Below are 104,495 nucleotides of genomic sequence, written 5' to 3' on the forward strand. Positions count from 1 at the left end.
CGGGTGCTCCGGGGCGAGCCGGTAGTCCACGGCGACGACCACGGCGTCGCAGATGGTGGCGACGAAACGACAGTTTCGTCCGCCACTTCTGCGATCTCGGCGAGCCAGAACTACGGTTTCTTCGGCGGAGCTGTGCTGCTGCGCTCGACCAGCTCGGCGGGCAGCCGCAGGTGGCGCTCGGTCTGCTTGCCTTCGAGCAGCTCGAGCAGGAGCCCGAGGGCGGCCCGGCCCATCTCGTGGAGCGGCTGGGCGACCGTGGTGAGCGGGGGAGTGGCGTCGCGGGCCTCGGGTACGTTGTCGAAGCCGATCACCGAGAGGTCCTCGGGCACGCGCAGGCCCAGCGAGCCGGCGACCTCGATGACCTTGATCGCGGAGATGTCGTTGGCGGCGAAGATGGCGGTCGGACGCTCACCGGCCGGGAGCGAGAGCAGCTCGCGAGCCGGCGCCTCGGCGAGCTCGGGGTGGTAGCCGCCCACCCGGATGAGGTCGGGCGAGACGCTGAGACCGGCGTCGTGGAGAGCCTCGCGGTAGCCCTGCTCGCGCAGGCCGGCGGAGCGGAGGTCGGGGCGCCCACCGAGGAACCCGATGCGCCGGTGGCCGAGCCCGACCAGGTGGTCGACGGCGAGCCGGGCGCCGGTGATGTTGTCGGCGTCGACGGTCATCGGGCCGTCCGGCCCGGTGTGGGGGTCGATCGCGACGACCGGGATGGTGGTCTCGTCGGTGATGATCATCGACGGCGTGACCACGATCGCGCCGTCGATCAGGGTGTGGCCGAGGCGGGAGAGCGAGCGGCGCTCCCAGCCGGTGTGGTTGTGGGCGCCGGTGCGTCCGGCGTGGGCCAGCAGCTCGTAGCCGGTGCCGTCCAGGGCCGCCGAGATGCCCTTGAGGAGCTCGGCGGAGTAGGGCTCGAACTCGGCCACGAGCACGCCGATCACGCCGGTGGACTTGCGGCGCAGGCTCGAGGCGATCAGTGAGGACTGGTAGCCGAGCTCGTCGATGACCGCGAGCACCTTCTCGGCCGTCGCCTCGCTGACGCCGTAGCGCTCGTTGATCACTTTGGAGACGGTGGCCACCGAGACGCCGGCCTCGCGGGCCACGTCGGTGATGGTGACCCGGCGCGGGCGTGGCTGATCGAGCGTGCTCATGGCCCGACAGTAGCCCACTCGGGCCAAGTTCGATAACCATCTACGAAAACGTTATCGACAACGATTGACAGAGGCCCATCGCAAGCGCCATGCTCAACCCCGACGATGTGGCGGCAGTCACATACCCATACATCCAGAGCTGTGACGAAGAGGTCCCAAGATGTCGAGGAAGACACAAGCGCTCGCCGCGCTGTGCGCCGGATTGATGATTGCCGCCACCGGTTGTGGCGGCTCGGGCGACTCCGGTGGCGACGACAAGACCATCACCTGGTGGCATAACTCCAACAACGACCCCGGCAAGGGGTACTACGAGCAGGTTGCAAAGGACTTCGAGAAGGCCAACCCCGGCATCGACGTCAAGGTCCAGGCCTTCGCCCACGAGGACATGCTGACCAAGCTCGACGCCGCGTTCCAGAGCGGCGACGTCCCGGACGTCTACATGGAGCGTGGCGGCGGCGAGCTCGCCGACCACGTCGAGGCCGGGCTCACCCGCGACCTCTCCGAGGACTCCAAGGACATCATCGACCAGATCGGTGGCAGCGCCGCCGGCTGGCAGGTCGACGGGAAGACGTACGCCCTGCCGTTCTCCATGGGCGTGGTCGGGTTCTGGTACAACACCGAGCTCTTCGAGAAGGCCGGGATCACCGCGCCTCCGACGACCATGGAGGAGCTGTACGCCGCGTTCGACAAGCTCGACCAGGCCGGCATCACCCCGGTCTCGCTGGGCGCCGGTGACGGCTGGCCGGCCGCGCACTACTGGTACTACACCGCGCTGCGCGCCTGCTCCCAGGACGTGCTCGAGAGCGCGGTCGCCGACCTGGACTTCTCCGACCCGTGCTTCATCGAGGCGGGTGAGACGGTCGACGAGATCGTCGCCCAGAAGCCGTTCAACAAGGGCTTCCTCTCCACCCCGTCGCAGACCGGGCCGACCTCGGCCAGCGGCCTGCTGGCCACCGGTAAGGTCGCCATGGAGCTGGCCGGCCACTGGGAGCCCGGCGTGATGCAGGGCCTCACCGAGGACAAGAAGGGGCTGGGCGACAAGACCGGCTGGTTCCCGTTCCCGGCCGTCGAGGGCGGCGCGGGCGACCCGGCCGCGCAGCTCGGCGGCGGTGACGCCTGGGCGGTCTCCGAGGGAGCGCCCGACAAGGCCGTGGACCTCGTGAACTACCTGCTCTCCGACGAGGTCCAGAAGGGCTTCGCCGAGAACGACATGGGCCTGCCGACCATCCCGGCGGCCGGCTCGTCGGTCAAGGACCCGGCACTCGCCGAGCTCCTGAAGGTGCGCGACGAGTCACCGTTCGTGCAGCTCTACTTCGACACCGCCTTCGGTGAGTCCATCGGCGGTGCGATGAACGACGAGATCGCGCTGCTGTTCGCCGGCAAGGCCACCCCTGAGGACGTCGTCACGGCGACCCAGGAAGCCGCGGACAAGGAGAAGTGAGCATGGCTGACCGAAGCACGCCCTCGGGAGGCACGGTCGCCTCGTGAGCTCTGAAGCAACTACCGGTGCGGTCACCTCGGGGCGACCGCACCGGTCACGAGACGGCTGGCGTCAGTGGGCGGAGATCGCGTTCTTCGTCACCCCGGCCCTGGCCCTGATGGCCCTGTTCGTCGCCTGGCCGATCCTCACCGCGGCGCGGTTCTCCCTCTACGACTGGAAGGGCCTCGGTCCGCTCGACGACTTCGTCGGGTTCGAGAACTACGCCGAGGTGCTCGCTGACAGCGTCTTCCGGGACGCGGTCGCCCACAACATGATCATCGTGGTCGGCTCGATCGTCGTGCAGCTGCCCCTGGGCGTGGCCATCGCGCTGCTGCTCAACCGCAAGATGGCGGGGCAGGGGGTGCTGCGGACGCTGATCTTCGTGCCGTACGTCCTGGCCGAGGTCATCGCCGGCGTCATCTGGTTCCAGCTGCTGCAGCCCGAGTACGGCCTGGTCGACGCCCTCATGAACGGGATCGGTCTCAGCCCGCCCGAGGAGGGCTGGCTCGGCACCCCTGAGGTCGCCCTGTGGGTGGTGCTCGCGGTGCTGACCTGGAAGTACCTCGGCCTGGCGGTCCTGCTGTTCCTCGCCGGACTGCAGGGTGTCTCCGAGGAGCTCTACGAGGCGGCACAGCTCGACGGTGCCAGCTGGTGGCAGACGCAGTGGCGGATCAGCATCCCGCTGCTCGGCCCGACGATCCGCACCTGGTGCTTCCTGTCGATGATCGGCTCGATCCAGTGCTTCGACATGATCTGGGTCCTCACCGGCGGTGGTCCCGCCGACGCGACGACCACGATGGCGACGTACCTGATCGACGAGGGCACCAACCGGCACAACTACGGCGTCGCCGGGGCCGCGTCGGTGGTCCTGTTCGCGATCGCGTTCGTGATGGCGCTGGTCTACCAGCTGGTCGTGCTGCGCCGAGACACCAAGGAGGCGGCATGAGTGTGACGACGAACCTGGCGCCGCGCGGCCGGCGCGGCGGCAACAACGTGCTGGTCTATCTGGTCTCGCTGATCGTCGTGGCGATCACCGTCGGGCCGGTGCTCTACGGCGCGATGGGCGGCTTCCGCACCAACGCCCAGCTGGCCGAGAAGCCGACCGGGCTGCCCGACCCGTGGGTCACGTCGAACTACGCCAGCGTGCTGAGCGGCGCGTCGTTCTGGACGTACGCGATCAACTCGACGGTCATCGCGGTCATCACCACGGTGGTCGCGGTCGTCTTCGGGGTGATGGCCGCCTACCCGCTGGCGCGCTACCGGTTCAAGGGCCGCGAGGCGCTGTTCATGGTCTTCGTGCTCGGCCTGCTCTTCCCGGCAGCGGTGGCGGTGATCCCGCTGTTCATCCTGGTCACCCGCGACCTGGGGATGGGCAACACCTGGTGGGGCGTGGCGCTGCCGCAGGCGGCGTTCGCGCTGCCGCTGACGGTGGTGATCCTGCGGCCGTTCCTGATGGCGCTGCCGCGCGAGCTCGAGGAGGCGGCGCTGATCGACGGCGCCTCGCGGATCGGTGTCTTCTGGCGGATCATGCTGCCGCTGTCGATGCCGGGGGTGATCACGGTGGCGGTGCTCGCCTTCGTGACCTCCTGGAACGCGTACATCCTTCCGCTCCTGCTGCTGCAGGACGACATGCGCACGCTGCCGCTCGGGGTGGCCGACTTCTCCACCGAGCACTCCGCCGACACCGCCGGTGTCCTGGCGTTCACGACGATTGCGATGATCCCCGCGCTGGTGCTGTTCCTGGCCCTGCAGCGGCGGATCGTCTCCGGACTGCAAGGAGCGGTGAAGGGATGACTGAAGCCCAGGAGCGAGCCCAGGAGCAAGCCCAGCTGCGTGCCTGGCCGCAGGTGTCGACGCGGGTGCGCGAGCTGCACGCGCGGATGAGGCTCGAGGAGAAGCTGGCGCAGCTCGTCGGCTTCTGGATCGACCACGGCGACGAGGTCGTCGCGCCGCTGGCCGACGAGATGACCGCCGGCGCACCCGAGCGGCTCGCCGAGGTCACCGAGCACGGCATCGGCCACTTCACCCGTGTCTACGGCACCCGTCCGGTCGAACCGGCCGAGCGGGCGGCGTGGTTGTGGCAGGAGCAGCGCCGGCTGCTGCGCGAGACCAGGCTGGGCATCCCGGCCCTGGTCCATGAGGAGTGCCTCACCGGGCTGGCCGCCTGGAAGGCCGCCTGCTTCCCGACGCCCCTGGCCTGGGGCGCCGCCTTCGACCCCGACCTCGTCGAGGAGATGGCGTCGCTGATCGGGTCCTCGATGCGTACGTTGGGCGTGCACCAGGGCCTCGCGCCGGTGCTCGACGTGATCCGGGACCCGCGCTGGGGGCGCACCGAGGAGGCCATCTCCGAGGACCCCTACGTGGTCGGGACGGTCGGGACCGCGTACGTCCGGGGGCTGCAGTCAGCCGGCATCCAGGCGACGTTGAAGCACTTCGTGGGCTACTCCGGCTCGCGGGCCGGACGCAACCACGCGCCGGTCGCCGCGGGCCCGCGCGAGCTGGCCGACACCTTCCTGCCGCCCTTCGAGATGGCCGTCCTCGACGGCGGCGCACGGTCGGTGATGAACGCCTACAACGACGTCGACGGCGTCCCCATGGCTTCTCACACCGAGCTGCTCACCGGACTGCTGCGCGAGGAGTGGGGCTTCGACGGAACGGTGGTGGCCGACTACTTCGCGGTCGCCTTCCTCGCCCTCATGCACGGGGTCGCGGCGGACCGTGGCCACGCCGCCGCGATGGCTCTGGAGGCCGGGATCGACGTCGAGCTGCCCAGTGGCGACGCGTTCCTGGAGCCCCTGGCCGCGCTGGTCCGGGCCGGCGAGGTGGACGAGGCGGTCATCGACCGTGCCGTTCTGCGAGCGCTGGCCGCGAAGGAGGAGCTGGGGCTGCTCGACGAGGAGTTCACCGCCGAGCCGCCGACCGACATCGACCTGGACACGCCGGCCCACCGTGACGTGGCTCGCCGCCTGGCCGAGGAGTCGGTGGTCCTGCTGGCCAACGACGGCACCCTCCCGCTCGCTCCGACCGCCACCAGGCTCGCGTTGATCGGGCCCAACGCCGACCGCGCCGAGGCGCTGATGGGGTGCTACTCCTTCCCCAACCACGTCCTCGCTCACCATCCCGACGTCGCGCTCGGGATCGAGGTGCCGACGATCGCGGACGCGCTGCGGGCCGAGCTGGACGGCGCCGAGATCGAGGTCGTCCAGGGCTGCGAGGTCGAGGGCACCGACACCGCCGGGATCGCGGCCGCCGTCGAGGCGGCTCGACGGGCCGAGGTGGCCGTGGTCGTCGCCGGCGACCAGGCCGGCCTGTTCGGCAAGGGCACCGTGGGGGAGGGCAACGACACCGAGTCCCTCGACCTGCCCGGCGTCCAGCGCGAGCTGGTCGAGGCCGTGGTCGCCACCGGGACCCCGACGATCCTGGTGCTCGTCACCGGCAGGCCGTACGCCATCGGCTGGGCCCTCGACGGCCGAAGCGGAGCTCGAGGCGATCAGAGTGGCGCCGCCCGTCCCGCGGCGGTGCTGCAGACGTTCTTCCCGGGCGAGGAGGGCGGACCAGCGATCGCCCGTGTCCTCACCGGCGCCGTCAACCCCTCCGGGCGGCTGCCGGTGACCCTGCCGCGCTCGGCCGGGGCCCAGCCCTACACCTACCTGCACCCCATCCTCGGCGGCCCCTCCGGGGTGACCTCCGCGGACTCCACGCCGGTGCGGCCGTTCGGCTTCGGGCTCTCCTACTCCACCTTCTGCTACAGCGGGCTCTCTGCCGACCGCTCGGTCGAGGCCGGCGGCACGTTCGGGGTGGAGGTGACCGTCACCAACCTCGGTGATGTCGCCGGTGTGGACGTGGTCCAGCTCTACGGTCGCGACCTGCTGGCCTCGGTGGCCAGACCGGTCTCGCAGCTGCTCGGCTACCAGCGGGTCGCACTGGGGGCGGGCGAGTCGGCGACGGTGCGCTTCGAGGTGCCCACGACCCGGCTGGCCTTCACCGACCGCGGTCTCGTCCGCGTCGTCGAGCCCGGTGAGGTCGAGGTCTGGGTCGCCGCCTCGGCGGGCGAGAAGGTCGCCACCGGCGTCGCCGAGGGCATCGACGAGCTCTCCGACGTCGAGGTGGCGTCCGCCGCCGGCGAGTCGGGCATCGACAAGACGCTGGTCACGGTGACCGGCGACGTCCACCGGGTCAGCACCGCTGACCGGCGGATCACGACGGTGACGGTCTCGCGCTAGGAGCGCTGGGCGGTCTGCCGGGCGAGATGGGCGGCGGGATCGGCGATGACGCGGCGTACGACGGTCCCGGCCGCTCCCCGCACGGCGGCGTCGCTGCCGAGCCCGGAGACCAGCAGCCGGGGCGGTTCGACGGCACCGGTGTGGTGGCTGATCGAAGCCGCGGTCGCCGCGGTCAGCCAGGGTGCGAGCGTGGCGAACGCGCCACCGAGCACGATCGCGGTGGGGTCGAGGAGGGTGATCACCGAGGCGAGCGCGACTCCGAGGTGCCGTCCGGCGTCGGCGACGGCATCGAGCGCCGCCTGATCGCCGGCCTCGCAGGCCCGGGTGAGGTCGGCCATCGTCGCCACCTGCGCGCGGGCGAGGATCTCCTGCTGCCCGGCCATCCGCTCCAGGCAGCCGTGGCCGCCGCAGCCGCATCGCGGGCCGTCGGGGGCCACCACGACATGGCCGAGCTCGCCGGCGCCCGCATGCGCGCCACGGAAGACCTCGCCGCCGATCACGATGCCGCCACCGATGCCGATCTCGCCGGAGACGTGCACGAAGTCGCGCAGGGGAGCGCCGTCGTGCTCGTGACCGCCGAACCACATCTCGCCGAGAGCCGCCAGGTTGGCCTCGTTCTCGACATCGACCTCGAGCCCGGTGCCCTCGCCGACGGCATCGGCGAGGTCGACCCGGGCCCAGCCCAGGTTGGGGGTGCGTACGACGGCGCCCTCGACGGTCAGGCCGGGCACCGCCACGCAGGCTCCGGACAGCGGCAGACCCTGGGAGGTGGCGCTGCGGGCGGCGGTGCGGGCCAGATCGATGAGGTCGGCGACCACCTCCTCGACCTCGCGGCCGCGGTTGTCACGGCGTACGACGTGGTGGTAGCGCGGCACGCCGGTCAGGTCGGTCACCACGGCAGCCAGGTAGTCGACGTTGACCTCCAGACCGAGGCCGGCGACGCCTCCGGGAGCGAGGTTGAGCGCCGTGGCGGGCCGGCCGCGCTCGGTCGCGGCTGGGGCGCTCTCCTGGATCAGGCCGGCGGAGATCAGATCGGACACCAGCCCGGATACCGACGACTTCGTCAGGCCGGTGCGCGCAGCGACCTGAGCCCGGGAGACCGGGCTGGTGCGGGCGACCTCGCCGAGCACGAGCGCGAGATTGCTCGCCCGCATCCCGGCATGCTGGGCAGGCTCGGTTCTGACGGTCATGCACGGGATTAGACCAAGTTCTGAACTTTAGGTCAAGCGACCCGCTTACAGGTGTCCAAAGGGTTGACAATGTGACGGTCGTCGCGTTTCATGATCCTCATATAGTCCGAGTCATGAACTAATGTGAGGAAGCAAGGCTATGACGGATTACACCCCCACCTCCGAGGACAAGTTCACCTTCGGGCTGTGGACCGTGGGCTGGAACGGGCAGGACGTGTTCGGCTCGGCGAGCCGGCCTCACCTCGACGTCGCCCACTCGGTGCACAAGCTGGCCGAGCTCGGCGCCTACGGCATCACCTTCCACGACAACGACGTCTTCGCGATCGACGCGAGCGATGCCGAGCGCCAGGCCGAGATCGACAAGCTCAAGGCCGCGCTGGACGAGACCGGCCTCAAGGTGCCGATGGCCACCACCAACCTCTTCGGCCACCCGGTCTTCCGTGACGGTGGCTTCACCTCGAACGACCGCGAGGTGCGCCGCTACTCGATCGCCAAGGTCGCGCGCAACATCGACCTCGCCGCCGAGCTCGGTGCCACGACGTACGTCATGTGGGGTGGCCGTGAGGGCGCCGAGTCCCACGCTTCCAAGGACATCGCGGCGGCGCTGGACCGCTACCGCGAGGCGGTCAACCTGCTCGGCGACTACGTGACCGAGCAGGGTTACGACATCCGGTTCGCCATCGAGCCGAAGCCCAACGAGCCCCGCGGCGACATCCTGCTGCCGACCATCGGCCACGCGCTCGCCTTCATCAACACCCTCGACCGCCCCGAGCTGGTCGGCCTCAACCCGGAGGTCGGTCACGAGGAGATGGCCGGGCTCAACTTCGCCTCCGGTGTCGCGCAGGCGCTGTGGCACGGCAAGCTCTTCCACATCGACCTCAACGGCCAGCACGGCCCGCGCTTCGACCAGGACCTCCGCTTCGGCGCGGGCAACCTGCGCGGTGCGTTCAACCTGGTCGACCTGCTGGAGTCCAAGGGCTACGACGGCCCGCGTCACTTCGACTTCAAGCCGCCGCGCACCGAGGACGAGGACGGCGTGTGGGCGTCGGCTGCGGGCTGCATGCGCAACTACCTGGTGCTGCGTGAGCGGGCCAAGGCCTTCCGGGCGGACCCGGAGGTCAAGGCTGCGCTCGAGGCCTCGCAGGTCGAGGAGCTCTCCGTGCCGACCCTGGCCGAGGGCGAGACGCTCGCGGACATCCGCACGGCGACCTACGACATCGAGAAGCTGGACCACGGCTACGCGTTCGAGCACCTCGACCAGCTGGCCATGGACCACCTCCTCGGGCTTCGCTAGGTTGCCGGGCATGCCGCTCGTCGCCGGGGTCGACTCCTCGACCCAGTCCTGCAAGGTCGTCGTCCGTGACGCGGAGACCGGGGCGCTGGTGCGCTCCGGCTCCGCGCCGCACCCCGAAGGCACGGAGGTGGACCCGGCGGCGTGGTGGACCGCGCTCGAGTCCGCCGCCGAGGCCGCGGGTGGGCTCGATGATGTCGCCGCCATCTCCGTCGGCGGGCAGCAGCACGGGATGGTGTGCCTGGACGAGGCCGGAGAGGTCGTACGCCCCGCGCTGCTGTGGAACGACACCCGCTCGGCCGCCGCGGCCGCCGCGCTCAACGCCGAGCTGGGTGCCGCGGCCTGGGCCGATGCCGTCGGGTCGGTGCAGGTCGCCAGCTTCACCGCCACCAAGCTGCGCTGGCTCGCCGAGCACGAGCCGGAGTCGGCGGCGCGGGTCGCGGCGGTGTGCCTGCCCCACGACTGGCTGACCTGGAAGCTCGCGGGTGCCCCGGGGCTGGAGGCGCTGCGTACGGACCGGAGCGACGCCAGCGGCACCGGCTACTACTCGGCGGTGACCGGCGAATACCGTCGCGACCTGCTCAAACGCGCTCTCGGGCGGGACGACGTCGTGCTGCCGGAGGTGCTCGCGCCCTCGGCCTCGGCCGGACGTACGCCGGCCGGGGCGCTGCTCGGCCCCGGCTGCGGCGACAACGCCGGCGCGGCCCTCGGCGTCGGCGCCCGGCCCGGCGACGTGGTCGTCTCCATCGGCACCTCCGGGGTCGCCTGCGCGGTCTCGGAGACACCCACCTCGGACGCGTCCGGCACCGTGGCGGGCTTCGCCGACGCGACCGGCCGCTACCTGCCGCTGGTCGCCACCCTCAACGCAGCGCGCGTCCTCGACGCGACCACACGGCTGCTCGGGGTGAGCCACGAGGAGCTCTCCCGGCTGGCGCTCGAGGCCCCCTCGGGCTCCGGCGGCCTGGTCCTCGTCCCCTACCTTGAGGGCGAGCGCACCCCCGACCGCCCGTCGGCTCGTGGTGTGATCCACGGACTGACCCTGGCCACCGCCGAGCCCGCTTACCTCGCGCGCGCCGCCGTCGAGGGACTGCTCTGCGGCCTCGCCGACGGCATCGACGCGCTGAAGTCCCAGGGCGTCGCGGTCGACCGTGTCCTCCTCGTCGGCGGCGGCGCCCGATCCGAGGCCGTACGCCGTCTCGCCCCCGTCGTCCTCGGCCACCCCGTCCTCGTCCCCGAGCCGGGGGAGTACGTCGCCGACGGTGCCGCCCGCCAGGCCGCCTGGCTCCTCACCGGCGGCGAGGAGCCCCCGACCTGGGAGCTCGCCGGCACCGAGACCTACGAGGCCGACCCCGACCCCGCCGTACGCGCCCGCTACGCCGAGGTCCGCGACCTGACCGAAGGCATATAGCCGAGGCGTCACCCCGGTCGGCCGAGACGTCACGTACGTCGGCCGAGGCGTCACGTACGTCGGCCGAGATGTCACCCGCTGACCTCTCGGCCGACGCGAGTGACGCCTCGGTCGACGCGAGTGACGCTTCGGCAGAATGTGGGTGACGTTTCGGCGCGCGCAGGTGACGCCTCGGCGGGATCCGATAGCGTGGCCGCGCCATGTTGGATCACATCAAAGGCTTCGTTCAGGGAGTCGTCCTCGCGCCCATCGTCCGGCTGTTCGTGGCGCTGAAGATCAGCCCCGACCTCGTGACGCTCGTCGGCACCATCGGAGTAGCGGTCGGCGCGCTGGCGTTCTACCCGCGCGGCGAGCTGCTGGCGGGCACGATCTTCATCACCTGCTTCGTCTTCAGCGACCTGATCGACGGTGCGATGGCGCGTGCCGTGGGCCGCACGAGCAAGTTCGGTGCCTTCTGGGACTCCACCCTCGACCGGATCGGCGACGGCGCGGTCTTCGGTGGCCTGGCGCTCTACTTCGCCGGACCGGGCGACTCCGACCTCTACCTCGCGCTGACCCTGTGGTGCGTCGTGATGGGAGCGGTCACCTCCTACGCCCGCGCCCGCGCCGAGTCGCTGGGGTTCACCGCCAACGTCGGCATCGCCGAGCGCGCCGACCGGCTGGTCCTGGTCCTGGTGATGACCGGCTTCGCCGGCATCTTCTCCCTGGACCTGCTCATCTACATCGCGCTGTGGATCCTCGCCGTCGCCTCGACCGTCACCGTCGGGCAGCGCGTCTGGACCGTCCGCAAGCAGGCCCTCGCCGAGGAAGCGGCGTCGTGACCGCGCCGACCGAGGCAGACGTACGCCTGGCCGCGGAGCTCGTCCGCGGCGCCGGCTCGCTCGCGGCGAAGATGCGCATCGAGGGCATCGGCGACTCGATCGAGACCAAGACCTCGGTCTCCGACCTGGTCACCGCCGCCGACAAGGCCGCCGAGAAGGCGATCGTCGAACGCCTGGCGGCCGAGCACCCGGGTGACGGCCTCCTCGGTGAGGAGGGCTCGGCCCGCGAGTCGACCACCGGCCGGGTGTGGACCATCGACCCGGTCGACGGCACCTACAACTTCGTACGCGGCCTCGACTGGTGGTGCTCGGCGCTGGCGCTGACCGACGGCGACGACATCGTCCTGGGTGCGATCTACTCGCCCACCGAGGACGCGGTCTACGTCGGCGGCCCCGAGCTACCGACGACCCGCAACGGCGTCCGGCTCGACGCGATGCCGGATACGCCGCTCGCCCTCGCCTGCCTCACCACCTACCTCCACCCCTCGAAGCTGAAGCACCCGGTCGGCGAGGCGTACGTCCGGGTCGCCAGCCAGGCCGCCTCCATCCGGATCCTCGGCTCCGGCTCGATGGACCTCACCGCCATCGCCCAGGGAAAGCTCCACCTCTTCTGCCAGCACTCCGTCCCCGACTGGGACCGCCTTCCCGGCGCCGCCCTCGTCCTGGGCGCCGGCGGAGCCACGACCCAGGTGGAGGCCGGTGGTGTCACCTGGTCGCTGGCCGGCACCCCCACCGCGGTGGCCGAGGCTGCCGAGGCGTTGACCGGGTAGCAGTCCACTTGGAGCAGTCCACTTTGGGAACAGTGGCCTGACCAGGCCTTTCCGAGGGTGGCGTACGCCTCGTCCCGACCTACGATCGCCCCATGGCAACAAGCATGAACGAGACGGGAACCTCGCGAGTCAAGCGCGGGATGGCGGAGATGCTCAAGGGCGGCGTGATCATGGACGTGGTCACCGCCGAGCAGGCGAAGATCGCCGAGGACGCCGGGGCGGTGGCGGTGATGGCGCTCGAGCGCGTCCCCGCCGACATCCGCGCCCAGGGCGGCGTGAGCCGCATGTCCGACCCCGACATGATCGACGGCATCATCGAGGCCGTCTCCATCCCGGTCATGGCCAAGGCCCGGATCGGCCACTTCGCCGAGGCCCAGGTGCTCCAGAGCCTCGGGGTGGACTACATCGACGAGTCCGAGGTGCTGACCCCGGCCGACTACGAGAACCACATCGACAAGTGGGCCTTCACCGTGCCGTTCGTGTGCGGCGCGACCAACCTCGGCGAGGCCCTGCGCCGTATCACCGAGGGTGCGGCGATGATCCGCTCCAAGGGCGAGGCCGGCACCGGTGACGTGTCCAACGCGGTCACCCACATGCGTACGATCCGCCGCGAGATCCGCCGCCTCGGCGCCCTCGCCGAGGACGAGCTCTACGTGGCCGCCAAGGAGCTCCAGGCTCCCTACGAGCTGGTCAAGGAGGTTGCCGAGAACGGCAAGCTCCCGGTCGTACTGTTCACCGCCGGTGGCATCGCGACCCCGGCCGACGCCGCGATGATGATGCAGCTCGGCGCCGAGGGCGTCTTCGTCGGCTCCGGCATCTTCAAGTCCGGCAACCCGGTCCAGCGCGCCGAGGCGATCGTCAAGGCGACCACCTTCCACGACGACCCCGACGTCGTCGCCAAGGTCTCCCGCGGCCTCGGCGAGGCCATGGTCGGCATCAACGTCGACGAGCCGGCCAGGTCGATCCAGTTCGCGGAGCGCGGCTGGTGACCACCCTCGGCGTACTCGCCCTCCAGGGCGACGTCCGCGAGCACCTCGCCGCCCTCGACCGCCTGGGGGTGAAGGGAACGTCCGTACGCCGCCGGGAGGAGCTCGACGCGTGCGACGCGCTCGTCATCCCCGGCGGTGAGTCGACGGCGATGTGGCGCCTGGCGCGTACGTTCGACCTGCTCGACCCGCTCCGCGAGCGGGTCCGGGGCGGGATGCCGGCGCTCGGCACCTGCGCCGGGATGGTGCTCCTGGCCGACCGGCTGCTCGACGCGGCCCAGGGCCAGGAGACCATCGGCGGGCTCGACATCACGGTCCGGCGCAACGCCTTCGGGCGGCAGACGGAGTCGTTCGAGACCGACCTGGAGGTCACCGGGCTGGACGAGACGGTCCACGCCGTCTTCATCCGAGCGCCCTGGGTCGAGGAGATCGGCCCAGGTGTCGAGGTGCTGGCGAGCGTGGGGGAGCACCCCGTCGCCGTACGTCAGAACCAGCTCATGGCGACCTCGTTCCACCCCGAGGTCAACGCCGACGACCGGCTGCACCAGCTCTTCGTCGACACCTGCTGCTGACGGTGACGTAGCGCACGTAGTTAAGATGGGGGCATGCTGCCCTGTGTTGACTCCGGAGGCGGCTCGACAAGCATCAGCGACGACGCGGGGCAAAGGACGGTTTCCAGATGAGCGGCCACTCCAAGTGGGCAACGACGAAGCACAAGAAGGCGGCGATCGACGCCAAGCGCGGCAAGCTCTTCGCCAAGCTCATCAAGACGATCGAGATCGCAGCCAAGACCGGCGGTCCCGACCCGTCGGGCAACCCGACCCTCTATGACGCGATCCAGAAGGCCAAGAAGCAGTCGGTCCCCAACGACAACATCGACCGCGCGGTCAAGCGCGGCGGTGGGCTCGACGGAGGCGGAGTCAGCTACGACACGATCATGTACGAGGTCTACGGCCCCCAGGGCGTCGCGCTCCTCATCGAGTGTCTGACCGACAACCGCAACCGGGCGGCCATGGAGGTGCGCACCGCGGTCACCCGCAACGGCGGCACCATGGCCGACCCCGGCTCGGTGAGCCGGCTCTTCGACCGCAAGGGCGTCGTCGTCGTGGCCAAGGCGCAGGAGGGCAAGGAGATCTCCGAGGACGACCTCCTCGAGGCCACCCTCGACGCCGGTGCCGAGGACGTGAACGACCTCGGTGAGTCCTTCGAGATCGTCTCCGACCCGTCCGACGTCGTCGCGGTCCGCACCGCGCTGCAGGACGCCGGCATCGACTACGACTCCGCCGAGGTCCAGTTCGTGGCCTCCATGGACATCCCCGTCGCCGATGCCTCCGCGGCCGAGAAGGTCTTCAAGCTCATCGACGCCGTCGACGACCTCGACGACGTACAGAACGTCTTCTCCAACGCCGACGTTCCCGATGAGGTCATGGAGACCGTCGACGCCTGACCTGCGGCGCCGAGCGCGCTGTCGTCCCCTTGCGAACCGGCTCATGCTCGGGGTGGATGCCGGGTACCCGGAAGGTCGCGAACCGCCACCAGGGCGCGTTCCCGCTGGAAGGAGGACACGATGGGATACGGCGTAGGAGCGATTCTGCTCGTGGTCGGGCTGGTCCTGGCGCTGGCTGTGCACGTCTCGGTCAGCGGGGTCGATCTGACGATGATCGGCTGGATCCTGGCCGCCGTCGGAGCGTTGGTGCTGATCCTGACCGCTGTGACGCTGAACACCGGCGGTCGCTCACGCACGGTCGCGAGGCGGAGGCATGCGGACGGTACGGAGACCGTCGAGGAGCGGCGGACCGACAGCCTGTGAGCGCAGGAGGCCTCTACAGCGACTGGTGACCTCCGAGGCGCGTTGCGTCATCCTGAATGAGGGTGTCGTAGCGCCGGAGGCAGCGGCCGGCAGGTAGTCTACGAACAGACGTTCGACACCCGGCCGGCCCGGTCGTTGTGGAAGAGGTGCTTCAGTGCGCGTGCTTGGGATCGACCCCGGCCTGACCCGGTGCGGGATGGGCGTGGTCGACGGCTCGCTCGGCAGGCCGCTGGCGATGGTGGACGTCGGCGTGATCCGTACGTCCTCCGATCTCCCCGTCTGGGAGCGGCTGGTGACCATCGAGAAGGGGATCGACGCCTGGATCGAGGAGCACCGGCCCGACGCGGTCGCGATCGAGCGGATCTTCGCGCGGTCCAACGTCTCCACGATCATGGGTACGGCCCAGGCCAGCGGCCTGGCGATGGTCTGCGCCGCGCGGCGCGGTCTCCCCGTCGCCCTGCACACGCCCTCGGAGGTCAAGGCCGCCGTCTCGGGCAACGGCCGCGCCGACAAGGCCCAGGTGACCGCCATGGTGACCCGCATCCTGCGGCTCTCGACCCCGCCCAAGCCCGCCGATGCCGCCGACGCGCTGGCGCTGGCCATCACCCACCAGTGGCGCGGAGGCGCCCAGAACCGCATCGAAGCCGCGCTCGCCGCGGCCGGAAGGACAAAGAAGTGATCGCGTCCGTACGCGGCAAGGTCGCCGCCGTCAGTCTCTCCACCGCCGTCGTCGAGGTCGGCGGGATCGGCATCGAGCTGCTCTGCACGCCCAACACGCTGGCCACGCTCCGCACCGGCGAGGAGGCGCACCTGCCGACCAGCCTGGTCGTGCGCGAGGACTCGCTCACCCTCTTCGGCTTCACCGACACCGACGAGCGCACGCTCTTCGAGCTCCTCCAGACCGCCTCCGGCGTCGGCCCGAAGCTCGCCCAGGCCATGCTCGCCGTCCTCTCGCCCGACGGCATCCGCCTGGCCATCGCGGGCGAGGACGCCAAGACCCTCACCAAGGTCCCCGGCATCGGGCAGAAGGGTGCCCAGCGGATCATCCTGGAGCTCAAGGACAGGATCGGCGCCCCGACCGGCACCGCCTCGGCCCCTGCACGCGCCACCACAGCGGCGCCGTGGCGCGACCAGGTCACCGAGGCCCTCGTCGGCCTGGGCTACAACGCCCGGGACGCCGACAAGGCGGTGACCGCGATCGAGCCCGAGGCCGGCGACCAGGCCAACATCTCGTTGCTGCTCCGGGCAGCTCTACGCACCCTTTCGAAGGCATAGGAACCCATGCACGAGGACGACCTGGACCGAGCCGAGGAGGACTACTTCTCCTCGCTCACCATCGCCGAGGCCGACGGTGACGACCGGGCCGTCGAGGCTGCGCTGCGCCCGAAGACCCTCGACGAGCTGATCGGCCAGCAACGCGTCCGCGAGCAGCTCGGCCTCGTCCTGGAGGCGGCGCGGCAGCGTGAGAGGGCGCCCGACCACGTACTCCTGTCCGGGCCGCCAGGCCTCGGCAAGACCACCCTCGCCATGATCATCGCGGCCGAGATGTCGGCGCCGCTTCGGATCACGAGCGGTCCGGCGATCACCCATGCCGGCGACCTGGCCGCGATCCTGAGCGGGCTCAACGAGGGCGAGGTGCTCTTCGTCGACGAGATCCACCGGATGAGCCGACCCGCCGAGGAGATGCTCTACCTGGCGATGGAGGACTTCCGGGTCGACGTGGTCATCGGCAAGGGGCCGGGCGCGACCGCGATCCCGATCGACCTGCCGCCGTTCACGCTCGTCGGCGCGACCACGCGCGCCGGCCTCCTTCCCGGCCCGCTCCGGGACAGGTTCGGCTTCACCGGACATCTCGAGCTCTACGACCCGGCCGACCTCGAGCTGATCGTGCGCCGCTCCGCGGGGCTGCTCGACGTCACCCTCAAGGACGACGGCGCCGCCGAGATCGCCGGCCGCTCCCGAGGCACCCCGCGGATCGCCAACCGGCTGCTGCGCCGCGTACGCGACTATGCCCAGGTCAAGGCCGACGGCACGGTGACCCAGCAGATCGCCGAGAAGGCGCTCGATCTCTACGAGGTCGACCCGCTCGGCCTGGACCGCCTCGACCTGGCCGTGCTCGACGCCCTGTGCCGGAGGTTCGGCGGCGGCCCGGTGGGCATCTCCACCCTCGCCGTCGCGGTGGGGGAGGAGCGCGAGACGGTCGAGGAGGTGGCCGAGCCGTTCCTGGTGCGTACCGGCTTCCTGGCACGTACGCCGCGGGGCCGGGTCGCGACCCCGGCAGCATGGGAGCACCTCGGGCTGCCGGTGCCGGCCAACGCCGAGGCTGCGGCCTGGTCCAAGGAAACGCTCTGGGATGAGGCCTGATTCACAGTCTCAACCAGGTGCCTGGTTAGACTTGCACGTCGCCGTGCGCCTGCCGGTGACCACTCAGACTGTCGGAGCCGAACCCCCGTGGAATTCCTTCCTTTTATCGTCATCATCGTCCTGTTCTACTTCCTGTTGATCAGGCCGCAGCAGAAGCGTGCGAAGCAGGCTCGTGAGCTCCAGCTCAACCTCCAGCCGGGTGACCGGGTGATGCTGACCGCCGGGCTCTTCGGCACGGTGACGGAGGTCGAGGAGACCACGACGAACATCAAGGTCGAGATCGCCGACGGCGTCGTCATCCAGGTCGTGCGCCAGGCCGTGGCCCAGAAGGTCACCGAGGCGCCTGCGGAGGAGTCCGACGAGGAGACCGGCGAGGAGCGCGAGGTCGAGGCTCCGGCCGACGAGACCTCCGCCGACGCCGAGAACGTCATCGTGGACCTCGACAAGAAGGACTGACCAACACATGGCACGCAAGACAGCGCGCCCCGGCCGGACACTCGCACTGCTCTTCTTGGCCATTGCGATCATGTTCGGCGGCATCGCGTTCGCCGGCACCTGGAAGCCCGAGCTGGGCCTCGACCTGCGCGGCGGCACCGAGATCTCGATGACCGCGGAGAACTCCGAGGGCGGATCGGTCCCGAAGGAGAGCCTCGACGAGGCCAAGGCGATCATCGACCAGCGCGTCAACGGCTCCGGCATCACCGGCGGCCGGGTGACCACCGAGGGCAACGACGTCATCAAGGTCTCCATCCCCGGCACCGGCAAGGTGCAGCAGGAGACCGCCGAGCGCGTCCGCCAGACCGCGAAGCTCCGCTTCCGCCTGGTCGCCTGCAGCCCGCAGAAGACCTGTGGTGCCGCGGACCCCAGCGGCTCGATGGTCGAGGACCCCTCGGCCGGCACCGTGCCGGGCACCTCGCCGCGCGCGGCGTTCGGTGGCGAGACCGCCAGCGCCTCCGAGAAGGCGACCGCCTCGGACAAGGCTTCCGAGAAGGCCTCCGAGAGCGCCGACCCGAGCGCCAGCCCCTCGGCGGGTGCCAAGCCGGAGACGCCGAACGAGAACGACGTCGTCAAGGTCGACGACGCGGTCAAGTTCATGCGCACCGTGCCGCAGGAGTGGGCGACCGCCTACAACTCCTTCACCTGCCCCGCCCCGGGCGCCGATCCGGTCGAGGACATCCCCGGAAAGCCGCTGCTGACCTGTGACGAGGACGGCGTCCCCTACCTGCTGACGCCTGCCGTCATCGAGGGCACCGAGATCAGCGAGGCCTCCTACGGCATCCCGCAGCAGCAGGCCAACTACGTGGTGACCCTGGACTTCAAGTCCGAGGGCAACAAGGTCTTCGCCGACACCACCGGCGCCATTGTCGGCACCGGTGAGCAGTTCGCGATCGTCCTGGACGGCAAGGTGATCTCCGCCCCGACCGCCGACTCGCGGATCAGCGGAGGCGCGCAGATCAGCGGCGACTTCACCCAGGAGTCCGCCGCCGCGCTGGCCAACAACCTGAAGTACGGCTCGCTGCCGCTCGACTTCCCCGAGGACGGCATCCAGACCCGGGTCATCGGCCCGACCCTGGCCGGTAACCAGCTCACCGCCGGGCTCTGGGCCGGTCTGGTCGGCCTGATCCTCGTGGTGATCTTCTCGATCCTCTACTACCGCGCGATGAGCATCGTGGTGATCGGGTCTCTGCTCGTGGCAGGTGCGCTGACGTACGGCATGATCCTGCTGCTCAGCGAGACCGCCGGCGTCACCCTGGACCTTCCGGGTGTGGCCGGTCTGATCGTCGGTATCGGCATCACCGCCGACTCCTTCATCATCCTCTACGAGAGGATGCGTGACGACATGCGTGATGGCCGCTCGATGCGGGTGGCCGTCGACACCGCCTGGGTCCGGGCCCGTAACACCTGCCTGGCCTCCGACGGCGTCTCGTTCCTGGCCGCGTTCGTGCTCTACGTCTTCGCGACCAACGAGGTCAAGGGCTTCGCCTTCATGCTCGGCCTGACCACGATCATCGACGTGCTGGTGTTCTTCTGGTTCACCCACCCGATGACGAAGCTGATGGCCGGTTGGGGCTTCTTCAACAAGGGCCACGTGCTCTCCGGCATGGACAAGCGCGCTATCGGCACCGTCGACGCCCCCACGGGCACCACTCTGGTCGGAGGCAAGGCCTGATGAGCAAGTTCTCCTTCTCCCGGCTCGGCAAGGAGCTCTACACCGGCGAGAAGTCCTTCGACTTCGTCGGCCGCCGGATGGTCTGGTACGCCGCCTCCGCGGTCGTGCTCGTCGCGGTCGTCCTCGGTGTCTGGCTCCAGGGCATCAACCTCGGCATCGACTTCACCGGTGGCACGCGCTACACGGTGACCGTCGCCCAGGCCGACCAGGAGCTCGCCGACGACCTGCGTACGGCGGTCGGTGACACGGCGGTCGAGGCCGCCGACGGCGCCACGGTGCGTACGGCCGGCGGCAAGTCGATCGTCATCGAGACCAAGGCGATCCCCGACGGCTCCGAGGCGGACGAATCGATCATGGAGGCGATCACCAAGACCGCCGACGTGGCCGAGGACGACGTCAGCCGCACCGGCATCGGTCCCAGCTGGGGCCAGCGGGTCGCCTCGAAGGCGGCCCTCGCGCTGGGCATCTTCCTCGTCGGCGTGGTCCTGTTCATCTGGATCTACTTCCGCGAGTGGAAGATGTCGGTCGCGGCCGTCGTCGCGCTGCTCCACGACGTGGTGATCACGGTCGGCGTCTACGCGATCGTCGGGTTCGAGGTGACCCCGGCAACGGTCACCGGCTTCCTGACGATTCTCGGCTATTCGCTCTACGACACCGTGGTGGTCTTCGACAAGGTCAAGGAGAACACCCGCAACCTGTCGCAGAAGAAGCAGACCTACGCCGCCGCGGCCAACCTGGCGATCAACCAGACCCTGGTCCGTTCGGTGAACACCTCGATCATCGGTCTGCTGCCGGTCGTCGCGATCCTCTACGTCAGCACCGTCCAGCTCGGCACCTCCTCGCTGAAGGACATCTCTCTGGTGCTCTTCGTCGGTATGGCCGTCGGCACCTACTCCTCGATCTTCATCGCCACCCCGCTGCTGGTGCACCTGAAGTCGAAGGAGAAGGACGTCGTCGACGCCGACAAGCGCGCCGCCGCGCGGATGAAGGAAGCCGACAAGTACGCCGCGGTGCCGGTCTTCGACGAGGGCATGCCGGTCGCCGAGGGCGACGAGCCGGACGAGCTCCGCGACGCCCCCTCCGAAGACCTCCACGAGGCCGGCGTGAGCCGGGGCACCAGCCCCAACCGCTCGGCGACCGGCCGGGGCCGCAACGTACCCGACCAGCACCGTGCCGTCTCCGACAGCGGCGCCGCCGGGCGTCCGCAGCCCAAGCGCGAGTCGAGGTCGAAGCGGAAGTGACTGTCTCCGAGACGGCCGCTGGTGGCCGGTCGCTCGAGGAGACCCTCGAGCGGCTGGTCGCCGACGTTCCCGACTTCCCGGAGCCGGGAGTCGGCTTCAAGGACATCACCCCGCTGCTGGCCGACCACGCCGGCTTCACCCAGGTGGTCGAGGCGCTCGCCGCTCCGGCGCGCGACGCCGACGGCAACGTGACCGTCACCAAGGTGCTCGGCATGGAGTCGCGAGGATTCATCCTCGGCGCCCCCGCGGCCCTGCACCTCGGCGTCGGCTTCGTGCCCGTCCGCAAGGCCGGCAAGCTGCCCCGCGAGACCCACGCGGTCTCCTACTCGCTGGAGTACGGCGAGGCCACCCTGGAGATCCACACCGACGCGGTCGCGCCGGGGGAGCGGGTGCTGGTCATCGACGACGTCCTCGCGACCGGTGGCACCGCGGCGGCCACGATCGAGCTGGTCGAGCGCTGCGGCGGCGTCGTCGCGGGCGTCTCGGTGCTGCTCGAGCTCGGCTTCCTCGACCCGCGCAGCAAGCTGCCGGACACGCCGGTGCACGCACTGCTGGTCAGTTGACAGGTCCATTCTGCAGGTGTCGTCCTAGCCAACGTTCCGGGTGCGGCCGGTAGACTCTGGCTATGGCAGAGGATCGCATCGTCGCGCAGCCTCGTGCGCACAACATCGAGGCGCGGGAGAGCAGTGGCCCGGCCCCGTCGGGCCGCAGCGTCCGTGCGCGCCTGGCCCGAATCGGCGGACGTGGCACGCCGGGCAATCCTGTGCTGGAGCCGCTGTTCCGGGCGGTCAGGTCCAACCACCCGAAGGCCGACCTGGCGCTGCTCGAGCGGGCGTACGTCACCGCCGAGCGCCTCCACGGCACGCAGATGCGCAAGAGCGGCGACCCCTACATCACCCACCCGCTCGCGGTGACCACGATCCTCGCCGAGCTCGGCATGACCGAGCCGACCCTGGTGGCGGCGCTGCTGCACGACACGGTCGAGGACACGCCCTACACGCTCAAGGAGCTGACCCGGGACTTCGGTGAGGAGGTCGCCCACCTCGTCGACGGCGTCACCAAGCTCGACAAGGTCACCTACGGCGACTCCGCCCAGGCCGAGACGATCCGCAAGATGGTCGTGGCGATGTCCCGCGACATCCGGGTGCTGGTGATCAAGCTCGCCGACCGCCTGCACAACATGCGTACGCTGCGCTACGTCCCGCAGAAGAGCCAGGAGCGCAGCGCGCGCGAGACCCTCGACATCTATGCGCCGCTGGCCCACCGGCTCGGCATGAACACCATCAAGTTCGAGCTCGAGGACCTCGCCTTCGCGACCCTCTACCCGAAGATGTACGACGAGCTCGTCCGCCTCGTCGCCGACCGCAACCCGTCACGCGAGAAGTTTCTGGCCCAGGTCATCGACCAGGTCGAGCGCGACCTGCACGAGGCCCGGATCAAGGCGACGGTCACCGGCCGACCGAAGCACTACTACTCGATCTACCAGAAGATGATCGTCGGCGGTAAGGACTTCTCCGACATCAACGACCTGGTCGGCATCCGGATCCTGGTCGAGGACGAGCGCGACTGCTACTCCGTCCTCGGCATCCTGCACTCGCGGTGGAACCCCGTCCTGGGGCGCTTCAAGGACTACATCGCGATGCCGAAGTTCAACATGTACCAGTCGCTGCACACCACCGTGATCGGCCCGCAGGGCAAGCCGGTCGAGCTGCAGATCCGCACCTTCGCGATGCACCGCCGCGCCGAGTTCGGTGTCGCCGCGCACTGGAAGTACAAGGAGGACGGCCGCAACGGTGTCGACACCGACCGGCCGATGGACAACGACATGAGCTGGGTCAAGCAGCTCATGGACTGGCAGTCGGAGGTCAACGACCCCGGCGAGTTCCTGGAGTCGCTGCGCTTCGAGATGAAGCGCACCGAGGTCTACGTCTTCACGCCCAAGGGCGACGTGATCGCGCTCCCCGCCGACGCGACCCCGGTCGACTTCGCGTACGCCGTCCACACCGAGGTCGGCAACAAGACCATCGGCGCCCGGGTCAACGGCCGTCTGGTGCCGCTGGAGTCGACCCTGGAGAGCGGCGACGTCGTCGAGGTCTTCACCTCCAAGTCGCCCAACGCCGGACCGTCGCGGGACTGGACCTCCTTCGTCAAGTCCAACCGCGCCAAGGCGAAGATCCGGCAGTGGCACACCCGTGAGCGCCGCGACGAGGCCATCGAGAAGGGCCAGGACGCGATCGCCCGGCTGATGCGCAAGGAGGGCCTGCCCCTCAAGCGGCTGATGTCACGCGAGTCGCTCATGCTCGCCGCAGACCACTTCGACCTCGCCGACGTCGACGCGCTCTACGCCGCGGTCGGCGAGAGCCACCTCTCCGCCCAAGCGGTCGTACGCCGCGTCATCGAGGATCACGGCGGCGACGACGGTGCCGCCGAGGACCTCGCCGAGGCCATCAACGTCGGCCGCAGGCGACACGGCAAGGTCTCCACCGCCAACTCCGACGCCGGCGTGATCGTCAAGGGCTCCCCGGACGTCTGGGTCAAGCTCGCCAAGTGCTGCACGCCGGTGCCTGGCGACGAGATCCTCGGCTTCGTCACCAAGGGTGGGGGAGTCTCGGTCCACCGCACCGACTGCACCAATGCCGCCGAGCTCCGCTCCCACCCCGAGCGCCTGCTCGAGGTCGAGTGGGGCTCCACCTCCAACTCGGTCTTCCTGGTCAACATCCAGGTCGAGGCGCTCGACCGGGCCCGACTCCTGTCCGACATCACGATGGCGCTCTCCGACGCCCACGTGAACATCCTCTCGGCCCAGCTGACCACCACTCGCGACCGCGTCGCGAAGTCTCGTTTCTCCTTCGAGATGGCCGACTCCAAACACCTGGACACCGTCTTGAAGCAGGTACGCACCGTCCCCGGCGTCTTCGACGCCTACCGCGTCACCCAATGAAAGTGAGTATCTCGTGGATCCTTTCACCTGGTTTCTGATCGCCGCAGGCGTCGTCTTCATCGGCGCGATCGTGTGGCTGGTGCTGAGAAAGCCGTCGGGAGGCATCGATGAGTCCGTCGCGAGCCGAAACCGGGGCCAGGCCCTGGGAGAGGCCGAGTATCAGGGGCGGCCCCACCACGGCGGCTCTGACGGTGGGATCTCCGGCGTCTTGTGACCGACGCCGAGTCGGCTCGTCATGACGAGCCGACTCGGCCGGATTCCTGGTCAGAACGCGCCGACTCGGCACGCCTGAGTGGGACAGACGCGCCGAGTCGAGGGGTGGGTCAGGAGAAGTCGGCGCTGGCGCGCTTGGCCATCTCGAGGAACTGACGACGCGACTCGAGGTTCTCCTCGAGGCTCTTGATCTTGCGGGCGTCACCCGAGGCCTGGGCCTTGGCGAGGTCGCTCTCGACCTGGGCGATGGCCTCCTCGAGCTTGGCGATCATGTCGTCGGCTCGAGCGGACTTCTCCGGGTCGGACTTGCGCCACTGGTCGTCCTCGGCGGACTTGATGGCCTGCTCGACCTTGCGCATCGCTCCCTCGAGCTCCTTGATGCGGTCGCGCGGGACCTTGCCGGCCTCGTCCCAGCGGTCGGCGATGTCGCGGAAGGACCGCTTGACCGCGTCGAGGTCGTCGCCCTTCTCCAGCAGCGGGAGAAGCTCCTGCGCCTCGGCGAGCAGACCTTCCTTGACCACGGCGTTCTGCGCGAACTCGGCGTCGAGCGCCGCGTTGGCAGCGTCACGGGCACCGAAGAAGACGTCCTGGGCAGCCCGGAACTGCTTCCAGAGCTTGTCGTCGACGTCCTTGGGGGCCGGCCCGGCGGCCTTCCAGTCGCGCATCAGGTCGCGGTAGCGCCCGGCGGTGGGGCCCCAGTCGGTGGAGGTGGAAAGCTGCTCGGCCTCGACGATGATCCGCTCCTTGATCACCTTGGCGTCCTCGCGCCGGGCGTTGAGCTCGGCGAAGTGGGCCTTGCGGCGACGCGTGTAGGCGGTGCGCGCCGTCGAGAAGCGCCGCCACAGCGCGTCGTCGGACCCGCGGTCGATGCGGGGGAGCGCCTTCCACTGGTCGAGCAGCTCACGCAGCCGGTTGGCACCGTTGCGCCAGTCGTTGCTCTGAGCCAGCTTCTCGGCCTCGTCGACGAGAGCCTCCTTGGCGACCTTCGCCTCGGCCGCCTTCGCGGCCCGCTCGGCCTTGCGGGCCTCACGCTGGGTGGCGATGACCGGAGCGAGTGCCTCCAGCCGGGCCACCAGCGAGGCCAGATCACCGACCGCGTTGGCGTCGGTCACCTTCTCCACGACGGTCTTGACCGCCGCGGTCGCCTCGTCGGGCGACGTCTTGCCCGCATGCACGCGCCGCTCGAGCTGCTCGACCTCGAAGGCGAGCTGGTCGAACCGGTTGGTGAAGAAGGCAAGCGCCTCCTCTGGCGTGCCTTCCGGGTATTGCCCCACGGAACGCTCGCCCTCAGCGGTCTTCACGTAGACCGTTCCGTCTTCCTCGACCCGACCCCACTGCTCGCTGGTCACAATGTCCCTACTCTTCGCATGAGGCGCTAACCTCTTATGAAATCTCCCCCGCCGGACACCGTGCTCGTCACAGTCCCGGTCGGCTCAACTTGCAGGTCCCCGTGGTGTCCCGGCACACCTCGGGATGCCCATCGTAGTCAGACGCCACGATGCGGCGCTGCACTGTACCGCTGGATAGGGTGTTTCTCGTGTTGATCGCAGGCTTTCCCGCCGGTCCGTGGGGCACCAACTGCTACGTCGCCGCCACCGGTCCGGGCACCGAGTGTGTCGTGATCGACCCCGGGAAGGACGCCGCCAAGGGCATCGAGGAGATAGTCCGGGAGCAGCGCCTCAAGCCGGTCGCCGTGCTCCTCACCCACGGCCACGTCGACCACATGTGGTCCGTGACGCCGGTGAGCAGGACGTACGACTCGACGGCCTGGATCCATCCCAACGACCGTCACCTCCTGGCCGACCCGCTCCAGGGCATCTCGCCGGAGTCGGCGCAGATGCTGCTCGGCATGCCGCAGGGGACCTACGACTTCGTGGAGCCCGACGACGTCCGCGAGCTCGCTGACGGCCAGGCCATCGACCTGGCCGGGATGAGCTTCCTGATCGACCATACGCCCGGGCATACCGAGGGGTCGGTCACCTTCCGGACTCCCTACCCCGACCACGCCGAGGTCAGTGACGTGATGTTCTCCGGCGACCTGCTCTTCGCGGGCAGCATCGGGCGTACGGATCTCCCCGGCGGTGACCACGCCACGATGCTGCAGTCCCTGACCACCAAGGTGCTGCCCCTCGCCGACGACATCGTGGTGCTCCCCGGACACGGCGAACAGACCTCCATCGGTCGCGAGCGCGCGACGAACCCATTCCTTCAGGACCTGATCACCACACCATGAACAAGCCAACACCGCTCTCCGGGTTCCCGGAGTTCCTGCCGAGCCAGCGCACCGTCGAGCGCGAGGTCATCGCGACCCTGAGCCGCACCTTCGAGCTGCACGGCTTCGGCAACATCGAGACCCGTGCCGTCGAGCCGATGGACCAGCTGCTGCGCAAGGGCGACACCTCCAAGGAGGTCTACGTCCTGCGCCGGTTGCAGGAGGAGGACAACGCCAGGGACAAGGGGATGGGGCTCCACTTCGACCTCACCGTCCCCTTCGCGCGCTACGTGCTCGAGAACGCCGGCAAGCTGGAGTTCCCCTTCCGCCGCTACCAGATCCAGAAGGTCTGGCGAGGCGAGCGCCCGCAGGAGGGCCGCTTCCGCGAGTTCGCGCAGGCCGACATCGACATCGTCGGACGCGACACCCTGCCGTTCCACCACGACGTCGAGGTCGCCCGAGTCATGCTCGAGGCGCTCGGCAAGCTGACCTTCCTGCCCGGGTTCACGCTCCAGGTCAACAACCGCAAGCTGATCCAGGGCTTCTACGCCGGTCTCGGCGCCCCCGACGTCGAGGAGACCATGCGGCTCATCGACAAGCTCGACAAGATGCCGGCCGAGGAGGTCGGCAAGCTGCTGGTCTCCGAGGCGGGGCTGACCGACGAGCAGGCGGCCAAGTGCCTCGAGCTCGCCACGATCACCGCCACCGACGACTCCTTCGTGGAGAAGGTCCGTGCGCTCGGGGTCGAGAGCGAGCTGCTCGAGGAGGGCCTGACCGAGCTGGCCACGCTGATCACCGCCACCGCGCCGCTCAACACCGATTCCGTACGCGTCGTGGCCGACCTGAGCATCGCCAGGGGCCTGGACTACTACACCGGCACCGTCTTCGAGACCCGCCTGGACGGCTACGAGTCGCTGGGCAGCATCTGCTCCGGTGGCCGCTACGACGCGCTCGCCAGCGACGGCAAGACCACCTACCCGGGCGTCGGGATCTCGCTCGGTGTGAGCCGCGTCCTGGTGCCCCTCGTGCAGAAGGGCGTGCTCGACGGCGACCGCAAGGTCCCGAGCACCGTGCTGGTCGCCGTCTCCGACGAGGAGAGCAGGGCCGAGGCCGATTCGGCGGCCCAGCAGCTGCGCGCCCACAATGTTGCCTGCGAGGTCTCGCCCAACGCCGCCAAGTTCGGCAAGCAGATCCGCTTCGCGGAACGCCGCGGCATCCCGTACGTCCTCTTCGCCACCGAAGGCGGCTACGAGATCAAGGACATCCGCACCGGCGACCAGGTCCCGGCCGACCCGGCCACCTGGACGCCGCAGAACGAGAGCGACCTGAAGCCCCAGGTCGTCGCGAACAACGAGGAGAAGAAGTGATCCGCACCCACGACGCCGGCACCCTGCGTGCCGAGCACGTCGGCCAGACCGTGACCCTCGCCGGCTGGGTAGGCCGTCGACGCGATCACGGCGGGGTCGCGTTCCTCGATCTGCGTGAGGCCAGCGGTGTGGTCCAGGTCGTCGTCCGCGACGAGGAGATCGCCCACGCGCTCCGCAACGAATACTGCATCAAGGTCACCGGCGAGGTCGTCGCGCGCACCGAGGAGAACCGCAACCCCAACCTCGCCACCGGCGAGATCGAGGTCGTCGCCAAGGATCTCGAGGTCCTCAGCGCGGCCGCGGCCCTCCCGTTCCCGATCGACGACCACGTGGAGGTCGGCGAGGACGTACGTTTCAAGCACCGCTACCTCGACCTGCGCCGCACCGCGCCCGGCAACGCCATCCGCCTGCGCTCGAAGGCCAACAAGGCGGCTCGCGACGTCCTGGCCGGTCACGACTTCGTCGAGATCGAGACCCCGACGCTGACCCGCAGCACCCCCGAGGGCGCCCGTGACTTCCTCGTCCCGGCCCGCCTGCAGCCGGGCTCGTGGTACGCACTGCCGCAGTCCCCGCAGCTGTTCAAGCAGCTGCTCATGGTCGGCGGCATGGAGCGCTACTACCAGCTCGCCCGCGCCTACCGGGACGAGGACTTCCGCGCCGACCGGCAGCCGGAGTTCACCCAGCTCGACATCGAGATGAGCTTCGTCGAGCAGGACGACGTGATCGCCCTCGGCGAGGAGATCGTCGCGGCGCTGTGGAAGCTGATCGGCTACGACGTGCCGCTCCCGCTGCCGCGGATGACCTACGCGGACGCGATGGCCAAGTACGGCTCCGACAAGCCCGACCTGCGCTTCGGCATCGAGATCACCGAGTGCACCGACTACTTCTCCGAGACGACGTTCCGCGTCTTCCAGGCGCCCTACGTCGGCGCCGTGGTGATGCCGGGCGGCGCGAGCCAGCCGCGGCGTCAGCTCGACGGCTGGCAGGACTGGGCCAAGCAGCGTGGCGCCAAGGGCCTGGCGTACGTCCTGGTCCAGGAGGACGGCTCGCTGACCGGTCCTGTCGCCAAGAACCTCTCCGAGACCGAAGCCGCGGGACTGGCCGCTCACGTCGGCGCCAACCCCGGCGACTGCATCTTCTTCGCCGCCGGTGCGCCCAAGTCGAGCCGCTCCCTGCTGGGTGCCGCCCGGCTCGAGATCGGCAACCGTCTCGACCTCCGCAAGGACGGCGAGTGGAGCTTCCTGTGGGTCGTCGACGCGCCGCTGCTCGAGCCGGCCTCCGAGGCCGTCGAGTCCGGTGACGTCGCGGTCGGCGCGGGGGAGTGGACCGCGGTCCACCACGCCTTCACCAGCCCGCAGGACGTCGAGAGCTTCGACAAGGACCCCGGCAACGCCATCGCCTGGGCCTACGACATCGTCTGCAACGGCAACGAGATCGGCGGTGGCTCGATCCGTATCCACCGCGAGGACGTGCAGAAGCGGGTCTTCGACCTGATGGGGATCGGCGAGGAGGCGGCCGAGGAGAAGTTCGGCTTCCTGCTCGAGGCATTCAAGTTCGGTGCCCCGCCGCACGGCGGCATCGCCTTCGGCTGGGACCGCGTCGTCGCCCTCCTCGCCGGCACCGACTCGATCCGCGACGTCATCGCCTTCCCGAAGACGGGTGCCGGTTACGATCCGCTCACCGCGGCCCCGGCGCCGATCACCCCCGAGCAGCGCAAGGAGGCCGGCGTCGACGCCAAGCCGGCTCCTGCGGCGCCCGGTGAGGGCGAATAGGCGAACTGAGCGCCCTTCACGCAGAGCCAACAGAGTCTCCGGGACCGGTCCGCCGGTCCCGGAGACTCTCGTCGTTCAGCGGTGAATGGCAAGAATCCCTCCCGATCTGCCGTATCACTGGTTGAAATCGGATCGTTACCGGTACGGGGCGCATCCGGGCAAAGGGATCACATAGAGTTCCATCCGTCGACCTCGTGGGTCGGACGCTGCCGTGCGACGGCGGCACCCACAAATACGACTAGACAGAGGAACCATGAGCGAATCGGCCACCGTGTTCGAAGGTGAAGAACTCTCGGGTGGATCGACACCTTCGTCTTCGCCTGAGGAGGCGAAGAAGTTCGCCGGCAAGTCACCGATGAAGCTGGCATGGATGCGGCTTCGCAAGGACAAGCTGACGATGGTGTCGCTGACAGTGGTCATTCTGGTAGTCCTGGCTGCGGTCCTGGCCCCCCTGCTCGTCAGGATGGGCGTGCTGGACCCGTTCAGCTACAACCAGGAGCTGCTCGACGCCAACACCATCCCCGAGGGCAGCTTCAGCGGCGCGAGTGCCGCCCACCCCCTGGGCGTCGAGCCCGGCACCGGCCGCGACGCGATGTCCCGGTTCTGGTACGGCATCACGTTCTCGCTGATCATCGCCCTCGTCGCTGCCATCCTGTCGGTGATCATCGGCGCGGTCATCGGGATCGTCGCCGGCTTCAGCGGTGGCTGGGTGGACGCCGGTCTGAGCCGCTTCACCGACCTGACCCTCTCCTTCCCCTCGACGATGATGCTGCTGGCGCTCTCGGCCCTCGGCCTCGAGCTCGTGCAACAGCTGACCGGCCTGCCCAACGGGCCGCTCGCGCAGGGGATCTACTGCACGGTGGTGCTGGCCATCTTCGGCTGGACCAGCACGGCCCGGGTGGTGCGAGGGCAGGTGCTCTCGATCAAGCAACGGGAGTTCGTGGAGGCCGCGATCGTCCTGGGTGCCTCCAAGCCGCGGATCTACTTCAAGGAGATCCTGCCGAACCTGTGGGCCCCGCTGCTGGTCCTGGTCACCCTGATGATGCCGGCCTACATCTCGGCCGAGGCAGCGCTGAGCTACCTCCAGGTCGGTGTGAAGCCGCCGACGCCTACGCTCGGCAACGTGCTCACGGACTCGTTGAAGTACGCACAGGTGGACCCGTTCTACTTCTTCATGCCCGCGATCATCATCGCGACGATCGTGATCTCGTTCAACCTTCTCGGGGACGGGTTGCGAGACGCCCTTGATCCCAAGGGTGACAGGTGAGCCTCGGGGCTCCGTCCACACACAGGTGACCCGCCCGGGACACCGTTACGGCGTCAGTTGTCAGAGGCTGACGGCGACCACACCAAGGAGAAACGAATGCTCAAGAAGCGAGCTAAGTACGTAGCGGTCAGCGCCGCTGGCGTGCTCGGTCTTTCGCTGGGCCTGGCTGCCTGTGGCGGCGGGGACGGCGGTGGCTCGAGCTCGGCAAACACGTTGACCATCGTCGCTGAGGACCCGATCGACCACCTGGACCCGCAGCGTATCTACGTCGGTGAGACCATCTCGCACACCACGCGTCTGGTCTACCGCAAGCTGCTCTCGAACCCGGCGTCGACCGACCCCAAGGTCTCGAGCAAGCCGATCCCCGACCTGGCGACCGACGAGGGCACCTCGACCGAGGGCGCCAAGACCTGGTCGTTCACCATCAAGGACGGCGTGAAGTGGGAGGACGGTTCCGAGATCACGTGTGAGGACTTCGCCTACGGCGCCTCGCGCAACTTCGCGGCCGACGAGCTCACCGGTGGTCCGGGCTTCTACCTGACCGCGAAGCTCGCGCTCAAGGGCGAGTACCCCGGCCCCTACACCGCGACCCCGGAGCAGCAGGCCGACTTCGACCAGGCGGTGACTTGCGACGGCAAGACCATCACCTACAAGTTCAAGTCGCCGTGGCCTGACTTCCCGCTGGCGATCTCGTCGCTGCACATGATGGACCCCTACAAGAAGTCCTTCGACAAGGGTGCCAAGAACGACGACAAGATCTTCTCCAACGGCCCGTACAAGGTCGACACCTGGAACGCCCAGAAGGGCGGCACCCTGGTGCGCAACGACGAGTACGACCCGGAGACCGACGACAAGTCGCTCCGTGAGGCGAAGCCGGACAAGGTCGTCTTCAAGTTCGGTGAGAAGGCGACGACCATCTACGAGAAGCTCTTCTCGGACAGCCCCGACTCGCAGGCGACCATCGTCAGCGGCTCGCGCGTCCCGCCGGAGTTCTTCCCCCGCCTCACCGAGGCCGGTGTCAAGGACCGCTACGTCCAGGTCCAGTCGCCGTACGTCGACTACCTGGTGCCGAACCAGAACCAGATGAAGGACCCGAACGTCCGCAAGGCGCTGGCCCAGGCGACCGACGTCGAGTCCTGGATCGCCGCCGGCGGTGGCGAGAAGGCCTACACCCCGGCCGACTCGATCGTGAACCCGGCCGTTCCGGGCTACGTGCCCAACCCGGCCTACAAGGACCGCAACCTCAAGGGCGACCCGGCTGCGGCGAAGAAGACCCTGGCCGACGCCGGTGTCAAGACGCCGTACCCGATCACCTTCTCCTACCCGCAGAGCGACACCGCTGACAAGCAGGCCGCCGCGCTGGTCGAGGGCTGGGAGGCCGCCGGCTTCAAGGTCACCCTGGACCCGCTGGGCGACGTCTACTACTCCAACATCCAGAAGCCTTCCAACAAGGCCGACGTGATGTGGGGCGGTTGGGGTGCCGACTGGGGCTCCGCGATGACCGTTACTGCCGCGCTGTTCGACAGCCGTCAGATCGAGAAGACCACCAACGGTCAGAACTACGGCAACTACAAGAACCCTGCGGTCGACAAGCTGTTCGACCAGGCCGCCAACTCCGCCACCATCGAGGAGCAGAACAAGTTCCTGCAGGAGGCCGACGCGGTCATGGGTGAGGACGTCGCCTACATCCCGCTGGAGATCGCGACCTTCAACTGGGTCCACGGCTCCAAGGTGAAGGACTTCATCACGACCGATGCCTCCTCGTCCTACCCGGACCTGGGCCCCATCGACGTCGAGGACTGATCCTTCAGCTCCGCAACACCGTCGGGGCGGCTCTCTGAGCCGTCCCGACCCTGGAGGCGGGGCTCGCAAGAGCCCCGCCTCCCCCATGTACCTGGACACGATTCCCCCCGGACGCCACCCCACGACGGTGGTCCGGCCGATCCAACGAAGGTGAGACCCACCGATGGTCGCCTACATCATCCGGCGCGTGATCGTCGGCTTGCTCATGCTGGTGGCGATGAGCTTCATCGTCTTCGCACTGTTCATGAAGAACCCGGTCGACCCGGCACAGTTCTCCTGCGGCAAGAACTGCCCCCCCGAGCGCATCGAGGAGACCCGTCAGGCCCTCGGCTACGACCAGCCCCTGCTGGTCCAGTGGGGCAACTTCGCGAAGGGCGTCGTCGTCGGCCGCGAGTACCCCGCCGACGAGGCGATGCGCGAGGCGAACCCCGAGCTGGTCACCGAGTGCGCGGCTCCCTGCCTGGGCTACTCCCAGCAGCTGCAGATGACGGTCAACGCTGAGATCGCGGAAGCAGCACCGATCTCGATCTCGATCGCCATGGTCGCGGTCACCATCTGGGTCATCTTCGGTGTTCTGTTCGGTGTGCTGGCCGCGATCGTCAAGGGCTCTCTCCTCGACCGCGGCGTCGTCGGCGCAACGCTGGCGCTCTACGCGTTCCCGACGTTCTTCGTGGGGGCGTTGCTGATCAACTTCGTAGCCATCAAGTGGGGGATCTTCCCGGCCCCCGGATACGTGCCGATAGCCGAGGGTGGTGTCGGGCAATGGCTGGTCCAGCTCATCCTGCCCGGGTTCACGCTCGCGGTGGTCTACATGGCGGGCTACGTACGCATGACCCGGGCGTTCGTTCTCGAGTCGATGAGCGAGGACTACATCCGCACCGCGAAGTCCAAGGGCGTCAAGAGTGGCAAGGTGCTGTTCAAGCACGCGCTGCGCGCGGCGCTGACCCCGCTGGTGACCATGTTCGGTCTCGACTTCGCTGCCGTCCTCGGCGGCGCGATCATCACCGAGGACGTCTTCAACTACTACGGTCTCGGAAAGCTCGCGGTGACCGCGAACGAGACCTACGACCTTCCCACGATCGTGGGCCTGGTGCTGCTCCTCGGGGCTCTGGTGATCATCGCCAACATCATCGTCGACGTCCTGTACGCCTTCATCGACCCGCGCGTGCGCGTCGCCTGAGGAGGATCTGATCCATGACTGACCTTTCCACGACGCCCGAGACGAGGCCGGCCAACGATGGCGCGTTCCTCTCGGTGCGGGACCTGAAGGTTCACTTCTCCACCTCCGACGGCATCGTCAAGGCGACCGACGGTCTCTCCTTCGAGCTCGAGCGCGGCAAGACGCTCGGCATCGTGGGCGAGTCCGGCTCCGGCAAGTCGGTCTCCAGCTCGGCGATCATGGGGCTGCACCGCGGCACCAACGCCATCCTGAGCGGCGAGATCATGCTCGACGGCGTCGACCTGCTCAAGGTGAGCAACGAGGACATGCGCAAGCGCCGCGGCCGCGACGTGGCGATGATCTTCCAGGACCCGCTCTCCGCGATGCACCCCTACTACTCGGTGGGCAACCAGATCATGGAGGCCTACCTGGTCCACAACAACGTGTCCAAGAGGGAGGCGCGCAAGCGCGCCATCGAGATGCTCGACCGTGTCGGCATCCCGCAGCCCGACCGTCGCGTGGACGACTACCCGCACCAGTTCTCCGGCGGTATGCGCCAGCGCGCGATGATCGCGATGGGGCTGATCAACAACCCGAGCCTGCTCATCGCCGACGAGCCGACCACGGCTCTCGACGTGACGGTCCAGGCGCAGATCCTCGACCTGCTCCAGGACCTGCAGCGCGACTTCGACGCCGCGGTCATCATCATCACCCACGACCTCGGTGTCGTGGCTGAGATGGCCGATGACGTACTCGTGATGTACGCCGGCCGCGCGGTCGAGTACGGCCCGTGCAAGGAGATCCTCACCCACCCGCAGATGCCCTACACCTGGGGCCTGCTCTCCAGCGTGCCGGATCTGACCGCATCGACCGAGGCCAAGCTGATCCCGATTCGGGGCAACCCGCCCTCGCTGCTCAACCCGCCGCCGGGATGCGCCTTCGAACCGCGCTGTGACCACGTTGCGAAGGTGGGCGGCGACCTGTGCCGGACGACCCTTCCCGACCTCACGCCGGCCAGCAGTGGTGGCAACCACACCAAGCGTTGCCACATCAAGAACGCCGACGAGGTCTACGAGGCAGAGATCCTGCCCGAGATCGCCCCTGACCTGGTGGAGGACTGATGAGCGACACCACGACCGCCCCTGCGGCCTCGGTCGCACCGGAGAGCACCGAGGCGGTGCTCTCCGTCGAGAACCTGAAGATGCACTTCCCGGTCAAGGGCAGTGGCGTGATCCGGCGTACGGTCGGGCACGTCAAGGCCGTCGACGGGGTCTCCTTCGAGGTTGCCAAGGGCAGCGCCCTCGGCCTCGTCGGCGAGTCCGGCTGTGGCAAGTCCACCACCGGGCGGATGGTGACGCGGCTGTACCAGCCCACCGAAGGGAAGATCAACTTCGAGGGCACCGACATCGCCAACTACTCGGGTAGGAAGCTGCACCCGATGCGTCGGGAGATCCAGATGATCTTCCAGGACCCGTCGACCTCGCTGAACCCGCGTCACACGGTCGGGTCGATCATCGGCGCGCCGCTGCGGATCCACAACATGGTGCCCAAGGACAAGGTGCTCAGCCGGGTCCAGGAGCTGCTCGAGCTCGTCGGCCTCAACCCCGAGCACTACAACCGCTACCCGCACGAGTTCTCCGGCGGCCAGCGCCAGCGCATCGGCATCGCCCGGGCCATGACCCTGCAGCCGAAGCTGCTCGTCGCCGACGAGCCGGTCTCCGCGCTGGACGTGTCGATCCAGGCCCAGGTGATCAACCTTCTGCAGGACCTGCAGAAGGAGTTCGACATCTCCTACCTGTTCATCGCGCACGACCTCGCCATCGTTCGTCACTTCTGCCCCGAGGTCGCGGTGATGTACCTCGGCAAGATCGTGGAGATCGGTGACCGCGAGTCGATCTACGAGCACGCTCACCACCCCTACACCCAGGCGCTGCTCTCCGCCGTGCCCGACGTGAAGCAGGCCGCGATCGGCGGCCGCCGTGAGCGGATCCGGCTGGAGGGCGACGTACCTTCGCCGATCAACCCGCCCTCGGGCTGCCACTTCCGCACCCGCTGCTCCATCGCCAAGGACATCTGCTCCGTGGTCGAGCCGCCGCTGCTGCAGATCGGCAAGAAGCACAAGGTCGCCTGCCACTTCCCGGGTGAGATCCACCAGCACCCGGAGAAGCCGATCACCGCGCCGCTCCTGGGCGTCGACGAGTTCGGTGCGCCGGACCCGGGTGCGAGCCCGGCGGAGGTCCCGGGCGACGGTCCGGGCTACGCCGACACCTGGTACGACCTGGCGAACAACTCGCGGGGTCGCTCCTGAGAATCTCCGGCGTATCGCCGAGATTACGAAAGACGGTCCGCAGCCTTTGGCTGCGGGCCGTCTTTGTTACGTATGTGTCACACGTCACTGTCGGTATCGAACCGTTACCTGTAGCCCCGCCCGAACCGCTGGAACTTGGCATACCTTGATGCAGCGCACCGGCTCGGGACGGCGCGAAGTGGTCTGTTCTTGGGCGTGACGAGCCTTGGCATCGAACGGAGATCCGAGCGTATGACTGTGTCCGAAGTGTTGATCCAGGGTCCTGATCCCGAGATCGATCCGGAACCGAGGTCGGGCGATGTCGCCGGCCGTTCGCCGATGCGGATCGCCATGGACCGCCTCCTCTCGGACAAGGTCGCGATGATCTGCGCCGGAATCGTGCTGCTCTTCGTCCTGATCGCCATCTTCGCGCCGCTGCTGTGCAAGCTGTTCGGCGTCGAGGTGCGAGCCGGCGACCCGGTCACCGACACCGACTCGTTCAACTACCCTGTCATCGGCCCGCCCAACTACGGGTTCACCTGGGAGGCGCCGCTCGGCCTGGAGCCCAACTCCGGCAACGACCTGCTCGCGGAGTGGTTCTACGGCGCGCGTACGTCCCTGCTGGTCGCCACGATCGCCACGGTCGTCTCGACCGTCGTCGGCGTGGTGCTCGGCCTGATCGCGGGCTACAGCCGCGGCTGGGGTGACCGGGTGATCACGTTCTTGATCGACCTCTTCCTCACGCTGCCGTTCCTGCTGGTCGCGATCGCGATCTCGCCGATGCTCGTGGAGCGTTGGCGGGAGAACCCGACGATGCTCGACAACGCCTCGCTGATCGCGCTCATCGTGATCCTCTCGATCTTCGGGTGGATGGGCCTGGCCCGGCTGATTCGCGGCGAGGTGATCTCGCTGCGCGAGCGCGAGTTCATCGAGGCCGCGCACGTCCTCGGGATGCCGACCCATCGGATCCTGTTCAAGGAGCTGCTCCCCAACCTGATCGCTCCGATCGTCGTCTCGTTCTCGCTGAGCCTGCCGGCCACGATCGCCGCGGAGGCAACGCTGGCCTACCTCGGCGTCGGTGTCACAGGACGCCCGTCCTGGGGACAGACGATCCTGCGCGCGCAGAACTGGTTCGACGAGTACCCCTTGTACCTCTACGCGCCGATTGTCGGGATCGTGGTCCTGGTTTTCGCGCTCAACCTGCTCGGAGACGCCATTCGCGACGCCTTCGACCCCAAGTCTTTCCGGTGAGCACGTCGTCGGAGAGAGGCATCAACCATGGAAGGTGGAGACCTACGATGCGATTGAAGAGAACAGTGATCGCCGCCAGTGCGATCGCTGCGCTGACGCTCACCGCTGCGTGTGGTGGCGGGGACGGCGGCGGCGAGGACCCGGCCGGCGAGTTCAAGGCCGGCGGCGGCGCCGGCGCGGGCAAGGACGCCACGGCCGAGGGGCCGCTGGAGATCCCGTCCGACGCCAAGAAGGGCGGCACGATCACCGTGCTGTCCAACAACGCCCCCCACACCCTGGACCCGACCCGGACGTACTACACCGACTCCGGTGCGATCATGTCCGGCCTGGTGACCCGCTCGCTGACGCAGTACGTCTACGACGAGGAGAGCGGCGACTCCGTTCTCGTCCCCGACCTCGCCACCGACCTCGGTCAGGTCTCCGAGGACGGTCTGACCTGGACCTTCACGCTGAAGGACGGGATCAAGTACGAGGACGGCACCGACGTCACCGCCGAGGACGTCGTCTACGGCATCAAGCGCTCCTTCGCCCTCGACACCCTGACCGACGGCCCGACGTACCAGACGACGTTCTTCAAGGACGGCGACAAGTACAAGGGTCCGTTCGCGGACACCGACGCCGAGCTGAAGAAGCTCCCCGACTACGACGCCAGCGCCGGCTGGTACGGCGGCGAGGACTACGACGGCGTCGAGGCCGACGGCAACAAGGTGATCATCCACCTGGCCCAGCCGTTCCCCGAGCTCGACTACTACGCCTCGTTCCCGGTCTTCTCGCCGATCCCCAAGGCCAAGGACAAGGACCCGCTGGCCTACGAGAGCCACCCGATGGCGACCGGGCCCTACAAGTTCGAGTCCTACAAGCCCGGCACCTCGCTGATGCTGGTCAAGAACGACCAGTGGGACCCCGACACCGACCCCGGCCGTATCCAGGCCGCCGACGCGTTCGACTTCAAGTTCGCCCAGGACACCGCGAAGCTCGAGAACCAGATCCTCGGTGACAAGGGCGCGGCGCAGACGATGATGACGTACGACGACGTCACGCCGCCGACCTACAAGTCGATCAAGGAGAGCGCGCCGGACAACCTCATCGAGGGCACCTCGCCGTGCACCTACATGTACCGTCCGGACCAGACCAAGATCAAGGACAAGAAGATCCGCGAGGCGATCAGCTGGGCCTACCCCTACCAGGCTGCCTGGAAGGCTTCCGGCGAGATCGTCGGCGTCACCATCCAGCCCGGCACCTCGCTCCTGCCCCCGGGCACCGCGGGCCGGGTCGAGTACCAGTACCCGAAGGGTCAGGACGGCCAGACCACCGACCCGGAGAAGGCCAAGGCGCTGCTGAAGGAGGCCGGGGCCGAGGGCTTCGAGCTGAAGTGGCACTACCAGCGTGACGACGAGAACTCGGTGGCCAAGAAGGACCAGATGGTCAAGGGCTTCGAGGCCGCCGGCTTCAAGGCGACCCCGGTGGCCTCGACCGACGAGACCTACCGCGACGACGAGAGCAACCTGGACGCTCCGGTCAACCTCCGCTACGGCGGCTGGTGCTCCGACTGGCCCTCGGGCGGCTCGTGGTTCCCGGCGCAGTGGATCGGCTCGAACGCCAACAAGCCGGGCATGCCGAACCCGACCAACTTCAAGGAGGCCGACGCTGACGCGAAGCAGGCCGAGATCCTGAAGATGGACGCCGACGAGGTTCCCGCGGCCTGGGGCGAGTTCGACAAGTGGATGCAGGAGACCTACATGGTCGAGATCAACGCCGGCTACGACGCGAACGCCTTCATCAAGGGCTCGCAGGTCGGCGGGGTCGTCAACGACCCGGTCAAGGGCATGCCGAGCTTCTCCATCATGTACCTGAAGTGAGGTGATCCGGCCGGCGCGGGTTCTCCCACGCCGGCCGGACCCAGCACGTCGGACACTGCAAGTCGGACCCAGCAGCTCCGGGCCAGCTCCCGGTGGAAATCTTTCTAGGAAGCGAGACCTCCGTCCCATGATCGGTTTTGTCGTACGCCGGTTGATCTCAGCGGCGCTCGTGCTGTTCGTGATCTCGGTGGCGGTCGTCGCGCTCTTCACCTATGGCCCGAGTGACCCGGCGGACGCGATGTGCCCCGAGCCCAAGTGCACCGCCGAGCGTCAGGACGCGATCCGGGAGGCGCTCAACCTGGACGCTCCGCTCCATGTTCAGTACGCCGAATACATGACCGGCATCGTCAAGGGTCGCGAGATCGCGTTCGGCTCCGAGTCGTACGACTGCGAGGCTCCGTGCTTCGGGGTCAGCTTCATCTACCGGGTCAATGTCTGGGACGACATCAAGGACCGGATCGGGCCGACGGTCTCGGTGGCGGTCGGCGCCGGCGTCACGATCCTGCTCATCGGTGTGCCCATCGGAATGTTCGCGGCCGGGCGTCGGGGGACCTCGGCGGACAAGGCCGTGATCGGCGCGACCCTGGTGATCGAGTCGATTCCCTACTATCTGTTCGTCCTGCTCGCGTTCCTCTATCTCGCGGTCAGCGCCGGGATCTTCCCGCAGGAGGGCTACCACCCGCTGACCGACTCACCGCTGAAGTGGGCATGGGGCCTGATGCTGCCCTGGCTCGCGCTCGGCCTGGTGAACTCCTCCAAGTACGCCCGGTTCACCCGTGGCTCGATGATCGAGGCCTTCAACCAGGACTACGTCCGGACGGCGCGCGCCAAGGGGCTTCCAGAGCGCAGGATCGTCAACAAGCACGCGCTGCGTGCGGCCGTCGTTCCGATCGTGACGATCTTCGGCATCGACTTCGGATCGCTGCTGACGGGCACCATCTTCACCGAGCTCATCTTCGGCATCCCCGGCCTCGGTCTGCGGGCGCTCAACGCGGTCAGCCAGAGCGACCTGCCGGTCATCGAGGCGACCACGCTGATCTCCGCCTTCATCATCGTGGTCACCAACCTCCTGGTCGACCTCTTCTACAGCGTGCTCGACCCACGCGTACGGCTCAGCTGACCCCCGCCCCTGTCGGCTGAGTCTGTCGGTGCCGACCACTAGGGTTGGCGTGTGGACGGGTTGTTTGAGATGGGGGCTGGTGCCGGCGCCTCGCGCGGCGGGTCGCTGAGCCACAGCGACCATGCGGCCGCGCCGCTGGCGGTGCGGATGCGGCCGCGTACGCTCGAGGAGCTCGTGGGCCAGAGCTCGCTCAAGGCGTCCGGGTCACCGCTGCACCAGGTGGTCGAGGGCGGACAGTCGCTCTCGCTGCTGCTGTGGGGGCCGCCGGGGACCGGGAAGACGACCATCGCCTCGATCGTGAGTCGCTCCACCGACCGCCGCTTCGTCGAGGTCTCCGCGGTCTCGGCCGGGGTCAAGGAGGTCCGCGCGGCGATCGACGCGGCCCGTGCCGAGCTGGTCGCGACCGGCAAGGAGACGGTGCTCTTCGTAGACGAGGTCCACCGGTTCAGCAAAGCGCAGCAGGACGCGCTGCTGCCGGGCGTGGAGAACCGCTGGGTCACGCTGGTCGCCGCCACCACGGAGAACCCTTTCTTCTCGGTGATCTCGCCGCTGCTGTCGCGCTCGCTGCTGCTGCGGCTCGAGTCGCTCACCGACGACGACATCCGTGGCGTACTGCTGAAGGCGGTCGAGGACGAACGCGGCCTCGGCGGCTCGGTGACGCTGACGGACGAGGCGCTCGACCATCTCGTACGCCTCGCGGGCGGCGACGCACGGCGGTCGCTGACGTACCTGGAGGCCGCGGCGGGAGCTGCGTCCGGGGGGAAGATCACCCTCGAGGCCGCCGAGCGGGCGGTCGACCAGGCGGCGGTGCGCTACGACCGGCAGGGCGACCAGCACTACGACGTGGTCAGTGCCTTCATCAAGTCGGTGCGCGGCTCGGACGCCGACGCTGCGCTGCACTACCTGGCGCGGATGATCGAGGCGGGGGAGGACCCCCGGTTCATCGCCCGCCGGCTGATGATCCTCGCCTCCGAGGACATCGGCCTGGCCGACTCGACCGCGCTGCAGACCGCAGTGGCCGCGGCCCAGACGGTGCAGCTGATCGGGATGCCCGAGGCTCAGCTCACCTTGGCGCACGCGACGATCGCGCTCGCCGTCGCGCCGAAGTCCAACGCGGTCACCAACGCCATCTTCGCCGCTCGCGCCGACGTCGCGGCCGGGAAGATCGGCAACGTCCCGCCACATCTGCGCGATGCTCACTACGAGGGCGCGAAGAAGATCGGGCACGGGGAGGCGTACAAGTACGCCCACGACGAGCCGTTCGGCATCGCGACGCAGCAGTACGCACCCGACGCCGTGGCCGACGCGGAGTACTACCAGCCGACCACCCACGGAGCCGAGGCCGGAGTGAAGGAACGTTGGGAGCGTGTCCGGAAAATCGTGCGCGGACAGGATGGATAGGGTAGGCGCACGATGACGAACTCGAGCATGCCCGGGTGGGCGCTGGTGGCGACGCTGACCGCGGTGGGGGTCCTGGTCCTCATCTCGCTGGTGGTCGTGCTGCTCGCGCTCCGGGCGCGCCGCGCCGCACGGCGCCGGCTCGAGGAGGCCGAGGCCAGCGAGGCCGAGCTGCGCGAGCGGCTCGAGGCGCTGGAGAAGCGGCTGGCTCCGGCCGAGCCGGTCGGCCGGCGGCGGCGCCGGGAGGCCGCCGAGAGAGAGTATGTGATCACCTCCCTCGGGGAGGACGGCGAGCCTGCCGAGGTGGAGCAGGTGGTGCAGCGTACGTTGACCGCACCCGCCTTCGCGGACGCAGTGTTCCGGGAGACCGTCGTGCACGGTGCCGCGCTGGTCCACGGGGTGCGCCGGGCGCTCTCGCCCGAGGTGCGGTTCAAGATCCGCTACGAGATGCACCGCGAGGTCAAGCGGGCACGCAAGGACCGGAAGAGCGAGATGCGCGAGGCGCTGCGCGAATACCGTGCGCGCCAGCGCGCGGCAGTTGACGAGGACATACGTATGGAGGACTCCCGATGAGGGGCGCGATCTGGTTCGTGGTCGGTGCGGGTGCGGGCGTGTACGCGATGGTCAAGGGGCGGCGGGCCGCGGAGGCGTTCACCGCCGACGGCCTGCGCGACCGGGCCCAGGCGCTCGGCGTCGGCGCGCGGATCTTCCGCGACGAGCTGGCCACCGGCAAGGCCGAGAAGGAGCTCGAGCTTCGCGAGTGGATCGAGACGACCGGAGCGAGGTCGGGCGGCGAGCTTGCTCGTCCGCCCGCGCCGAGCGAGGGAGTGACCGCGCGCAGCGCGGAGGCCCGCACTGCGGGGCCGAAACAGATTGGCGCCGCGGGTGTCGGTCAGCAGAGACTTGGATTGACAGGGCCCGAGAACGAGGCCCAGCAGAACACGGAAGGCAGTAACCCCTGATGGAGTGGTTGAGCACGGCGGAGATCCGCCGCCGTTTCACGGCGCATTTCGCCGAGAACACGAGTGTCGGCGAGCACACGGTGGTGCCGTCGGCATCGCTCCTGCTCGACGACCCCAACCTGCTCTTCGTCAACGCAGGCATGGTGCCCTTCAAGCCCTACTTCCTGGGCCAGGCGACCCCGCCCTACGACCGGGCGACCTCGGTGCAGAAGTGCATCCGTACGCCCGACATCGAGGAGGTCGGCAAGACCACCCGCCACGGCACCTTCTTCGAGATGTGCGGCAACTTCTCCTTCGGTGACTACTTCAAGGAGGGCGCGATCACGCTCGCCTGGGAGCTGGTCACCAAGTCGGTCGCCGACGGTGGCTTCGGCTTCGACGAGTCGGTCCTCTACCCCTCGGTGCTCAACGGCGACGAGGAGGCGGTCGCGCTCTGGAAGAAGATCTCCGGGCTGCCCGACGACCGCATCGTGCGGCTGCCCCCGAGCGAGAACTACTGGTCCATGGGCGTGCCCGGGCCGGGCGGTCCGTGCTCGGAGATCCTGATCGACCGCGGCCCGGAGTTCGGCGCCGACCGTGACTGGGACGCCGGCGACCGCTACCTGGAGTTCTGGAACCTCGTCTTCATGCAGGACAACGTCGTCGCGGCGCGGTCCAAGTACGACGTCGACATCGACGGCCCGCTCGCGCAGACCGGCATCGACACCGGCCTCGGCCTCGAGCGCGTCGCCTACCTCATGCAGGGCAAGTCCAACATGTATGAGACCGACGTCGTGTTCCCGGTCATCGAGAAGGCGATGGAGCTGACCGGGAAGAAGTACGGCGCCTCCTACGAGGACGACGTCCGCTTCCGGGTCGTCGCCGACCACGTGCGCTCCTCGCTGATGCTGATCGGCGACGGTGTGACCCCCGGCAACGAGGGCCGCGGCTACGTCCTGCGCCGCCTGATGCGTCGCGCGATCCGCAACATGCGCCTGCTGGGCTACGAGGACCCGGCGATGCCGGAGCTGTTGCCGATCTCCCGCGACAAGATGGGGGAGACCTACACCGACCTGCACACCGGTTGGGACCGGATCAAGCGGGTCGCCGACGCCGAGGAGGAGGCCTTCCGCAAGACCCTCGCGGCCGGCACCCAGATCTTCGACCTGGCCGCGACCGAGGTGAAGTCGAGCGGATCCACCACGTTCACGGGTGCCAAGGCGTTCCAGCTCCACGACACGTACGGCTTCCCGATCGACCTGACCCTTGAGATGGCCGCTGAGGCGGGCCTCGAGGTCGACGAGCCGGGCTTCCGTGGCCTGATGACCGAGCAGCGCGAGCGGGCCAAGGCCGACGCGCGCGCCAAGAAGGGCCAGCACGCCGACGTGTCGGTCTACCGCGGCATCCTCGACAGCAACGGGCCAACCGACTGGCAGGCCTACACGACCCTCGACACCGAGTCGAAGCCGATCGCCCTTCTCAAGGAGGGCAAGCGGGTCGACGTGCTCGGTCCCGAGGAGATCGGCGAGATCGTCCTGGACCGCACCCCGTTCTACGCCGAGTCCGGTGGCCAGTCCGCCGACGCCGGCATCATCGAGTTCGACGGCGGCCGACTCGAGGTCGTCGACGTGCAGCGGCCGGTCAAGGGCCTCGTGGTGCACCAGGTCCGGGTCGTCGACGGCGAGTTCCACGGCGGCGAGTCCCTCGTGCACGCGCAGGTCGACCCCGAGTGGCGTCTCGGCGCCCGCCAGGCCCACTCCGGCACCCACGTGGTGCACGCGGCGCTGCGCGAGGTGCTCGGCCCGACCGCGCTGCAGTCGGGTTCCTACAACCGCCCGGGCTACCTGCGTCTCGACTACGGCTGGACCAAGGGCCTGACGCCTGCGCAGATGCACGAGATCGAGGAGGTCTCCAACAACGCGCTCCGGGCGGACCTGCCGGTCTCCTGGGACTACATGACGCTGCCGCAGGCCAAGGAGTGGGGCGCGATCGCGCTCTTCGGCGAGACCTACGACGACTCCAAGGTGCGCGTCGTCGAGATCGGCGGCCCCTGGTCGCGTGAGCTGTGCGGTGGCACCCACGTGGACCACTCCGCCCAGATCGGCACCATCGTGGTCACCTCGGAGGCCTCGGTCGGCTCCGGCAACCGGCGCATCGAGGCCTACACGGGCGTCGAGGGCTTCAACTACCTCGCCCGTGAGCGTGACGTGGTCTCCGAGCTCAACCTGCTGCTCAAGACGAAGTCCGACGACGTCGTCGGCCGGGTCTCCGACCTCATGGAGCGGCTCAAGGCCGCCGAGAAGGAGATCGCCCGGGCGCGTACGGCACAGCTGCTCGCCTCCGGTGGCTCGATCGCGGCCTCCGCGGTCGACGTCAACGGCGTCCAGCTCGTCGCCCAGCGGGTCCCCGGAGTCAGCGGCGGCGACGCACGCACGCTCGCCCAGGACGTACGCGCCCGGCTCGGTGACGCGCCGGCGGCTGTGGTCCTCATCGGGGACGCTGACGACAAGGTCGCCGTCGTGGCCGCGGTCAACCCGGCCGGCATCGCCAAGGGCGTCAAGGCGGGTGACCTGATCAAGGAGCTCGCGCCGGTCGTGGGTGGTCGGGGCGGGGGCAAGCCGGACTTCGCCCAGGGCGGCGGCACCGACGTCTCCAAGATCGACACTGCGCTCGGAATGGTCGCGACGCTGGTCGCGCAAGCCTGATGCGGCACGGCGTACGCCTCGGTCTCGATCCTGGCGACGCCCGGATCGGCGTCGCCAGGAGTGACCCCACGGGGTTCCTGGCGACGCCGCTCGAGACGGTCAAGAAGGGCCGCGGAGACCTCGCCCGTCTGCAGGCGATCGTCGCCGAGATCGCTGAGGAGTCGACGATGCTCGAGGTGGTCGTCGGGCTGCCCCGGTCCCTCAAGGGAGGGGAGAACCCGGCGACTGCTAAGGTCCGGGACTTCGCCGCGTCCTTGGCGCGACGAGTGGCCCCGGTCCCGGTTCGCCTTGTCGACGAACGACTCACCACAGTTTCCGCGGAGGCTATGCTCCGAGACCGGGGGCGCAAGGGTCAGGACCGCCGAGCCGTGGTGGACATGGCCGCGGCGGTTGTGATCCTGCAACACGCATTGGACAGTGAGCGCGCTTCGGGGACCGCGCCTGGAGAGATCGTTGAGGTCGGTCATTGAGTGAGCGCTACTACCCCCCGGACCCGCGCGACCCGCGTCGCCCTGGCCAGGGGTCATATGGTCGCGATCCGCGCGGTGGCCATCCGCCACGGCAGCAGCCTCCGCAGGATCCCCGCGACCCACGCCGGATGCCGCCGCAGATGCCGGGGCAGATGCCTCCGCAACAGGGCCAGCCGGGCCGGCGCCCGGGGCCTCGTCCGGTGCCCGGTGCCGGCACGCCCCCGCCGGGCTACGGCCGGCAAGAGCCGCCGCAGCGGCCGGGCGGCTACGGCGGGCCGACCTACCAGCAGCAGCCTGCCTTCTTCGAGGGCGGCCCCGCCGACCACGACCCCTACTTCGACGAGGAGCCGCCCAAGCGCAAACGACGCTTCGGTGGCTGTCTGGCCGTGCTGGTGGCGATGGCGGTCGTCCTCGGCGGGTTCTACTTCGTGGGCGACCGGGCCATCGACTACGTCAAGGACATGGTCGCGCCGCCGGCCGACTACCCGGGACCCGGCACCGACCCCGTCTCGTTCGAGGTGCACGAGGGTGACTCGGTCTCAGCCGTCGGCCGCAACCTGAAGGAGGTCGGCGTGGTGGAGTCGGTCGACGCCTTCATCGAGGCGGCCAACGCCGAGGGGCTGACCGTCCAAGTCGGTTTCTACCCGCTGAAGAAGCAGATGAAGGCCGCCGACGCCGTCGAGATCCTCGCCAACCCGGAGAACATCGACACGGTCAACGTGACCATCACCGAGGGGTCGCGCGCCAAGGCGATCTACAAGGTGCTCGCCGAGAAGACCGGGAAGAAGCCGGCCGAGTTCAAGAAGGCCGCCCAGGACACCGAGGCGATCGGTCTGCCCGACTACGCCGAGGGCAACGTCGAGGGTTACCTGTTCCCGGCGACGTACGCCTTCCCGCCGGACGCGACGCCGACCGAGATGCTGGCGATGATGGTCGACCGGTGGGAGCAGGCGCTCGGCGACAACGACATCGAGGCGCGCGCCAAGCAGCTCAAGTGCGGTGGCGGCAAGGCGTGTACACCCGAGCAGATCATGACCGTGGCCTCGCTCGTGGAGGCGGAGGGTCGCGGCGACGACATGGCCAAGATCGCCCGGGTCATCTACAACCGAGTCGAGAATCCCGGCACGGCCGGCCAGGCGGGCTTCCTGCAGATCGACGCGACGGTCAACTACGCGCTCGGGAAGTCTGGAAGCACCGAGCTCGGTGGCGTCAATGTGCAGTCCGTCGACTCGCCCTACAACACCTATACCAACAAGGGCCTGCCTCCGGGGCCGATCGGTGCGCCGGGTGATGAAGCGATCCAGGCCGCGCTCAACCCGGCGGAAGGTGACTGGTACTACTACGTGACCGTCAACCTGAAGACCGGCGAGACGAAGTTCGCCAAGAACTATGACCAATTCTTGAAGTTCAAGGCCGAGTACAAGGACTACTGCGCAACCGAGTCCAAGAGCTGCTGAGGAGAAGACCTGAGTGAAGTGTGCTGTCCTGGGTGATCCGATCGATCACTCGCTCTCCCCGGTCCTTCACCAGGCGGCGTACGCCGAGCTGGAGATGTCCGACTGGTCCTACACCTCCACGCGCGTGCAGGCCGGTGGCCTGGCGAAGTACGTCGCGGACCTCGGCGGCGACTGGCCGCCGAGCCGGTGGCGTGGGCTGTCGGTGACGATGCCGCTCAAACGGGAGGCGTACGAGCTGGCGCGGTCGATGTCGCCGCGAGCGCGGCTCGTGGGGGCGGTCAACACGCTGGTGCGCTCCTCGCACGGCTGGGTGGGGGACAACACCGATCTGCCAGGCGCTGTCGCGGCGATCCGGGAGCGCGCGGGCGAGGGATTCTCCTGCACGTCCGGTGCGATCCTGGGCGCCGGCGCGACCGCGGCCTCCACGGGTCTCGCGCTCGCCGAGCTGGGTGCCTCCCGGATCACGCTGCTGGCGCGCAACCCAGGGGCGGCGGGGGAGACGATCGAGATGATCTCGCGTCACCGGAGCAAGCCCGTCGTCTCGGTGCTGCCGCTCGACTCGGCGGCCGACGGTGTCGACGTGGTCGTCTCCACTGTTCCGGCGAAGGCGCAGACCCCGGAGCTGATCGACCGCTGGGCCTCGACACCGGTCGTCTTCGACGTCGTCTACGACCCGTGGCCCTCGCCCCTGCTGTCGGTGACCCCTGGGGTGGCGGTGAGCGGCCTGGACCTGCTCGTGCACCAGGCGGTGCTGCAGTTCGAGCTCTTCACCGGCCGGACCGCGCCGCTCGCTGCGATGCGGGCGGCGGGGGAGAAGGCGCTCGGCATCATGGAGCCGACACCGGCATGAGTCCCGGGGCGGTCGTGCTGGTGAGTGCGGCCGTCGCCGGTCTGCTCGCTCTCGGGGTGCCGACGCTGCTCCGCCGGCTCCCCGAGCCGGTCGACGACCCGCCAGCGGTCTCCTATGCCACCGTGGCCGGATGGCCCCCGCTGCTGCCTCTCGCGGTGGGCGTCTCCGCGGCGCTCGCCGGGCTGCTCGCCTGGCAGGTGGAGCCGTCGAGACTGATGGTGGCCCTGGTGCCCCTCACCCCTGTCTGGGTGCTGCTCGCCTATGTCGACTGGCGCGTCCAGCGGCTGCCGAAGGTGCCGATCCTGGTGGCGACTGCGGTCGCGCTCGGCCTGCTCTGTGCCGAGTGGCTCTGGACGCGTGACACCGCGGCGGCACTCGGCGCCCTGGCCGGGCTGGTGATCGCGCGCTCGGCGTTCTGGCTGTTGTGGCGGGTGCTGCCGCACGCGATGGGCTTCGGCGACGTACGGCTGGCGGCGCTCGTCGGCCTGGTCCTCGGTCGGCTCGGCTGGGAGCAGCTGGCGGTCGGGCTGTGGGCCGGGCTGGCGCTCTTCGGCGTCTGGGGCATCGGGCGCGCCGTCGCGCAGCGCTCGCGTACGGCGATGCGCGAGTCCCTGGCGTACGGGCCGTTCATGATTCTGGGCATGCTCGTCGGTGTGCTCGCCGTCTCGCTTTGAGGCCGGGTGCACGGGGTTGCGTGGCCGGGATGAAAGACTGGCGCCATGTTGCGTTGGCTCACTGCGGGCGAGTCCCATGGTCCGTCCTTGACGGCCGTGATGGAGGGTCTGCCCGCCCACGTCCGGATCACCTCTGACGACATCTCTGATGCCCTGGCCCGGCGGCGGCTGGGCTATGGCCGCGGTGCCCGGATGAAGTTCGAGAAGGACCAGGTGCGGATCACCGGCGGCGTGCGCCACGGGGAGAGCCAGGGCGGTCCGGTCGCGATCGAGGTCGGCAACACCGAGTGGCCCAAGTGGGAGACCGTGATGGCCTCCGACCCGGTCGACCCCGACGTGCTGGCCGGCCAGGCGCGCAATGCGCCGCTGACCCGTCCGCGGCCCGGCCACGCCGACCTGGTCGGGATGCAGAAGTACGACTTCGACGACGCCCGCCCGATCCTGGAGCGTGCCTCGGCCCGTGAGACCGCGGCCCGCGTCGCGCTCGGCGCGGTCGCCTCGGCCTTCCTCGAGCAGGCGCTCGGCGTCCGCCTGGTCTCCCACGTCCTGGAGATCGGCGGGGTCCGTACGCCCGGCCGCGAGGTCCCCGCTCCCGAGGACGTGGCGCGCCTGGACGAGGACCCGGTGCGGGTGCTCGACCCCGACGGCTCCAAGCAGATGGTCGCCCGGATCGACGAGGCCCACAAGGACGGTGACACCCTTGGCGGCGTCGTCGAGGTCGTCGTCCACGGGCTGCCGCCGGGCCTCGGCTCCCACGTGCACTGGGACCGGCGCCTCGACGCCCGGCTCGCCGGTGCGCTGATGGGCATCCAGGCGATCAAGGGTGTCGAGGTCGGCGACGGCTTCGAGCTCGCCGCGACCCCGGGCTCCAAGGCCCACGACGAGATCGTTCCCTCCGCCGACGGCATCCGCCGTGCCTCCGGGCGCTCCGGCGGCACCGAGGGCGGCATGTCGACCGGCGAGATCCTGCGCGTGCGCGCCGCGATGAAGCCGATCGCGACCGTGCCGCGGGCACTGCGCACCGTCGACGTGGCCACCGGCGAGGAGGCCGTCGCGCACCACCAGCGCTCCGACGTCTGCGCGGTGCCCGCCGCCGGCGTCGTCGCCGAGGCGATGGTCGCGCTCGTGCTGGCCGAGGCGGCGCTGGAGAAGTTCGGTGGCGACTCGGTCGCCGAGACCGCGCGCAACGCCAAGGCCTACCTCGAGAACCTGAGGTACTCGTGATGCCCGCCATCGTGCTGGTCGGCCCGATGGGCGCCGGGAAGTCCACGGTCGGGGCGCTGTTGGCCTCCCGTCTCGGGGTGACCCTGCGTGACACCGACGAGGACATCGCGGCGGCCGCAGGCAAGAGCGTTCAGGACATCTTCGTCGATGAGGGCGAGGCCCACTTCCGCTCGGTCGAGGCCTCCGCCGTCGCGGCTGCCCTGGCCGAGCACGACGGAGTGGTCTCCCTCGGCGGCGGTGCCGTGCTGGCCGAGCAGACCCAGATCCTGCTCAAGGAGCACACCGTCGTCTACCTGCGGGTCGGGGTCGCCGACGCGGTCAAGCGGGTCGGCCTCGGCTCGGGCCGTCCGATGCTGCTCGGCAACGTACGCGGCCGCATCAAGACGCTCCTGGAGGAGCGCGCACCCATCTATGAGTCGGTCGCGACGCTCGTCGTCGACACCGACGGCCGCTCGGCTGACGACGTCGCCGCCGAGCTCGCCACCGCCCTCACCGCGCTGAACACCACGGAGTAGAAGTGACTGAGACCGTCATCAGGGTCGAGAGCGCCGCTGCGTACGACGTCGTCATCGGTTCCGGCCTCGCCGGCCGGCTCCAGGGACTGCTGGGCGAGAGCGTCGAGCGGGTGGCCTTCCTCTACGCCGCCGACCTGGCCGAGTACGCCGAGCCAGTGCTCGAGGAGCTGCTGAAGCACTACGACGTGCTCGGCCTCGGTCTGCCCAGCGGGGAAGACCAGAAGACGGTCGCGGTCGCCAACGACTGCTGGGAGGCGCTGGGGGAGCGGGGCTTCACCCGCTCCGACGCCGTCGTCACCTTCGGTGGCGGCGCGACCACCGACCTCGGCGGGTTCGTCGCGGCCGGCTGGCTGCGCGGCGTACGCGTCGTGCACGTGCCCACGACGGTGCTCGCCATGGTGGATGCCGCGGTCGGCGGCAAGACCGGCGTGAACACCGCTGCCGGGAAGAACCTCGTCGGTGCGTTCCACGAGCCGGCCGGGGTGCTGTGCGACCTCGCGCTGCTCGAGACCCTGCCCGAGGCCGACCTGATCGCCGGGCTCGGCGAGGTCGTCAAGTGCGGCTTCATCGCCGACCCCGAGATCCTGCGTCTGGTCGACGAGACGGACAAGATCACCGCGTCCTCGCCCGTTCTCGCCGAGCTGGTCGAGCGTGCGATCCGGGTCAAGGCCGAGGTCGTCGCCGCCGACCTGAAGGAGACCGGCGGCGCCGACGGCCACCCAGGCCGCGAGACGCTCAACTACGGCCACACCCTCGCGCACGCGCTCGAGAAGCACTCCGGCTTCTCGATCCGCCACGGCGACGCGGTCGCCGTCGGCTGCGTGTACGCCGCCGAGCTCGCCCGTCTCGCCGGAGTCCTCTCCGACGACGTCGCCGCCCGGCATGCGCCGACGTTTGCGAAGGTCGGCCTCCCGACCACCGTCAAGGAGCTCGGCGTCGATGCGGGCTTCGACGACCTCATCGGCGCGATGCGGGTCGACAAGAAGGCCCGCGGCTCGGTCCTCCGCTTCCTCGTCCTCCACGACCTCGCCACCCCGCGCATCCTCACCGGACCGTCGGAGGAGCAGCTGCGCGAGGCGTACGCGGTGGTAGCGGGTTAGGACGCCCTCCGCTGGACGCCGAGCGGATCGCTATGACAGAGGGTCCGACCTTGTGAATCATTCACAAGGTCGGACCCTCTGTCATAGCGATTGCGGAGCTCAGTCCTCCTCGGCTCGGCTCACTTACCGGACCAGCGGGCGATGTCCTCGTCGGTGACCTCGACCGGGCCTTCGACACGCTGCGTCACCCGGATGTGGTTGCCGAAGGGATCACGGAAGGCACAGTCGATGCCGTAGGGCTGCTTGGTGGGCTTGTCGGTGAACTCGACTCCCTTGGCGGAGAGGTCCTCGTAGAGCTTCTCTGCGTCGTCGGTGTTGAAGATGACCACGGCGCCCATGGCTCCCTTGGTGACCAGGTCGCGCAGCTGGGCGGCCGTCTCCTCGCTGTGGGCGGGGGAGCCGCCCGGCACCTCGAGCAGCAGCTGGTGGTCCGGGTCGCCGGGAAGGTGGGTGGTGAGCCAGCGCATGAAGCCCATGTCGACGTCGCTCCCGACCTCCAGCCCGAGCTTGCCGACGTAGAAGTCGAGCGCCTCGTCCTGATCGAGCACGTAGATTCCGGTGATGTTGATGTTGGTCAGCATGCGACCAGTCTGCGGCGCTTCGCCGTCGCGCGCTTCTCCGAAACTGCTCAGCTCGCTGGCCGCATCCAGGCGCGGGCCACACACCCCGGCACGGCCGGGCTGTCGGCCCGGGCGCGGTAGTCGGTCGGCGAGGTGCCGACGATGTCGCGGAACGTACGGCTGAAGGTGCCGAGGCTGGTGAAGCCGACCGTGAGCGCGACCTCGGTGACCGGGGTCGCGGTGTCCCGTAGCAACGCCATCGACCGCTCGATCCGCCGCCGCTGCAGGTAGCGGTGCGGCGTCTCCCCGAAGACCGCCTTGAACCTGCGGCTGAAGTGCGCAGGCGACACGTGGGCGACGCGGGCGATCGCAGCGACGTCGAGCGGCTCGGCGTAGTGCCGGTCCATCGCGTCACGCGCCCGCAGCAGGCGGCGATTCTCGTCCTCGCGCGGCGTCATGCCCCGAGCGTACGCCTGCGCAGAAGTCTCATGCTCGGCAAAAGCGTACCGAATTCGGTACGCTTTTGCCCGAGGTGGTTCCAATGAGTTATCGCAGTGTCCTACGCGAACTGGGTTTCGACAGCCACGGCATCGTCACGCTCGTGGAGGCCGAATCCGCTGGCGTGCCCGCGGTCGAGGTGCGAAAGCTGGCCTCCCGCGGAGCTCTGATCCGACTGGGCCAGGGCGTGTATCGGATGGCCGAGGTCCCGCCTGGGCCTCTGGACGAGTTCGCGGCTGCGGTGGCGTTGGTCGGTGCGGACGCTGTCCTGGCGGACGAGTCGGCGCTGGCTGCGTACGACCTCGGGCAGATCAACGTCCGTCGGATCAAGGTCGCGACGACCGCGCGAGTCCGCAAGCGGCTGCCGCCCACCGTCCAGATCGTTCGAAAGCACGTGCCACCGCACCTCCGAGCCGATATCGAGGGGATCGCCTCGATGCGTGTCGGCGCCGCTGCGCTCGCCTGTCGTGGCAAGGTGATGGAGACACGACTGGTCGATGCAATGAATGTGGCGGCGGCTCGCGGCCTGATCGACCACAACGAGGCACAGCGGGTCCTCTCGGAGTTGGAGGCGGCGGATGGGTGGAGCGGTGCCGAGGCGAGTCGGTGATCTGATCCGTGCGACGACGACCCTGGCTGCAGAGCGCGGCATCTCCCAGAAGCGACTGGTCGCTTTGGTCGCGAATGTGGTGCTTGCGCAGATGCTGCCCGACTCGGCGGTCAAGGGTGGCACGGGGCTGAAGCTGCGCTTCGGCGAGCGGCTCACCAGGGAGACCCCTGACGTCGATGTCGCCTATCGAGGTGACCTCGACGCGTTCCGCGATGAGCTGGCAGATCGGCTCGGCGTGGGTTGGCATGGGTTCACCGGCGAGGTGACGATGGGCGAACGGCGTGCGCCCGGGTCGGTCCCGGACGCGTACGTCATGCAGCCGTTCAGAGTGCGGCTCAAGTTCGCTCGCAAGACGTTCAAGGCGATCGACCTCGAGATCGGGTACGACGAGCTGGAGTCGACGACGAACGAGCCGCCCGAGCTGGTGATGTCGTCAGAGGTTCTGGAGATCTTCGAGGCGCTCGGTCTCCCCGAACCGGGCGCGGTGCGGGTCCAGCCGCTACATCACCAGATCGCTCAGAAGATCCATGCCTGCACTGCTCCGCGGAGCGAACGAGCCCACGACCTCGTCGACCTTCAGCTGATCGTTCCTGCGACGGACCCGAAGCTGGTTGCGAAGGTGACCCAGCGGCTCTTCGCATTCCGTCAGGAGCACGACTGGCCGCCGATGCTGTCGCCGGGCGCGCGATGGGGGTCGCTGTACGAAGAGGCGGCCGAGGGGCTCGCTGTGCTGGACTCGGTCTCCGAGGCGGGCGCCTGGCTCAACGACTACATCGCCGAGCTTGCGCGGGCAGAAGAGACCAGGCGGGCAGGAGACTCGGAGAAGCCCCAGCCCGCCTGACCTTCAACTCACAGACCCATGTCCTTGGCGATGATCAGCTTCATGACCTCGGAGGTGCCGCCGTAGATGCGGTTCACGCGGTTGTCGGCGTAGAGGCGGGCGATGGGGTACTCGTTCATGTAGCCGTAGCCGCCGTGGAGCTGGAGGCAGCGGTCGATGACGCGGTGGGCGACCTCGGTGCAGAAGAGCTTGGCGGAGGCGGCCTCGGCGGCGGTGAGGGTGCCGGCGTCCTCGGCCTCGATGGCGCGGTCGACCACGGCCTCGGCGGCGTCCACCTCGGCCTTGCAGGCGGCCAGCTCGAACTTGGTGTTCTGGAACGAGGCGACGGTGGTGCCGAAGACCTTGCGGTCGTGGACGTAGGCCTTGGCGAACTCGACCGCGGCCGCGGCCTGGGCGTAGGCGCCGACGGCGATGCCGAGACGCTCGACGGGGAGGTTCTGGCCGAGGTAGGAGAAGCCCTTGCCGACCTCGCCGAGTACGTCCTCGACGGGGACCTGCACGTCGGTGAAGGAGAGCTCGGCGGTGTCGGAGACCTTGAGCCCGAGCTTGTCGAGCTTACGGCCGACCTCGTAGCCCGGGAGCGAGGTGTCGACGGCGAGCAGGGTGATCCCGCCACGGCGGTCGTCGGCGGAGGCCGGCGCGGTGCGGGCGCAGACGATCACCCGGTCGGCGTTGACGCCGCCGGTGATGAAGGTCTTGGCGCCGTTGAGGATGTAGTGCTTGCCGTCCTCGGTGAGCTTGGCATTGGTGGTCATGCCGGCGAGGTCGGAGCCGGTGCCGGGCTCGGTCATCGCGATCGCCCACATCTCCTCGCCGGCGACGAAGCCGGGCATCCAGCGCTCCATCTGCTCCTTGGTGCCGAGGTTGAGGAGATAGGGCAGGCAGAGCCCGACATGGACGGACGAACCGCCGAAGGAGACACCGGCGCGGGCGAGCTCCTCGGTGATGACGGCGGAGTACTTGAACGACTCGATCCCGGCGCCGCCGTACTCCTCGGGCACCTGGATGCCCCACACGCCGAGCTCACCGAGCTTGAGGTAGAAGTCGTGGGGGACGATCCCGGCCTCGTACCACTCGTCGTAGACGGGGGTGACCTCCTTCTCGATGAACGAGCGGATGGTCTCGCGGAAGGACTGGTGGTCCTCGGTGTAGATGGTGCGGCGCATGATGGTGCTTTCTCCTCGGGTTCTTTCCGGTGGGGATCAGGGGCGGGCGCCGACGACGCGGAGCGCCAGGTCGGCATAGAAGTCGGCGAGGTCCTCGGGCGTCCAGGAGCCGTCGTCGCGATACCACCGGGCCAGGTCGATGCCGAGCGAGAGCAGGGCGGTGGCGGCCTTGGCCGGGTCGGGGGTGTCGAAGTCGCCGCTGCGTACGCCTTCCTCGACGACCTCACGCATGACGGTGTCGATGGCGCGGCGCAGCCCCGCGATCTCCCGGAAGTGCTCCTCGGTCAGCGCGGCGAGCTCGTAGTTGATGACGCGGGCCGTCGTGTGGGAGCGCGCGTGGAACAGGACATAGGTGCGTACGGCGGCCGCGACCCGCTCGGCGGGCGTGGCGTCGGCACGGGTCGCGTCGGTGACCGCCTCGAGGATCACCTCGTGGCCGCGCACCGCGATCGCGTGCAGGAGCTCCTCCTTGGAGCGGTGGTGGACGTAGACCGCGGCTGGGCTCAGTCCGGCCGCCGTGGCGATGTCGCGGGTGCTGGTGCCGTGGAACCCCTTGGCGGAGAATGCCTGGACCGCCGCGTCGAGCAGACGGGCACGGCTGCGGTCGCCGCGCGCCTGGGTGCTGGTGCGTACATCGGTCATGTGGTCAGTCTGACACAAAGGTAAGTGGGCGCTTAGATTCGGCTCGCGAAAACCGTGCAAGGATGCCGACGTGAGCAAAACGTTGAAGAAGGTCCTGGTCCTCAACGGCCCCAACCTCGGTCGTCTCGGGAAGCGTCAGCCCGAGATCTACGGGCACACCACCCACGACGAGCTCGCCGCGATGTGCGTCGACTGGGGTCATGCGCTCGGCTTCGCCGTGGACGTACGTCAGACCAACCACGAGGGCGACATGGTCGACTGGCTCAACGCCGCGGCCGACAAGGGCATCCCGGTCGTGCTCAACGCCGCCGCCTGGACCCACTACTCCTACGCCATCTATGACGCCTGCGCGCAGCTGACCGCTCCGCTGGTCGAGGTGCACATCTCCGAGCCGCTCGAGCGACCCGAGGTCTTCCGGCACACCAGCGTCATCACCCCACACGCGGCCGCGGTCGTCGCGGGCAAGGGCATCGACGGCTACCACGAGGCGCTCTCGGTCATCGCCGCGAAGCTCGGCACCGCGTGACGGATTGGGTCGGCGTACGTCTGTTGACTAGGATTCTCTGAGGCCCTTCGGGCCCCACGAACATTGACAATGAAGCCTGCATCGGTGCAGGTCAAAGAGACGAAGGCTGACGGACGGTTATGGCGACGACGAACGACCTCAAGAACGGCATGGTGCTGAAGATCGAGGGCCAGCTCTGGCAGGTGGTCGAGTTCCAGCACGTGAAGCCCGGCAAGGGTCCGGCCTTCGTCCGCACCAAGCTGAAGAACGTCGAGTCGGGCAAGAACGTCGACAAGACCTTCAACGCCGGCACCAAGGTCGAGACCGCCACGGTCGACCGCCGCTCGTTCCAGTACCTCTACAACGACGGCTCGAACTTCGTCTTCATGGACGTCGCCGACTTCGACCAGGTCGAGGTCGGCCCGGAGATCATCGGCGACAGCGCGGGCTTCCTCCTGGAGAACCAGGAGGTCATCCTGGCCACGAACGAGGGTCGCGTGCTCTTCGTGGAGCTCCCGCCGTCGGTCGAGCTCGTCATCTCCTACACCGAGCCCGGCGTCATGGGTGACTCGGCCACCGGCCGCACCAAGCCCGCCACCCTGGAGACCGGCGCCGAGATCCAGGTGCCGCTCTTCATCGAGCAGGGCGAGAAGATCAAGGTCGACACCCGCGAGGGCGGTTCCTACCTCTCCCGCGTCAAGGGCTGACCTGTGGCTCACGTCGCCACCGCCCGCACCAAGGCCCGTAAGCGCGCGCTCGACCTGCTCTTCGCCGCTGAGGCCCGTGGACTCTCCGCCGGTGATCTGCTCGACCAGCAGATCCGCGAGGGTGAGGTGCCCAACAACCCCTTCACGGTCAAGCTCGTCCGTGGCGTGGTCGCCGAGTCCGAGCGCATCGACGCTCTGATCGCCGCCTTCGCCAAGGACTGGTCGCTGGCCCGGATGCCCGCGGTCGACCGCAACGTTCTCCGCCTCGGCGTCTGGGAGCTCCTCGACGGCGATGTCGCCTCCGAGGTCGCGATCAGCGAGGCCACCGCACTGGTGACCGAGCTGTCGACCGACGACTCGCCGTCCTTCGTCAACGGCGTGCTCGCCGCGGTCGCGAAGGACCTCGCCAAGGCCTGATCGGCACGAGACGTACGCCTGTCCGGGACCGTTCCGGGCAGGCGTGGCGTCATTTCGGGTGCGGCGCGACGCGTGTGTTTTCCGGTTATCGACGATTGCTTCGGTCGGGACCGTATGTTTGGACCCAAGGCTGTGATGGAGGCCGTAACCAAGCACCCGTATTCGGAGAGCGCATGACGCAGGAGAACAACCCCTACGACGAGCCGGACTCGCGCACCCGGCCGGCCGGCACACCCTCGCACTGGGTGACGCCGCCCCCGCCGAACACGGCGGGAAGGCCGGTGACGCCCCCCAGCCAGCCCCATCCGGACCCGAGTCAGGAGGCGACTCGCATCACCAACCCACAGGTCACCACGACACCCGCCCCGCCCCCTCCGGTGGCGGTGACGCCGCCACCCCCGGCCGTTCACGGGCAGGAGGTCCCCAGCGCGACCGACTTCCTCGACCGGCGCGCGGAGTCGGCCGGGTTCGGCCCCGCGACCTGGGGCTGGCGAGGCGCGATCCGCAGGATGTCCGGCGGGCTGATCAGCCCGAAGATGGGGCAGGACGAGGTCGCCTATGAGCAGGACCGGGCGATGATCCAGCGGGACTTCGACGGACCGCGCACGATCGTCTTCATCAACCCCAAGGGCGGCGCTGCCAAGACCACCGGCGTGCTCGCGGCGGGCTACACCTTCGGCACCGTGCGCGGTGGCGGGATCGTGGCCTGGGACAACAACGAGACCCGCGGCACCCTCGGCATCCGCGGTATGCGGAGCACCCACCGCAACACCACCCGCGAGCTGCTCGACAACCTGGCCGCGTTCAACAACGTCTACCAGTCCCGCATCGGCGACCTCGGTGCCTTCGTACGCTCCCAGGGCGACGCCCACTTCGATGTGCTCGCCTCCGACGAGCGGCCCGATGTCACCGGCCAGATCCACGCCGACGACTTCGCGCAGGTGCACCAGCTGCTGGAGCGCTTCTACAAGGTGATCCTGGTCGACACCGGCAACAACATGCGTGCCGAGAACTGGCTGGCCGCGGCCGACACCGCCGACCTGCTGGTGGTGACCTCGACGGTGCGCGAGGACACCGGCTACAGCGGCCTGTGGATGCTCGACGCGCTCCAGGAGTCCGGCTACGCCGACCTCAAGCTGAAGACGATCACCGTGCTCTCCGACCCGTCCCCGAAGGTCGACACCAACCTGGCCCGCGACCTCACCGAGGTCTACCAGCAGCGCACCCGCGGGGTCTACCGGGTCCCGTTCGACCCGGTGCTCGTCGCGGGCTCCACGGTGCAGTACTCCCAGCTCTCGGAGGACACCAAGATGTCGTGGCTCAAGGCCTGTGCTGGGATGGCGCACGCGCTCTAGCCATCGGCCGCTAACGTCGGAGTCATGCGCGCAGTCGTCTACTCCGAGAACGGTCCCTCCTCCGCCATGCGTCTGACCGAGCGCCCGGTGCCGAAGCCCGGCCCGGGCGAGGTCCTGGTCAGACTGGTGCGGGCGGGGGTCAACCCCACCGACTGGAAGGTACGCGCCGGCCTGAGCGCAACCTTGACGACTCCCGAGGCGACCCCGGGTCAGGACGGCGCCGGCGTGATCGAGGAAATCGGCGAGGGCGTCACCGACCGCGTCGTCGGTCAGCCGGTCTGGCTCTTCATGGTCCAGCACGGGCAGCCCTGGGGGACCGCGGCGGAGTACGTCACGGTCCCGGCCCACAAGGCCGTCGAGCTGGCCGAGGGTGCCTCCTACGACCTCGGCGCCTCGCTCGGCGTCCCGGCGATGACCGCCCACCGGGCGCTCACCTCCGGGTCGGTGGAGCGGGTGGCCCCCGGGTCGTTCAGCGGCCTCACCATCCTGGTCCACGGCGGCGCCGGAGCGGTCGGCAACGCCGCGATCCAGCTCGCCGTGTGGGCCGGGGCGACGGTGATCACCACGGTCAGCTCCGCGGAGAAGGCGGACCTGGCGAAGGCCGCCGGGGCGCACCACATCGTCAACTACCGCGAGGGCGACCCGGCCGCCGCGATCCGCGAGATCGCACCCGACGGCGTCGACCAGATCGTCGAGGTCGCTCCGGCAGTCAACAACGACCTGGACCGCGCGGTCATCGCCAAGCGCGGCACGATCGCGATCTACGCCAACAACGGCGGCGACGAGCTCACCATGCCGCTGCGTGCCACTTTCTCGCTCAACCTGCGCTACCAGTTCATCCAGCTCTACGGCATCGAGGAGGCGCAGATCCGGGCCGCGGCCGACGACGTCGCCGCCGCCGTCGCGGCAGGGGCGCTGCGGGTCGGCCCGGAGGGCGGCGTACCCCTTCACCACTACCGGCTCGAGGAGACCGCCGCCGCCCACGACGCGGTCGAGGCGGGGGCCGTCGGGAAAGTGCTGATCGACCTGGAGTGAGGATAAGGTTGGCCCGATCCTTTAACGAGCCGTCCCGTGAGGCGGAGAAGGAGACCACAACCTTGTCTGATGCCCTGCAAGAGCCGTCGACCGATGGTCGCGTCGTGCTCGATGCCCGTGACATCTCCCGGGCGCTGACCCGGATCTCCCACGAGATCCTGGAGCGCAACCGCGACGCGGAAGACCTGGTGCTGCTGGGTCTGCACACCCGCGGGGTGCCGCTGGCCAAGCGGATCGCCGCACGGATCGAGGCCGCCGAAGGGCACCCGGTCGCCCACGGCGCGCTCGACGTGACGATGTACCGCGACGACCTGCGCACCCACCCGACCCGCGCTCCGCACCACACCGATATCCCGCCGGGCGGCATCGACGGCAAGACCGTGGTGCTGGTCGACGACGTGCTCTTCTCGGGCCGCACCGTCCGCGCCGCGCTCGACGCCCTGGCAGACTACGGCCGCCCTGCCGTCGTACGTCTGGCCGTTCTCGTCGACCGCGGCCACCGGCAGCTGCCGATCCGGGCCGACCACGTCGGCAAGAACCTCCCCACCGCCCGCTCCGAGCGGGTCGGGCTGCGCCTGGAGGAGATCGACGGCATCGACGAGGTACGCATCGTGGAGCTCGAGGGGGTTCCGGCATGACAAAGCATCTGCTGTCCATCGACGACGTGAGCGCGGAGGAGATCCAGCAGCTCTTCGCGACCGCCGCCGAGATGCACGACGTCCAGAAGCGTGAGGTCAAGAAGCTCCCGGCGCTGCGCGGGCGTACGGTGATCAACCTCTTCTTCGAGGACTCGACCCGCACCCGGTCTTCGTTCGAGATCGCGGGGAAGTGGCTCTCGGCCGACGTGATCAACCTGTCGGCGAAGGGCTCCTCGACCTCGAAGGGGGAGTCGCTGCGCGACACCGTGCTGACCGTGACCGCGATGGGCGTCGACGGCCTGGTGATGCGTCACTCGGCCTCCGGCGCGGCCCATCAGGTCGCCGGCTGGCTCGACATCCCCGTGATCAACGCCGGCGACGGGATGCACGAGCACCCGACCCAGGCTCTACTCGACGGCTACACGCTCCAGCGCCAGCTCGGCGGGCCCGGCTCCTTGGAGGGCAAGCGGATCGCGATCGTCGGCGACCTGACCCACTCGCGGGTGTTCCGGTCCAACGTGAAGTCGCTGACCAAGCTCGGAGCCTCCGTGGTCGCCGTCGCCCCGCCCACGCTGATGCCCTCGGGCATCGCCGAGTGGGCCAAGGCGGACGGCTTCGCCACCTCCTACTCGCTCGACGACGTGCTGCCGGAGGTCGACGCGGTGATGATGCTGCGCGTCCAGCGGGAGCGGATGAGCGGCGGCTACTTCCCGACGTCGAGAGAGTACACCGTCGGCTACGGGCTCACCCGTCAGCGGCTCGGAATGCTGCGCGAGGGCGCGCCGATCCTGCACCCGGGGCCGATGAACCGTGGCCTGGAGATCTCTCCTGAGGCCGCCGATGCCGCCTCCTCGCGGATCCTCGACCAGGTCTCGGCCGGGGTCGCGATCCGGATGTCCGTCCTCTACCACCTGCTTGCCGGCGAGGAGTCCGCATGAGCCTGTTGATCAAGGGAGTCTCCGTCCTCGGGGCCGAGCCGACCGATGTCCACGTCGACGGGGGAGTGATCCGAGAGATCGGCACGCTGTCCGCGACCGTCGACGAGGTGGTCGACGCCTCCGGGCTCGTCCTCCTCCCGGGGCTGGTCGACCTGCACACCCACCTGCGTCAGCCGGGCCGCGAGGACGCCGAGACGGTCGCCTCGGGCGCGGCGGCGGCTGCCGCCGGCGGCTACACCGCCGTACTGGCGATGGCCAACACCTCGCCCGTCACCGACACGGCCGAGGCCGCGGTCTCGGTGTGGGACCTCGGCCGCGAGGCCGGTCTGGCCGACGTGTTCCCGGTCGGTGCGGTGACGAAGGGCCTGGCCGGCGAGGAGCTCGCCGAGCTGTCCCTGATGAACCGCTCCCGGGCGGGCGTCAAGGTCTTCTCCGACGACGGCCGCTGCGTCTCGGACCCGAGGGTGATGCGACGGGCGCTGGAGTACGTCAAGGCGTTCGGCGGCGTGATCTCCCAGCACTCCCAGGACCCGTCGCTGGCGCCCTACGGCTCGGCCTGCTGCCACGAGGGCGAGCTCTCCGGCCGGCTCGGTCTGCCCGGCTGGCCGGGAGTCGCGGAGGAGGTCATCGTCGCCCGCGACGTGATGCTCGCCCGCCACACCGGCTCGCGCGTGCACGTCGCCCACGCCTCGACCGCAGGCACCGTCGAGGTGCTGCGCTGGGCGAAGGCGCAGGCGGAGAAGGACGGCAGCTGGGCGGTCACCGCGGAGGTCACCCCGCACCACCTGCTGCTGACGACCGACCTGCTCGCCGGCTACGACCCGACCTTCAAGGTCAACCCGCCCCTGCGCCCTGCCGAGGACGTCGAGGCCCTGAGGGCGGCGCTGGCCGACGGCACCATCGACGCGGTCGCCACCGACCACGCCCCGCACGCTCGACAGGACAAGGAGCACGCCTTCGTCGACGCGGCCTTCGGGATGCTCGGGCTCGAGGAGGCGCTCTCGGTCGTCTCGACCGTCATGGTCTCCTCGGGTCTGCTGGACTGGGCCGGCGTCGCCCGGGTCATGTCCGCGACCCCGGCCCGGATCGCCGGCCTCGAGGAGCACGGGCGTCCGATCGCGGTCGGCGAGCCGGCCAACCTGGCTCTGGTCGACCCGGCCGCGACCTACGTCGTGGATCGCGACCGTTCGCTCTCGCTCTCCCGCAACAACCCCTGGCACGACCGCAAGCTCACCGGCCGCGTCGTCGCCACCTACCTGCGGGGGAAGCAGACCTACGCCGGTTAGGCTCCACCGCCATGACCGACGTCTTCTCCGACAAGCTCGCGCAGTGGCGTGCCTACACCGCGACCCCGTGGGGCCGGATCCGCTACACCGTGGTCGAGGAGGTTCTCCGGCGCCAGTGTGCGGACCTGGGAGATGGGCTGCGGATCCTCGACGTCGGCGGCGGGGACGGGATGGACGCGCTGCCGCTGGCACTGGCCGGTCACGACGTCACGATCCTCGACCCTTCGGAGTCCTGGCTGACGGAGGCGAAGCGTCGGGCGGTAGAGGCGGGCACGTCGCTGACCACGATCGTCGGCGGTCTCGAGGATCTGCCCGACGGTGAGTGGGATCTGGTCCTGTGCCACTTCGTGCTGCACTACCGCCCGGCCGCCGCCGGAGACGTACGCCGCCTCGCGGCCGCTGTGCGACCGGGTGGGCGCCTCTCGGTGATGGTCCCCAACCCGGCGAGCATGGTGCTGCGTCAGCTGGTCACGGGCGGACCCGAGGCCGCTCTCACCGAGCTGCGTGCGGACACCAAGCGGGCCGTGACCTTCGACCATGACGTACGCAAGGTGCCGATGGCTGATCTCGAGGCCGAGGTCGTCTCCGCGGGGCTGGAGATCACCGGCCGCTTCGGCACCAGGATCGCCAACGACCTGCTCACCGACGACGCCGCCAAGAACGATCCCGCCTACTTCGACGTTCTCCTCGAGCTCGAGCGCGAGCTGTGCGACCAGGAGCCGTTCGTACGTATCGCCGGGATGTACCAGCTCGTCGCGGAGCGACCGGCCTGACCGGCGACGTCGTGAACTGCATGGAGACCTGCGTCAGGCTGGGCTATGCTCCCCGGGCACTAGCCGTACGTCGATGGCTCGGCGCCGCCGCTGAAAGGCGCCATCTGTGATGATCATGTCGGGAGCCTCCACCACGCGCCGATGAGCGGCGCGAAGACCAAGCCTCGGGAGTTGCGGGCGAAGCGGCGACGGGGTCGCCATTCCTGCTGGGATCACCTTGTCGTCGCGCCGCTGTGGGTCGCCTATGAGGCGAACCTCGGCACGCTGCTTCGCACCTGCGACGCCATCGGGGCCTGCCTGGCGGTGCCGCGTACGAAGCACTACCTTGACGCCCTCCAGATCGGCGACACGCTTCGCGGTCGGAGGCCGTGCGTTCACTGGGTGACGCCCAGCAAGGAGATATGGATCGCGGAGCAGCGTGATGCCGGAAAGCGCATCATCGCCGTGGAGCTCGCCGACGGGGCGACTCCGCTCACCCGGCTGGCACCGGCGCGGGCGTCAACGGTGCTGTTGCTCGGACACGAGTACCAGGGGGTGCCCGACGACGTGCTCGCCGAGGTCGATGAATGTATCGAGATCCCGATGGTCGGCTGGGGTGCGAGCCTCAACGTTGCGGTCGCCGGGAGCCTCGTGGCCTATCGGCTGGCAGGGCTGTCGTGACCCCGGGGACGCGGTTAGGCTCGGGAACGTGGATAACCTCGAGCGCGTCTACAAGATGCCCTTCGGCTCCGTCTACCCGCATTATGTGACGAAGGTGGAGAGGAAGGGCCGGACCACGGCCGAGCTGCACCAGGTGATCACCTGGCTGACCGGCTTTGACGACGACGCGATCGCGAAGCACGTCGAGGCTGGGACGAGCTTCGAGGAGTTCTTCGCCGCCGCCGACCTCAATCCGAACGCGGAGCTGATCACCGGGGTGGTCTGTGGCGTGCGGGTCCAGGAGATCGAGGACCCGGTCATGCGGCAGGTGCGCTACCTCGACAAACTGGTCGACGAACTGGCCAAGGGCAAGGCGATGGAGAAGATCCTGCGGGGATAATCGGTTGGACGTCGCGGCCGTCGGCCGCGTACTCTTTACTCATCATGAAGATCTTGCGCTGACCTCCGACCTGCGCCCGAGGCACATGCCCGGCGGGTCGTCCTCGAACCCGAAGGCCAGCGCTCTCATGTCATCTTCCATCGTCTCCGGACCGATCGTCGTCCGCGACCTCTCCGTCTCCTTCCGCAGCGGCTCCGTCCTCGCGGGGATAGACCTCACCGTCTCCCCGGGCGAGCGGATCGCGCTCGTGGGGGAGAACGGCGCCGGCAAGTCCACGTTGCTCCGCGCTATCGCACACCGGCTCCCGCGCACCGCCCAACGCACAGGCACGCTCGAGGCACCCGACGACCTCGTCTGGCTGCCGCAGGAGCCGCCGTTCCGAGACGCGGCGAGCATCGAGGACGTGCTCGCCACCACCCTGCGTCCGCTGCGGGAGGCCGTCGCTACGGTCGAGACGCTCGCTGACCGTCTCGACGACCCCGAGGTCGCCGAGACGTACGCGAGCGCCCTCGACTTCGCGGTGGCCCACGACGCGTGGGACGCCGACAGGCGGGCGATCTTGGCCGCCGAGCGTCTCGGCCTGAGCGGCCTGGACCGTGAGCGTCCGATCAGCACGCTCTCCGGCGGGCAGCGGACCAGGCTGGCGCTCGCCACCGCGATCACTCGGCGGCCCGACGCACTGCTGCTCGACGAGCCGACCAACCACCTCGACGACGAGGCGGTCGCGGTGCTGGGGGAGTTCCTGCGTGACCTCCCCGGCGTCGTGCTGATGGCCTCCCACGATCGAGTCTTCCTCGACGAAGTCGCCACCGGCCTCTTCGATCTCGACCCGACGGCCTTCGGGACCGACGGCGCCGGCGGGCGCCTCTTCGGAGGCGGCTGGAGCGCCTACGAGGAGGCACGGCAGGCCGCTCGCGAGCGGTGGGAGCAGACGTACGCAGAGCAGCAGGACGAGCTCAAGCGTCTCCGCACCGCGACCAAGATCGGCAACGACGCGATCGCCCACAACCGCGGCCCGACCGACAACGACAAGTTCATCTACAAGTTCAAGGGCAGCAACGTCGAACGCACCGTCGCCCGCCGCAAGAAGGATGCCAACCGCCGGCTGGAGGAGGCCGAGGAGGCACAGGTACGCAAGCCACCGCCGCCCCTGCGGCTCAACGCCGCGTTGTCGGCTACCGGCGCGAGCGGGAGGATGGTCGTCGTACGCGACCTGGTTGTCGAGGAGCGGGTCGGCCTGCCGGTCCTGGACATCATGGCGGGGGAGCACCTGCTGATCAGCGGGCCCAACGGCAGCGGCAAGTCCACGCTGCTCGGAGTGATCTCCGGGCGTGTGAAGCCGACCTCGGGCGAGGTCCAGGTCAGCGCCCGGCATGTCGAGGAGCTCACCCAGGACCCGCAGTTCGGGGACCTGCGCCGCAAGGTCGCCGACGTGTACCTGGAGTCGGTGGGGGAGGTGCTGGCGACCCAGGTGCCGCTACGTGACCTGGGCCTGGTCCACCCGCGCGACCTCAACCGGCCCGTCGGCGCGCTGAGCGTCGGCCAGCGTCGGCGGCTCGACCTGGCGATCGCCATCGCCACCGGCCCGGACCTGCTGCTTCTCGACGAGCCGACCAACCACATCTCGCTCACCCTGGCGGGCGAGCTGGAGGAGGCGATCGGGGTCACCCCGGGCACCATCGTCGTCGCCTCTCACGACCGCTGGCTGCGGCGGCGCTGGTCGGGTCAGGAGCACCGTCTCGTGCTCTGAGGCGCCGCGGGCGGGCCACTTGCGGACGAAACCCTGTGGATGAGCAGAGTTATCCACAGGCGCCGAGATCGTCGTTGTCCTCATCGACAGGCCATGGTGACTTTGACCCATGACCGACAAGATTCCGTACGCTCCAGTCCTCCGCACTCAGGCCGACGTCGAGGCCGCCTGGCGACATCTGATCAACCCCCTCGGCTGGCCCGAGCCCCGGTTGTGGTTCATGTTGGTCGATCCCGACGGGGTGCCGTTCCCGCAGCTGTGTCAGATCGAGGGGCTGCCGGTGGAGATCGCCGATGACGGTGCCGCCAACCTGGCCACGATGCTGCGCGACCTGGTCGATGCGCACGGCTTCGACCGGGTCGAGCTCCTGCTGTGCCGGCCGGGCGGCGGCCCACCGAGCCTGTCGGACCGGAAGAACGCCGCCCGTCTCTACGGGGCGTGTGCGGTGGCGGCGGTGCCGGTCGATGTCATCCACCTCGCGACCGACCAAGACTTCTGGCCGGTCCCGCTGGACGCGCTCGGCGAGCTCAGAACTCCAGCGTGACCTTCGTGTCGCCGAGCTCGCGCGAGACGATGCTGTCGAACTCCGCCGAGGCGGCCTCACGCTCGACGAGGTCACGCAGCGCGTGGTCGATCGCAGCCTGGTTGGTCGTCGTCCCGGCGATCTTTCTCGCCTCGGCCAACAGCTCCGCGTCGATGCTGATCGACGTCTCTGTCATTGCGTACCCCCGCACGGAAACCTGGATGAAACATCGAAACGCTAGCGGTGCACAACCATGCAACGCAATGACCTGCGACAACCGTCACATCGTGTCGCACTCACCTGACGCCACGCTTGGCCGGGCTGTCGGTGCTCGCCTCTATGGTCCACAGCCATGAGCCCGGAAGACCGACTGCTGACCGACATCACGATCATGGTGGACTCGATCGAGCCGATGGACGACGTGGAGAGCGGCCACATCGCCGACGCGTCAGCGTGGTTGTGCGTGACCAACGACGTGTTCCGGCGCACCACCGCACCGACCGAGCCGGCCAAGCACCTGGTCTCCTACTTCCTCCTCGTCGACCCGGTGAGCGGCCACATCCTGCTGGGCGACCACCGCAAGTCGGGGCTGTGGCTGCCGCCAGGAGGTCACGTCGAGCCAGGTGAGAACCCTGCCGACAGCGTGCGTCGTGAGTGCCTCGAAGAACTGGGCATCGAGGCGCGGTTCCACCCCGACCTCGGCCCACGCCCGTTGTTCATCACCGTCACCACGACCCGGCCCGACCGCCCGGATCCGCACACCGACGTCAGCCTCTGGTTCGTCCTCGCCCACGACCACCGAGTCCCGTTGGTGCCGGACGAGCGGGAGTACGCCGGTGTGCGCTGGTGGACACCTTCCGAGATCCGCGCTGCGGATGTGCGGCTCTTCGACCCCCACATGGGTCGGATGCTCGACAAGCTGAAGACTGCCGGACTCTGAGGCCTCACTCAGGACCGCTCAGTTCCTGCTGGAGACGTTCGACGCTCGGGAGGCTAGCCAGCAGTTGATACTCGGCTATTCCGAGCGGCTGCATTGAACCGCGCAGCGAGTACTCCGCGACGACCTGATTGCGGCTCTGACACAGCAGAATCCCGATCGTCGGGGCATCGTCGGGATGCGCCATCTCCCCGTCGACCGCCGCCAGATAGAAGTTGAGCTGCCCCAGATGCTCGGGCCTGAACTTGCCGGCCTTGAGTTCGATGACGACGTAGCAGCGCAGCCTGAGGTGATAGAAGAGCAAGTCGATGAAGAAGTCCTCCCCGCCGACCTCGAGAGACACCTGGCGCCCGACGTACGCGAACCCGACTCCGAGCTCGACCAAGAACTGGGTGACGTGGTCGACGAGCGCCTGTTCGATGTCACGTTCGCGCGCTTCGTCGCCGATGCCGAGGAACTGGAAGTTGTAGGGATCTTTGACGATCTCGCGGGCGAGATCGGACGTCTCGGGTGGGAGCGTGCGTTCGAAGTTGGTCACCGCCTGGCCTGAGCGCTCCAGGGTGCGGGCTTCGATGCGGAGCACCAGGACGTTGCGCGACCAGCCGTGCTCAACTGCCGCGCGGGCGTACCTGAGACGGTCTCGGGTGGTGTCGAGCTTCTCGAGCAGGGCGATCTGGTGATACCAGGGCAATTGTGCAAGAGGTGCTTGCACAATTGCCGACACGGGCCAGGCTGCGGCGAAGGCCCGCATATATCTGAGGTTCCGGGCTGAGAACCCGGTCATGTCGGGAAACTCCGATCGCAGGTCATCTGCAACGTGGTCGATCACCTTCGCACCCCAGCCTTGAGCGGACTGGCGGTCAACGATCTGGTTGCCGATATGCCAGTAAAGCTGGACGAGCTCGGTGTTGACGGCGAGCGCAGCACGCTGGCGGGCGGTTCGGATCTGGCTCTTGAGGTCACCGAGCCACTCGGTGTAACCCTCGGGCAGCGCAGAGGCGTCGGACATGGGCGTTCTCCTTAGAGGTGTACGAATCACCGCCTGCGATTGCAGGCGGTATGTTCGCCGCTCCTGGAGGCGCCTGTGGCGCTATTACTTACCCTCGCGACTGGCGGCCCCTTCTCGCAGACCTGGCTGGCCCGGTACTTCGGAGGTATCGCCTGAGTTGCCTTGATTAGATCATCTGTTCGTCGGCGGGGACAGGAGGCGCGGCCCGGGCGCGGCGGTCGACGACTCGCAGCGCATCAGGTAGGCGGGCGGAGCCGGCCATGGTGCGGACCAGGTGAGCGGCGTCTGCCAGCGGCATTCCGACAGCCGTGACGTACAGCGGCCTTGTCGAGGTTCCGCGGAGGACGGGCTCGGCGTGGGTGGCGGCGCGGAAGCTGGTCTTGGCGACTCCGATGACCGCCGGCGCGAGCCCCGCGTCCCAGACATGCCACCCCAGGCCGGGCCGTCCTGTCGGGTCGAGGTCGACGTAGCCGTCGACGACGAGTACGTCGAGCGGGTCGGCGTCGGCGAGGAGAGCCGTCAGGGCGGGCAGCTCTCGCTCGTAGAACCTGCCAGGGGCGTAATCGGCGACGGTACCGAGCCAGGCCGTACGTTCCTCGATGATCGCGCCGAACTCGGGTTCGTCACTCACCACCAGGGCGGCATGCCCCCCACCGGATGGCGGGTAGTGGACGTCGGTCGCCCCGAACCTGGTCGTCACGGTCACAGAATAGGGCGGCCGAGTGGAACACCGGTGAGTCGCGCATCAAGCACATGCCAGGATGGAGTCGAGAAGGACCGATGTGGGTCCGTGAACGCAAGGGTTAGAGATGACGGACGCAGCGTGGTACCCGGACCCGACCGGACAGGCCGAGCTTCGCTACTACGACGGGAGCCAGTGGACGGAGCACGTGTCCACGGGCGGGCAGCAGTCGACGGCGCCCCTGACGCCGCCTCAGGCCACTGTGGAGCAGGAGGCGCCGACTCAGGTCGGTTCGGCGCAGGCGGTGCAGGCTGCGTACGGCGAGAGCGCCCAGGCGCAGCCGGCCCAGGCCGCGTCCGCTCAGTACGGCCAGCAGGGCGCCCAGTACGGGCAGCAGGCCGCGCAGCCCCAGCCCACGGGCGACCCGTTCGCCGGGATCTCGGGCGACCTGATCGACGGCCGTTTCGCCGAGATCGAGGGCAGCGGCGCGGTGCTGCAGAACAAGAAGCTCCTGCGCGTACGCGTCGGGGAGCCGTTTCAGGCGCGCCAGGGCTCGATGGTGGCCTACCAGGGCAACGTGCAGTTCAAGTACCAGGGCGGCGGCGTGGGGAAGTTCCTCAAGAAGGCTGTCACCGGTGAGGGCCTCAGCCTGATGGGTGTCGAGGGTCAGGGCGACGTGTTCCTGGCCGACGCGGCCAAGGAGGTCCACATCCTCCACCTGAACAACTCGGGCATCTCGATCAACGGCGACCACGTGCTCGCCTTCTCCAACAGCCTGCAGTGGAACATCGAGCGGGTCCAGGGTGCCGGGATGCTCACCGGCGGCCTCTTCAACACGACTCTGCGCGGCTCCGGCTGGGTCGCGGTCACCACCGAGGGCGACCCGGTGGTCCTCAACGCAGGCGAGGCGCCCACCTTCACCGACACCAACGCGGTCGTCGGCTGGTCGCTCGGCCTCCAGACCAGCCTGCAGAAGTCGTTCACCGCCGGTGCGCTCATCGGCCGGGGCAGCGGCGAGGCGTTCCAGGTTGCCTTCCACGGCGCCGGCTTCGTCATCGTCCAGCCGTCCGAGGGTGGGGTCGTGCCGCCCCACTCGCACAACTGAGCCCGACCACAGGTGGCCGAATGCCGCGTACGTCACAGTGCTGGCGTACGCGGCGGACGCCAACTGCCGTCAACCGGCATCTGCTTGATACTGTCACCAGCAAGTTGACCGACATCCTTTAAGCACCGTCCCGTGAGGCGGAGAAGGAGGTACGGCGTGCCGCTGCATGCCCACAAAGAAGCACTCCTCGTACTCGAGGATGGTCGATCGTTCCGGGGGGAGTCGTTCGGTGCCGAGGGTGAGACCTTCGGCGAGGCGGTCTTCTCCACCGGTATGACGGGCTACCAGGAGACGCTGACCGACCCGAGCTACCACCAGCAGGTGGTCGTGATGACCGCCCCGCACGTCGGCAACACCGGCGTGAACGACGAGGACCCCGAGTCCCGTCGGATCTGGGTGGCCGGATACGTCGTACGCGACCCAGCCCGGGTCCCCTCCAACTGGCGCGCCCAGCGCACCCTCGACGACGAGCTCCGCGACCAGTCCGTCGTGGGCATCGCGGGCATCGACACCCGCGCCCTGACCCGCCACCTGCGTGAGCGCGGCGCGATGCGCGTCGGGATCTCGACGATCGAGACCGACCCCGAGGCCCTGCTCGAGAAGGTGCTCGCCAGCGCCGAGATGAGCGGTGCGAACCTCTCCGACGCGGTCAGCACCACCGAGGCGTACGTCGTCCCCGCCAAGGGCGAGAAGCGGTTCACCGTCGCGGCCCTCGACCTGGGCATCAAGGAGATGACCCCGGAGCGGATGGCCGAGCGCGGCATCGAGGTCCACGTCCTCCCAGCGACCGCGTCCCTCGAGGACGTCCTCGCCACGAAGCCGGACGGGCTCTTCTACTCCAACGGTCCCGGCGACCCCGCCGCGACCACCGGCCAGGTCGAGCTGCTCAAGGCGGCGCTGGCCGAGAACATCCCCTACTTCGGGATCTGCTTCGGCAACCAGCTCTTCGGCCGCGCGCTCGGTTTCGGGACGTACAAGCTGAAGTACGGTCACCGCGGGATCAACCAGCCGGTCATGGACCTCACCACCCGCAAGGTCGAGGTGACCGCCCACAACCACGGCTTCGCCGTCGACGCGCCGATCGGTGAGGAGACGAAGACCGAATACGGCATCGCGACCGTCTCCCACGTCAACCTCAACGACGACTGCGTCGAGGGCCTCGAGCTCAAGGACGCCGAGACCGGGAAGCTCAAGGGCTTCTCCGTCCAGTACCACCCGGAGGCAGCGGCCGGCCCGCACGATGCCGCCTACCTCTTCGACCGGTTCATCTCTCTCATGGCGAAGGAGGTCTGAGCGATGCCCAAGCGCGAGGACATCAAGTCCGTGCTCGTGATCGGCTCCGGGCCGATCGTCATCGGCCAGGCCTGCGAGTTCGACTACTCCGGCACCCAGGCCTGTCGCGTGCTGCGCGAGGAGGGGATCCGGGTCGTCCTGGTCAACTCCAACCCGGCCACGATCATGACCGACCCGGAGTTCGCCGACGCGACCTACGTCGAGCCGATCACCCCGGAGTTCGTCGAGAAGGTCATCGCCAAGGAGCGCCCCGACGCTCTCCTGGCCACTCTCGGCGGCCAGACCGCGCTCAACTGCGCGGTGGCGCTGGACGAGCGCGGGATCCTGGAGAAGTACGACGTCGAGCTGATCGGCGCGAGCATCGACGCCATCCAGCGCGGTGAGAACCGCGAGGAGTTCAAGAAGATCGTCGCCGAGCTCGGCGGCGAGAGCGCCAAGTCGGTCATCTGCCACAGCATCGACGACCTGCTCGCGGGCGCCGAGGAGCTCGGCTACCCCGTGGTCATCCGGCCCAGCTTCACCATGGGGGGCTCGGGCTCGGGCTTCGCGTACAACGAGACCGAGCTGCGGCGCCTGGGCGGCGCCGGCCTCGCGGCCAGCCCCACCACCGAGGTGCTCCTGGAGGAGTCCATCCTCGGCTGGAAGGAGTACGAGCTCGAGGTCATGCGCGACCGCAAGGACAACTCGGTCATCGTCTGCTCGATCGAGAACCTCGACCCGATGGGCGTGCACACCGGCGACTCGATCACCGTCGCCCCGGCGCTGACGCTGACCGACCGCGAGTACCAGAAGCTGCGCGACCTGGCGATCGGCATCATCCGCGCCGTCGGCGTGGACACCGGCGGCTGCAACATCCAGTACGCCGTCAACCCGGCCGACGGCCGGATCATCGTCATCGAGATGAACCCGCGTGTCTCGCGCTCCTCGGCGCTGGCCTCCAAGGCGACCGGCTACCCGATCGCCAAGATCGCCGCGAAGGTCGCGATCGGCTACACCCTCGACGAGATCGAGAACGACATCACCGCCGGGCCGAACGGCTCGACCGCCGCCTCGTTCGAGCCGACCCTCGACTACGTCGTCGTCAAGGTTCCGCGCTTCGCCTTCGAGAAGTTCCCGGGCGCCGACACGACCCTGACCACGCACATGAAGAGCGTGGGCGAGGCGATGGCGATCGGCCGCAACTTCACCGAGGCCCTGCAGAAGGCGCTGCGCAGCCTGGAGAAGCCCGAGGCGGTCTTCGACTGGACCCAGGAGGTCGTCGAGCTCGACAAGCCCGCGCTGCTGGAGGAGATCAAGGTCCCCACCGACGGCCGGCTCAAGCGGGTCATGGACGCCATCCGCTCCGGCGCGACGCCTGAGGAGATCTTCGAGAGCACCAGGATCGACCCCTGGTTCGTCGACCAGCTCTTCCTGATCAACGAGATCGCCCAGGAGATCATCGCGGCACCCGAGCTGACCGCCGACGTGCTCCGCTACGCCAAGCGCCACGGCTTCTCCGACTACCAGCTCGGCAAGATGCGCGGCATGACGGCCGACGTGGTCCGAGGCGTACGCCACGCGCTGAACATCCGCCCGGTCTACAAGACGGTCGACACCTGTGCGGCCGAGTTCGAGGCGCGTACGCCCTACCACTACTCCTCCTACGACGAGGAGACCGAGGTCGCGCCCCGGGAGAAGGAGGCCGTGATCATCCTCGGCTCCGGACCCAACCGGATCGGGCAGGGGATCGAGTTCGACTACTCCTGCGTGCACGCCTCCCTCGCGCTGAGCGAGGCCGGCTACGAGACCGTCATGGTCAACTGCAACCCCGAGACGGTGAGCACCGACTACGACACCTCCGACCGGCTCTACTTCGAGCCGCTCACCCTGGAGGACGTGCTCGAGATCGTCCACGCCGAGCAGCAGGCTGGACCGGTGGTCGGGGTCATCTGCCAGCTCGGCGGCCAGACCCCGCTGGGTCTCGCACAGGCGCTCAAGGACAACGGGGTGCCGATCGTCGGCACCAGCCCCGAGGCCATCCACCTCGCCGAGGAGCGCGGTGCCTTCGGCCGGGTGCTCCACAAGGCCGGTCTGGTCGCGCCGAAGCACGGTATGGCCACCACGTTCAACGAGGCCCGCGAGATCGCCGCGGAGATCGGCTACCCGGTCCTGGTGCGTCCCTCCTACGTCCTCGGCGGCCGCGGCATGCAGATCGTCTACGACGACGAGGCGCTGCGCTCCTACATCGAGGCCGCGACCGAGGTCACCCCGGACAAGCCGGTGATGGTCGACAAGTTCGTCGACGACGCGGTCGAGATCGACGTCGACGCCCTCTACGACGGCACCGAGCTGTTCCTGGGCGGCGTCATGGAGCACATCGAGGAGGCCGGGATCCACTCCGGTGACTCCTCCTGCGCGCTGCCGCCGATCACCCTCGGCGCCGCCGAGGTCGAGCGCATCCGCGTGGCCACCCTGGCGATCGCCGAAGGCGTCGGCGTACGCGGCCTGCTCAACATCCAGTACGCGCTCGGCTCCGACGTGCTCTACGTCATCGAGGCCAACCCGCGCGCCTCCCGCACCGTCCCGTTCGTCTCCAAGGCGACCGCGACTCCGCTGGCCAAGGCCGCGGCGCGGGTGATGCTCGGCGAGTCGATCGCGGACCTGCGTACGGCCGGCGTGCTCCCGGCGACCGGCGACGGTGGCGCGCTGCCGCCGAACCAGCCGATCGCGGTCAAGGAAGCGGTCATGCCGTTCAACCGGTTCCGCACCCCGGAGGGTCAGCAGGTCGACACCGTGCTCGGCCCGGAGATGAAGTCGACCGGCGAGGTCATGGGGCTCGACTCCGACTTCGGCCGCGCCTTCGCCAAGAGCCAGGCCGGTGCGTTCGGCCCGCTGCCGACCCAGGGCCGCATCTTCGTCTCGATGGCCAACCGCGACAAGCGCACCATGATCTTCCCGATCAAGGTGCTCGCCGACCACGGCTTCGAGATCTTCGCGACCGAGGGCACCGCCGAGGTGCTGCGCCGCAACGGCGTGCCGTCGCGGCTGATGCGCAAGCACTCCGAGGGCACCGGGCCCGATGGCGAGAAGACCACCGTCCAGCGGATCCTCGACGGCGAGGTCGACCTGGTCATCAACACGCCCAACGGCACCTCCAACGCCAAGTCCGCCCGGATGGACGGCTACGAGATCCGCACCGCCGCGGTGATGGCCAACATCGCCTGCATCACCACGGTCCAGGGCCTCGGCGCTGCCGTACAGGGCATCGAGGCACTGCGGCGCGGGGAGATCGACGTACGCAGCCTGCAGGAGTGGCGCGACGTCGTCGGCCACCACGACGGCGGGGTGTCGTCGAAGTGAAGGCCTACCGGACCCTGTTCGACAAGGTGCTGACGAAGACGGATCCGGAGCGTGCCCACCAGCAGGCGTTCGCCGCGATCCGCGCTGCCGGCCCGGCGCTGTCCAGGAGACGTACGCCGGGATCCCCGGTGCACGCGATGGGGCTCACCTTCCCGAACGTGATCGGCCTGGCCGCGGGCTTCGACAAGAACGCGGTCGGGATCGACGCGCTGGGCGGGCTCGGCTTCGGCCACGTGGAGATCGGCACGGTCACGGGGGAGGGGCAGCCGGGCAACCCGGCACCGCGCCTCTTCCGGCTGCCCGCCGATCGCGCTGTGATCAACCGGATGGGCTTCAACAACGACGGCGCCGAGGCGGTCGCCGCCCGGCTGGCGAGCCGTCTGGAGCGCCGTGGCTCGGCCGCCGGCGGGCCGATCCTCGGCATCAACATCGGCAAGACCAAGCTCGTGTCCGAGGACGACCAGTCGGCCGTCGAGGCCGACTACGCCAAGTCGGCCCGGCTGCTGGCTCCCTACGCCGACTACCTGGTGGTCAACGTCTCCTCGCCCAACACGCCCGGCCTGCGCAGCCTGCAGTCGGTCGAGAAGCTGCAGCCGCTGCTGGAGCACGTCCGTTCCATCGCCGACCAGGTCACCAAGCACCGGGTCCCGCTGCTGGTCAAGATCGCTCCCGACCTGGCCGACTCCGACGTCGTCGAGGTCGCCGACCTGGCCAGCGCGATCGGCCTGGACGGGATCATCGCGACCAACACCACCATCGGCCGCGAGCACCTCGCCTCGGCGCCCGCCGAGATCACCGCGGCCGGTGCCGGCGGACTCTCCGGCGCCCCGCTCAAGGCGCGCGCTCTCGACGTCCTGCGGCTGCTTCGCAGCCGGGTCAGCCCCGAGATGACGCTGGTCGGTGTGGGTGGCATCGCCACCGTCGAGGACGCCCGCGAGCGCCTCGCCGCCGGTGCCGACCTGCTCCAGGGCTACACCGGGTTCATCTACGAAGGTCCCGGCTACGCCCGCCGGATCGCGAACGGAGTCCGCCGATGAGCTTCGGTGCCCGCTACGTCGCCGCTCTCGCCGAGCGGGGGCGGCTCTGTGCCGGGATCGACCCGCACGCCTCGCTGCTCCTCGACTGGGGCCTCAACGACGATCTTGCCGGCCTGGAGAGGTTCGCGCTGACCGCGGTCGAGGGTCTGGCCCCCCATGTCCCTGTCGTCAAGCCGCAGAGCGCCTTCTACGAGCGTTTCGGCTCGCGTGGCGTCGCGGTGCTGGAGCGGGTCATCGCCGAGTCGAAGGCCGCTGGCGCGCTGGTGCTCCTCGACATCAAGCGCGGCGACATCGGCTCCACCAGCCAGGCGTACGCCGACGCCTACCTCGATCCCGCGAGCCCGCTCGGCAGCGACGCGGTGACCGTGAGTCCCTATCTGGGCTTCGGCTCGCTGACGCCGTTCGTCGAGACGGCCACCAAGTTCGACGCCGGGCTGTTCGTGCTCGCCCTGACCTCCAACAAGGAGGGCCCCGAGGTGCAGCACGCGACGGTCGAGGACGGCCGCAGCGTCGGCCGGGTCATGCTCGACCACCTGCGCCGGCTGAACGACGCCGAGACCCCGCTGGGATCCTTCGGCGCGGTGGTCGGAGCGACGATCGACGGGGCGGACGGTGCGGGGGTGGCGTACGACTTCGGGTTCAACGGCCCCATCCTGGCGCCGGGCTTCGGTGAGCAGGGCGGCACGCCGGGCGACCTCGCCCGGATCTTCGGTGCCGCCAACGCCAACGTGGTCGCCAGCACGAGCCGTGGACTGCTGCGCAAGGGTCCGGACGTGGCCGCGCTGCGCGACGAGGCCCTGAGGCTGCGAGACGAGCTCGGCTGAGACACTGGCGCCATGACCAGTCTCCGGATGGCCGCCCAGCTCCTCGTCCTGCCGATCCTCGCCACGGGCCTGAGCTCGTGCGGTGATCCGATCGACGACTACTGCGAGTCCCTCAGGGGCCACCAGGAGCAGCTGACGAACACCCTGGGTGAGGACGGCACCAGCGGGCTGATCGCCGCCCTGCCGATCTTCGAGGACCTCGAGCGCAACGCGCCCGACGACATCGCGAAGGACTGGAAGACGCTGACGGGGGCGATCTCGGGGCTCAGCGCGGCGCTCGAGGACGCCGGCGTCTCGGCCGACGACTTCGAGAACGGTGAGCCGCCCGAGGGCGTCAGCGACGCCGAGGCGAAGAAGATCGCCGACGCGGCCACGAAGGTGAGCAGCACGAAGACACAGGAGGCGTCCGTACGCGTCCAGCAGCAGGCCCGGGACGTCTGTCACACGTCCTTGACCCTGTGAACCGAATGGACACCAGTTAGGCGACCCCGATTGCCGCCCCGGCAACGTAATGGCTAGATTGGCGCGAGCGCTTACTTTCAGCGCTCAGCCGGGGGGCACGATCCCTGTACCGCGCGACCCGGTTGCCCTGTCGACTACACATTTGATCGTGAAAGGGAGTCTTCGTGGCTCTGCCTCCGGACATCACCCCTGAACAGCGCGCTGCCGCGCTCGTCAAAGCCGCGGCCTCGCGCCAGGAGAGGGCTGCTGTCAAGAACAAGGTCCGCACTGGCGGCATGTCCGTCCTCGAGGTCATCGAGGAAGGGAAGAAGAACGAGGTCGTCGGCAAGATGAAGGTCATCGACCTGCTGACCTCCCACCCCGGCCTCGGTGAGGTGCGGGCAACCCAGATGATGGAGCGTCTCGGCATCGCGATGAGCCGCCGTGTGCAGGGCCTCGGCCCCAAGCAGGTGGCCGCGCTGGTCGAGGAGTTCGCTCGCCGATGAGTCTGATGACGGACGAGAAGACCCCGGCCGGTGCCGGCGATGGCCACGAGAAGCGACTGGTCGTCCTGGCCGGTCCGACCGCGGTCGGCAAGGGCACCGTCTCCGCGGCGGTGCGCGACGACCACCCCGAGGTCTTCTTGTCCGTCTCGGCGACGACCCGCAAGCCACGCGCTGGCGAGGTCCACGGTGTGCACTACCTGTTCGTCTCCGACGAGGAGTTCGACGCGATGATCGCCGGTGGCGAGCTGCTGGAGTGGGCCACGGTCCACAACATGGCCCGCTACGGCACCCCTCGCGGTCCCGTCGACAAGGCGCTGGCCGAGGGACGCCCGGCGATGCTCGAGATCGACCTGCAGGGCGCCCGGCTCGTCCGCGAGACCATGCCCGAGGCGATCTTCGTCTTCCTGGCTCCGCCGAGCTGGGAAGAGCTCGTACGCCGGCTGGTCGGTCGAGGCACCGAGACCGAGGCCGAACGGGAGCGCCGCCTGCAGACCGCGCGGGTCGAACTGGCGGCGGAGAAGGAGTTCGACGTCACGATCGTGAACCACGAAGTTCATCAGGCAGCCGATGAGTTGGTAACCTTGATGACGCTCGGGCTTCCGAGCAAGAAATCCGACCAAGCCGACAAGTGAGGCTCACGTGGCTGCCCCTCAGATCGACGCCCAGGGCGTGACCAACCCCTCGATCGACGACCTGCTGACGAAGACCGACAGCAAGTACAAGCTGGTTCTCTACAGCGCCCAGCGGGCTCGCCAGATCAACGCCTACTACTCCCAGCTCGGCGAAGGCCTCCTCGAGTACGTCGGCCCGCTGGTCGACACCCACGTTCAGGAGAAGCCCCTCTCGATCGCGCTGCGCGAGATCAACGAGGACCTGCTGACCTGCGAGGACATCGACCCGGCCGAGCTGGCCGCCCAGGCTGCGGCTCAGGCTGCCGCTGCCGAGGCGCCTGCCGGCGACGCCTGATCGTCCAGGTCCTCCGCTGTCCACCAACAGCACCACTTCGGCCGCTCCCCTCGAGGGGGAGCGGCCGCGCGTGGTCTTAGGGGTCGCCGGCGGCATCGCCGCCTACAAAGCGGCCGAGCTGCTACGCCGGTTCACCGAGTCCGGCCATGACGTGACCGTGGTCCCCACGGCCGCCGCCCTCGAGTTCGTCGGCGCCCCCACCTGGGCGGCGCTGTCGGGCAAGGAGATCGCCACCGGCGTCTTCGAGAACATCACCGAGGTCCCGCACGTACGCATCGGCCAGCAGGCAGACCTCGTCGTGGTCGCGCCCGCGACCGCCAACACGCTCGCCCGCGCGGCCCACGGCCTCGCGGACGATCTGCTCAGCAACGTACTGCTCACCGCGCGCTGTCCGGTCGTGTTCGCCCCGGCGATGCACACCGAGATGTGGGAGCACCCGGCGACCCAGGCCAACGTCGCCACCCTGCGCGAGCGCGGCAACATCGTCATCGAGCCCGCCGAGGGCCGGCTGACCGGCAAGGACACCGGCAAGGGCCGCCTGCCCGAGCCGGCCGAGATCTTCGAGCTCTCCCGTGCCGTCCTCGCCCATGGCGGGCGTGCCGATCTCGTCGGTCGTCGCGTCGTCGTCTCGGCCGGCGGCACCCGGGAGTACCTCGACCCGGTCCGCTTCCTCGGCAACCGCTCCTCGGGGCTCCAGGGCTACGCCATCGCCCGGGCCGCGGCCGCACGAGGTGCCGAGGTGACCCTGGTCGCCGCCAACGTGACCCTGCCCGACCCGGCAGGCCTGAAGGTCGTACGTGTCGGCACCACCGCCGAGCTGCGCGACGCCGTGGTCTCCGCGGCCACCGGTGCGGACGCGGTCGTCATGGCCGCCGCCCCTGCCGACTTCCGGCCGACCGGGGTGAGCGAGGCCAAGATCAAGAAGGCGGCCGACGGGTCGGCGCCGACGATCGAGCTGATGCAGAACCCCGACATCCTGGCCGAGATCTCCCACCACCGGACCAAGCCCGGTCAGGTCGTCGTGGGATTCGCGGCCGAGACGGGCGACGCGACCGGCTCGGTGCTCGAGCTCGCCACGGCCAAGCTGAAGCGGAAGGGCTGCGACCTGCTCGTCGTCAACGACGTCAGCGGTGGCGCGGTCTTCGGCAGCGAGGTCAACAAGGCAGTCATCCTGGGCGCCGACGGAGGCCACGTCGACGTGCAGGAAGGGGCGAAATCCGCCCTCGCAGAGGTGATCTGGGACCAGATCTCCTTACGCCTGGATGAACAACGTACAAACTGACGACACGCCACGCGCCACGATGAGGACCACCCCTGCGGTCCTGGGGTTCGGGGTCTATGTTTGTCGACCAGAACGATTGACGTTTGCCTACCTGTTCAAACCACACGAACCTTTGAAACGGAGCTACACGTGACCGGACGTCTCTTCACGTCGGAGTCGGTGACCGAGGGGCACCCGGACAAGATCGCCGACCAGATCAGCGACACCGTGCTCGACTACCTGCTCGAGCACGACCCCAAGAGCCGGGTGGCTGTCGAGACCCTGCTCACCACCGGCCTGGTCGTCGTCGCCGGCGAGGTGACCACCGACGCCTACGCGCCGGTCGCCCAGCTCGTGCGCCAGAAGATCCTGGACATCGGCTACGACTCCTCCCTCAAGGGCTTCGACGGCCACTCCTGCGGCGTCCAGGTCGCCATCGGCGCCCAGAGCCAGGACATCGCCCAGGGCGTCGACACCGCCGAGGAGCACCGCCTGGAGAGCTCGGTCGACGAGCTCGACCTGCAGGGTGCCGGCGACCAGGGCCTGATGTTCGGCTACGCCTGCGACGACACGCCCGAACTGTTCCCGCTGCCCATCAAGATGGCGCAGACGCTGGCCGAGAAGCTGACCGCGGTCCGCAAGGACGGCACGCTGGACTACCTGCGTCCCGACGGCAAGACCCAGGTCACCATCGAGTACGACGACGAGGGCCGCGCCGTGCGCGTGGACACCGTCGTCCTCTCGACGCAGCACTCCGAGGAGACCACCCAGGAGCAGCTGCACGCCGACATCAAGAAGTACGTCATCGAGCCGGTGCTCGAGCAGTTCAAGTCGTCGGTTCCCTTCGACGGCTACAAGCTCCACATCAACCCGACCGGCCGCTTCGTCGTCGGTGGCCCGATGGGTGACGCCGGCCTGACCGGCCGCAAGATCATCGTCGACACCTACGGCGGCATGGCCCGCCACGGCGGCGGCGCCTTCTCGGGCAAGGACCCGTCGAAGGTCGACCGGTCGGCTGCGTACGCCATGCGCTGGGTGGCCAAGAACATCGTCGCCGCGGGCCTGGCCCGTCGCGCCGAGGTCCAGGTCGCCTACGCCATCGGCAAGGCCCAGCCCGTCGGCGTCTTCGTGGAGACCTTCGGCACCCACACCGTGCCCGAGGCCAACATCCAGAAGGCCGTCCTCGAGGTCTTCGACCTCCGCCCGGCCGCGATCCTGCGCGACCTCGACCTGCTCCGCCCGATCTACGCCAAGACCGCCGCGTACGGTCACTTCGGCCGCGAGCTCCCCGAGTTCACCTGGGAGCGCACCGACCGCGCCGACGCCCTCAAGGCTGCCGCCGGCGCCTGAGCGGTAGGAATACCCGGTTAACCGGGTATTCCTGCACTTCTCAGGCATTGCAACGCCTGAGAAGTGCAGGAAAAGCCAGAGAAGTCCGGCGCCCGTCCCACCACAGACGGGCGCCGGTGGCGTTTGCGGGGTCGGCGCCGTTGGGTTGTCGGCGGCTGCTGGTAGAAATGACCCCTGTGAGCCGGGGACCGCAGGAGGCAGCCGGGGCAGCGGAGCTGGAGCTGCCCGGGCTGGTTCGCGACCGGGTCAAGGAGGGCCGGGCGAAGGCCGCGGCGACGCGGGCACGGAAGGCCGCCGAGGCGTCGATCGCCGAGGTCGATCCGGTCGCGAAGGTCCTGGTCGACCTGCCGATGGCACACCTGGACAGGCCCTTCGACTATGCGGTCCCGGCCTCGATGGCCGAGGAGGCCCAGCCCGGGGTCCGGGTGAAGGTGCGCTTCGGTCCCAAGGACGTCGACGGGTTCGTCGTGGAGCGGGCTGAAGCCTCCGAGCACGCGAACCTGCAGCCGCTCAAGCGGGTCGTCAGCTCCGAGCCGGTGCTCACTCCGCAGGTGGCGGCACTGAGCGAGTCGGTCGCCCGGCGCTACGCCGGTGCCCGGGCCGACGTGCTCCGGCTGGCGATTCCGCCCCGGCACGCCTCGACCGAGAAGGAGCCCTCCGCGGTCTCCCCGGCCGGGCGCCCGTTCGACGCTGAGGCCGCGGCAGCGGCCTGGGCTGGTCATGAGCCGGCAGCCGCGTTCCTGCGACATCTCGCCTCCGGCGGGGCGCCGCGCGCGGTGTGGCATGCCGCGGCCGGCACCGATCATGCCGACCTGATCGCTCATGCCACCGCGACGACGCTGGCCTCCGGACGCGGCGCGCTGGTCGTGGTGCCGGACTGGAAGGACCTCGCCCGCCTCGACACCGCGATGACGAAGGTGCTGGGGGAGGGGCAGCATGCCGTGCTGGCCGCCGACGCCGGGCCGGCCTCGCGCTACCGGGAGTTCCTGCGGGTCGCCCGGGGCACGGTGAAGGTGGCGATCGGCACCCGCGCGGCCGCCTTCGCGCCGGTGCACGACCTCGGGCTGGTGGTCGTCTGGGACGACGGCGACGACCTGCTCGCCGAGCAGCGCTCGCCCTACCCGCACGCGCGTGACGTGCTGCTGCTGCGGGCGGAGCAGGAGCAGGCGGCCGCCCTGGTGGGTGGCTTCGCGCGGACGGTGGAGGCCGGGTTCCTGGCCGAGACCGGCTGGGCGCAGGAGATCCGGCCCACCCGGGCGCTGGCCCGCGAGCGGGTGAGCATCGAGATCACCGGCGACACCGACTTCGACCTCGAGAAGGACCCGCTCACCCGGGCCTCCCGGGTGCCTCGAGAGGCCCACGAGATCATCCGGGCGGCACTCACCACCGGACCCGTTCTGCTGCAGACGCCGCGGCGCGGATACGCGGCCTCGCTGGCCTGCGACCGGTGCCGTACGCCGGCCAGGTGCTCGGCCTGCCAGGGGCCGCTGCAGCTCGGCGGGCCGGCCGCGCCGCCGACGTGCGGCTGGTGCGGTCACGTCGAGGCGGCCTGGGCGTGCGGAGCCTGCGGCGGGTTCGGGCTGCGGGCGCCGATCATCGGCGAGGCGCGTACGGCCGAGGAGATGGGTCGCTCCTTCGCCGGCGTCCGGGTGGTGACCTCCTCGGCGGGGGCGGTCAAGCAGACGGTGCCGGGCACCCCGGCGATCGTGGTCGCGACCATCGGCGCCGAGCCGGTCGCCGAGGGCGGCTATGCCGGGGTGCTGCTGCTCGACACCTGGCTGCTGCTGGGGCGGCCGGATCTGCGTACGGACGAGGAGGCGCTGCGCCGCTGGAGCAACGCCGCCGGACTGGTGCGGCCCGGTGGGCGGGTGCTGGTCGTCGGTGACCCGGCGCTGTCGGTGCTGCAGGCATTGGTGCGCTGGGACCAGCCCGGGTTCGCCCAGCGCGAGGCGGCCGCCCGGCAGGAGGCCCACCTCCCGCCGGCGTCGCGGCTGGCCACCATCACCGGCACTCCCGGAGCGCTCGATGACGCGCTCACCCTGCTGGCGCTGCCGCCGGGCGCGGAGGTGCTCGGACCGGTGCCCGCCGAGCCCACGTCGACCGGTGAGCCCCGGCTGCGAGCCGTCGTACGCGTGCCGAGATCCCTCGGAGTGAGGCTCACCGAGGCGCTCGGAGAGCTGCAGCGAGTGCGCTCTGCGCGCAAGCTCGACCCGGTGCGGGTCCAGGTGGATCCGCCGACGCTCTGAGCGAGCGCCCTGCCGCGTAAAGTGGTCCCGACACGCTCGACCACCTAGGAGAACAGTGGCAGTCCAGCCCATCCGACTCTTCGGCGACCCCGTGCTGCGCAAGCCAGCGATCGAGGTCGTCGACTTCGACAAGGAGCTGCGCAAGCTCGTTGCCGACCTGACCGACACCATGCTCGAGGCGCCTGGCGCCGGACTGGCGGCTCCGCAGATCGGAGTGAGCCTGCGGGTCTTCACGTGGTACGTCGACGGCCAGGTGGGTCACCTCATCAACCCGGACCTGACCCTGTCGGAGGAGACGCAGGACGGGGGAGAGGGCTGCCTGTCGCTGCCCGACATCACCTTCGACTGCCGCCGGGCCCTGTCGGTGGTGGCGAAGGGTTTCGACATGCACGGCGAGCCGGTCACCATCGAGGGCTCCGAGCTGCTCGCCCGGGCCATTCAGCACGAGACCGACCACCTCGACGGCATCCTCTTCATCGACCGGCTCGACGAGGCCGCGCGCAAGGCGGCGATGAAGGAGATCCGGGAGTCGGAGTGGTTCGGCCTGGAGAAGCCCACGGTGAAGGTCTCGCCGCACGCGACGAACGGGTTCGGGTTCTGATGAGGGTCGTCTTCGCCGGTACGCCCGAGGTGGCCGTCCCCTCGCTGAACGCGATCGCCGCCTCGCGCCACGAGCTCGTCGGTGTCGTCACCCGGCCCGACGCCGCCCAGGGGCGCAGCAAGCGGCTGGTGCCCTCGCCGGTGGCCCAGCGGGCCGAGGAGCTGGGGGTTCCGGTGCTCAAACCGGAGCATCCCCGTGAGCCGGAGTTCCAGGCCGAGCTGAAGGCGCTCGAGCCCGACTGCTGCCCGGTGGTCGCCTACGGTGCGATGCTGCCGCAGTCGGCGCTGGACATCCCGCGGCACGGCTGGGTCAACCTGCACTTCTCGCTCCTGCCCGCCTACCGTGGCGCCGCGCCGGTGCAGCGTGCCGTCTGGGCCGGCGAGGAGATCTCCGGGGCGACCACCTTCCGGATCGTGAAGGCGATGGACGCCGGCCCGGTCTTCGGCACCATGACGCAGGCGCTGGCGCCCGACGAGACCTCCGGGTCGCTCTTCGAGAAGCTCACCGAAGGCGGGGCCAGGCTGCTGGTGTCCACGCTCGACGGGATCGAGGACGGCTCCCTGGAGGCACGCGAGCAGCCGACCGACGGGGTCACCTACGCCGACAAGATCACCGTCGAGGACGCTCAGATCGACTGGACGCAGAACGCCGTGGCCATCGACCGGCAGATCCGCGCCTGCACCCCCGCGCCGGGAGCCTGGACCCTGCTCGACGGCGAGCGGTTCAAGGTCGGACCGGTCACCATGGCCGAGGACACGGCGGCTCCCGGGGAGCTGGTCGTCCGCAAGAACGAGGTCCTCGTCGGCACCGGCACCACGGCGGTCCGGCTCGGCCGGGTGAAGGCCTTCGGCAAGAAGGAGATGCCGGCGGCTGACTGGGCCCGAGGCGTACGTCTGGAGTCCGGTGTCACCTTCGAATAGGGCACAGCCGGGTAGGCGTCCGGGGGCCGGCCGGCGACCGCAGGGGAAGCCGCGTGGGGCCACCAAGCCAGCCGATCCCGCTCGCCTCGCAGCGTTCGAGGTGCTCAAGGCGGTGCGGGTCGATGAGGCGTACGCCAACCTGGTGCTGCCCCACGTCCTCGGCCGCCTCGGGCTGGATGGCCGCGACGCGGCCTTCGCCACCGAGCTCGCCTCGGGGACGCTGCGGCAGCAGGGGACGTACGACGCGGTGCTGGCCGCCTGCATCGACCGGCCGCTGGCCAAGGTCGAGGCGAAGGTGCTCGACGTGCTGCGGCTGGGGGCACACCAGGTGCTGTCCATGCGGGTGCCCGACCATGCCGCGATCTCGACCAGCGTCGATCTGACCCGGTCGAAGGTGGGCCAGGGGCCGGCGGGCTTCGTCAACGCCGTCCTGCGCAAGGTCACCCGCAAGTCCCTCGACGAGTGGGTCGCCGAGGTGGCGCCCGCGCGCGAGAGGGACCACGACGGCTGGGCCACGGTCGCCTTCAGCCACCCGCGCTGGGTCGTCGAGCGGCTTGCCGAGGCTGTCGGCCGTGCCCAGATCGACGCGCTGCTCGAGGCCGACAACGTGCCGCCGTCGGTCACGCTGGTCGCCCGCCCCGGACGGGCGAGGACCGACGAGCTCGGCGGCACGCCGACGCCCTACTCGCCCTTCGGCGTCACGCTCGACTCCGGCTCACCGGCCGGGATCGCCGCGGTCGCGGAAGGGCGCGCCGGGGTGCAGGACGAGGGGTCCCAGCTGGTGGCCATCGCTCTGGCCGAGGCCGACCTCGACCGGCCAGACTCCGGGACCGAGTCGTGGCTGGACCTGTGCGCCGGGCCCGGCGGCAAGTCGGCGCTGCTGGCTGCCCTGGCGGCGCAACAGGGTGCCGTGCTGGTCGCCAACGAGCGCCAGCCGCACCGTGCCGGACTCGTCCTTGCCAACCTGACCGACCGGTCATCCGGTACGCACGTGGACGGGACCGCCGGGGTCGTGGCCGGCGACGGGACCCGGCCACCGTTCAAGGACGCGACGTTCGACCGGGTCCTCGTCGATGCCCCGTGCACCGGCCTGGGAGCGCTGCGCCGCCGGCCGGAGGCTCGCTGGCGGCGAGCCACGGCCGACCTCGACGTACTCGTCGACCTGCAGCGCTCCCTGCTCGACCGGGCCATCGATCTGACCCGGCCGGGCGGTGTGGTGCTCTACGCCACCTGCTCGCCGGTTCTGGCCGAGACCGAGGGCGTGGTGCGCAGGGTGCTCGAGGACCGATCCGATGTCGTCCTCGAGCCGATCGGCGCCACGGTCGGCACGGTGCCTGACAGCGCCGGGCCGATGGCAGGCACGGTGCAGCTGTGGCCGCACCGCCATGGCACCGATGCGATGTTCCTGGCGCTGCTGCGGCGTACCTCCTAACGGGTCAGTCGGTCCACCTGAGCGAGCTCGCGAGCGCCTCGAGCTCGGCGTCGGTGGTGCCCTCCCCGCTCTGGACGCTGATGAAGATGTCGCCGTGGAGCGGGGTGATGTAGGACCCCGAGCCGGGGCCTGCCTTGTCGGCGCTCTTGCTCCAGTCCGGGTAGTCCTCCGCCGGGCGGATCACCAGGCCGGCCACACCACCGTCCTCGGACGTGCAGGATGCCTTGTCGTCGATCAGGTACCACTCGCACGTCCAACCGGGCGGTTGCGCGACGGGAACCTCGTCGACGAGCCCTACGCGCGCGCCTTGGGTGGCGATCGTGACGCCGGGATAGTCCTCGAGGAGCGTGTCGTTGCTCCACTTCTGCTCGACCGCGCCGGCCGGTCCGGACAGGACGATGGTGAACCCGGTCCCGGCGCCCGGGCGAGCGCTGGCGGTCTGGATGGTGATGTCCATCGTCTTGGCCTCGTCGTTGGTGACGACCTGTCCGGTGACCCCGTCGCCGAGGTCGAGGCTCTGCCCTGAGGCGAGGGGTGCCGTCGAAGCCGACGCCGACGGTGCGCCGGCAGCGCCGAGGGGAGCCTGGTCGACCGCGGTCGTGGTCAGGAACTGAGAGAGCCCCAGCCCACCTGCGGTGAATGCGCCGACGGCCGCAGCGGCGCCGACGGCACCGGTGATCCGCCGGCGGCGGCGGATGCGGGAGCCCGCGCTGATCGCGCCGGCGGAGATCCGCGCGTAGTCGGGGTGCTGGTCGGCGACACGCTCGTGCACTGCCGTACGGAAGCTGGTCTCTGGGTCGTTCATCGGGTGGTCCTCTCCGGGAAGATGTCCGCAACCAGCGGGCGCAGCCGTTCCAGGGCACGCTTCGAGCGGGTGCGGACCGCCGTCTCGGTCAGTCCGAGGTCGGCAGCTGTCTGGGACACGGATCGGTCCTCCCAATAGCGCGCGACCAGCACGGCCCGGTCGGTCGGCGACAGCCGCTGGAGGGCGGCAAGCAGGTCGATCCGGGCGCTGGGGTCGGCATCGCTGCCCGGATCGTCCGGCAGCGTCGAGGTCGGCGTCTCGGCGTTGCGCCGGAGCCGTCGGTGGGAGATGAATCCGTTGAGGAGCACACGTCGTGCGTACGCCGCCGGGTTGTCCGCCCTGCTGACCCGCCGCCAGGACGCGAAGACCCGGGCGTACGTCGTCTGGGTCAGGTCCTCGGCCAGGTGATGGTCACCGGTCAGCAGCAGCGCGGTGCGGTAGAGCGCGCCGCCCGTTGCATGGACGAAGTCGGCGAACTCCTCGGCGGGAGGCCTCACGGTCGATGTGCTCACATCCTTTCGACGCCTCGGGATGAGGTCCACGTGACACCCCCGTGAGGATCGAGATGAGCGAGTTTCGTTTCACCGCATCATCTCAGCGCCTACGCTGGCGAGCATGGCCAAGGCATCGCCGTCGGTGGAGATCGAGGTGGACAACCGCGTCGTCAGGATCTCCAACCCCGACCGCGTCTACTTCCCTGAGACCGGTGCGACCAAGCTCGACGTGGCGCAGTACTACCTCGCCGTCGGGCCAGGGATCGTCAATGCGCTCTGGGAGCGTCCGTGCATGCTGCACCGGTTCCCCAAGGGCCTGGCGGGGCCGAAGGTGCACCAGAAGCGGCTGCCGCAGGGGGCGCCCGACTGGATCGAGACCGTACGCCTCTACTTCCCGCGCTGGGGCCGCACCGCCGACGAGCTGTGCGTGACCGAGCTCGGCGCGGTCATCTGGGCCGTCCAGATGTCGACGGTCGAGTTCCACCCCTGGAACAGCCGCCGCGAGGACACCGAGAAGCCCGACGAGTGGCGCATCGACCTCGATCCCGGTCCCGAGTGCCCGTTCTCGACCGTGCAGACGGTGGCTGGCGTCGTACGCGAGCTGCTCGACGAGCTCGGCGCGGTCGGCTACCCGAAGACGAGCGGTGGCTCCGGGATGCACGTGTATGTCCGGATCCCGGCCGAGCACGGATTCCAGGACGTACGCCGCGCCGCGCACGCCTTCGCCCGCGAGGTCGAGCGCCGGGCCCCGAAGCTGGTCACCACCGCGTGGTGGCGCAAGGATCGCGACCCGGCGCAGCTGTTCGTCGACTTCAACCAGAACACCCGAGATCACACGATCGCTTGTGCCTACTCGATCCGCGGCGTCGCCGACGGCCGGGTCTCCACCCCGATCACCTGGGAGGAGACCAAGGACGTCGACCCACGTGAGTTCACGATGCGTACGGTGCCGGCACGGTTCGCGGAGATCGGTGACCTGCACGCCGACATCGACGACCACCCGTTCTCGATCCAGCCGCTGCTCGAGTGGGCCGACCGGGACGAGCGCGACGGCGCCGAGACGCCACCCGAGCCCGAGCCCGACCCGACCCGGTGATGATCACCAGACCTTGAGACGCTCGCCCAGGGTGCGACCGAGCTCCTTGGAGTAGGTCGCGGTGAGGTGGTGGCCGTCGCGATGGGTGATGGTGTCGCCGACGACGGTCGTGCAGATGCCGACGCTGTCGCAGAACATGTCGTCGAGGTCGACGGTCTCGACGCGAGCTGACTTGGCCGCCTGCATCTGCAGGTCGGCGCCGTCCTGCTGGCTCTCGAGCGGCTTGTAGGTGCAGGGCGAGAGCGTCTTGTTGCTGCTCAGGCACGTCGCCGGGTCGAACTCGAGCGCCGGTACGTCGCGCAGCCACACGGTCCGCTTCGCGGCGGGCTTCACCTGGGCCAGCAGTCGCTGGTAACCGCGGTAGACGGCGCGGCGTACGTCTGCGCGGTCGGTGTGGCGGCCCGAGGAGTCGTGGTAGGCGGCGCTGATCGGGCGCGAGGAGATCAGCAGCAGGTCGGGGCGGAGCTTCTTGACCGAGGAGAGCATGAAGTCGTGGAAGTCGTCGCACGACGTCATCGGGTCGGTGCTGTCGATCTTGTCGGGGGTGACCAGCGAGACGGTGCACTGCGGCATGGCCAGCATGTAGGCGCGGTAGCCGGAGCGTTCGGCGATCTCCTCGACCGCGGGCGTCCAGTGGCGGGCGTGGGAGTCGCCGATGACCACGATCGTCTTCTCGGCGTCGGCGTCACCGCGCGGGCACAGCTTGCGTACGTTCGTCGAGTAGTAGTTGCACTCGCCGACCGACTCCACGTCGTCGGAGAGGTTGGTGAGGCCCGGCTTCAGGTTGGTGGGGATCGCCTGGTTCTTGCGGGCCGCGAGCACCGAGGCCTTCAGCAGCGCCGGGAGCGGGTCGGGCTCCTGCGCCTTGGCGGCGGGCGGCGCGGCGCTCGAGGCGGGTCGGTCGGGCTGTTTGAACGGTCCGGAGGACCCGGAGGAATCGGCCTCGGCCAGCGTGATCGCCGGCTGGTAGCCGTCGCGGGCGGTCCCGGTGGCGTAGGTGTTGGCACCGAAGCAGGTCACCGCGACCAGGGTGATGCTCAGCGGGTAGAGCGCCACCGGACCCAGCGTGGCGGCTCGACCGAACGCCGGACGGCGCCAGAGGATGCCGCGCCGGAACGGCTCCTCGATGTAGTGGTAGGAGAGTCCGGCCAGACCGAACGCCAGCGCCACCAGGAGCACCTGCTCCCACCAGCGCAGCTCGCGGCCCAGCTGCAGCTCGGCGAGGACCAGCACGGGGAAGTGCCACAGGTAGAGCGAGTAGGACCAGTTGCCGATCACCTGCAGTGGCGGCACCGACAGCAGCCGGCCGACCACCGTCGGGCCGTGCCACAGCGTGCCGGCCACGATGATGAAGACGCTGCCGAGCACCGGCACGAGCGCCGGGGTGCCGGGGAACGGGGTCGCGTCGTTGAACTGCAGGCAGGCGCAGATGATGAAGAACATCCCGAACGCGGAGAGCACCTGCGCCCGCCACCGCGCGGTGGCGTCCTGGGTCCCGCCGTCACGGAACGCGATCGCCGCGATCGCGCCCAGGCCGAGCTCCCAGGCGCGGGTGAACGGCGAGAAGTACGCCGCCTCCGGGCTGGTCCGGGTCAGCACCGCCGAGGCCAGCAGCGAGGCCACGATGACCACGCCGAGAGCGATGACCAGCACGCGCCTGCGCCCGCGCTGGTCGATGGGGCCGTCCGTCGCGGCGTTCCGGCTGCGCCGCTTCATCGCCCACAGGCATCCCAGGATCACCAGGGGCCAGACGAGGTAGAACTGCTCCTCGACCGCGAGGGACCAGAAGTGCTGCAGCGGTGAGGGCGGCAGCGCCGCCGAGAAGTAGTCGGTCTCCAGCGACGCGAACCGGAAGTTGGCGGCGAACGCCGCCGACCACAGCGCGTCGAGGGCGATCTCCCGAGTGCGTACGAAGCCCAGGAAGAGGGCCGCGTAGACGACCGTCGCGAGAAGCACCACGGTTGCGGCCGGCAGGATCCGGCGGGCCCGGCGGGCGTAGAAGCCGAGCAGGCTGACCCGGCCCTCGGTGCGTACCTGCCGCATGAGCTGCTGGGTGATCAGGAAGCCCGAGATCGCGAAGAAGACGTCGACGCCGACGAAGCCGCCGGTCAGCGATCCGAAGCCGACGTGCAGCGCGACGACCGCGAGCACCGCGATCGCGCGGAGCCCCTGGATGTCGGGACGGTGCCGGGACGAGGTCGCGCTCCCGCTGGTCGAGCCGGTGGACGAGTCCGTCGAGCCCACGAGCAGCCGCACCTCCTCAGCCAAGCGCATTCGTCACATTCGTCGCGACGATAACTCCCGTAACCGGTCGATCCTGGTAGACGCGCCTAGGGGCCTAGTCGAGATCGCGGTCGTCGCCTGCCGCCACGGGGCCGGGGGTCGGTGGAAGCGGGGGAGGAGTGCCGCCGAAGGCGGGACACAGCGACTTGTGGGCGCACCACCCGCACAGCCGTCCCGGGTTGGGCTGCCAGTCTCCGGTCTCCTGGGCGGTGCGGATGGCCCGCCAGATCGCCTCGGCCTTGCGCTCGGTGGCCAGCAGGTCGGCCTCGTCGGGCACGTAGCGCAGGATGTCGCCCGAGCCGAGGTAGATCAGCTGCAGCATCGCCGGCACCACGCCCCGGGTGCGCCAGATCACCAGGGCGTAGAACTTGAGCTGGAACAGCGCCTTCGCCTCGTACGCCTCGCTGGGCACGCGGCCTGACTTGTAGTCCACCACCCGGATCCGGCCATCGGGGGCGACATCGACGCGGTCGATGAACCCACGCAGCAGCAGCTTGGAGTCGAGCAGCGCCTCGACGTAGTGCTCGCGCTCGGCGGGCTCCAGGCGTCGCGGGTCCTCCAGGTCGAAGTAGCGCCGCAGCACCTGCCGGCACGACTCCAGCCAGCCCTCCTCGGCTCCCTCGGTCTCCGAGGTGAACAGCGTCGCCAGGGCCGGGTCGAGGCTGCGTACGTCCTCCCACGCCTGCTCCACCATCGACCTCGCCTGCCGGGGCGTGCGCTCGGGAGCGGGCAGGTCGAAGAGGTCCTCGAGCACCTTGTGCACCACGGTCCCGCGCGCGGCTGCCTCCGAGGGCGGCTCGGGCAGCTGGTCGATGGTGCGGAACCGGTAGAGCAGCGGGCACGAGGTGAAGTCGCTCGCGCGGCTCGGGGAGAGCGACCCCAGCACGTTGACGCCGTCGACCGCGGTCGATAGCGATTCGGCAGGTGAGGTGCTCATGGAGTCGACACTATTCGTCAGCACCGACAACCGGGTCGACACCACCCGACAACCGCTGCTCAAGTACGCTCGGGATGTGGCAGACCCTGACCCACGCCCCGGCGGCGACAAGCCGGTCGAAGAGGCGGCGCCCACCTCCCGAGTCCCGGGCACGATCAAGGTCGGCTCCGTCGCCGGCAGCGACGTCCTGGTGACGCCGTCCTGGTTCCTGATCGCGGCGCTGATCGCCTGGTTGATGGCGCCCCGGATCAATGCGGTGGAGCCGGGTCTGGGCTGGTTGACGTACGTCGCCGGCTTCGCGTTCGCGGTCGTCCTCTACGGCGCCGTCCTGCTGCACGAGGCGGCGCACGCGGTCGTCGCCAAGCGGCTCGGCTACCCCGTGGGCGTGATCATGCTCCACTTCCTCGGCGGCGCGACCGCCGTGGAGAAGGAGGCGAAGCGGCCCCGCGACGAGTTCTGGATCGCCGTCGTCGGACCGCTGGTCTCGCTGGCCGTCGCCGCAGCTGCCTTCGGTGTCTCCTTCCTCACTCCTGGCGGCCTGATCGGACTGTTCATCACCGGCCTGTGGTTCACCAACATGTTCGTCGGCGTGCTCAACCTCGTCCCCGGCCTGCCCCTCGACGGCGGCCGGTTGCTCAAGGCGGGTGTGTGGGCAGCGACCGACGACATCAACCGTGGCAACATCGTCGCCGGCTGGGCCGGCCGGGTCCTCGCGGTGATCGTTCTGCTGTGGCCCTTCATCCAGGGGCAGATCCTCGGCGTCCAGCCCGACCTCACCGACTACGTCCTCGCTGTCATCATCGGTGTCTTCCTCTGGAGCGGCGCCTCCGCGGCGATCATGTCGGGGAGGGCGCGCATGCGGCTCCCGCTGCTCGTCGCCCGCGACCTCGCCCGCCGCACCCTGGCCGTGCCCGCCGACCTCCCCCTGGCCGAGGCCGTACGCCGTGCCCAGGAGGCCGAAGCCGGCAGCATCGTCACGGTGAGCAGCGGCGGCGAGCCGATCGGTCTCGTCCACGAGGGCGCGCTGCTGGCGACCCCGGAGGACCGTCGTCCCTGGATGGCCACCTCGACGGTCACCCGACAGCTCGAGGACGGACTCACCCTCCCGGCCGACATCGACGGGGAGTCCCTGATCCAGGCGATCTCCAAGACCCCGGCACCCGAATACCTCCTGGTCGAGCCCGACGGCTCGATCTACGGCGTACTGGTCACCTCCGACGTCGACGCCGCCTTCCGCGCGGGAGCCTGAGCCGGACCGAGCCGCGGTTTGCCGGGTTGGCAGGGAAAACGGGTAGCCTCGGCGGGTGTCAAGCGCTGATATTCCAGACATTCCGGCCGAGGCCCGAGCGGGCGTACACCGCGGGCCGCTCCGCGAGGGCGAGTGGGTGCGGCTGACCGACACCAAGGGTCGCCGCCACAACTTCGAGCTCGTCGCCGGCAAGCGCTTCTTCTCCAACAAGGGCCACATCGACCACGACGAGCTGATCGGCCGCGAGGAGGGCTTCACCGTCACCGCCTCCACCGGAGGTGAGTACCTGGTCTTCCGCCCGCTCCTGTCGGAGTTCGTGGTCTCGATGCCGCGCGGTGCCGCCGTGGTCTACCCCAAGGACGCCGCCCAGATCGTCGCCATGGCTGACATCTTCCCGGGTGCCTCCGTCGTGGAGGCCGGGGTCGGCTCCGGTGCCCTGACCTGCTCGCTCCTGCGTGCGGTCGGCCCGTTCGGCAAGGTCACCTCCTTCGAGCGCCGCGAGGAGTTCGCCGAGGTCGCCCGCAAGAACGTCGACCAGTTCTTCGGCACCCCGGCGGGGGAGTCCCACCCGAGCTGGTCGCTCAACCTGGGAGACCTCCAGGAGGAGCTGCCTCGCCAGCAGATCCGCTGCGACCGGCTGATCCTCGACATGCTCGCTCCCTGGGAGTGCGTCGACGCGGCGGCCGAGGCGCTCTACCCGGGCGGCATGGTCTGCGCGTACGTCGCGACCACCACCCAGCTGTCCCGCTTCGTCGAGACGGTCCGCGCCCACGGCGGGTTCACCGAGCCGCAGGCGTGGGAGTCGCTGGTGCGCGACTGGCACGTCGAGGGTCTCGCGGTCCGGCCGGGTCACAAGATGATCGGCCACACCGCCTTCTTGGTGACGGCGCGAAGGCTGGCTCCGGGCGAGCGCGCGCCGCGCAAGACACGCCGACCTGCCCCCGGTGCGTACGGATCCGACTACACCGGTCCGCGCCCGGCCGACATGCCGGCTCCCGAGCCCGTCGTGGAGGTCCTGCCCGAGGACGGCGCCGAGCTGGACTGAGTCCGTCCTGCAACCGTGCACATCTTTCCGGTGTGCCACGGGTTGACACGAACTTGGCCGTTGTCGACGAATAGTGTCCAACACCGGTAAATCCTTCTCCGCTCCTGCCCCTCACCCTTGTAGGGTCGAGGGAGTAGAGGAGGTGTGCTGATGTCGACATCCGATGGATTCCATTCCGAGGGGCGCAGCCCCGAGGAGCTCGAGAGTCATGTCCGTTTCCTCGAAGCTGAGGTGACCGACCTGCGGCACAGACTGACTGAGATGCCCGGATCTTCGCGTGGCCTGGAGGCGCGGCTCGCTGATGCGCAGCGCTCCCTGGCCGCCGTGACGTCGCAGAACGAGCGACTCACCGTCACGCTTCGGGATGCCCGAGACCAGATCATCAAGCTCAAGGAGGAGGTCGACCGGCTGGCACAGCCGCCAGCAGGCTTCGGCACCTTCATCGAGCGCAACGAGGACGACTCGATCGATGTCTTCACCGGTGGGCGCAAGCTCCGGGTGACCGCATCGCCCAACGTCGACCTCGACGAGCTGCGCTATGGCCAGGAGGTCATGCTCAACGAGGCGCTGAACGTCGTGGCCGCGATGGAGTTCGAGAAGGTCGGCGAGGTGGTGATGTTCAAGGAGCTGCTCGCCGACGGTGAGCGCGCCCTGGTGATCGCCAACGCCGACGAGGAACGGGTCGTACGTCTCGCCGAGCCGCTCCTGCAGGACGCTATTCGCGCGGGTGACTCGTTGCTGCTCGAACCGCGATCGGGCTATGTCTACGAGAAGGTGCCGAAGTCCGAGGTCGAGGAGCTCGTCCTGGAGGAGGTGCCCGACATCTCCTACGAGTCGATCGGTGGCCTCGCCGGCCAGATCGAGCAGATCCAGGACGCGGTCGAGCTGCCGTACCTCTACCCCGACCTCTTCATCGAGCACCAGCTCAAGCCGCCCAAGGGTGTGCTGCTCTACGGTCCTCCGGGCTGTGGCAAGACCCTGATCGCGAAGGCTGTCGCCAACAGTCTCGCGAAGAAGGTCGCCGCGAAGACGGGAGCGGACGGCAAGTCCTACTTCCTCAACATCAAGGGCCCCGAGCTCCTCAACAAGTACGTCGGTGAGACCGAGCGCCACATCCGCCTGGTCTTCCAGCGGGCTCGTGAGAAGGCCGCGGCCGGCACCCCGGTGATCGTCTTCTTCGACGAGATGGACTCGCTGTTCCGTACGCGTGGCACCGGTGTCTCCTCCGACGTGGAGAACACCATCGTCCCGCAGCTCCTCTCCGAGATCGACGGTGTCGAGGCTCTGGAGAACGTGCTGGTCATCGGTGCCTCCAACCGTGAGGACATGATCGACCCGGCGATCCTGCGCCCGGGCCGTCTGGACGTGAAGATCAAGATCGAGCGTCCCGATGCCGAAGGTGCTCGTGACATCTTCTCGAAGTACCTGGTCCCCGACCTGCCGCTGCACCCGACCGACGTGGGCGAGTTCAACGGCGACAAGCAGGCCACCGTCGACGAGCTGATCCGCACGGTCGTCGAGCGGATGTACACGGAGTCCGAGGAGAACCGCTTCCTGGAGGTCACCTACGCCAACGGTGACAAGGAGATCCTCTACTTCAAGGACTTCAACTCCGGTGCGATGATCCAGAACATCGTCGACCGGGCCAAGAAGATGGCCATCAAGTCGTTCTTGGACTCCGGCGAGGACTCCGGCCAGAAGGGTCTGCGGGTGCAGCACCTGCTCCAGGCCTGCGTGGACGAGTTCAAGGAGAACGAGGACCTCCCCAACACCACCAACCCCGACGACTGGGCCCGCATCTCCGGCAAGAAGGGCGAGCGGATCGTCTTCATCCGCACGCTCATCACCGGCAAGCAGGGCACCGAGCCCGGCCGTTCCATCGAGCAGGTCTCCAACACGGGTCAGTATCTGTAACCTGTGCCGACCGCATCATCGGCCCGCCACCTGCGAAAAGGGTGGCGGGCCGATTGCTGTCTGCTGGTGATTTCGGTGGCTCGACAAGCGGTTGTCGTCTGTGCGTCTCGTCGGCAGTCGTGGGACGGCCGAACTTGTCGTGTCAACACTGCGTCAACACGGAGGCGTACGATCGAGGGCCAAGAAGCCGCTTCCGTGTCCATTTGACCGGGATGAGGAGACCGAGGAGAACTCAGATGGCAAGCCTTCGAACGCGAGTAGCGAAGTCGGGGGAGACGACCTACGCGGTCTTGTTCCGACATGGCGGTAAGCAGTCGTCAGAGAGCTTCGTGGACGTCAAGCACGCCGAGGTGTTCAAGGCCGAGGTGGAGGCGTTCGGCCCAGACCGGGCTCGCAAGAGGCTGGAGGACCGTCTGGCGGAGGAGGGACGTCGGCGCAATCTCACGGTTGATGAGCTCTTCGCCAAGTGGCTCGAGACGATGGACCTCGGTCGCATCTCCGGGGAACTCACCCATGAGACAGTCCGTCGTTACAAGCTGAACTATGAGAACAACATCCGCGACTTCCTCGGGCACCGTGACTGTGGGCTGGTCGATCCCGACGATATTCAGGACGTCGTGGACGCTTGGGTGCGTGACGGCTTCGCGCCGAACACGATCAGCGGACGGTACGCCAAGCTGAAGAAGATGTTCGACTGGGCGGCGCAGCACCGACAGCAGATCCTTGTGACATCACCGTGTGACCACATCACACTGCCGAAGGTGCGTCGTATCGATCCCAAAGGTCTACGGGCTCCAGAAGTCGTCCAGTTCCTTGATGCGGCTCGCAGGCTCGACCTGGATCTCTATGACGTTTTGGCGTTCCTGGTATCCACGGGGTGGCGCAAGTCGGAGATGATGGCGCTTACTGCGGCGTCCGTAGAGGACACAGATGATGACGTCTTCGTGACGATGTCGCAGGTCGAGCGCAGGGGCGAGGGCATCATCGACGCGGCTAAGACGCCCGCATCGCACAACCGCCGGCTGCGGGTCGTCGGCCCGGGCGTAGAGGTGTTGCGCCGTAGGGTTGCTGATCTGAGTCCTGGCGACATCGTCTTCACCCATGCCGACAGCAGGGGACGATTCAGAGGATCCTCCGCCAGCACGCCAAAGCAATTGCCGTGGAAGGCGACCGCCCTGAAGAAGAATTGGGACCGGCTCCTTGAAGTCGCCGACCTGCCAGGCGGCCGCAATCCGACTCCCCACTGGATCCGGCACTCCCACGTGGCGATCTGTCTGGCAGCGGGGATGGACATGTACGAGATCTCGCGCCGAGTCGGACACGCATCCATCAAGACGACCGTTGACACCTACGGGAAGATGGCCGACGGCATGACCGACGAGGTGGCGACTCGCATCAACGCACTTCTCGACTTTGCCGCGCCTGCCCTGCGGGTGGTCGACGGTGAGGGCGGCTAAGCAGCACCCCTGCCACGCTTGCGGCGACGAGCAATCGACGCCGAAGAAAGGCCGCTGGCGGCGGTACCGGCCGTAGACCTGATCTCAAATCTCTCGAGGATCTCTGCGACATGGTCGGGCAGGTAGCGGATCGTGTAACGGTTGATCCGAAGGTGCGGCAGGCGCTTGCTGCGCCGGAGCTCGCGGAGTTGCTCGCGAGTGATTGCGAGCAGCCCCGCGAGCTCCTCCTCGGACACTGCGGCCTTGGTTAGAGGTCTCACCGTGACACCCTCCATCAAGATTCTGGCGACATCGGAACCACGGCGCTGGCGGGCCGAGCCCGTTGATGACTGTCGGAGAGAAGGTGCGCGATGACTGCCGTTCATCCGTCGCAACAGCGGATCATCGCCTTCGCGCTGGTGAGGTGACAGAGTCAGGTCGGCATTGCCGCAGCGCAGAGGTCTCCGCCGCCGCGCCTGCCAGGCCGGAGGATCGAGAGGAGCCCTCTGGCTACGGTGCCCGTAAGTGGGACCTACGCGGCGAAAGGACGTAGGTCGTGCGGCGCGCTCATCGGCAGATGTGTGTAAAAGCCGGGTGCCGTGATTGCCAAGCTCATCACTCACGCCGATCTCGTTGTGGGCTCATCAGGATTGTAGGCGACCTGGCTGGCCGCCTCTGCGTGAGACAAGTTAGTAGAGGGCCCGTGCGTCGAACGAACCCGAGGCCCTACGAGCACGTAGTTCTCGAAACCGCCGATGGGCGCGGCCCGAGTAGCTAGCCTGACGTCGTGGATCTTGCTCGCAAAGTTGAAGTGCTCGACAGACAAGTCACCGAGGCCAAGAACGGCAACCCCGCCGACTTCGAGAAGTGGCGCACCGCGACGGAAGTCGCACTTCGGACGGTCATGGGTGCCGATTCGCCGCTGCTCGCCCAATTCGAGAAGGTCCATTACTCGCCTTCCATTTGGTACTCGGGCATGGATACAAGCGGCTATCAGCCCGCCGGGGTCAAGAACGTCGTCGCCATCTTAGAAGCAGCAAAGAGCGAGTTCGCCCTCCGAGCGGAACTCGAAGAAGTCGTCGAGACCGAGGAAACGCCCGAGGAGAAGGCGACCGCCGAAGAGCGTGGACGGGTGTTTATCGTGCATGGCCACGACGACGCCCGTAAGCACGAGCTGGCCCGCGTGCTTCAGGACCTGACCGGCACGAAGCCCATCATCCTGCATGAGCAGCCGAGCGGCGGCCGCACCATCCTAGAGAAGCTGGAGGTCTTCGCTGCCTCCGCCGGCTTCGCAGTTGCGCTCCTCACAGCCGACGACCTCGGCCGCGCGAAAGGCACCGAGTCGGAATCTGCTCGCGCCCGGCAGAACGTAGTCTTCGAGGCTGGTTACTTTGCTGGCCGCCTTGGGCGCGACCGCGTCGTCCTGCTTCACGAGACAGGCGTCGAGCTTCCGAGCGACCTCAACGGCGTCGTCTACGTCGGACTCGACCCCGCCGGCGCGTGGAAGATGAAGCTCGCCCACGAGATGTGCAACGCAGGCCTGACGGTCGACTGGGGCGGTCTCGCGGGCAGTAGGGAGTAGGGACGAGGGTCAGGCATCACCAACTGGTGAACGGGATCAGCATCAGTCCTAGCGCGCCTTCAGTTCGGCTCGCGAGGTCCACGAGGCTCCGTCGGCAGTAATGGCTCGAAGCTGTAGGTACTCGTGCGGGATCGGAGTCGTGTTTCTCGCCTCCACCCGCTGGCAGGTGGTTCGAGGCGGTCACGGTTCGACGGCTTGGAGTGGCAGGGTTGCCATGTGACCGAACAAGAACCGGAAGTCCATTCCGAGGAACTACGGCTCGCACGCATCTTCTTCGTGCTGCCCGAGCCGATATCGCTACCCGATGGCTACCAGGTCGTCATGGCGGCAGGAGAGGACTGCTCTACGGAACTCCTTCCCGACGATCCGCAGGTGAGCCTCATATTCCACCAGGTCAACACCAGCCACGGGCGCACCACCGCAGCGATGGAGGCCAAGTGGAAGGCTGTCAGCCAAGCGGCTGGACTTCCGCTTACGTCGGAAGACCCGATGTCACTGGAGCTTGAAATCGAATGGACTGTCGTCGAGGCAGTGACCCCTTGGGACTCGCCGGACCCCATCCCCGAGAGCGACGCGGAGCATGCCGCAAACTGGACCCCGCGCACCGATGCCTTTGCTCGATGCCTCTATGCGGCGCGCCAGGTCGTGCGAGCCTACCGGCAAGCGACTGAAACACCGTATGGCTTGCCAACGTACGCGCGGGCGATCTCTCCCGTGCTCGTCTATTCCGCGGACGGCGTCCGAGAGACGGCAGTCGTGGACGGTCAGCCTGTGTTGCTCATACGCCCGACACAGAGTGAATGGGACGGGCCGAGCGTCATGGTGCTCGACCACGGTAACTTGCCCGATCCTTTCCGCGGTAAGGACTTCGACGAGGACGTAGAGCGGCGATTCTGGCATTGGTACTCGGAAGAAGCGCGTGGTAACCCACTGAATCTCTGGCGTGAACGATGGATCGAGGCCCGGCGCGCACATGAGCTCCTCGGCGAGGAAGCGCAGGCAGTCATCTTGGCCAATACCTCGTGCGAGGTGATGCTGGACGCCATCCTCGCGCTGCTCATGTGGGAAGAGGGTTTGGTCATCGAGGACGCGGTTCCTTCGTTCGAGGAGGGAAAGGTGCTCCGCCGGATATCCAACGAGCTCGCACCTCGGCTAAAGGGAAATTGGTCTACCCAAGGCGGTGCCGTGGGCGACTGGTACCGCGCGGCATATCGACTACGCCACCGAGTCGTCCACGGCGGCTATGCCCCAACTGTGAGCGAGGCAGCCGATGCGCTTTCAGCCGCCGTTAGACTGCAGCGGTTCGTCATGGATCAAATCGCGGAACGCCGCACTATCTACTACCGCGCAGCGTTGATGACAGTCGCAGAGGAAGGCCTCCGCCGACGAGGCATGTGGTCGGGGAAGATCAAGCGCTTTGCCGACGAGGTCGCGCCAACAGAACCGAACTGGCGCAACTCGTTCACAGCCTGGTATAGGGACCTGTTCGCTGCGCTCGCGCCGTGAGCGCCAAAACAGAGCCCGCGCGGCGGAAGGACGCAGTCGTGCCACCAGCACGTCCGCATCGTCAGCAAGGCCCGTGGTGCCGCGAGTTGTTTCGTTCTGCTCGGTAAGACATTGACCGCACACGTTGCCTCGAAATGACGCCAGGTGCGCATGCGGATACAAGCCGCACCGGGCGACTGAAGCACCGCGCGTCGATCAACTCGACCTCACCACGCCCATGACTGTGCGCATTCACGCCACGGCGGCGGCCCATTGCTGCTGTCGCGGACGCGACCCGCACCGTCAGGATCCCGACGTCGGGATCGACTTCGACACCGGTGATATGAAACCTCGAGACCGACCAGGAGGTCACAGTTGTCGCAGTAGCGCGGGTCGTGCTTGCAGCGCGCAGCAGCACCCGCCGTAGGCTCAGGCAATGTCGAGGCCTTCTGGCTTGGTTTGCTTGTCGCGACCGACCTTGGAGCCCACGACGCCTATCCGAGCGTTACCACGCCGCCAACGCGACCACCGAGCTCACCCACCTCGGGTAGGAAGAGCCGGTGAACGTTTGCCGTCGCCTGTAAGGCGAAACGCAGGGCGACCACCACGGCCACTCAGGCGAGCGCGGACAGCGTCGGGATCAGGTAGGACCCGATTGCTCCAAGTTCAAGAAGTGGCAAGCCATGCAGGTAGAGTTCCAGACTGCCTTCGGACATCCCGGCTCGTGCGACACGGTGGAACCCGAAAGGGCTCGTGAAGCCAACTTGAGCCCTGCCACCAACATTCGGATAGGCTGGATCCTCGGCGACAGATTCCACGATGCGGAGCACACTGTTGTAAGAGGCAGGTTCCTGTTGTTCTTCGGTCTGTTTACGCCACAATTCAGAGGCGCGAAGGCACGCGTCAGTGTCGCCGCGAAACTCGACGACACCCAACGCGAGGTTTAGTTCACGGGGCAGAAACTGATACACGCCCTCCGAGTCAAGGCTCCGGTGCAGCTCGAAAGCAACTGGGTGGAGAGAGTCAGGATCCAGGCCTCCGACGATCATCGAAACTTGGCCCACTCCGAGACGGTTGCTTCCAAGTGATCGGTAATAGCGGGTGAGGACTCGGGCCATGTAGTCGGCCAGCTCGCCTACCGTCGGCAGCACAAGTTTTGCACTCGTGCTCTGGATCTGTGAGAGCAGAGCAACGAGAGCGGCGTAGGTCTGCTGGAACACTAGAGTCGACCCAGCACAGACGACCCCTACCGAGGTCTCGTGTGCTGGCATGCCCATGGGGCTACGTAGAGATCCCTGATCGAATACCCGAACCGGAAGTTGAAAGAGCTTCACGCCCTCATCCATGAGGCGACCATCAGGCCCAGAGATCCGACTGTCTGATGCCATGAATAGCCGGCTGCCCAGATCCCTGTCGGATGCCAGCCAAGTTGCGGTAATCGTCACGCCAGCCAGTGTGGCATCGAAGAATGCCTTCCGGCGGTCCGAATCAAATCTACTTGGAGAACCCGATTTCCGGGGAAGCGCAGGCGGGGCCCCACCAAGCGGCGGATAGACACACTCAATTGGGGCCCTGGCAGACGGGTGAGCGTGGCCGCCACACGGCAAGCACGGATGCCTAACCGCGACTTGACCTGTCTGAGTCTCCGATCAGGCGCCTCCGCTGATGGTGAGCGTGCGGCGTTCGAACACGCCGAGCCATCCAGCTCGGCGGTATCTGATGCGAAGGTCTGTGTTGTTCATAACGTATGCCTTAAGTGTGTCACCGGGCGGAATGATCTCCTTGCTCCAAGCGATGGGGCGATCCAACCGTCGGATCTCAGCCACCTCGTCGTCGAGGTGCAAGGCGGCTCCTCGCAACTTCTCATCATCAGGTTTCAACTCGACCCATTCGATGTCCCCGGTCTGTCGATTCACGGTGCTGGGTCCCCTGGCTGCCACTGAGGCGATACGAATCGAGAGTGGCGAGTCGTTCTGAACCCTCCAGGTGTCGAGAAGGATGTGTCCGTCTGCCGTTGATGCCGGAAAGGAACGCGTGAGTACGACGCCGCGCGGCAGTACTGCCCAGAGCGCTACGCCGACGGCGACGGACGCCAAAGTATTTGCGATGAGTTCCATATGCACGATTGTCACCGAAGATGTGCGCGAGCACGGTCCAGTTAGCCGAGCAACTCAAAGGTGGAGGAGTCTTGAACCCCTAGACGCTGGGTGTCTGGCTCCAAACCCTCGCGGTGATGACCGGGCGCTGGAGGCGCGGCGGCGGTGGACGACACCCCACACCCTTGGTCGGGTCCCGGGTCTTGCGAGAACCAGCAGGTGGTTGGTCGCGATCAATCACGACGCACCGACCACGGTGTGGGCGAGGAATGGCACCGGGGAAAGCGCTCGGTCATCGGCAGGTCGGCTGAGAGTCCAGCCGCGCCGGCACGCTGCGATCGGATACGGGTCGTCCCGTCGGCGGCTAAGGGCAACGCCATGCGGTGCTGGGCGCTCCGCCGTACCGCTGCTTGCGGCAGATTGATCTACCGTGACATTCATGGAATGGCTTTGGGGTGCGCTGGGTGGCGTTGTCGTCGGTGGAGTCGCGGGGCCACTTATCGAGCCGTGGAGTCGTCGGCTCCAGCGGCTCGGCAGGCGCGCTGCTCTCGAGAAGCCGGTGGACGTTCACGTGGAGTGGGATCAAGCAGTGATCTGGTCGGGTTGGCCACCGTGGATGTCCTTCAGTAACTACTTCCCAAGCGACCTGCCCAGCGAGTCACCGCCTGACGACGGGCGCGACTGGAGCGGCTGGGCCGACCGTAACGGCGGAGTCGACCTAGGCCTTTCAATGCTTCGGCTGACCATTGTGGCCAAGTCTGACGCCACGGTGGTGCTTGAGACGCCCATGGTCAGCCAGCATGTGCGTCCGGTGCCTCCCGGTGTCGGTGTGCTCAAGCCGGCTCCGGGAGGGCCGGATGTGAACCCACGCCGCTATGAGATCAAGCTGGACATGGGTGGACGCCCGTGGGTCGAGTTCGAGGACGAGGGAATTTCACGTCCAGCCCCCTCTTGGCTGCTGAACAAGGGAGACGTCGAGCAGTTGCACATCTGGGCGCGTGCTGATGACGACAAACTCCACGAATGGACCATGGACTTACCGTTGCTGGTCGACGGAAGACGTCTTCGCATCCCCATCGACCGCGGCGGCAAGCCGTTCGTCACAGTCGGAGAGGCTCACCCGCACAAGTATCTTTGGCGACCCGGCGACGAGTGGCTGAGTTGGAAGCCGCGTGAGGACTCTTCGGGCTGCTAAGACCTCGACGCTGTGTGATGCAAGCCCGTCAAACCGTCCCGTGTTCGCACCTACAGGTAGCCCATAGTGGGCTACTAGAGGATTCCCGTAGGACCGGCGTCCGGCCAGACTCGGTCCAGGTGTCCGGTGGGTTCGCTCTCTATTGGGCTGCCCACTCGCCCG

At 68.7% G+C, this 104,495-nt stretch carries 99 protein-coding genes; 81 read left to right on the forward strand and 18 right to left on the reverse strand.

The window, feature by feature from the left end:
* A partial coding sequence (locus tag ABTX24_RS21785; RefSeq protein ID WP_350842651.1) for an alpha/beta hydrolase fold domain-containing protein occupies positions 1–108 on the reverse strand: 108 nt, incomplete at its 3' end.
* A 2-nt stretch (positions 109–110) separates the two neighbouring features.
* A complete protein-coding gene (locus ABTX24_RS21790) occupies positions 111–1,145 on the reverse strand; it encodes a LacI family DNA-binding transcriptional regulator (protein ID WP_350842538.1) in 1,035 nt (344 codons plus the stop codon).
* Positions 1,146–1,305: 160 nt separating this feature from the next.
* Here ABTX24_RS21790 and ABTX24_RS21795 point away from each other — a divergent pair, with 160 nt between their 5' ends.
* From ABTX24_RS21795 to ABTX24_RS21810, 4 genes are read left to right on the forward strand one after another with little or no spacing between them, the layout of a single operon-like run.
* Positions 1,306–2,586, forward strand: coding sequence for an ABC transporter substrate-binding protein (locus ABTX24_RS21795; RefSeq protein WP_160022846.1), 1,281 nt, complete (start codon positions 1,306–1,308; stop codon positions 2,584–2,586).
* A gap of 43 nt (positions 2,587–2,629) precedes the next feature.
* Positions 2,630–3,571, forward strand: a complete 942-nt coding sequence (locus ABTX24_RS21800; RefSeq protein WP_350842540.1) for a carbohydrate ABC transporter permease — start codon at positions 2,630–2,632, stop codon at positions 3,569–3,571.
* Positions 3,568–4,419: a carbohydrate ABC transporter permease gene (locus ABTX24_RS21805; protein WP_350842542.1), complete on the forward strand. Its 852-nt coding sequence runs from the start codon at positions 3,568–3,570 to the stop codon at positions 4,417–4,419. The genes ABTX24_RS21800 and ABTX24_RS21805 overlap by 4 nt, the downstream gene beginning before the upstream one ends.
* The gene (locus ABTX24_RS21810) at positions 4,416–6,848 is read left to right on the forward strand and encodes a beta-xylosidase/alpha-l-arabinosidase (protein WP_350842544.1); all 2,433 of its coding nucleotides are present in this window, start codon (positions 4,416–4,418) and stop codon (positions 6,846–6,848) included. Before ABTX24_RS21805 ends, ABTX24_RS21810 begins: the two co-directional genes overlap by 4 nt.
* On the opposite strand, the gene ABTX24_RS21815 is transcribed toward ABTX24_RS21810, so the two are convergent.
* The gene (locus ABTX24_RS21815; protein WP_350842546.1) at positions 6,845–8,038 is read right to left on the reverse strand and encodes an ROK family transcriptional regulator; all 1,194 of its coding nucleotides are present in this window, start codon (positions 8,036–8,038) and stop codon (positions 6,845–6,847) included. The two genes, ABTX24_RS21810 and ABTX24_RS21815, sit on opposite strands and share 4 nt — an antisense overlap.
* Positions 8,039–8,177: 139 nt before the next feature.
* On the opposite strand from ABTX24_RS21815, the gene xylA reads away from it, so the two are divergent.
* From xylA to ABTX24_RS21895, 16 genes are all read left to right on the forward strand, one after another.
* Complete coding sequence (gene xylA, locus ABTX24_RS21820) at positions 8,178–9,332, forward strand: xylose isomerase (protein ID WP_350714969.1); 1,155 nt, start codon at positions 8,178–8,180, stop codon at positions 9,330–9,332.
* Positions 9,333–9,342: 10 nt separating this feature from the next.
* Complete coding sequence (xylB, locus tag ABTX24_RS21825; RefSeq protein ID WP_350842548.1) at positions 9,343–10,737, forward strand: xylulokinase; 1,395 nt, start codon at positions 9,343–9,345, stop codon at positions 10,735–10,737.
* Positions 10,738–10,937: 200 nt separating this feature from the next.
* Complete coding sequence (pgsA, locus tag ABTX24_RS21830; protein WP_160022858.1) at positions 10,938–11,558, forward strand: phosphatidylinositol phosphate synthase; 621 nt, start codon at positions 10,938–10,940, stop codon at positions 11,556–11,558.
* Positions 11,555–12,328, forward strand: a complete 774-nt coding sequence (locus tag ABTX24_RS21835; RefSeq protein ID WP_350842550.1) for an inositol monophosphatase family protein — start codon at positions 11,555–11,557, stop codon at positions 12,326–12,328. Before pgsA ends, ABTX24_RS21835 begins: the two co-directional genes overlap by 4 nt.
* Before the next feature lie 92 nt (positions 12,329–12,420).
* Positions 12,421–13,317 (forward strand): pyridoxal 5'-phosphate synthase lyase subunit PdxS, encoded by an 897-nt coding sequence (pdxS, locus tag ABTX24_RS21840; protein ID WP_160022862.1) that lies wholly within the window; start codon positions 12,421–12,423, stop codon positions 13,315–13,317.
* A complete protein-coding gene (gene pdxT / locus ABTX24_RS21845; protein ID WP_350714975.1) occupies positions 13,314–13,886 on the forward strand; it encodes a pyridoxal 5'-phosphate synthase glutaminase subunit PdxT in 573 nt (190 codons plus the stop codon). Before pdxS ends, pdxT begins: the two co-directional genes overlap by 4 nt.
* A gap of 107 nt (positions 13,887–13,993) precedes the next feature.
* Positions 13,994–14,761: a YebC/PmpR family DNA-binding transcriptional regulator gene (locus ABTX24_RS21850; RefSeq protein ID WP_160022866.1), complete on the forward strand. Its 768-nt coding sequence runs from the start codon at positions 13,994–13,996 to the stop codon at positions 14,759–14,761.
* A 120-nt stretch (positions 14,762–14,881) separates the two neighbouring features.
* A complete protein-coding gene (locus ABTX24_RS21855) occupies positions 14,882–15,124 on the forward strand; it encodes a DUF6458 family protein (protein ID WP_350842552.1) in 243 nt (80 codons plus the stop codon).
* A gap of 196 nt (positions 15,125–15,320) precedes the next feature.
* Complete coding sequence (gene ruvC / locus ABTX24_RS21860; RefSeq protein WP_502890857.1) at positions 15,321–15,803, forward strand: crossover junction endodeoxyribonuclease RuvC; 483 nt, start codon at positions 15,321–15,323, stop codon at positions 15,801–15,803.
* Positions 15,800–16,399 carry a Holliday junction branch migration protein RuvA gene (gene ruvA, locus ABTX24_RS21865; protein ID WP_350714981.1) on the forward strand — a complete coding sequence of 200 codons (600 nt, stop codon included), beginning with the start codon at positions 15,800–15,802 and terminating at the stop codon, positions 16,397–16,399. The genes ruvC and ruvA overlap by 4 nt, the downstream gene beginning before the upstream one ends.
* Before the next feature lie 6 nt (positions 16,400–16,405).
* Positions 16,406–17,488: a Holliday junction branch migration DNA helicase RuvB gene (gene ruvB, locus ABTX24_RS21870; RefSeq protein WP_160022874.1), complete on the forward strand. Its 1,083-nt coding sequence runs from the start codon at positions 16,406–16,408 to the stop codon at positions 17,486–17,488.
* 87 nt (positions 17,489–17,575) lie between these two features.
* The gene (gene yajC, locus ABTX24_RS21875) at positions 17,576–17,944 is read left to right on the forward strand and encodes a preprotein translocase subunit YajC (RefSeq protein ID WP_160022876.1); all 369 of its coding nucleotides are present in this window, start codon (positions 17,576–17,578) and stop codon (positions 17,942–17,944) included.
* 7 nt (positions 17,945–17,951) lie between these two features.
* Positions 17,952–19,658 carry a protein translocase subunit SecD gene (secD, locus tag ABTX24_RS21880; protein ID WP_350842556.1) on the forward strand — a complete coding sequence of 569 codons (1,707 nt, stop codon included), beginning with the start codon at positions 17,952–17,954 and terminating at the stop codon, positions 19,656–19,658.
* The gene (gene secF / locus ABTX24_RS21885) at positions 19,658–20,899 is read left to right on the forward strand and encodes a protein translocase subunit SecF (protein ID WP_350842558.1); all 1,242 of its coding nucleotides are present in this window, start codon (positions 19,658–19,660) and stop codon (positions 20,897–20,899) included. The genes secD and secF overlap by 1 nt, the downstream gene beginning before the upstream one ends.
* On the forward strand, positions 20,896–21,462 hold the full coding sequence (locus ABTX24_RS21890; protein ID WP_160022882.1) for an adenine phosphoribosyltransferase: 567 nt from the start codon (positions 20,896–20,898) through the stop codon (positions 21,460–21,462). The genes secF and ABTX24_RS21890 overlap by 4 nt, the downstream gene beginning before the upstream one ends.
* Positions 21,463–21,524: 62 nt before the next feature.
* Positions 21,525–23,840, forward strand: a complete 2,316-nt coding sequence (locus tag ABTX24_RS21895; protein WP_160022884.1) for a RelA/SpoT family protein — start codon at positions 21,525–21,527, stop codon at positions 23,838–23,840.
* Positions 23,841–24,163: 323 nt separating this feature from the next.
* Here the strand turns inward: ABTX24_RS21895 and ABTX24_RS21900 are convergent, their stop codons facing one another.
* Positions 24,164–25,402 carry a DUF349 domain-containing protein gene (locus ABTX24_RS21900; protein WP_160022890.1) on the reverse strand — a complete coding sequence of 413 codons (1,239 nt, stop codon included), beginning with the start codon at positions 25,400–25,402 and terminating at the stop codon, positions 24,164–24,166.
* Between the two features lie 188 nt (positions 25,403–25,590).
* Between ABTX24_RS21900 and ABTX24_RS21905 the strand changes: the two genes are divergently transcribed.
* The 22 genes from ABTX24_RS21905 to aroB all read left to right on the forward strand — a co-directional run bounded on the left by ABTX24_RS21905 (position 25,591) and on the right by aroB (position 51,484).
* Entirely contained in the window at positions 25,591–26,286 is a 696-nt protein-coding gene (locus ABTX24_RS21905; protein WP_160022892.1) for an MBL fold metallo-hydrolase, read from the forward strand.
* Positions 26,283–27,632 (forward strand): histidine--tRNA ligase, encoded by a 1,350-nt coding sequence (gene hisS, locus ABTX24_RS21910; RefSeq protein ID WP_350842560.1) that lies wholly within the window; start codon positions 26,283–26,285, stop codon positions 27,630–27,632. Before ABTX24_RS21905 ends, hisS begins: the two co-directional genes overlap by 4 nt.
* Entirely contained in the window at positions 27,629–29,404 is a 1,776-nt protein-coding gene (aspS, locus tag ABTX24_RS21915) for an aspartate--tRNA ligase (protein WP_350842562.1), read from the forward strand. Before hisS ends, aspS begins: the two co-directional genes overlap by 4 nt.
* 253 nt (positions 29,405–29,657) lie before the next feature.
* Positions 29,658–30,671: an ABC transporter permease gene (locus ABTX24_RS21920; protein ID WP_350842564.1), complete on the forward strand. Its 1,014-nt coding sequence runs from the start codon at positions 29,658–29,660 to the stop codon at positions 30,669–30,671.
* A gap of 96 nt (positions 30,672–30,767) precedes the next feature.
* Positions 30,768–32,474 carry an ABC transporter substrate-binding protein gene (locus tag ABTX24_RS21925; protein WP_350842566.1) on the forward strand — a complete coding sequence of 569 codons (1,707 nt, stop codon included), beginning with the start codon at positions 30,768–30,770 and terminating at the stop codon, positions 32,472–32,474.
* A 163-nt stretch (positions 32,475–32,637) separates the two neighbouring features.
* Positions 32,638–33,654, forward strand: a complete 1,017-nt coding sequence (locus ABTX24_RS21930; RefSeq protein WP_350842568.1) for an ABC transporter permease — start codon at positions 32,638–32,640, stop codon at positions 33,652–33,654.
* Between the two features lie 14 nt (positions 33,655–33,668).
* Positions 33,669–34,754: an ABC transporter ATP-binding protein gene (locus tag ABTX24_RS21935; RefSeq protein ID WP_350842570.1), complete on the forward strand. Its 1,086-nt coding sequence runs from the start codon at positions 33,669–33,671 to the stop codon at positions 34,752–34,754.
* On the forward strand, positions 34,754–35,941 hold the full coding sequence (locus ABTX24_RS21940; protein ID WP_350842572.1) for an ABC transporter ATP-binding protein: 1,188 nt from the start codon (positions 34,754–34,756) through the stop codon (positions 35,939–35,941). The genes ABTX24_RS21935 and ABTX24_RS21940 overlap by 1 nt, the downstream gene beginning before the upstream one ends.
* A gap of 231 nt (positions 35,942–36,172) precedes the next feature.
* Positions 36,173–37,171 carry an ABC transporter permease gene (locus ABTX24_RS21945; protein WP_350842574.1) on the forward strand — a complete coding sequence of 333 codons (999 nt, stop codon included), beginning with the start codon at positions 36,173–36,175 and terminating at the stop codon, positions 37,169–37,171.
* A gap of 47 nt (positions 37,172–37,218) precedes the next feature.
* Complete coding sequence (locus tag ABTX24_RS21950; protein ID WP_160022910.1) at positions 37,219–39,030, forward strand: ABC transporter substrate-binding protein; 1,812 nt, start codon at positions 37,219–37,221, stop codon at positions 39,028–39,030.
* Positions 39,031–39,157: 127 nt separating this feature from the next.
* The gene (locus ABTX24_RS21955) at positions 39,158–40,150 is read left to right on the forward strand and encodes an ABC transporter permease (protein WP_160022912.1); all 993 of its coding nucleotides are present in this window, start codon (positions 39,158–39,160) and stop codon (positions 40,148–40,150) included.
* 69 nt (positions 40,151–40,219) lie between these two features.
* On the forward strand, positions 40,220–41,551 hold the full coding sequence (locus ABTX24_RS21960; protein WP_160028814.1) for a replication-associated recombination protein A: 1,332 nt from the start codon (positions 40,220–40,222) through the stop codon (positions 41,549–41,551).
* A 12-nt stretch (positions 41,552–41,563) separates the two neighbouring features.
* Positions 41,564–42,121, forward strand: coding sequence for a hypothetical protein (locus tag ABTX24_RS21965; RefSeq protein WP_350842576.1), 558 nt, complete (start codon positions 41,564–41,566; stop codon positions 42,119–42,121).
* On the forward strand, positions 42,118–42,510 hold the full coding sequence (locus ABTX24_RS21970; protein WP_350842578.1) for a DUF6167 family protein: 393 nt from the start codon (positions 42,118–42,120) through the stop codon (positions 42,508–42,510). Before ABTX24_RS21965 ends, ABTX24_RS21970 begins: the two co-directional genes overlap by 4 nt.
* Before the next feature lie 8 nt (positions 42,511–42,518).
* On the forward strand, positions 42,519–45,194 hold the full coding sequence (gene alaS / locus ABTX24_RS21975) for an alanine--tRNA ligase (protein WP_350842653.1): 2,676 nt from the start codon (positions 42,519–42,521) through the stop codon (positions 45,192–45,194).
* A complete protein-coding gene (gene ruvX / locus ABTX24_RS21980; RefSeq protein WP_160022920.1) occupies positions 45,194–45,664 on the forward strand; it encodes a Holliday junction resolvase RuvX in 471 nt (156 codons plus the stop codon). Before alaS ends, ruvX begins: the two co-directional genes overlap by 1 nt.
* Positions 45,665–45,816: 152 nt before the next feature.
* Positions 45,817–47,121 (forward strand): endolytic transglycosylase MltG, encoded by a 1,305-nt coding sequence (mltG, locus tag ABTX24_RS21985; RefSeq protein ID WP_350842580.1) that lies wholly within the window; start codon positions 45,817–45,819, stop codon positions 47,119–47,121.
* Positions 47,122–47,134: 13 nt separating this feature from the next.
* Positions 47,135–47,971, forward strand: a complete 837-nt coding sequence (locus ABTX24_RS21990; RefSeq protein ID WP_350715017.1) for a shikimate dehydrogenase — start codon at positions 47,135–47,137, stop codon at positions 47,969–47,971.
* On the forward strand, positions 47,968–48,645 hold the full coding sequence (locus tag ABTX24_RS21995) for a prepilin peptidase (RefSeq protein WP_350842581.1): 678 nt from the start codon (positions 47,968–47,970) through the stop codon (positions 48,643–48,645). The genes ABTX24_RS21990 and ABTX24_RS21995 overlap by 4 nt, the downstream gene beginning before the upstream one ends.
* A gap of 45 nt (positions 48,646–48,690) precedes the next feature.
* The gene (gene aroC / locus ABTX24_RS22000) at positions 48,691–49,869 is read left to right on the forward strand and encodes a chorismate synthase (RefSeq protein ID WP_350715021.1); all 1,179 of its coding nucleotides are present in this window, start codon (positions 48,691–48,693) and stop codon (positions 49,867–49,869) included.
* Entirely contained in the window at positions 49,869–50,384 is a 516-nt protein-coding gene (locus tag ABTX24_RS22005; RefSeq protein ID WP_160022928.1) for a shikimate kinase, read from the forward strand. Before aroC ends, ABTX24_RS22005 begins: the two co-directional genes overlap by 1 nt.
* Before the next feature lie 2 nt (positions 50,385–50,386).
* The gene (gene aroB / locus ABTX24_RS22010) at positions 50,387–51,484 is read left to right on the forward strand and encodes a 3-dehydroquinate synthase (protein ID WP_350842583.1); all 1,098 of its coding nucleotides are present in this window, start codon (positions 50,387–50,389) and stop codon (positions 51,482–51,484) included.
* A gap of 119 nt (positions 51,485–51,603) precedes the next feature.
* On the opposite strand, the gene ABTX24_RS22015 is transcribed toward aroB, so the two are convergent.
* Complete coding sequence (locus ABTX24_RS22015) at positions 51,604–52,065, reverse strand: VOC family protein (protein WP_350842585.1); 462 nt, start codon at positions 52,063–52,065, stop codon at positions 51,604–51,606.
* Positions 52,066–52,112: 47 nt separating this feature from the next.
* A complete protein-coding gene (locus ABTX24_RS22020) occupies positions 52,113–52,502 on the reverse strand; it encodes a helix-turn-helix domain-containing protein (protein WP_350842587.1) in 390 nt (129 codons plus the stop codon).
* 83 nt (positions 52,503–52,585) lie between these two features.
* Here ABTX24_RS22020 and ABTX24_RS22025 point away from each other — a divergent pair, with 83 nt between their 5' ends.
* Both ABTX24_RS22025 and ABTX24_RS22030 read left to right on the forward strand, forming a co-directional pair.
* Positions 52,586–53,152 (forward strand): type IV toxin-antitoxin system AbiEi family antitoxin domain-containing protein, encoded by a 567-nt coding sequence (locus tag ABTX24_RS22025; protein ID WP_350842589.1) that lies wholly within the window; start codon positions 52,586–52,588, stop codon positions 53,150–53,152.
* Positions 53,133–53,993 carry a nucleotidyl transferase AbiEii/AbiGii toxin family protein gene (locus tag ABTX24_RS22030; protein ID WP_350842590.1) on the forward strand — a complete coding sequence of 287 codons (861 nt, stop codon included), beginning with the start codon at positions 53,133–53,135 and terminating at the stop codon, positions 53,991–53,993. The genes ABTX24_RS22025 and ABTX24_RS22030 overlap by 20 nt, the downstream gene beginning before the upstream one ends.
* A gap of 8 nt (positions 53,994–54,001) precedes the next feature.
* Here ABTX24_RS22030 and ABTX24_RS22035 read toward each other — a convergent pair whose 3' ends face one another.
* On the reverse strand, positions 54,002–55,159 hold the full coding sequence (locus tag ABTX24_RS22035; RefSeq protein ID WP_350842592.1) for an acyl-CoA dehydrogenase family protein: 1,158 nt from the start codon (positions 55,157–55,159) through the stop codon (positions 54,002–54,004).
* Positions 55,160–55,195: 36 nt separating this feature from the next.
* Positions 55,196–55,801 (reverse strand): TetR/AcrR family transcriptional regulator, encoded by a 606-nt coding sequence (locus ABTX24_RS22040; protein ID WP_160022942.1) that lies wholly within the window; start codon positions 55,799–55,801, stop codon positions 55,196–55,198.
* 70 nt (positions 55,802–55,871) lie between these two features.
* On the opposite strand from ABTX24_RS22040, the gene ABTX24_RS22045 reads away from it, so the two are divergent.
* The 13 genes from ABTX24_RS22045 to ABTX24_RS22105 all read left to right on the forward strand — a co-directional run bounded on the left by ABTX24_RS22045 (position 55,872) and on the right by ABTX24_RS22105 (position 66,788).
* On the forward strand, positions 55,872–56,327 hold the full coding sequence (locus ABTX24_RS22045; protein WP_350842594.1) for a type II 3-dehydroquinate dehydratase: 456 nt from the start codon (positions 55,872–55,874) through the stop codon (positions 56,325–56,327).
* Between the two features lie 119 nt (positions 56,328–56,446).
* Positions 56,447–57,013 carry an elongation factor P gene (gene efp, locus ABTX24_RS22050; RefSeq protein WP_160022946.1) on the forward strand — a complete coding sequence of 189 codons (567 nt, stop codon included), beginning with the start codon at positions 56,447–56,449 and terminating at the stop codon, positions 57,011–57,013.
* A gap of 3 nt (positions 57,014–57,016) precedes the next feature.
* On the forward strand, positions 57,017–57,430 hold the full coding sequence (nusB, locus tag ABTX24_RS22055; RefSeq protein WP_160022948.1) for a transcription antitermination factor NusB: 414 nt from the start codon (positions 57,017–57,019) through the stop codon (positions 57,428–57,430).
* A 173-nt stretch (positions 57,431–57,603) separates the two neighbouring features.
* Positions 57,604–58,785 (forward strand): MinD/ParA family ATP-binding protein, encoded by a 1,182-nt coding sequence (locus ABTX24_RS22060; RefSeq protein ID WP_201450998.1) that lies wholly within the window; start codon positions 57,604–57,606, stop codon positions 58,783–58,785.
* Between the two features lie 24 nt (positions 58,786–58,809).
* Complete coding sequence (locus ABTX24_RS22065; RefSeq protein ID WP_350842596.1) at positions 58,810–59,820, forward strand: NADPH:quinone reductase; 1,011 nt, start codon at positions 58,810–58,812, stop codon at positions 59,818–59,820.
* Between the two features lie 62 nt (positions 59,821–59,882).
* Positions 59,883–60,458 (forward strand): bifunctional pyr operon transcriptional regulator/uracil phosphoribosyltransferase PyrR, encoded by a 576-nt coding sequence (pyrR, locus tag ABTX24_RS22070; protein ID WP_350842598.1) that lies wholly within the window; start codon positions 59,883–59,885, stop codon positions 60,456–60,458.
* Positions 60,455–61,396, forward strand: coding sequence for an aspartate carbamoyltransferase catalytic subunit (locus ABTX24_RS22075; protein ID WP_350842600.1), 942 nt, complete (start codon positions 60,455–60,457; stop codon positions 61,394–61,396). The genes pyrR and ABTX24_RS22075 overlap by 4 nt, the downstream gene beginning before the upstream one ends.
* Complete coding sequence (locus tag ABTX24_RS22080) at positions 61,393–62,682, forward strand: dihydroorotase (protein ID WP_350842602.1); 1,290 nt, start codon at positions 61,393–61,395, stop codon at positions 62,680–62,682. Before ABTX24_RS22075 ends, ABTX24_RS22080 begins: the two co-directional genes overlap by 4 nt.
* 11 nt (positions 62,683–62,693) lie before the next feature.
* Positions 62,694–63,455 carry a methyltransferase domain-containing protein gene (locus ABTX24_RS22085; RefSeq protein WP_350842604.1) on the forward strand — a complete coding sequence of 254 codons (762 nt, stop codon included), beginning with the start codon at positions 62,694–62,696 and terminating at the stop codon, positions 63,453–63,455.
* 141 nt (positions 63,456–63,596) lie between these two features.
* Entirely contained in the window at positions 63,597–64,115 is a 519-nt protein-coding gene (locus ABTX24_RS22090; protein WP_160022960.1) for a TrmH family RNA methyltransferase, read from the forward strand.
* A 28-nt stretch (positions 64,116–64,143) separates the two neighbouring features.
* Positions 64,144–64,494, forward strand: coding sequence for a DUF2200 domain-containing protein (locus ABTX24_RS22095; RefSeq protein ID WP_350842606.1), 351 nt, complete (start codon positions 64,144–64,146; stop codon positions 64,492–64,494).
* A 127-nt stretch (positions 64,495–64,621) separates the two neighbouring features.
* Positions 64,622–66,244 carry an ABC-F family ATP-binding cassette domain-containing protein gene (locus ABTX24_RS22100; RefSeq protein WP_350842608.1) on the forward strand — a complete coding sequence of 541 codons (1,623 nt, stop codon included), beginning with the start codon at positions 64,622–64,624 and terminating at the stop codon, positions 66,242–66,244.
* Between the two features lie 109 nt (positions 66,245–66,353).
* Positions 66,354–66,788: a hypothetical protein gene (locus tag ABTX24_RS22105; protein WP_350842610.1), complete on the forward strand. Its 435-nt coding sequence runs from the start codon at positions 66,354–66,356 to the stop codon at positions 66,786–66,788.
* Here ABTX24_RS22105 and ABTX24_RS22110 read toward each other — a convergent pair.
* On the reverse strand, positions 66,772–66,963 hold the full coding sequence (locus tag ABTX24_RS22110; RefSeq protein WP_160022966.1) for a type II toxin-antitoxin system VapB family antitoxin: 192 nt from the start codon (positions 66,961–66,963) through the stop codon (positions 66,772–66,774). The genes ABTX24_RS22105 and ABTX24_RS22110 overlap by 17 nt on opposite strands.
* 156 nt (positions 66,964–67,119) lie before the next feature.
* Between ABTX24_RS22110 and ABTX24_RS22115 the strand changes: the two genes are divergently transcribed.
* Positions 67,120–67,707 carry an NUDIX hydrolase gene (locus ABTX24_RS22115; protein ID WP_350842612.1) on the forward strand — a complete coding sequence of 196 codons (588 nt, stop codon included), beginning with the start codon at positions 67,120–67,122 and terminating at the stop codon, positions 67,705–67,707.
* A 4-nt stretch (positions 67,708–67,711) separates the two neighbouring features.
* Here the strand turns inward: ABTX24_RS22115 and ABTX24_RS22120 are convergent, their stop codons facing one another.
* Both ABTX24_RS22120 and ABTX24_RS22125 read right to left on the reverse strand, forming a co-directional pair.
* Entirely contained in the window at positions 67,712–68,713 is a 1,002-nt protein-coding gene (locus ABTX24_RS22120; RefSeq protein WP_160022968.1) for a PDDEXK nuclease domain-containing protein, read from the reverse strand.
* A 166-nt stretch (positions 68,714–68,879) separates the two neighbouring features.
* Positions 68,880–69,413, reverse strand: a complete 534-nt coding sequence (locus ABTX24_RS22125) for an endonuclease V (protein WP_350842614.1) — start codon at positions 69,411–69,413, stop codon at positions 68,880–68,882.
* Positions 69,414–69,522: 109 nt separating this feature from the next.
* On the opposite strand from ABTX24_RS22125, the gene ABTX24_RS22130 reads away from it, so the two are divergent.
* The 15 genes from ABTX24_RS22130 to ABTX24_RS22200 all read left to right on the forward strand — a co-directional run bounded on the left by ABTX24_RS22130 (position 69,523) and on the right by ABTX24_RS22200 (position 86,716).
* Entirely contained in the window at positions 69,523–70,500 is a 978-nt protein-coding gene (locus ABTX24_RS22130) for an AIM24 family protein (protein ID WP_160022972.1), read from the forward strand.
* Positions 70,501–70,656: 156 nt separating this feature from the next.
* The gene (gene carA / locus ABTX24_RS22135; protein WP_350842616.1) at positions 70,657–71,793 is read left to right on the forward strand and encodes a glutamine-hydrolyzing carbamoyl-phosphate synthase small subunit; all 1,137 of its coding nucleotides are present in this window, start codon (positions 70,657–70,659) and stop codon (positions 71,791–71,793) included.
* Positions 71,794–71,796: 3 nt separating this feature from the next.
* Positions 71,797–75,132, forward strand: a complete 3,336-nt coding sequence (carB, locus tag ABTX24_RS22140; protein WP_160022976.1) for a carbamoyl-phosphate synthase large subunit — start codon at positions 71,797–71,799, stop codon at positions 75,130–75,132.
* Positions 75,129–76,169, forward strand: a complete 1,041-nt coding sequence (locus tag ABTX24_RS22145) for a quinone-dependent dihydroorotate dehydrogenase (protein ID WP_350842618.1) — start codon at positions 75,129–75,131, stop codon at positions 76,167–76,169. Before carB ends, ABTX24_RS22145 begins: the two co-directional genes overlap by 4 nt.
* Positions 76,166–76,993 carry an orotidine-5'-phosphate decarboxylase gene (gene pyrF / locus ABTX24_RS22150; RefSeq protein WP_350842620.1) on the forward strand — a complete coding sequence of 276 codons (828 nt, stop codon included), beginning with the start codon at positions 76,166–76,168 and terminating at the stop codon, positions 76,991–76,993. The genes ABTX24_RS22145 and pyrF overlap by 4 nt, the downstream gene beginning before the upstream one ends.
* A gap of 12 nt (positions 76,994–77,005) precedes the next feature.
* Complete coding sequence (locus tag ABTX24_RS22155; RefSeq protein ID WP_350842622.1) at positions 77,006–77,455, forward strand: hypothetical protein; 450 nt, start codon at positions 77,006–77,008, stop codon at positions 77,453–77,455.
* Between the two features lie 164 nt (positions 77,456–77,619).
* A complete protein-coding gene (gene mihF / locus ABTX24_RS22160; protein WP_168381123.1) occupies positions 77,620–77,940 on the forward strand; it encodes an integration host factor, actinobacterial type in 321 nt (106 codons plus the stop codon).
* The gene (gene gmk, locus ABTX24_RS22165; RefSeq protein ID WP_350842624.1) at positions 77,937–78,572 is read left to right on the forward strand and encodes a guanylate kinase; all 636 of its coding nucleotides are present in this window, start codon (positions 77,937–77,939) and stop codon (positions 78,570–78,572) included. The genes mihF and gmk overlap by 4 nt, the downstream gene beginning before the upstream one ends.
* Before the next feature lie 7 nt (positions 78,573–78,579).
* Positions 78,580–78,906, forward strand: a complete 327-nt coding sequence (rpoZ, locus tag ABTX24_RS22170; RefSeq protein ID WP_160022984.1) for a DNA-directed RNA polymerase subunit omega — start codon at positions 78,580–78,582, stop codon at positions 78,904–78,906.
* Positions 78,907–78,922: 16 nt separating this feature from the next.
* A complete protein-coding gene (gene coaBC, locus ABTX24_RS22175; protein ID WP_502890316.1) occupies positions 78,923–80,188 on the forward strand; it encodes a bifunctional phosphopantothenoylcysteine decarboxylase/phosphopantothenate--cysteine ligase CoaBC in 1,266 nt (421 codons plus the stop codon).
* 129 nt (positions 80,189–80,317) lie between these two features.
* Complete coding sequence (gene metK / locus ABTX24_RS22180) at positions 80,318–81,517, forward strand: methionine adenosyltransferase (RefSeq protein WP_160022986.1); 1,200 nt, start codon at positions 80,318–80,320, stop codon at positions 81,515–81,517.
* Between the two features lie 176 nt (positions 81,518–81,693).
* On the forward strand, positions 81,694–83,763 hold the full coding sequence (locus ABTX24_RS22185; RefSeq protein WP_350842626.1) for a primosomal protein N': 2,070 nt from the start codon (positions 81,694–81,696) through the stop codon (positions 83,761–83,763).
* Between the two features lie 55 nt (positions 83,764–83,818).
* Positions 83,819–84,364 carry a peptide deformylase gene (def, locus tag ABTX24_RS22190; RefSeq protein ID WP_091041329.1) on the forward strand — a complete coding sequence of 182 codons (546 nt, stop codon included), beginning with the start codon at positions 83,819–83,821 and terminating at the stop codon, positions 84,362–84,364.
* Positions 84,364–85,284 (forward strand): methionyl-tRNA formyltransferase, encoded by a 921-nt coding sequence (gene fmt, locus ABTX24_RS22195; protein ID WP_160022991.1) that lies wholly within the window; start codon positions 84,364–84,366, stop codon positions 85,282–85,284. Before def ends, fmt begins: the two co-directional genes overlap by 1 nt.
* Positions 85,268–86,716 carry an RsmB/NOP family class I SAM-dependent RNA methyltransferase gene (locus ABTX24_RS22200; RefSeq protein ID WP_350842628.1) on the forward strand — a complete coding sequence of 483 codons (1,449 nt, stop codon included), beginning with the start codon at positions 85,268–85,270 and terminating at the stop codon, positions 86,714–86,716. The genes fmt and ABTX24_RS22200 overlap by 17 nt, the downstream gene beginning before the upstream one ends.
* Before the next feature lie 4 nt (positions 86,717–86,720).
* Here ABTX24_RS22200 and ABTX24_RS22205 read toward each other — a convergent pair whose 3' ends face one another.
* Positions 86,721–87,521 (reverse strand): hypothetical protein, encoded by an 801-nt coding sequence (locus ABTX24_RS22205; RefSeq protein WP_350842630.1) that lies wholly within the window; start codon positions 87,519–87,521, stop codon positions 86,721–86,723.
* Complete coding sequence (locus tag ABTX24_RS22210; RefSeq protein ID WP_350715071.1) at positions 87,518–88,033, reverse strand: SigE family RNA polymerase sigma factor; 516 nt, start codon at positions 88,031–88,033, stop codon at positions 87,518–87,520. The genes ABTX24_RS22205 and ABTX24_RS22210 overlap by 4 nt, the downstream gene beginning before the upstream one ends.
* A 103-nt stretch (positions 88,034–88,136) precedes the next feature.
* Here ABTX24_RS22210 and ligD point away from each other — a divergent pair, with 103 nt between their 5' ends.
* The gene (gene ligD, locus ABTX24_RS22215; RefSeq protein WP_160022997.1) at positions 88,137–89,111 is read left to right on the forward strand and encodes a non-homologous end-joining DNA ligase; all 975 of its coding nucleotides are present in this window, start codon (positions 88,137–88,139) and stop codon (positions 89,109–89,111) included.
* 3 nt (positions 89,112–89,114) lie between these two features.
* Here ligD and ABTX24_RS22220 read toward each other — a convergent pair whose 3' ends face one another.
* Both ABTX24_RS22220 and ABTX24_RS22225 read right to left on the reverse strand, forming a co-directional pair.
* Positions 89,115–91,385, reverse strand: a complete 2,271-nt coding sequence (locus ABTX24_RS22220; RefSeq protein ID WP_350842632.1) for an acyltransferase family protein — start codon at positions 91,383–91,385, stop codon at positions 89,115–89,117.
* A gap of 64 nt (positions 91,386–91,449) precedes the next feature.
* Positions 91,450–92,331 (reverse strand): RecB family exonuclease, encoded by an 882-nt coding sequence (locus tag ABTX24_RS22225; RefSeq protein ID WP_350842634.1) that lies wholly within the window; start codon positions 92,329–92,331, stop codon positions 91,450–91,452.
* Here ABTX24_RS22225 and ABTX24_RS22230 point away from each other — a divergent pair.
* From ABTX24_RS22230 to ABTX24_RS22245, 4 genes are all read left to right on the forward strand, one after another.
* Positions 92,330–93,580: a site-2 protease family protein gene (locus ABTX24_RS22230; protein WP_350842636.1), complete on the forward strand. Its 1,251-nt coding sequence runs from the start codon at positions 92,330–92,332 to the stop codon at positions 93,578–93,580. The two genes, ABTX24_RS22225 and ABTX24_RS22230, sit on opposite strands and share 2 nt — an antisense overlap.
* Before the next feature lie 55 nt (positions 93,581–93,635).
* Complete coding sequence (locus ABTX24_RS22235; RefSeq protein ID WP_160023001.1) at positions 93,636–94,625, forward strand: tRNA (adenine-N1)-methyltransferase; 990 nt, start codon at positions 93,636–93,638, stop codon at positions 94,623–94,625.
* Between the two features lie 150 nt (positions 94,626–94,775).
* Entirely contained in the window at positions 94,776–96,539 is a 1,764-nt protein-coding gene (arc, locus tag ABTX24_RS22240; protein WP_091041342.1) for a proteasome ATPase, read from the forward strand.
* Between the two features lie 236 nt (positions 96,540–96,775).
* Positions 96,776–97,996, forward strand: a complete 1,221-nt coding sequence (locus ABTX24_RS22245) for a tyrosine-type recombinase/integrase (RefSeq protein WP_350842638.1) — start codon at positions 96,776–96,778, stop codon at positions 97,994–97,996.
* Here the strand turns inward: ABTX24_RS22245 and ABTX24_RS22250 are convergent.
* On the reverse strand, positions 97,993–98,232 hold the full coding sequence (locus tag ABTX24_RS22250) for a helix-turn-helix domain-containing protein (RefSeq protein ID WP_350842640.1): 240 nt from the start codon (positions 98,230–98,232) through the stop codon (positions 97,993–97,995). The genes ABTX24_RS22245 and ABTX24_RS22250 overlap by 4 nt on opposite strands.
* 530 nt (positions 98,233–98,762) lie before the next feature.
* Here ABTX24_RS22250 and ABTX24_RS22255 point away from each other — a divergent pair.
* Both ABTX24_RS22255 and ABTX24_RS22260 read left to right on the forward strand, forming a co-directional pair.
* Complete coding sequence (locus ABTX24_RS22255; protein WP_350842642.1) at positions 98,763–99,557, forward strand: TIR domain-containing protein; 795 nt, start codon at positions 98,763–98,765, stop codon at positions 99,555–99,557.
* Between the two features lie 216 nt (positions 99,558–99,773).
* Positions 99,774–101,063, forward strand: coding sequence for a hypothetical protein (locus ABTX24_RS22260; RefSeq protein ID WP_350842644.1), 1,290 nt, complete (start codon positions 99,774–99,776; stop codon positions 101,061–101,063).
* A gap of 593 nt (positions 101,064–101,656) precedes the next feature.
* Here ABTX24_RS22260 and ABTX24_RS22265 read toward each other — a convergent pair.
* Complete coding sequence (locus ABTX24_RS22265) at positions 101,657–102,388, reverse strand: hypothetical protein (RefSeq protein WP_350842646.1); 732 nt, start codon at positions 102,386–102,388, stop codon at positions 101,657–101,659.
* 303 nt (positions 102,389–102,691) lie between these two features.
* Positions 102,692–103,159 (reverse strand): hypothetical protein, encoded by a 468-nt coding sequence (locus ABTX24_RS22270; protein ID WP_350842647.1) that lies wholly within the window; start codon positions 103,157–103,159, stop codon positions 102,692–102,694.
* Positions 103,160–103,577: 418 nt separating this feature from the next.
* Between ABTX24_RS22270 and ABTX24_RS22275 the strand changes: the two genes are divergently transcribed.
* On the forward strand, positions 103,578–104,333 hold the full coding sequence (locus tag ABTX24_RS22275; protein ID WP_350842649.1) for a hypothetical protein: 756 nt from the start codon (positions 103,578–103,580) through the stop codon (positions 104,331–104,333).
* Positions 104,334–104,495 lie beyond the last annotated feature (162 nt).

The organism is Nocardioides sp. NPDC127514 (assembly GCF_040302125.1).
Classification (GTDB): Bacteria; Actinomycetota; Actinomycetes; order Propionibacteriales; family Nocardioidaceae; genus Nocardioides.

Excerpts from the sequence above, each read along its gene's own strand:
- ABTX24_RS21790 (WP_350842538.1), bottom strand. The coding sequence starts at position 1,145 with ATGAGCACGCTCGATCAGCCACGCCCGCGCCGGGTCACCATCACCGAC.
- ABTX24_RS21795 (WP_160022846.1), top strand. The coding sequence starts at position 1,306 with ATGTCGAGGAAGACACAAGCGCTCGCCGCGCTGTGCGCCGGATTGATG.
- ABTX24_RS21805 (WP_350842542.1), top strand. The coding sequence starts at position 3,568 with ATGAGTGTGACGACGAACCTGGCGCCGCGCGGCCGGCGCGGCGGCAAC.
- ABTX24_RS21810 (WP_350842544.1), top strand. The coding sequence starts at position 4,416 with ATGACTGAAGCCCAGGAGCGAGCCCAGGAGCAAGCCCAGCTGCGTGCC.
- ABTX24_RS21815 (WP_350842546.1), bottom strand. The coding sequence starts at position 8,038 with ATGACCGTCAGAACCGAGCCTGCCCAGCATGCCGGGATGCGGGCGAGC.
- xylA (WP_350714969.1), top strand. The coding sequence starts at position 8,178 with ATGACGGATTACACCCCCACCTCCGAGGACAAGTTCACCTTCGGGCTG.
- xylB (WP_350842548.1), top strand. The coding sequence starts at position 9,343 with ATGCCGCTCGTCGCCGGGGTCGACTCCTCGACCCAGTCCTGCAAGGTC.
- pgsA (WP_160022858.1), top strand. The coding sequence starts at position 10,938 with ATGTTGGATCACATCAAAGGCTTCGTTCAGGGAGTCGTCCTCGCGCCC.
- pdxS (WP_160022862.1), top strand. The coding sequence starts at position 12,421 with ATGGCAACAAGCATGAACGAGACGGGAACCTCGCGAGTCAAGCGCGGG.
- ABTX24_RS21850 (WP_160022866.1), top strand. The coding sequence starts at position 13,994 with ATGAGCGGCCACTCCAAGTGGGCAACGACGAAGCACAAGAAGGCGGCG.
- ABTX24_RS21855 (WP_350842552.1), top strand. The coding sequence starts at position 14,882 with ATGGGATACGGCGTAGGAGCGATTCTGCTCGTGGTCGGGCTGGTCCTG.
- ruvC (WP_502890857.1), top strand. The coding sequence starts at position 15,321 with ATGGGCGTGGTCGACGGCTCGCTCGGCAGGCCGCTGGCGATGGTGGAC.
- ruvB (WP_160022874.1), top strand. The coding sequence starts at position 16,406 with ATGCACGAGGACGACCTGGACCGAGCCGAGGAGGACTACTTCTCCTCG.
- secD (WP_350842556.1), top strand. The coding sequence starts at position 17,952 with ATGGCACGCAAGACAGCGCGCCCCGGCCGGACACTCGCACTGCTCTTC.
- secF (WP_350842558.1), top strand. The coding sequence starts at position 19,658 with ATGAGCAAGTTCTCCTTCTCCCGGCTCGGCAAGGAGCTCTACACCGGC.
- ABTX24_RS21895 (WP_160022884.1), top strand. The coding sequence starts at position 21,525 with ATGGCAGAGGATCGCATCGTCGCGCAGCCTCGTGCGCACAACATCGAG.
- hisS (WP_350842560.1), top strand. The coding sequence starts at position 26,283 with ATGAACAAGCCAACACCGCTCTCCGGGTTCCCGGAGTTCCTGCCGAGC.
- ABTX24_RS21920 (WP_350842564.1), top strand. The coding sequence starts at position 29,658 with ATGAGCGAATCGGCCACCGTGTTCGAAGGTGAAGAACTCTCGGGTGGA.
- ABTX24_RS21925 (WP_350842566.1), top strand. The coding sequence starts at position 30,768 with ATGCTCAAGAAGCGAGCTAAGTACGTAGCGGTCAGCGCCGCTGGCGTG.
- ABTX24_RS21930 (WP_350842568.1), top strand. The coding sequence starts at position 32,638 with ATGGTCGCCTACATCATCCGGCGCGTGATCGTCGGCTTGCTCATGCTG.
- ABTX24_RS21935 (WP_350842570.1), top strand. The coding sequence starts at position 33,669 with ATGACTGACCTTTCCACGACGCCCGAGACGAGGCCGGCCAACGATGGC.
- ABTX24_RS21940 (WP_350842572.1), top strand. The coding sequence starts at position 34,754 with ATGAGCGACACCACGACCGCCCCTGCGGCCTCGGTCGCACCGGAGAGC.
- ABTX24_RS21945 (WP_350842574.1), top strand. The coding sequence starts at position 36,173 with ATGACTGTGTCCGAAGTGTTGATCCAGGGTCCTGATCCCGAGATCGAT.
- ABTX24_RS21950 (WP_160022910.1), top strand. The coding sequence starts at position 37,219 with ATGCGATTGAAGAGAACAGTGATCGCCGCCAGTGCGATCGCTGCGCTG.
- ABTX24_RS21955 (WP_160022912.1), top strand. The coding sequence starts at position 39,158 with ATGATCGGTTTTGTCGTACGCCGGTTGATCTCAGCGGCGCTCGTGCTG.
- ABTX24_RS21960 (WP_160028814.1), top strand. The coding sequence starts at position 40,220 with ATGGGGGCTGGTGCCGGCGCCTCGCGCGGCGGGTCGCTGAGCCACAGC.
- ABTX24_RS21965 (WP_350842576.1), top strand. The coding sequence starts at position 41,564 with ATGACGAACTCGAGCATGCCCGGGTGGGCGCTGGTGGCGACGCTGACC.
- ABTX24_RS21970 (WP_350842578.1), top strand. The coding sequence starts at position 42,118 with ATGAGGGGCGCGATCTGGTTCGTGGTCGGTGCGGGTGCGGGCGTGTAC.
- ruvX (WP_160022920.1), top strand. The coding sequence starts at position 45,194 with ATGCGGCACGGCGTACGCCTCGGTCTCGATCCTGGCGACGCCCGGATC.
- mltG (WP_350842580.1), top strand. The coding sequence starts at position 45,817 with ATGCCTCCGCAACAGGGCCAGCCGGGCCGGCGCCCGGGGCCTCGTCCG.
- ABTX24_RS21995 (WP_350842581.1), top strand. The coding sequence starts at position 47,968 with ATGAGTCCCGGGGCGGTCGTGCTGGTGAGTGCGGCCGTCGCCGGTCTG.
- aroC (WP_350715021.1), top strand. The coding sequence starts at position 48,691 with ATGTTGCGTTGGCTCACTGCGGGCGAGTCCCATGGTCCGTCCTTGACG.
- ABTX24_RS22005 (WP_160022928.1), top strand. The coding sequence starts at position 49,869 with ATGCCCGCCATCGTGCTGGTCGGCCCGATGGGCGCCGGGAAGTCCACG.
- ABTX24_RS22015 (WP_350842585.1), bottom strand. The coding sequence starts at position 52,065 with ATGCTGACCAACATCAACATCACCGGAATCTACGTGCTCGATCAGGAC.
- ABTX24_RS22020 (WP_350842587.1), bottom strand. The coding sequence starts at position 52,502 with ATGACGCCGCGCGAGGACGAGAATCGCCGCCTGCTGCGGGCGCGTGAC.
- ABTX24_RS22025 (WP_350842589.1), top strand. The coding sequence starts at position 52,586 with ATGAGTTATCGCAGTGTCCTACGCGAACTGGGTTTCGACAGCCACGGC.
- ABTX24_RS22035 (WP_350842592.1), bottom strand. The coding sequence starts at position 55,159 with ATGCGCCGCACCATCTACACCGAGGACCACCAGTCCTTCCGCGAGACC.
- ABTX24_RS22040 (WP_160022942.1), bottom strand. The coding sequence starts at position 55,801 with ATGACCGATGTACGCACCAGCACCCAGGCGCGCGGCGACCGCAGCCGT.
- efp (WP_160022946.1), top strand. The coding sequence starts at position 56,447 with ATGGCGACGACGAACGACCTCAAGAACGGCATGGTGCTGAAGATCGAG.
- ABTX24_RS22060 (WP_201450998.1), top strand. The coding sequence starts at position 57,604 with ATGACGCAGGAGAACAACCCCTACGACGAGCCGGACTCGCGCACCCGG.
- ABTX24_RS22065 (WP_350842596.1), top strand. The coding sequence starts at position 58,810 with ATGCGCGCAGTCGTCTACTCCGAGAACGGTCCCTCCTCCGCCATGCGT.
- ABTX24_RS22075 (WP_350842600.1), top strand. The coding sequence starts at position 60,455 with ATGACAAAGCATCTGCTGTCCATCGACGACGTGAGCGCGGAGGAGATC.
- ABTX24_RS22080 (WP_350842602.1), top strand. The coding sequence starts at position 61,393 with ATGAGCCTGTTGATCAAGGGAGTCTCCGTCCTCGGGGCCGAGCCGACC.
- ABTX24_RS22085 (WP_350842604.1), top strand. The coding sequence starts at position 62,694 with ATGACCGACGTCTTCTCCGACAAGCTCGCGCAGTGGCGTGCCTACACC.
- ABTX24_RS22090 (WP_160022960.1), top strand. The coding sequence starts at position 63,597 with ATGAGCGGCGCGAAGACCAAGCCTCGGGAGTTGCGGGCGAAGCGGCGA.
- ABTX24_RS22100 (WP_350842608.1), top strand. The coding sequence starts at position 64,622 with ATGTCATCTTCCATCGTCTCCGGACCGATCGTCGTCCGCGACCTCTCC.
- ABTX24_RS22105 (WP_350842610.1), top strand. The coding sequence starts at position 66,354 with ATGACCGACAAGATTCCGTACGCTCCAGTCCTCCGCACTCAGGCCGAC.
- ABTX24_RS22110 (WP_160022966.1), bottom strand. The coding sequence starts at position 66,963 with ATGACAGAGACGTCGATCAGCATCGACGCGGAGCTGTTGGCCGAGGCG.
- ABTX24_RS22115 (WP_350842612.1), top strand. The coding sequence starts at position 67,120 with ATGAGCCCGGAAGACCGACTGCTGACCGACATCACGATCATGGTGGAC.
- ABTX24_RS22120 (WP_160022968.1), bottom strand. The coding sequence starts at position 68,713 with ATGTCCGACGCCTCTGCGCTGCCCGAGGGTTACACCGAGTGGCTCGGT.
- ABTX24_RS22130 (WP_160022972.1), top strand. The coding sequence starts at position 69,523 with ATGACGGACGCAGCGTGGTACCCGGACCCGACCGGACAGGCCGAGCTT.
- carB (WP_160022976.1), top strand. The coding sequence starts at position 71,797 with ATGCCCAAGCGCGAGGACATCAAGTCCGTGCTCGTGATCGGCTCCGGG.
- pyrF (WP_350842620.1), top strand. The coding sequence starts at position 76,166 with ATGAGCTTCGGTGCCCGCTACGTCGCCGCTCTCGCCGAGCGGGGGCGG.
- ABTX24_RS22155 (WP_350842622.1), top strand. The coding sequence starts at position 77,006 with ATGACCAGTCTCCGGATGGCCGCCCAGCTCCTCGTCCTGCCGATCCTC.
- gmk (WP_350842624.1), top strand. The coding sequence starts at position 77,937 with ATGAGTCTGATGACGGACGAGAAGACCCCGGCCGGTGCCGGCGATGGC.
- fmt (WP_160022991.1), top strand. The coding sequence starts at position 84,364 with ATGAGGGTCGTCTTCGCCGGTACGCCCGAGGTGGCCGTCCCCTCGCTG.
- ABTX24_RS22205 (WP_350842630.1), bottom strand. The coding sequence starts at position 87,521 with ATGAACGACCCAGAGACCAGCTTCCGTACGGCAGTGCACGAGCGTGTC.
- ligD (WP_160022997.1), top strand. The coding sequence starts at position 88,137 with ATGGCCAAGGCATCGCCGTCGGTGGAGATCGAGGTGGACAACCGCGTC.
- ABTX24_RS22220 (WP_350842632.1), bottom strand. The coding sequence starts at position 91,385 with ATGCGCTTGGCTGAGGAGGTGCGGCTGCTCGTGGGCTCGACGGACTCG.
- ABTX24_RS22230 (WP_350842636.1), top strand. The coding sequence starts at position 92,330 with ATGGAGTCGACACTATTCGTCAGCACCGACAACCGGGTCGACACCACC.
- ABTX24_RS22225 (WP_350842634.1), bottom strand. The coding sequence starts at position 92,331 with ATGAGCACCTCACCTGCCGAATCGCTATCGACCGCGGTCGACGGCGTC.
- arc (WP_091041342.1), top strand. The coding sequence starts at position 94,776 with ATGTCGACATCCGATGGATTCCATTCCGAGGGGCGCAGCCCCGAGGAG.
- ABTX24_RS22245 (WP_350842638.1), top strand. The coding sequence starts at position 96,776 with ATGGCAAGCCTTCGAACGCGAGTAGCGAAGTCGGGGGAGACGACCTAC.
- ABTX24_RS22265 (WP_350842646.1), bottom strand. The coding sequence starts at position 102,388 with ATGGATGAGGGCGTGAAGCTCTTTCAACTTCCGGTTCGGGTATTCGAT.
- ABTX24_RS22270 (WP_350842647.1), bottom strand. The coding sequence starts at position 103,159 with ATGGAACTCATCGCAAATACTTTGGCGTCCGTCGCCGTCGGCGTAGCG.
- ABTX24_RS22275 (WP_350842649.1), top strand. The coding sequence starts at position 103,578 with ATGGAATGGCTTTGGGGTGCGCTGGGTGGCGTTGTCGTCGGTGGAGTC.